Annotated in this window: 99 protein-coding genes and 5 pseudogenes (2 of these 104 cut by a window edge); 37 read left to right on the forward strand and 67 right to left on the reverse strand. The window is 71.2% G+C overall.

Annotated elements, in window-relative coordinates:
• On the forward strand, positions 1 to 131 hold the 3' end of the coding sequence (locus tag ACSMTC_RS34340) for a DUF3224 domain-containing protein (RefSeq protein ID WP_436563643.1). It extends 274 nt beyond the left edge of the window; only the last 131 of its 405 coding nucleotides appear in the window; its start codon lies off the left edge, out of view; its stop codon occupies positions 129 to 131.
• Positions 132 to 213: 82 nt separating this feature from the next.
• Here ACSMTC_RS34340 and ACSMTC_RS34345 read toward each other — a convergent pair whose 3' ends face one another.
• A complete protein-coding gene (locus ACSMTC_RS34345) occupies positions 214 to 2,151 on the reverse strand; it encodes a Xaa-Pro dipeptidyl-peptidase (protein ID WP_436563644.1) in 1,938 nt (645 codons plus the stop codon).
• Between the two features lie 358 nt (positions 2,152 to 2,509).
• Here ACSMTC_RS34345 and tdh point away from each other — a divergent pair, with 358 nt between their 5' ends.
• Together tdh and ACSMTC_RS34355 are read left to right on the forward strand one after the other, a co-directional pair.
• Positions 2,510 to 3,538 (forward strand): L-threonine 3-dehydrogenase, encoded by a 1,029-nt coding sequence (gene tdh / locus ACSMTC_RS34350; protein WP_436563645.1) that lies wholly within the window; start codon positions 2,510 to 2,512, stop codon positions 3,536 to 3,538.
• Between the two features lie 44 nt (positions 3,539 to 3,582).
• Positions 3,583 to 4,776, forward strand: coding sequence for a glycine C-acetyltransferase (locus ACSMTC_RS34355; protein ID WP_436563646.1), 1,194 nt, complete (start codon positions 3,583 to 3,585; stop codon positions 4,774 to 4,776).
• A 167-nt stretch (positions 4,777 to 4,943) separates the two neighbouring features.
• Here the strand turns inward: ACSMTC_RS34355 and ACSMTC_RS34360 are convergent, their stop codons facing one another.
• Both ACSMTC_RS34360 and ACSMTC_RS34365 read right to left on the reverse strand, forming a co-directional pair.
• On the reverse strand, positions 4,944 to 5,666 hold the full coding sequence (locus tag ACSMTC_RS34360) for a sirohydrochlorin chelatase (RefSeq protein WP_436563647.1): 723 nt from the start codon (positions 5,664 to 5,666) through the stop codon (positions 4,944 to 4,946).
• A 95-nt stretch (positions 5,667 to 5,761) separates the two neighbouring features.
• Positions 5,762 to 6,889, reverse strand: coding sequence for a uroporphyrinogen-III synthase (locus tag ACSMTC_RS34365; RefSeq protein WP_436563648.1), 1,128 nt, complete (start codon positions 6,887 to 6,889; stop codon positions 5,762 to 5,764).
• Between the two features lie 193 nt (positions 6,890 to 7,082).
• On the opposite strand from ACSMTC_RS34365, the gene ACSMTC_RS34370 reads away from it, so the two are divergent.
• From ACSMTC_RS34370 to ACSMTC_RS34395, 6 genes and pseudogenes are all read left to right on the forward strand, one after another.
• Positions 7,083 to 9,182: a molybdopterin oxidoreductase family protein gene (locus ACSMTC_RS34370; protein ID WP_436563649.1), complete on the forward strand. Its 2,100-nt coding sequence runs from the start codon at positions 7,083 to 7,085 to the stop codon at positions 9,180 to 9,182.
• Positions 9,183 to 9,289: 107 nt separating this feature from the next.
• Positions 9,290 to 10,477: pseudogene (locus ACSMTC_RS34375) on the forward strand (NAD(P)/FAD-dependent oxidoreductase); the annotation flags it as partial.
• A gap of 79 nt (positions 10,478 to 10,556) precedes the next feature.
• Positions 10,557 to 13,078, forward strand: a pseudogene (gene nirB / locus ACSMTC_RS34380) (nitrite reductase large subunit NirB).
• 14 nt (positions 13,079 to 13,092) lie between these two features.
• Positions 13,093 to 13,482 carry a nitrite reductase (NAD(P)H) small subunit gene (locus ACSMTC_RS34385; RefSeq protein ID WP_436564894.1) on the forward strand — a complete coding sequence of 130 codons (390 nt, stop codon included), beginning with the start codon at positions 13,093 to 13,095 and terminating at the stop codon, positions 13,480 to 13,482.
• Between the two features lie 35 nt (positions 13,483 to 13,517).
• Positions 13,518 to 14,921, forward strand: coding sequence for a nitrate/nitrite transporter (locus ACSMTC_RS34390; protein ID WP_436563650.1), 1,404 nt, complete (start codon positions 13,518 to 13,520; stop codon positions 14,919 to 14,921).
• A 107-nt stretch (positions 14,922 to 15,028) separates the two neighbouring features.
• Positions 15,029 to 15,946, forward strand: coding sequence for a LysR family transcriptional regulator (locus tag ACSMTC_RS34395; protein ID WP_436563651.1), 918 nt, complete (start codon positions 15,029 to 15,031; stop codon positions 15,944 to 15,946).
• An 82-nt stretch (positions 15,947 to 16,028) separates the two neighbouring features.
• Here the strand turns inward: ACSMTC_RS34395 and ACSMTC_RS34400 are convergent, their stop codons facing one another.
• The 7 genes from ACSMTC_RS34400 to ACSMTC_RS34430 form a co-directional block, all read right to left on the reverse strand.
• The gene (locus ACSMTC_RS34400; protein ID WP_436563652.1) at positions 16,029 to 16,316 is read right to left on the reverse strand and encodes a DUF427 domain-containing protein; all 288 of its coding nucleotides are present in this window, start codon (positions 16,314 to 16,316) and stop codon (positions 16,029 to 16,031) included.
• An 85-nt stretch (positions 16,317 to 16,401) separates the two neighbouring features.
• Positions 16,402 to 17,220, reverse strand: a complete 819-nt coding sequence (locus ACSMTC_RS34405; protein ID WP_436563653.1) for a DsbA family oxidoreductase — start codon at positions 17,218 to 17,220, stop codon at positions 16,402 to 16,404.
• Positions 17,221 to 17,226: 6 nt separating this feature from the next.
• A complete protein-coding gene (locus ACSMTC_RS34410; RefSeq protein ID WP_436563654.1) occupies positions 17,227 to 17,529 on the reverse strand; it encodes a Rieske (2Fe-2S) protein in 303 nt (100 codons plus the stop codon).
• A complete protein-coding gene (locus tag ACSMTC_RS34415; protein ID WP_436563655.1) occupies positions 17,526 to 18,389 on the reverse strand; it encodes an iron-containing redox enzyme family protein in 864 nt (287 codons plus the stop codon). Before ACSMTC_RS34415 ends, ACSMTC_RS34410 begins: the two co-directional genes overlap by 4 nt.
• Positions 18,386 to 19,249: a dihydrodipicolinate synthase family protein gene (locus tag ACSMTC_RS34420; RefSeq protein ID WP_436563656.1), complete on the reverse strand. Its 864-nt coding sequence runs from the start codon at positions 19,247 to 19,249 to the stop codon at positions 18,386 to 18,388. Before ACSMTC_RS34420 ends, ACSMTC_RS34415 begins: the two co-directional genes overlap by 4 nt.
• Complete coding sequence (locus ACSMTC_RS34425) at positions 19,246 to 19,827, reverse strand: DUF6190 family protein (protein WP_436563657.1); 582 nt, start codon at positions 19,825 to 19,827, stop codon at positions 19,246 to 19,248. Before ACSMTC_RS34425 ends, ACSMTC_RS34420 begins: the two co-directional genes overlap by 4 nt.
• Entirely contained in the window at positions 19,817 to 20,977 is a 1,161-nt protein-coding gene (locus ACSMTC_RS34430; RefSeq protein ID WP_436563658.1) for a pyridoxal phosphate-dependent aminotransferase, read from the reverse strand. Before ACSMTC_RS34430 ends, ACSMTC_RS34425 begins: the two co-directional genes overlap by 11 nt.
• Before the next feature lie 173 nt (positions 20,978 to 21,150).
• Here ACSMTC_RS34430 and ACSMTC_RS34435 point away from each other — a divergent pair, with 173 nt between their 5' ends.
• Positions 21,151 to 22,131 carry a DMT family transporter gene (locus tag ACSMTC_RS34435; protein ID WP_436563659.1) on the forward strand — a complete coding sequence of 327 codons (981 nt, stop codon included), beginning with the start codon at positions 21,151 to 21,153 and terminating at the stop codon, positions 22,129 to 22,131.
• Between the two features lie 134 nt (positions 22,132 to 22,265).
• Positions 22,266 to 23,636, forward strand: a complete 1,371-nt coding sequence (locus ACSMTC_RS34440) for a TrpB-like pyridoxal phosphate-dependent enzyme (protein WP_436563660.1) — start codon at positions 22,266 to 22,268, stop codon at positions 23,634 to 23,636.
• Positions 23,637 to 23,761: 125 nt separating this feature from the next.
• Here the strand turns inward: ACSMTC_RS34440 and ACSMTC_RS34445 are convergent, their stop codons facing one another.
• Positions 23,762 to 24,427 carry a response regulator transcription factor gene (locus ACSMTC_RS34445; protein ID WP_436563661.1) on the reverse strand — a complete coding sequence of 222 codons (666 nt, stop codon included), beginning with the start codon at positions 24,425 to 24,427 and terminating at the stop codon, positions 23,762 to 23,764.
• A 454-nt stretch (positions 24,428 to 24,881) separates the two neighbouring features.
• Between ACSMTC_RS34445 and ACSMTC_RS34450 the strand changes: the two genes are divergently transcribed.
• Positions 24,882 to 25,811: a Gfo/Idh/MocA family protein gene (locus tag ACSMTC_RS34450; RefSeq protein WP_436563662.1), complete on the forward strand. Its 930-nt coding sequence runs from the start codon at positions 24,882 to 24,884 to the stop codon at positions 25,809 to 25,811.
• Positions 25,812 to 25,989: 178 nt separating this feature from the next.
• Here the strand turns inward: ACSMTC_RS34450 and ACSMTC_RS34455 are convergent, their stop codons facing one another.
• From ACSMTC_RS34455 to ACSMTC_RS34465, 3 genes are read right to left on the reverse strand one after another with little or no spacing between them, the layout of a single operon-like run.
• Entirely contained in the window at positions 25,990 to 27,231 is a 1,242-nt protein-coding gene (locus tag ACSMTC_RS34455) for a cytochrome P450 (RefSeq protein ID WP_436563663.1), read from the reverse strand.
• Positions 27,232 to 27,242: 11 nt separating this feature from the next.
• Positions 27,243 to 28,601, reverse strand: coding sequence for an NAD(P)/FAD-dependent oxidoreductase (locus ACSMTC_RS34460; RefSeq protein ID WP_436563664.1), 1,359 nt, complete (start codon positions 28,599 to 28,601; stop codon positions 27,243 to 27,245).
• The gene (locus tag ACSMTC_RS34465; protein WP_436563665.1) at positions 28,598 to 28,861 is read right to left on the reverse strand and encodes a ferredoxin; all 264 of its coding nucleotides are present in this window, start codon (positions 28,859 to 28,861) and stop codon (positions 28,598 to 28,600) included. Before ACSMTC_RS34465 ends, ACSMTC_RS34460 begins: the two co-directional genes overlap by 4 nt.
• Positions 28,862 to 29,010: 149 nt before the next feature.
• Here ACSMTC_RS34465 and ACSMTC_RS34470 point away from each other — a divergent pair, with 149 nt between their 5' ends.
• Positions 29,011 to 29,565, forward strand: coding sequence for a winged helix-turn-helix transcriptional regulator (locus ACSMTC_RS34470; protein WP_436563666.1), 555 nt, complete (start codon positions 29,011 to 29,013; stop codon positions 29,563 to 29,565).
• A gap of 147 nt (positions 29,566 to 29,712) precedes the next feature.
• On the opposite strand, the pseudogene ACSMTC_RS34475 reads toward ACSMTC_RS34470, so the two are convergent.
• Positions 29,713 to 30,120, reverse strand: a pseudogene (locus ACSMTC_RS34475) (acyl-CoA-like ligand-binding transcription factor); the annotation flags it as partial.
• Here ACSMTC_RS34475 and ACSMTC_RS34480 point away from each other — a divergent pair.
• A pseudogene (locus ACSMTC_RS34480) lies at positions 30,113 to 30,346 on the forward strand (short-chain dehydrogenase); the annotation flags it as partial. The pseudogenes ACSMTC_RS34475 and ACSMTC_RS34480 sit on opposite strands and share 8 nt — an antisense overlap.
• 425 nt (positions 30,347 to 30,771) lie before the next feature.
• Here the strand turns inward: ACSMTC_RS34480 and ACSMTC_RS34485 are convergent.
• A complete protein-coding gene (locus ACSMTC_RS34485) occupies positions 30,772 to 31,026 on the reverse strand; it encodes a chaplin (protein WP_436563667.1) in 255 nt (84 codons plus the stop codon).
• A gap of 594 nt (positions 31,027 to 31,620) precedes the next feature.
• On the opposite strand from ACSMTC_RS34485, the gene ACSMTC_RS34490 reads away from it, so the two are divergent.
• From ACSMTC_RS34490 to ACSMTC_RS34500, 3 genes are all read left to right on the forward strand, one after another.
• Positions 31,621 to 32,376, forward strand: a complete 756-nt coding sequence (locus ACSMTC_RS34490; protein ID WP_436563668.1) for a sugar isomerase domain-containing protein — start codon at positions 31,621 to 31,623, stop codon at positions 32,374 to 32,376.
• 57 nt (positions 32,377 to 32,433) lie between these two features.
• Positions 32,434 to 33,429, forward strand: coding sequence for an N-acetylglucosamine kinase (locus ACSMTC_RS34495; RefSeq protein WP_436563669.1), 996 nt, complete (start codon positions 32,434 to 32,436; stop codon positions 33,427 to 33,429).
• A gap of 95 nt (positions 33,430 to 33,524) precedes the next feature.
• On the forward strand, positions 33,525 to 33,977 hold the full coding sequence (locus tag ACSMTC_RS34500; RefSeq protein WP_436563670.1) for an iron chaperone: 453 nt from the start codon (positions 33,525 to 33,527) through the stop codon (positions 33,975 to 33,977).
• Positions 33,978 to 34,197: 220 nt separating this feature from the next.
• Here the strand turns inward: ACSMTC_RS34500 and ACSMTC_RS34505 are convergent, their stop codons facing one another.
• The 3 genes from ACSMTC_RS34505 to ACSMTC_RS34515 all read right to left on the reverse strand — a co-directional run bounded on the left by ACSMTC_RS34505 (position 34,198) and on the right by ACSMTC_RS34515 (position 37,361).
• Positions 34,198 to 35,421, reverse strand: coding sequence for a GNAT family N-acetyltransferase (locus ACSMTC_RS34505; RefSeq protein ID WP_436563671.1), 1,224 nt, complete (start codon positions 35,419 to 35,421; stop codon positions 34,198 to 34,200).
• A 175-nt stretch (positions 35,422 to 35,596) separates the two neighbouring features.
• On the reverse strand, positions 35,597 to 36,358 hold the full coding sequence (locus ACSMTC_RS34510) for a class I SAM-dependent methyltransferase (RefSeq protein ID WP_436563672.1): 762 nt from the start codon (positions 36,356 to 36,358) through the stop codon (positions 35,597 to 35,599).
• A 103-nt stretch (positions 36,359 to 36,461) separates the two neighbouring features.
• On the reverse strand, positions 36,462 to 37,361 hold the full coding sequence (locus tag ACSMTC_RS34515) for an alpha/beta fold hydrolase (RefSeq protein WP_436563673.1): 900 nt from the start codon (positions 37,359 to 37,361) through the stop codon (positions 36,462 to 36,464).
• A 73-nt stretch (positions 37,362 to 37,434) separates the two neighbouring features.
• Between ACSMTC_RS34515 and ACSMTC_RS34520 the strand changes: the two genes are divergently transcribed.
• The gene (locus tag ACSMTC_RS34520) at positions 37,435 to 38,073 is read left to right on the forward strand and encodes a TetR/AcrR family transcriptional regulator (RefSeq protein ID WP_436563674.1); all 639 of its coding nucleotides are present in this window, start codon (positions 37,435 to 37,437) and stop codon (positions 38,071 to 38,073) included.
• A 23-nt stretch (positions 38,074 to 38,096) separates the two neighbouring features.
• On the opposite strand, the gene ACSMTC_RS34525 is transcribed toward ACSMTC_RS34520, so the two are convergent.
• From ACSMTC_RS34525 to ACSMTC_RS34550, 6 genes are all read right to left on the reverse strand, one after another.
• Positions 38,097 to 38,990, reverse strand: a complete 894-nt coding sequence (locus ACSMTC_RS34525) for a carbon-nitrogen hydrolase family protein (RefSeq protein WP_436563675.1) — start codon at positions 38,988 to 38,990, stop codon at positions 38,097 to 38,099.
• Positions 38,991 to 39,341: 351 nt separating this feature from the next.
• Entirely contained in the window at positions 39,342 to 41,891 is a 2,550-nt protein-coding gene (locus ACSMTC_RS34530) for an ABC transporter permease (RefSeq protein WP_436563676.1), read from the reverse strand.
• A 28-nt stretch (positions 41,892 to 41,919) separates the two neighbouring features.
• On the reverse strand, positions 41,920 to 42,672 hold the full coding sequence (locus ACSMTC_RS34535) for an ABC transporter ATP-binding protein (protein WP_436564895.1): 753 nt from the start codon (positions 42,670 to 42,672) through the stop codon (positions 41,920 to 41,922).
• A 205-nt stretch (positions 42,673 to 42,877) separates the two neighbouring features.
• On the reverse strand, positions 42,878 to 44,176 hold the full coding sequence (locus ACSMTC_RS34540) for a sensor histidine kinase (protein ID WP_436564896.1): 1,299 nt from the start codon (positions 44,174 to 44,176) through the stop codon (positions 42,878 to 42,880).
• On the reverse strand, positions 44,173 to 44,850 hold the full coding sequence (gene cseB / locus ACSMTC_RS34545) for a two-component system response regulator CseB (protein WP_436564897.1): 678 nt from the start codon (positions 44,848 to 44,850) through the stop codon (positions 44,173 to 44,175). The genes ACSMTC_RS34540 and cseB overlap by 4 nt, the downstream gene beginning before the upstream one ends.
• A gap of 392 nt (positions 44,851 to 45,242) precedes the next feature.
• The gene (locus ACSMTC_RS34550) at positions 45,243 to 46,232 is read right to left on the reverse strand and encodes a helix-turn-helix transcriptional regulator (RefSeq protein ID WP_436563677.1); all 990 of its coding nucleotides are present in this window, start codon (positions 46,230 to 46,232) and stop codon (positions 45,243 to 45,245) included.
• A 94-nt stretch (positions 46,233 to 46,326) separates the two neighbouring features.
• Between ACSMTC_RS34550 and ACSMTC_RS34555 the strand changes: the two genes are divergently transcribed.
• Complete coding sequence (locus ACSMTC_RS34555) at positions 46,327 to 46,725, forward strand: VOC family protein (RefSeq protein ID WP_436563678.1); 399 nt, start codon at positions 46,327 to 46,329, stop codon at positions 46,723 to 46,725.
• A gap of 257 nt (positions 46,726 to 46,982) precedes the next feature.
• Here the strand turns inward: ACSMTC_RS34555 and ACSMTC_RS34560 are convergent, their stop codons facing one another.
• Entirely contained in the window at positions 46,983 to 47,504 is a 522-nt protein-coding gene (locus ACSMTC_RS34560) for an AAA family ATPase (protein WP_436563679.1), read from the reverse strand.
• Between the two features lie 409 nt (positions 47,505 to 47,913).
• Positions 47,914 to 48,555, reverse strand: a complete 642-nt coding sequence (locus tag ACSMTC_RS34565; RefSeq protein ID WP_436563680.1) for a hypothetical protein — start codon at positions 48,553 to 48,555, stop codon at positions 47,914 to 47,916.
• Positions 48,556 to 48,925: 370 nt separating this feature from the next.
• Here ACSMTC_RS34565 and ACSMTC_RS34570 point away from each other — a divergent pair, with 370 nt between their 5' ends.
• On the forward strand, positions 48,926 to 50,641 hold the full coding sequence (locus tag ACSMTC_RS34570) for an IS1634 family transposase (protein ID WP_436561280.1): 1,716 nt from the start codon (positions 48,926 to 48,928) through the stop codon (positions 50,639 to 50,641).
• A 97-nt stretch (positions 50,642 to 50,738) separates the two neighbouring features.
• On the opposite strand, the gene ACSMTC_RS34575 is transcribed toward ACSMTC_RS34570, so the two are convergent.
• From ACSMTC_RS34575 to ACSMTC_RS34610, 8 genes are all read right to left on the reverse strand, one after another.
• Complete coding sequence (locus ACSMTC_RS34575) at positions 50,739 to 51,779, reverse strand: TniQ family protein (RefSeq protein WP_436563681.1); 1,041 nt, start codon at positions 51,777 to 51,779, stop codon at positions 50,739 to 50,741.
• On the reverse strand, positions 51,779 to 53,050 hold the full coding sequence (locus ACSMTC_RS34580) for an AAA family ATPase (protein WP_436563682.1): 1,272 nt from the start codon (positions 53,048 to 53,050) through the stop codon (positions 51,779 to 51,781). The genes ACSMTC_RS34575 and ACSMTC_RS34580 overlap by 1 nt, the downstream gene beginning before the upstream one ends.
• A complete protein-coding gene (locus tag ACSMTC_RS34585; protein WP_436563683.1) occupies positions 53,047 to 55,302 on the reverse strand; it encodes a transposase in 2,256 nt (751 codons plus the stop codon). The genes ACSMTC_RS34580 and ACSMTC_RS34585 overlap by 4 nt, the downstream gene beginning before the upstream one ends.
• A complete protein-coding gene (locus tag ACSMTC_RS34590; RefSeq protein ID WP_436563684.1) occupies positions 55,299 to 56,135 on the reverse strand; it encodes a TnsA-like heteromeric transposase endonuclease subunit in 837 nt (278 codons plus the stop codon). The genes ACSMTC_RS34585 and ACSMTC_RS34590 overlap by 4 nt, the downstream gene beginning before the upstream one ends.
• A 156-nt stretch (positions 56,136 to 56,291) precedes the next feature.
• Positions 56,292 to 57,929, reverse strand: a complete 1,638-nt coding sequence (locus ACSMTC_RS34595; protein ID WP_436563685.1) for a UvrD-helicase domain-containing protein — start codon at positions 57,927 to 57,929, stop codon at positions 56,292 to 56,294.
• On the reverse strand, positions 57,917 to 59,920 hold the full coding sequence (locus ACSMTC_RS34600) for an ATP-dependent nuclease (RefSeq protein WP_436563686.1): 2,004 nt from the start codon (positions 59,918 to 59,920) through the stop codon (positions 57,917 to 57,919). The genes ACSMTC_RS34595 and ACSMTC_RS34600 overlap by 13 nt, the downstream gene beginning before the upstream one ends.
• Positions 59,921 to 60,119: 199 nt before the next feature.
• On the reverse strand, positions 60,120 to 60,344 hold the full coding sequence (locus ACSMTC_RS34605; protein ID WP_436563687.1) for a hypothetical protein: 225 nt from the start codon (positions 60,342 to 60,344) through the stop codon (positions 60,120 to 60,122).
• A 112-nt stretch (positions 60,345 to 60,456) separates the two neighbouring features.
• Entirely contained in the window at positions 60,457 to 63,150 is a 2,694-nt protein-coding gene (locus ACSMTC_RS34610) for an ATP-dependent DNA helicase (protein ID WP_436563688.1), read from the reverse strand.
• A 918-nt stretch (positions 63,151 to 64,068) separates the two neighbouring features.
• Between ACSMTC_RS34610 and ACSMTC_RS34615 the strand changes: the two genes are divergently transcribed.
• The 7 genes from ACSMTC_RS34615 to ACSMTC_RS34645 all read left to right on the forward strand — a co-directional run bounded on the left by ACSMTC_RS34615 (position 64,069) and on the right by ACSMTC_RS34645 (position 75,649).
• Positions 64,069 to 65,694 carry an acyclic terpene utilization AtuA family protein gene (locus ACSMTC_RS34615; protein ID WP_436564898.1) on the forward strand — a complete coding sequence of 542 codons (1,626 nt, stop codon included), beginning with the start codon at positions 64,069 to 64,071 and terminating at the stop codon, positions 65,692 to 65,694.
• Positions 65,695 to 65,734: 40 nt separating this feature from the next.
• Positions 65,735 to 67,333, forward strand: coding sequence for an acyl-CoA carboxylase subunit beta (locus ACSMTC_RS34620; protein WP_436563689.1), 1,599 nt, complete (start codon positions 65,735 to 65,737; stop codon positions 67,331 to 67,333).
• A 10-nt stretch (positions 67,334 to 67,343) separates the two neighbouring features.
• Entirely contained in the window at positions 67,344 to 69,290 is a 1,947-nt protein-coding gene (locus ACSMTC_RS34625; RefSeq protein ID WP_436563690.1) for an acetyl/propionyl/methylcrotonyl-CoA carboxylase subunit alpha, read from the forward strand.
• 74 nt (positions 69,291 to 69,364) lie between these two features.
• Positions 69,365 to 70,525 (forward strand): acyl-CoA dehydrogenase family protein, encoded by a 1,161-nt coding sequence (locus ACSMTC_RS34630; protein WP_436563691.1) that lies wholly within the window; start codon positions 69,365 to 69,367, stop codon positions 70,523 to 70,525.
• A 105-nt stretch (positions 70,526 to 70,630) separates the two neighbouring features.
• On the forward strand, positions 70,631 to 72,220 hold the full coding sequence (locus ACSMTC_RS34635) for a 4-coumarate--CoA ligase family protein (protein WP_436563692.1): 1,590 nt from the start codon (positions 70,631 to 70,633) through the stop codon (positions 72,218 to 72,220).
• Between the two features lie 123 nt (positions 72,221 to 72,343).
• Positions 72,344 to 73,048, forward strand: a complete 705-nt coding sequence (locus ACSMTC_RS34640; protein WP_436563693.1) for a TetR/AcrR family transcriptional regulator — start codon at positions 72,344 to 72,346, stop codon at positions 73,046 to 73,048.
• Positions 73,049 to 73,171: 123 nt separating this feature from the next.
• A complete protein-coding gene (locus tag ACSMTC_RS34645) occupies positions 73,172 to 75,649 on the forward strand; it encodes a SpoIIE family protein phosphatase (RefSeq protein ID WP_436563694.1) in 2,478 nt (825 codons plus the stop codon).
• Between the two features lie 114 nt (positions 75,650 to 75,763).
• Here ACSMTC_RS34645 and ACSMTC_RS34650 read toward each other — a convergent pair whose 3' ends face one another.
• The 21 genes from ACSMTC_RS34650 to ACSMTC_RS34750 all read right to left on the reverse strand — a co-directional run bounded on the left by ACSMTC_RS34650 (position 75,764) and on the right by ACSMTC_RS34750 (position 94,122).
• A complete protein-coding gene (locus ACSMTC_RS34650; RefSeq protein ID WP_436563695.1) occupies positions 75,764 to 77,350 on the reverse strand; it encodes an MFS transporter in 1,587 nt (528 codons plus the stop codon).
• A complete protein-coding gene (locus ACSMTC_RS34655) occupies positions 77,347 to 77,901 on the reverse strand; it encodes a TetR/AcrR family transcriptional regulator (RefSeq protein ID WP_436563696.1) in 555 nt (184 codons plus the stop codon). The genes ACSMTC_RS34650 and ACSMTC_RS34655 overlap by 4 nt, the downstream gene beginning before the upstream one ends.
• A 176-nt stretch (positions 77,902 to 78,077) precedes the next feature.
• Entirely contained in the window at positions 78,078 to 78,479 is a 402-nt protein-coding gene (locus ACSMTC_RS34660; protein WP_436563697.1) for a cell division protein SepF, read from the reverse strand.
• Between the two features lie 257 nt (positions 78,480 to 78,736).
• On the reverse strand, positions 78,737 to 79,261 hold the full coding sequence (locus tag ACSMTC_RS34665; RefSeq protein WP_436563698.1) for a DinB family protein: 525 nt from the start codon (positions 79,259 to 79,261) through the stop codon (positions 78,737 to 78,739).
• A gap of 162 nt (positions 79,262 to 79,423) precedes the next feature.
• The gene (locus ACSMTC_RS34670; RefSeq protein WP_436563699.1) at positions 79,424 to 79,909 is read right to left on the reverse strand and encodes a nuclear transport factor 2 family protein; all 486 of its coding nucleotides are present in this window, start codon (positions 79,907 to 79,909) and stop codon (positions 79,424 to 79,426) included.
• Positions 79,875 to 80,636 carry a TVP38/TMEM64 family protein gene (locus tag ACSMTC_RS34675; protein ID WP_436563700.1) on the reverse strand — a complete coding sequence of 254 codons (762 nt, stop codon included), beginning with the start codon at positions 80,634 to 80,636 and terminating at the stop codon, positions 79,875 to 79,877. The genes ACSMTC_RS34670 and ACSMTC_RS34675 overlap by 35 nt, the downstream gene beginning before the upstream one ends.
• A gap of 343 nt (positions 80,637 to 80,979) precedes the next feature.
• Positions 80,980 to 81,564: a hypothetical protein gene (locus ACSMTC_RS34680; RefSeq protein ID WP_436563701.1), complete on the reverse strand. Its 585-nt coding sequence runs from the start codon at positions 81,562 to 81,564 to the stop codon at positions 80,980 to 80,982.
• Between the two features lie 229 nt (positions 81,565 to 81,793).
• On the reverse strand, positions 81,794 to 82,414 hold the full coding sequence (locus ACSMTC_RS34685) for a cysteine hydrolase family protein (RefSeq protein ID WP_436563702.1): 621 nt from the start codon (positions 82,412 to 82,414) through the stop codon (positions 81,794 to 81,796).
• Positions 82,415 to 82,536: 122 nt separating this feature from the next.
• Positions 82,537 to 83,937 (reverse strand): MFS transporter, encoded by a 1,401-nt coding sequence (locus ACSMTC_RS34690; protein WP_436563703.1) that lies wholly within the window; start codon positions 83,935 to 83,937, stop codon positions 82,537 to 82,539.
• Positions 83,934 to 84,416: a MarR family winged helix-turn-helix transcriptional regulator gene (locus ACSMTC_RS34695; protein WP_436563704.1), complete on the reverse strand. Its 483-nt coding sequence runs from the start codon at positions 84,414 to 84,416 to the stop codon at positions 83,934 to 83,936. Before ACSMTC_RS34695 ends, ACSMTC_RS34690 begins: the two co-directional genes overlap by 4 nt.
• Before the next feature lie 133 nt (positions 84,417 to 84,549).
• Positions 84,550 to 85,308: an SDR family NAD(P)-dependent oxidoreductase gene (locus ACSMTC_RS34700; RefSeq protein WP_436563705.1), complete on the reverse strand. Its 759-nt coding sequence runs from the start codon at positions 85,306 to 85,308 to the stop codon at positions 84,550 to 84,552.
• A gap of 72 nt (positions 85,309 to 85,380) precedes the next feature.
• A complete protein-coding gene (locus ACSMTC_RS34705; protein ID WP_436563706.1) occupies positions 85,381 to 86,151 on the reverse strand; it encodes an SDR family NAD(P)-dependent oxidoreductase in 771 nt (256 codons plus the stop codon).
• A 98-nt stretch (positions 86,152 to 86,249) separates the two neighbouring features.
• On the reverse strand, positions 86,250 to 87,011 hold the full coding sequence (locus ACSMTC_RS34710) for an SDR family NAD(P)-dependent oxidoreductase (RefSeq protein ID WP_436563707.1): 762 nt from the start codon (positions 87,009 to 87,011) through the stop codon (positions 86,250 to 86,252).
• Positions 87,008 to 87,991 (reverse strand): beta-ketoacyl-ACP synthase III, encoded by a 984-nt coding sequence (locus ACSMTC_RS34715; protein ID WP_436563708.1) that lies wholly within the window; start codon positions 87,989 to 87,991, stop codon positions 87,008 to 87,010. Before ACSMTC_RS34715 ends, ACSMTC_RS34710 begins: the two co-directional genes overlap by 4 nt.
• A 12-nt stretch (positions 87,992 to 88,003) precedes the next feature.
• The gene (locus ACSMTC_RS34720; protein ID WP_436563709.1) at positions 88,004 to 88,258 is read right to left on the reverse strand and encodes an acyl carrier protein; all 255 of its coding nucleotides are present in this window, start codon (positions 88,256 to 88,258) and stop codon (positions 88,004 to 88,006) included.
• Positions 88,259 to 88,378: 120 nt separating this feature from the next.
• Positions 88,379 to 89,449 carry a 3-oxoacyl-ACP synthase III family protein gene (locus ACSMTC_RS34725; protein ID WP_436563710.1) on the reverse strand — a complete coding sequence of 357 codons (1,071 nt, stop codon included), beginning with the start codon at positions 89,447 to 89,449 and terminating at the stop codon, positions 88,379 to 88,381.
• A gap of 59 nt (positions 89,450 to 89,508) precedes the next feature.
• Positions 89,509 to 90,357: a hypothetical protein gene (locus ACSMTC_RS34730; RefSeq protein WP_436563711.1), complete on the reverse strand. Its 849-nt coding sequence runs from the start codon at positions 90,355 to 90,357 to the stop codon at positions 89,509 to 89,511.
• Positions 90,354 to 90,974 carry a hypothetical protein gene (locus ACSMTC_RS34735; RefSeq protein ID WP_436563712.1) on the reverse strand — a complete coding sequence of 207 codons (621 nt, stop codon included), beginning with the start codon at positions 90,972 to 90,974 and terminating at the stop codon, positions 90,354 to 90,356. Before ACSMTC_RS34735 ends, ACSMTC_RS34730 begins: the two co-directional genes overlap by 4 nt.
• 49 nt (positions 90,975 to 91,023) lie before the next feature.
• Positions 91,024 to 91,812 carry an AfsA-related hotdog domain-containing protein gene (locus ACSMTC_RS34740; RefSeq protein ID WP_436563713.1) on the reverse strand — a complete coding sequence of 263 codons (789 nt, stop codon included), beginning with the start codon at positions 91,810 to 91,812 and terminating at the stop codon, positions 91,024 to 91,026.
• Positions 91,813 to 91,965: 153 nt separating this feature from the next.
• The gene (locus ACSMTC_RS34745; protein WP_436563714.1) at positions 91,966 to 92,712 is read right to left on the reverse strand and encodes an HAD family hydrolase; all 747 of its coding nucleotides are present in this window, start codon (positions 92,710 to 92,712) and stop codon (positions 91,966 to 91,968) included.
• Positions 92,713 to 93,171: 459 nt separating this feature from the next.
• Positions 93,172 to 94,122 carry a deoxyribonuclease IV gene (locus ACSMTC_RS34750; protein WP_436563715.1) on the reverse strand — a complete coding sequence of 317 codons (951 nt, stop codon included), beginning with the start codon at positions 94,120 to 94,122 and terminating at the stop codon, positions 93,172 to 93,174.
• A 119-nt stretch (positions 94,123 to 94,241) separates the two neighbouring features.
• Between ACSMTC_RS34750 and ACSMTC_RS34755 the strand changes: the two genes are divergently transcribed.
• On the forward strand, positions 94,242 to 94,916 hold the full coding sequence (locus ACSMTC_RS34755; protein ID WP_436563716.1) for a class I SAM-dependent methyltransferase: 675 nt from the start codon (positions 94,242 to 94,244) through the stop codon (positions 94,914 to 94,916).
• An 80-nt stretch (positions 94,917 to 94,996) separates the two neighbouring features.
• On the opposite strand, the pseudogene ACSMTC_RS34760 reads toward ACSMTC_RS34755, so the two are convergent.
• Positions 94,997 to 95,666 (reverse strand): annotated as a pseudogene (locus ACSMTC_RS34760) (IS3 family transposase); the annotation flags it as partial.
• A gap of 487 nt (positions 95,667 to 96,153) precedes the next feature.
• Here ACSMTC_RS34760 and ACSMTC_RS34765 point away from each other — a divergent pair.
• Positions 96,154 to 96,852, forward strand: coding sequence for an SDR family oxidoreductase (locus tag ACSMTC_RS34765; protein ID WP_375936056.1), 699 nt, complete (start codon positions 96,154 to 96,156; stop codon positions 96,850 to 96,852).
• 100 nt (positions 96,853 to 96,952) lie between these two features.
• On the opposite strand, the gene ACSMTC_RS34770 is transcribed toward ACSMTC_RS34765, so the two are convergent.
• The 8 genes from ACSMTC_RS34770 to ACSMTC_RS34805 form a co-directional block, all read right to left on the reverse strand.
• Positions 96,953 to 97,612, reverse strand: coding sequence for a hypothetical protein (locus ACSMTC_RS34770; protein ID WP_436563717.1), 660 nt, complete (start codon positions 97,610 to 97,612; stop codon positions 96,953 to 96,955).
• A gap of 1,172 nt (positions 97,613 to 98,784) precedes the next feature.
• The gene (locus ACSMTC_RS34775; RefSeq protein WP_436563718.1) at positions 98,785 to 99,297 is read right to left on the reverse strand and encodes a methylated-DNA--[protein]-cysteine S-methyltransferase; all 513 of its coding nucleotides are present in this window, start codon (positions 99,295 to 99,297) and stop codon (positions 98,785 to 98,787) included.
• A gap of 72 nt (positions 99,298 to 99,369) precedes the next feature.
• A complete protein-coding gene (locus ACSMTC_RS34780) occupies positions 99,370 to 99,867 on the reverse strand; it encodes an alpha-ketoglutarate-dependent dioxygenase AlkB (RefSeq protein ID WP_436563719.1) in 498 nt (165 codons plus the stop codon).
• Positions 99,864 to 100,388, reverse strand: coding sequence for a hypothetical protein (locus ACSMTC_RS34785; RefSeq protein WP_436563720.1), 525 nt, complete (start codon positions 100,386 to 100,388; stop codon positions 99,864 to 99,866). The genes ACSMTC_RS34780 and ACSMTC_RS34785 overlap by 4 nt, the downstream gene beginning before the upstream one ends.
• A 174-nt stretch (positions 100,389 to 100,562) precedes the next feature.
• On the reverse strand, positions 100,563 to 101,345 hold the full coding sequence (locus ACSMTC_RS34790) for a 2OG-Fe(II) oxygenase (protein WP_436563721.1): 783 nt from the start codon (positions 101,343 to 101,345) through the stop codon (positions 100,563 to 100,565).
• Positions 101,342 to 101,959 (reverse strand): methylated-DNA--[protein]-cysteine S-methyltransferase, encoded by a 618-nt coding sequence (locus ACSMTC_RS34795; RefSeq protein ID WP_436563722.1) that lies wholly within the window; start codon positions 101,957 to 101,959, stop codon positions 101,342 to 101,344. Before ACSMTC_RS34795 ends, ACSMTC_RS34790 begins: the two co-directional genes overlap by 4 nt.
• Complete coding sequence (locus ACSMTC_RS34800) at positions 101,956 to 102,447, reverse strand: RNA polymerase sigma factor (protein ID WP_436563723.1); 492 nt, start codon at positions 102,445 to 102,447, stop codon at positions 101,956 to 101,958. Before ACSMTC_RS34800 ends, ACSMTC_RS34795 begins: the two co-directional genes overlap by 4 nt.
• Positions 102,448 to 102,693: 246 nt before the next feature.
• The gene (locus tag ACSMTC_RS34805) at positions 102,694 to 102,849 is read right to left on the reverse strand and encodes a hypothetical protein (protein ID WP_436563724.1); all 156 of its coding nucleotides are present in this window, start codon (positions 102,847 to 102,849) and stop codon (positions 102,694 to 102,696) included.
• 468 nt (positions 102,850 to 103,317) lie between these two features.
• Here ACSMTC_RS34805 and ACSMTC_RS34810 point away from each other — a divergent pair, with 468 nt between their 5' ends.
• Positions 103,318 to 104,112: a class I SAM-dependent methyltransferase gene (locus ACSMTC_RS34810; RefSeq protein ID WP_436563725.1), complete on the forward strand. Its 795-nt coding sequence runs from the start codon at positions 103,318 to 103,320 to the stop codon at positions 104,110 to 104,112.
• A gap of 131 nt (positions 104,113 to 104,243) precedes the next feature.
• Here ACSMTC_RS34810 and ACSMTC_RS34815 read toward each other — a convergent pair whose 3' ends face one another.
• Entirely contained in the window at positions 104,244 to 105,476 is a 1,233-nt protein-coding gene (locus tag ACSMTC_RS34815) for an MFS transporter (protein WP_436563726.1), read from the reverse strand.
• Between the two features lie 134 nt (positions 105,477 to 105,610).
• On the opposite strand from ACSMTC_RS34815, the gene ACSMTC_RS34820 reads away from it, so the two are divergent.
• From ACSMTC_RS34820 to ACSMTC_RS34830, 3 genes are all read left to right on the forward strand, one after another.
• Complete coding sequence (locus tag ACSMTC_RS34820; protein WP_436563727.1) at positions 105,611 to 106,864, forward strand: ROK family transcriptional regulator; 1,254 nt, start codon at positions 105,611 to 105,613, stop codon at positions 106,862 to 106,864.
• 146 nt (positions 106,865 to 107,010) lie between these two features.
• Entirely contained in the window at positions 107,011 to 107,427 is a 417-nt protein-coding gene (locus ACSMTC_RS34825) for a TOBE domain-containing protein (RefSeq protein ID WP_436563728.1), read from the forward strand.
• Between the two features lie 81 nt (positions 107,428 to 107,508).
• The gene (locus ACSMTC_RS34830; protein WP_436563729.1) at positions 107,509 to 108,219 is read left to right on the forward strand and encodes a glycerophosphodiester phosphodiesterase; all 711 of its coding nucleotides are present in this window, start codon (positions 107,509 to 107,511) and stop codon (positions 108,217 to 108,219) included.
• 226 nt (positions 108,220 to 108,445) lie between these two features.
• On the opposite strand, the gene ACSMTC_RS34835 is transcribed toward ACSMTC_RS34830, so the two are convergent.
• Complete coding sequence (locus ACSMTC_RS34835; protein ID WP_436563730.1) at positions 108,446 to 108,904, reverse strand: nuclear transport factor 2 family protein; 459 nt, start codon at positions 108,902 to 108,904, stop codon at positions 108,446 to 108,448.
• 246 nt (positions 108,905 to 109,150) lie between these two features.
• Between ACSMTC_RS34835 and ACSMTC_RS34840 the strand changes: the two genes are divergently transcribed.
• The 4 genes from ACSMTC_RS34840 to ACSMTC_RS34855 form a co-directional block, all read left to right on the forward strand.
• Entirely contained in the window at positions 109,151 to 110,266 is a 1,116-nt protein-coding gene (locus ACSMTC_RS34840) for an AI-2E family transporter (protein WP_436563731.1), read from the forward strand.
• A gap of 89 nt (positions 110,267 to 110,355) precedes the next feature.
• The gene (locus ACSMTC_RS34845) at positions 110,356 to 111,315 is read left to right on the forward strand and encodes an alpha/beta hydrolase (protein ID WP_436563732.1); all 960 of its coding nucleotides are present in this window, start codon (positions 110,356 to 110,358) and stop codon (positions 111,313 to 111,315) included.
• The gene (locus ACSMTC_RS34850; RefSeq protein WP_436563733.1) at positions 111,312 to 112,163 is read left to right on the forward strand and encodes a spermidine synthase; all 852 of its coding nucleotides are present in this window, start codon (positions 111,312 to 111,314) and stop codon (positions 112,161 to 112,163) included. The genes ACSMTC_RS34845 and ACSMTC_RS34850 overlap by 4 nt, the downstream gene beginning before the upstream one ends.
• Before the next feature lie 227 nt (positions 112,164 to 112,390).
• Positions 112,391 to 112,731, forward strand: the 5' portion of a protein-coding gene (locus tag ACSMTC_RS34855; RefSeq protein WP_436563734.1) for a class I SAM-dependent methyltransferase. 496 nt of this gene lie beyond the right edge of the window; 341 of the gene's 837 nt are visible here — the first part of the coding sequence; its start codon is at positions 112,391 to 112,393; its stop codon lies beyond the right edge, outside the window.

Genomic DNA, 112,731 nt, shown 5'->3' on the forward strand with positions numbered 1-112,731 from the left:
CCCGCTGCACCTTCGAGGTGGTCCCCGGCTCCGGCACCGGGGAGCTGGCCGGGCTGCGAGGGACCGGCGGCTTCGTCTTCCGGCACGGCGAGCAGTCGGTCCCCTACACCTTCGAGTACGAGCTGGACTGACCGGTCAGTGACAGATCGGCGCTGACCGGTCAGCGACAGTCCGGCGCCGGCCGGTCAACGGCAGACCGGCACGCGGGCAGGTTCAGCGGAAGCTCTCCGGCCGGGCGACGGTGCCGGGCTGTCCGGCGGGCAGCCCGCTCAGCACCCGGGCGTCGAGTTGCCGCTCCGTACCCGGCAGTTGGCCCGCGCCGCCCACCAGCGGAAGCCGGAGGAAGGAGTGCGCCAGGTCGACCGTGACGGTGGGTGTGGTGGAGGGCGGGTCGATCAGCCCGTTGTCCGTGCCGGCCACGATCAGGGCCAGCCGGTGTCCGGCCGGTACGACGTGGTCGGTGCCGGCCAGGTCGAAGGTGATCGAGTACGTCCTTCCGGGGGTGAGCGAGATGCTCCGGTTCAGCCCCGCGTAGTGCCCGAGGTCGGCCCAGCCCCGGCTGAAGACCGTGTAGTCGACCTGCGCGGTGTCGGCCGCGGTGTCCAGGAAGCAGGCGCTGTCGCCCGGGGTGCTCTCACCCCAGCAGGAACGGGTGCCCAGGGTGGTGATGCCCTCACCCGCTCCCTGGTAGTTGCGGATGGTCGCCGGCCCGAGGTCCACCAGCACCGCGCTCAGCCGGGCGCTGCGGGTGGACGGCCGGACGGACAGCGTGATCGAGCCGCCACCGGACATCCGCAGGTCCCGGGTGAGGGAGCCGGTGGTGAAGGCCGTCTTGTCGGGGGTGGTGAGGTCGGCGTCGGCCGCCCAGTTCGCCTCGCCCTGTGAGGGGTCGTCGGTGAAGGCGGCGGTGCCGCTTCCGGTGCCCGTGGTGAGGGCGCCGGGCGTCAGGTGGAGCGTGCTGGTCACCGTTCCCGGTGCGGGCCAGGCCGCGTCCTGGGTCCACCGGTCGGGCGCCCGCTCGACATCGGCGACCGGACCGTTCTGGATGCCGTTGTCCACCCCCAGCAGGTAGTGGTCGAACCAGTCGTGCAGGGTGTCCACCCACACCGGGCGCCGGTAGTCGAAGGGGTCGACATGGCCGGTCTGCGACAGCCAGATCTTCCGTTCGACGCCGTTTCGGGCCAGCGCCGTCCACCACTGGGAGAAGTTGATGTCACGGACGTTCAGGTCCTGCAGCCCGTGCACCACGAAGACGCTCGCCCGGACCCGGGACGCCGAGGCGACGTAGTCGCGCTGCTGCCACATCGACGTCCAGTTGCCGTTGGCGGGTGCCCCGGCGGCCAGCCGGTTCTGCACGGCGGAGCAGTCGGCGGTGGCCGTGGAGTTCTCCACCAGGCCGGCCAGATCGGCGGGGGTGCCGCTGTAGAGCGGGGCGCCGTCCGAGCGGTAGTAGTCGTACCAGGAGCTGATCGACGAGATCGGGACGATGGTCTTCAGCCCCTCCACCCCGGTCGCGGCGACCCCGTTGGCGATGGTGCCGTCCCAGGACTTGCCGATCATGCCGACCGACCCGTTCGCCCAGGTCGGCTGGACGGTGGTGGTGCCGGTCCGGTCGGTGTACCCGTCGGCCCGGCCGTTCAGCCAGTCGATCACCGCCTTGGCCGAGGCGATGTCGGACGGTCCGCCGACGTCCACGCAGCCGTCGGAGCGGTTGGTCCCGGCCAGGTCGACCAGCACCACGGCGTAGCCGCGCGGGACGAAGTAGTTGTCGTAGAAGAGCGGGAACTGGACCGGGTGGCCCTGCGAGTCGTATGTCTTGACCTGGGACTCGTTGCCGCGGCCGCAGCAGGAGTAGTACGGGCTCGCGTCCATGATGACCGGGATCCTCACACCGGCCGCGGCGGGTTCGCGGGGCCGGATGATGTCGGCGGCGACCCGGTCGGTGCGGCCGTCGCCGTCACCGTCCAGCCCGGTGTCGACCCAGACCGTCTCCCGGACGGCGTCGGTGTAGGAGTAGACGGGTTGGCTGGCGCGGTGGTGGACCGGGCCGGCGGTGCTCGCTCGCGCGGCCGAGGGGCCGAGCAGCGCCACGGTGAGGGCGGCGAGGAGCGTGGTGATGACGGCGAACGAACGGGATCGACGGACTGTCACAGACGACGAAAGTAGTTCGGCGAGGGCGCGTCCCAGAAGAGGACTGACAAGCCACGGACAAGATTTTACGTGCCACGGCCGTACGCCGGGCCCGTGTACGGCCGGATCCAGGGGCCCGGAGGTGACGCAGTCTGGGCCGAACGGGTGGTGCGCGGCGGGCCGCCGGGGGCCGTGAGGCACAGCTCGGGCAGGATCGTGAAGCCCAGCTGTGGCGGCCCTTAAGAATTCCTCGATGGACCGCACCCCGGCTGACCAGGCAGATTTCACTCTGCCCGGCCCGGCAGCGGCCGCACGCCGGGCAGCCCTCGGCCTGTCCCCTCCGGCAGGTCCGTTCCACCGTGTGTCAGGAGCCCTTGCCGTGAAGGCACTCGTCAAGCAGAAGGCCGAGCCCGGACTCTGGCTGATGGACGTCCCCATGCCGGAGATCGGCCCGTCCGATGTGCTGATCAAGGTGCTGCGCACCGGTATCTGCGGCACCGATCTGCACATCCGCAAGTGGGACGGCTGGGCCCAGCAGACCATCGACACCCCGCTGACACTGGGCCACGAGTTCGTCGGCGAGGTCGCCGAGGTCGGCTCGGCGGTCACCGACGTCAACGTGGGCGACCTGGTCAGCGGTGAGGGCCACCTGGTCTGCGGCAAGTGCCGCAACTGCCTGGCCGGGCGCCGCCACCTGTGCCGCAACACGGTGGGCCTGGGCGTCGGCCGTGACGGTGCCTTCGCCGAGTACGTGGCGCTGCCCGCCTCCAACGTCTGGGTGCACCGGGTGCCGGTCGACCTGGACGTCGCCGCGATCTTCGACCCGTTCGGCAACGCCGTGCACACCGCGCTCTCCTTCCCGCTGATCGGCGAGGACGTGCTGATCACCGGTGCGGGCCCGATCGGCATCATGGCCGCCGCCGTCGCCAAGCACGCCGGCGCCCGCCATGTGGTGATCACCGACGTCTCCCCGTACCGCCTCGACCTGGCCCGCAAGATCGGGGTCACGCTGGCGCTGGACGTCTCGAAGCACACCATCGAGGAGGGCCAGCAGCAGCTCGGCCTGCGCGAGGGCTTCGACGTGGGCCTGGAGATGTCCGGCCGCCCCGAGGCGATGCAGTCGATGATCGCCAACATGACCCACGGCGGGAAGATCGCCATGCTCGGCCTGCCCGCCGACGACTTCGCGGTGGACTGGGCGCGGATCGTCACCTCGATGATCACCATCAAGGGCATCTACGGCCGCGAGATGTTCGAGACCTGGTACGCGATGTCCGTCCTGCTGGAGGGCGGCCTCGACCTCAGTCCGGTGATCACCGGCCGCTACCCCGCCGCCGACTTCGAGACCGCCTTCGACGAGGCGGCAAGTGGCAACTGTGGCAAGGTCATTCTCGACTGGACCGTCTGAGAGCCGACAACCCGCTCCGGTCTGACAGCCTGTTAGGAGACATCGTGTTCGACAACGTCCGCGAGGACATCGCCGCCACCCTGGACGAGATCCGCGAGGCCGGCCTCTTCAAGCCCGAGCGCGTGATCGGCAGCCCGCAGAGCGCCGCCGTCACCGTCACCGGCGGCGGACGCCCCGGAGAGGTGCTCAACTTCTGCGCCAACAACTACCTCGGCCTCGCCGACCACCCCTCGGTCATCGCGGCCGCCAAGGACGCGCTGGACCGCTGGGGCTACGGCATGGCCTCGGTGCGCTTCATCTGCGGCACCCAGGACGTCCACAAGCAGCTGGAGGAGCGGCTCTCGGCCTTCCTCGGCCAGGAGGACACCATCCTGTACTCCTCCTGCTTCGACGCCAACGGCGGCGTCTTCGAGACCCTGCTCGACGAGCGTGACGCGGTCATCTCCGACGCGCTCAACCACGCCAGCATCATCGACGGCATCCGGCTGTCCAAGGCCCGCCGGCACCGCTACGCCAACCGCGACCTGGCCGACCTGGAGACCCAGCTCAAGGCCACCCAGGACGCCCGCCGCCGCCTGATCGTCACCGACGGCGTGTTCTCGATGGACGGCTACATCGCCCCGCTGCGCGAGATCTGCGACCTCGCCGACCGCTACGGCGCCATGGTCATGGTCGACGACTCGCACGCCGTCGGCTTCGTCGGGCCCAGCGGACGCGGCACCCCCGAACTGCACGGCGTGATGGACCGGGTGGACATCATCACCGGCACCCTCGGCAAGGCCCTCGGCGGCGCCTCCGGCGGCTACGTCGCCGCGCGCCGCGAGATCGTCGCGCTGCTGCGCCAGCGCTCGCGGCCGTACCTGTTCTCCAACTCGCTCGCCCCGGTGATCGCCGCCGCCTCGCTCACCGTGCTCGACCTGCTGGAGCAGTCGGGTGACCTGCGCGAGCGGCTGGCCGCCAACACCAAGCTGTTCCGGACGAAGATGACCGAGGCGGGCTTCGAGATCCTGCCTGGCGAGCACCCCATCGCTCCGGTCATGATCGGTGACGCCGCCAAGGCGGGCCGGCTGGCCGAACTCCTGCTGGAGCGCGGCGTGTACGTGATCGGGTTCTCCTACCCGGTCGTCCCGCACGGCCAGGCCCGGATCCGGGTCCAGCTCTCGGCCGCCCACTCCACCGAGGACGTCGAGCGCACCGTCGCGGCCTTCGTCGACGCCCGCGCGGCGCTCGGCGAGTAGGACCGGCCGGTCCCGTCTCCCCCCGACCTGCCCCCGTCGGTGCCGCACGGCCGTCGGCGGGGGCAGCCCAGAATTCCGCCGGTGCGGCCGGACCGGGACAGGACGGTCGCGCCGGCGGTACGACGGCGCCGCACGCTCCCCGGCCGGGAGCGCTCCCCCGGGGCGGTTCAGCGGGTGAGTGCCTGGTCGTAGCGGTGAAGGACGAGGCGGGCGACGGCCTCGTGCGGGCCCAGCGGCGCGGAGGTCAGGCAGCCGCCGGCCCGCGCGGCGCGCCGGGTGAAGAAGCCGGGGGCCAACAGGTAGCCGGCGACGGCCACGTGACGATGCCCCCGGGCGCGGAAGGCCGCCACGGCCTCGGCCGGGGTCGGTGCGGCGGCGCTCAGATAGGCGGCGGCCACCGGGACGCCCAGCCGCTCCTGCAGCAGCCGCGCCATGCGGGCCGTGCCGGCGTTGGCCGCCCGGTCACCGGAACCGGCCCCCGCGAGGACGACCGCGCGTGGGGCCCGGCAGTCGGGTCGCGCGGCTACGGAAGGCCGGTCACAGTCCCAGCCCGCCTCGGCGAGGCGGTCGCGGAGTGCTGCGGCCAGCAGCGGATCCGGCCCCAGCGCAGGGGCGATCGAGACCTCGGCCCGCGGCGCGGCGGCGAGGACCGCCGGAATGTCGACACGGACGTGGTACCCCGTCCCGAGCAGCAGCGGGACCAGCACGACCCGCCCCCGCAGACCGGCCAGCGCCTCCTCGAGCGAGGGGCCGACCAGATCCAGGTGGGCGAGTTCCGCCCGGAGCCCCGGCCGCAGGGCCCGCACCCGGGCGAGCAGCCTCCGGTAGACGGCGGCCCCGGCCGGGTCGCGGGTGCCGTGGGCGACGGCGAGCAGGGTGGGGGAGGGCACACCGGGCGGCAGCCCGCCGCCCGGCGGGCTCCGGTGGGCCGACGGGTACCCCGCAAGAGCAGGCGTCGGCCGGGCGGAACGCGCCCCGGAGCCGCTCACGAGGCGGTCACCAGGCCGTACCCGCGTCGGGGCACCGTCCGTACGATTCCCCCGTGGTCGCCGAGCGCGCCGCGCAGCCGGGCGATCGCCACCTCCACCACGTGCTCGTCCCGCTGGCCGGCGGCCCAGGCGCGGCGCAGGAGTTCGGCACGGCTGAGGACCCATCCGGGGTGTTCGGCCAGCGCGCGCAGCAGGGTGGCGAGCAGCGGCGGCAACCGGACCGGCGGGCCGTCGTCGATCACGACCATGGTGCCCTGCAGCACCAAGTGGTGCTCTCCGGCCCGCAGTTCGCGGCGGTGGCGGGCGGGCAGCGCCTCGGCGAGGGTGCGGACCATGGCCCCGAGCCGGCCGCGTTCCGGGCAGAGCACGGGGACGGCGAGCGCCTCCAGCGGGCGGGCACAGGTGGGCCCGACGCAGACCGGCAGGACGTCGTCACGCAGGCGGGCGAGGACCTCCTCCCGCAGCCCGAGGCTCCGCGCGGCCGCCAGGAAGGCGTCGATGGCCGGAGCGCTGGTGAAGGTCAGGGCGTGCACCTCGTGCCGGACGATCTGTTCGAGGAGCCTGCGGACGGCGGCCGGGTCTTCGGGCGGGCCCCAGCGGTAGACCGGCACCGAGATCACCTCGGCGCCGCGCTCGCGCAGCGCCGCGGTGAAGCCGTCCAGCGGCGCGCCGTGTTCCTGGACGGCGATCCGGCGTCCGCGCAGATCACGGGCGAGCAGCCAGCCGAGCAGGTCCTCGCAGACCTCGGACGGCGGCGAGAACGTCTCGCCGAGGCCGCCGGCCCGGACGGCACCGGTCGCCTTGGGGCCCCGGGTGAGCACCACGGCCTGACGGCAGGCCTCGGCGAGCCGCAGGCCGTGGCCCCAGCCGTCGGCGGCGCTCATCCAGCCGCGCCAGCCGACTCCGGTGGTGGCGACGACGTAGTCGAGCGGGCCGCTCAGGCACTGCTCGGTGGCGCGGCGCAGCGCGCGGTCGTCGCCGAGCGGGACGATCCGCATCGTCGGGGCCTCGACCACCCGCGCTCCCCGGCGTTCCAGCAGCGCGACGAGTTCCTCACGCCGTCGGGTGGCGGTGACTGCGACGGTGAGACCGATCAGGGTGCCCGAAGGCTGGGTGGTACTCATGACGTGCAGGCTGCGCCGGAGTTGTTTCGGTGCGATTGCACCGTGATCACGCGTCCGTTAGCACGGGTCCGCCGGATGTTACGGAGGATTTCCACCGGGTCACCCTGGACCCCGGGACGGGATGAGGCGGCCGTACCGCCTCCGCAACACCCGTGACCCGTGGGCGAAACCGCGCTGCCCGAGTCTCGGTGCCATGACGAGGACCGACACCCACTGCCCCTACTGCGCCCTGCAGTGCGGAATGCGCATTGAGGTACCGCCGGGCGGGGGAGCGGCCGAGGTACTGGAGCGCCCGGGCTTCCCGGTGAACCGGGGAGCGCTCTGCGGCAAGGGCCGGACGGCCGCCGCCGTGCTCGATCCGGGGGCCCGGCTCACCGCGCCGCTGGTCCGCGACCATCGGGCCGGCGGACTGCGCGAGGCGTCCTGGCCCGAGGCCCTGGAGCGGGTCGCGGCCGGTCTGGCGGCCGCTGCCGAGCGCTACGGTCGGTCGGCGGTCGGGGTCTTCGGCGGGGGTGGTCTGACCAATGAGAAGGCCTATCTGCTGGGCAAGTTCGCCCGGGTGGTGCTGCGCACCCCGAACATCGACTACAACGGCCGGTTCTGCATGTCCTCGGCGGCGGCCGCGCACCGGATCGCCTTCGGTCTCGACCGAGGCCTGCCCTTCCCGGTCGCGGACATCGCCCGGACCGGCTGCGTGATCCTGGTGGGCGCCAACCCGGCCGAGACCATGCCGCCCGCACTGCGCTACTTCCTCGAACTCAAGGAGAACGGCGGCAGGTTGGTCGTCGTCGATCCCCGCCGCACCCGCACCGCCGACCACGCCGACCTGCACCTGCAACCGGTACCGGGCACCGATCTCGCGCTCGCCCTCGGCCTGCTGCACCTGGCGGTCGCGGACGGCCGGGTGGACCGGGAGTTCGTGGCCGCCCGTACCTCGGGCTTCGAGCAGGCGCGGGCGGCGGCGATGGCGCACTGGCCGGAGCGGGTCGAGCGGATCACCGGTGTACCGGTGGCCCGGCTGCGGGCCGCGCTGGAGCTGTTCGCGGACGCCGCCACCGGCATGGTGCTCACCGCGCGCGGTCCCGAGCAGCAGAGCAAGGGGACGGACACCGTCGGAGCCTGGATCAACCTGTGCCTGGCGCTGGGCAAGGCCGGCCGGCCCGGTTCCGGCTACGGCTGCCTGACCGGGCAGGGCAACGGCCAGGGCGGCCGCGAGCACGGACAGAAGGCCGACCAGCTGCCCGGCTACCGTTCCATCGAGGACCCGGCCGCGCGGGCGCACCTGGCCGGGGTGTGGGGTGTCGCCCCGGACGAGCTGCCGGGCCCCGGCCGTTCGGCGTACGAACTGCTGGACTGCCTGGGGACGGAGGGCGGGGTCCGGGCGCTGCTGCTGATGGGCTCCAACCCCGTGGTCTCCGCGCCGAGGGCCGCCCACACCACCCGGCGGCTGCGCGCGCTGGACTTCCTGGCGGTGAGCGATGTGGTGCTCTCCGAGACGGCGCAGCTCGCCGATGTGGTGCTGCCCGCCGCGCAGTGGGCCGAGGAGACCGGAACGCTGACCAACCTGGAGGGACGGGTGATCCTTCGCCAGGCCGCGCTCCGGCCACCGGCCGGCGTCCGGACGGACCTGGAGGTGCTGAGCGAGCTGGCCGCCCGCCTGGGCGTGGAGCACGGCTTCCCGAGCGGGCCCGAGGAGGTCTTCGAGGAGCTGCGGCGGGCCACGGCGGGCGGACCGGCCGACTACGCGGGGATCAGCTACCACCGGATCCGGGCGGAGGACGGCGTGTTCTGGCCCTGCCCGGCCGAGGACCACCCCGGCACACCGCGGCTCTTCCTGGACCGCTTCGCCACACCGGACGGCCGGGCGCGCTTCGTACCGGTCTCCTACCGGCCGGCGGCGGAGGAACCGGACGCCGACTACCCGCTCCACCTGACCACCGGCCGGGTGGTGGCGCAGTACCAGAGCGGCGCGCAGACCCGCCGGGTGCCCGCACTCAACCGGGCCGCGCCCGGACCGTTCGTGGAGCTGCACCCGCGGCTGGCCGAGCGCCTCCAGGTGGCCGACGGCGACCCGCTGGTGATCACCAGCCGGCGCGGCCGGGCACTGGCCCCGGCCCGGGTGACCGACACCATCAGGCCCGACACGGTCTTCATGCCCTTCCACTGGGGCGGCGCCGGACGGGCCAACACACTGACCAACCCGGCGCTGGACCCGACGTCGGGGATGCCGGAGTTCAAGGTCTGCGCCGTCCGGGTGGAGCGGGCCCCCGGAGTGAAGGGGCGGACCCGGTGAGCGGACGGCCGGCCCGGGCGGCCGACCGGACCAACGGGCAGGCGCGCCGGGCGAGGCGGGGGAGCGGTCGGACGGGCGGGCAGCGGATCGCGGTGGTCGGAGCGGGCATGGCCGGCGCCAGATTCGCCCAGCAGTACCGCGAGGCGGGCGGTGACGGAGAAGTGACGCTGTACGGCGCCGAGCCGCGCGGCCCCTACAACCGGATCCTGCTGGCCGAGGTGGTCGGCGGCCGGTACGACCCGGAGGCGATCGCCCTGCCGTACGGCGGCTCGGGCGAACCGGGCGTGGCGCTGCGCACCGGCTGCGAGGTGGTCGGACTCGATGTGCGGGAGCGCACCCTGCGGCTGGCCGGAGGCGGACGGACCGGGTACGACACCCTGGTGCTCGCCACCGGGGCGAACCCGGTGCTGCCCCCGCTGCGCGGCCTGCACACCTCCGGCGGGACGGGCGGATCCGGGGGCCTGAAGGAGGGCGTGCACGCGCTGCGGACCCTGGCCGACTGCGGGCGGCTGCTGGAGGACGCACCGTGCGCCGGGCGCGCGGTGGTGATCGGCGGCGGGGTGCTCGGGGTGAGCGCCGCCCGGGCGCTGGCCGCGCTCGGCCTCCCGGTGGAGATCGTCCATCAGGCGCCGCATCTGATCGAACGCCACCTCGACGAGCGCGCGGGCGACGCGCTGCGGCGCGGGCTCTCCAGGATCGGCGTCGAGGTCTACCCCGGCAACCGCGCCCGAGCGCTGCACGGTGACCGACGGGTCACCGGCGTCGAGCTCGCGGGCGGACACGTACTGGACGCGGAGCTGGTGGTGCTGGCCTGCGGGGTGCGCCCGCGCACCGGGCTGGCCCAGGCGGCCGGTCTGCCGGTCCGCGGCGGCATCGTGGTGGACGACCGGCTGGCCACCGGTGTCCCCGGCGTCCACGCCATCGGCGACTGCGCCGAACACCGCGGCACCGTCCACGGACTGGCGGGCCCCGCCTACGAGCAGGCCGACGCACTGGCGGCCCGGCTCTCCGGCGCCGATCCGGGCGCCCGGTACACCGGTACACGCCCGCTGGCCCGGCTGAGTACGGGGCCGCTGGAGTACGTGGCCTTCGGCTCGACCGCGGAGGACCTGCCCGGCACGGACGTGCTGCGCCTGGCCGACCCCATCCGGGGCTCCTACAAGAAGCTCGTGCTGCGCGGCGACCGGCTGGTCGGCGGAATCCTGCTGGGCGACCTGGCCGCGGCCGGCGCACTCACCCGGGCCTTCGAGCGGGACGACCCGCTGCCCTTCGACCCCCTATCCCTGCTCACCACCACCTATCCCTGCTCACCACCACCCGAGGAGCCAACCCGTGAGTCGGACGGAGAAGAACCTGGTACTGGTCGGCCACGGCATGGTCGGCCAGCGCTTCCTGGAAGCGCTGTTCGAGCGGCCCACGGCCGGATGGCGGGTGACGGTGCTCGCCGAGGAGCCCCGGCCGGCCTACGACCGGGTCCACCTCACCTCCTGGTTCTCCGGCACCTCGGCCGATGAACTCTCCCTGTGCTCGGCGGAGTTCGTCCGCCGACACGGTATCGACCTGCACCTCGGCGACCCGGCGACGGCGCTCGACCGCGCCACCCGCAGCGTCACCACCCGGTCGGGACGGCGACTGGACTACGACGCCCTGGTGCTGGCCACCGGCTCCTACCCGTTCGTACCGCCGGTCCCCGGCCATGACGCCGCCGGCTGCCACGTCTACCGCACCATCGAGGACCTGGAGGCGATCCGCGCCGACGCCGAGCGGGCCCGGGTGGGCGCAGTGGTGGGCGGCGGACTGCTCGGTCTGGAGGCGGCGGGAGCGCTGCGGGCGATGGGGCTGGAGACCCATGTCGTGGAGTTCGCACCGAGGCTGATGGCGCTCCAGGTGGACGAGGGCGGCGGAGAGGTGCTGCGCCGCAGGATCGAGGACCTCGGCGTGGCCGTCCACACCGGCGCGGGCACTCAGCGGATCGAGGCCGGCCCGGACGGCCGGGTGCGCCGGATGGAACTCTCCGACGGCTCGGTGCTCGACGTCGACCTGGTGGTCTTCTCCGCCGGGGTGCGGCCGCGCGACCGGCTGGCCCGGGAGTGCGGCCTGCCGGTCGGCGAGCGCGGCGGCATCGTGGTGGACGAGCACTGCCGCACCGTCGATCCGGACGTCTGGGCGATCGGAGAGTGCGCGCTGGCCGCCGACGGCCGGGTCTACGGGCTGGTCGCACCCGGCTATGCGATGGCCGAGGTGGTGGCACGCGAACTGACCGGCGGTACGGGTGAGTTCACCGGAGCCGACACCTCCACCAGACTCAAGCTGCTCGGTGTGGACGTGGCGAGCTTCGGCGACGCGCACGGCAGCACCGAAGGAGCTCTGGAGGTGCTGTACGCCAACAGCCGCGCGGGCGTCTACAAGAAGCTGGTGGTCGACCCGGACGGCCGGCTGCTCGGCGGTGTCCTGGTCGGCGACGCCGAGGCGTACGGCACGCTCCGCCCGCTCGCGATCAGCCGGAGTCCGCTGCCCGGCCCGGCCGAGGACCTGCTGCTGCCCGCCGCCGCGGGCTCGGCCCAGCCCGTGCTGCCCGACGAGGCGGTGGTCTGCTCCTGCCACAACGTCAGCAAGGGGGCCGTCCGCGCGGCGGTGAGCGGGCAGGGCTGCGCGACCGTTCCGGAGGTCAAGAAGTGCACCAAGGCCGGTACCGGCTGCGGCAGTTGCGTGAAACTGCTGGGCGCCATCGTGGCCGAGGAGCTGGCGGCGGGCGGCGTGGAGAGGGCCCGGGGGATGTGCGAGCACTTCGCCCACACCCGCGCCGAGCTGTACGAGATCATCCGGGTCAAGGGGATCACCTCCTTCTCCCGGCTCATCGACGAGCACGGCAGCGGCGAGGGCTGCGACACCTGCAAGCCCGCCGTCGCCTCGATCCTGGCCGGCCCGGGCGGCGGACACGTGCTGGACGGTGAACAGGCCGCGCTCCAGGACACCAACGACCACTTCCTCGCCAACCTGCAGCGCAACGGCTCGTACTCCGTGGTGCCCAGGATCCCCGGCGGCGAGATCACCCCGGACGGGCTGATCACGATCGGGGAGATCGCCCGCGACTTCGGCCTCTACACCAAGATCACCGGCGGCCAGCGGATCGACCTCTTCGGCGCCTCGGTTGACCAACTGCCGGAGATCTGGCGCCGATTGGTGGAAGCCGGCTTCGAGTCCGGGCACGCCTACGGCAAGGCGCTGCGGACCGTGAAGTCCTGCGTCGGCGAGATGTGGTGCCGCTACGGCGTCCAGGACTCGGTGGCCCTGGCCATCGAACTGGAGCTGCGCTACCGGGGCCTGCGTGCGCCGCACAAGCTGAAGTCGGCGGTCTCCGGCTGCGCCCGGGAGTGCGCGGAGGCGCGGAGCAAGGACTTCGGGGTCATCGCCACCTCGGAGGGCTGGAACCTCTACGTCGGCGGCAACGGCGGTATGACCCCCGGCACGCCGACCTGCTCGCCACCGGCCTGGACCGGGCCGCCCTGATCCGCACCGTCGACCGCTTCCTGATGTTCTACATCCGCACCGCCGACCGCCTCGAGCGCACCGCCCCCTGGCTGGACCGGCTGGAGGGCGGCCTGGACCACCTGCGCGCGGTCGTACTGGAGGACTCGCTGGGCATCTGCGCCGAACTGGACGAGCTGATGGCCCGTCATGTCGCCACCTACGAGGACGAGTGGGCGGCCACCCTGGCCGACCCGGAGCGGGTGCGGCGCTTCGTCTCCTTCGCCAACGCGCCCGGGGTGCCCGACCCCACCGTACGGTTCGTCCCGGAACGCGGGCAGATCCGCCCGGTCCGCCCCGAGGACGGGCCCGACTCACCGACCCCGGCCCTGATCGCGGGGCCCGCCCTGGAGGTACGCACCCGTTGAAGCAGACCCCGGACCTGGAGCAGACCCCGGACCCGAAGCAGACCCCGGACCGTCCGCTGACGGTCGAGATCCTCGACGGCGGCAGCTGGGCGCGCGTGTGCGAGTACCGGCTGCTGCGGCCCGGCCGGGGCGTGGCCCTGCTGGTCGGATCGGAGCAGGTCGCGGCCTTCCGTGACCGGCGCGGTGCGCTCTACGCGGTCGGCAACCGCGACCCGTTCAGCGGCGCGTACGTCATCTCGCGGGGCCTGCTCGGCAGCCGTGACGGCGTGCCCGTCGTGTTCTCGCCGATGTACAAGCAGGCGTTCGACCTGCGCACGGGCGTCTGCCTGGACGAGGAGCTCGCCCCGGACGGCACCCCGGCGGTCCTCCCGGTCCTGCCGATCAGGGCGGTCCCCACCCCGTAGTCCCGCACCCCTCCCGACGTCCAGGGCAGGTCACCATGAGCGCAACCGTCCACGAGCCCCGCCCGGCCCCGCCACCCGGCAGAACCGCCCCGCTCGCCGAATGGCGGCCCGAGGACCCCGGGTTCTGGGAGCACACGGGCGCCCGGATCGCCCGGCGCAACCTGGTCCACTCCGTCCTCTGCGAGCACATCGGCTTCGCGGTCTGGAGCCTGTGGTCGGTCCTGGTACTCCTCCTCGGCCCGGAGTACCACATCGATCCGGCCGGCAAGTTCCTGCTCACCGCCGTGCCCACCGCGGTCGGCTCGGTGCTGCGGCTGCCCTACACCTTCGCGGTGGCGAAGTTCGGCGGGCGCACCTGGACCGTGGTCAGCGCGCTGCTCCTGCTGGTGCCGACCGTGCTCGCGGGGCTCGTCCTCACCCCGGGCGTCTCCTACGGCACGCTGCTGGCGGTCGCGGCCACCGCCGGGGTCGGCGGCGGGAACTTCGCCTCCTCGATGGCCAACATCAACGCCTTCTACCCCCAGCGCCTCAAGGGCTGGGCACTGGGCGTCAACGCGGGCGGCGGCAATCTCGGGGTGCCCGCGGTCCAGCTGCTCGGCCTGCTGGTCATGGCGACCGCCGGAGCCGGCCACCCCCGGCTGCTGCTCCTGGTCTACCTTCCGCTGATCGTCCTGGCGGCGCTCGGCGCGGCGCTGCGGATGGACAACCTCCCGGCGGCTCCCGGCGAGGGACGGGCCTTTGCTACCGCCGCGCGCGACGTTCACACCTGGGCGGTCTCGGCGCTGTACATCGGGACCTTCGGCTCGTTCATCGGCTTCGGCTTCGCCTTCGGACAGGTGCTGCAGGTCCAGTTCCACGAGCGGTTCGACACACCGGTCAAGGCCGCCTGCCTCACCTTCCTGGGACCGCTGCTCGGCTCGCTCACCCGCCCGGTCGGCGGTCTGCTGGCCGACCGGTGGGGCGGGGCCCGGGTGACCCTGTGGACCTTCGCCGCCATGGCGGCGGGTGCGGCGGGCGTGCTCACCGCCTCCCGGCAGCACTCGCTGGGCCTGTTCCTGGCAGCCTTCATCGCCCTCTTCGTGCTCAGCGGTGTCGGCAACGGCTCGACCTACAAGATGATCCCGGCGGTCCACCGCGCCAGGGCCGACGCGGCGATCCGCGCCGGCGCCGACCCGGTGGCGACCGAGCGGACCGCGCACCGGTCGATCTCCGCGCTGATCGGCCTCGCCGGGGCCGTCGGCGCCTTCGGCGGGGTCCTGGTCAACATCGCCTTCCGGCAGGCCTTCCTGACCGCGCACAACGGCGACGCCGCCTACCTCGTCTTCCTGATCTACTACGCGTTCTGCCTGTTCCTGACCTGGTTCGCCTATCTGCGGAGCGTGCCCGCCGCACCCGAGGACCCCGCCACCCCCGAAGCCTCCGACGCGTCGCGGCGCTGAGCCCGGCCCGGCACCTCCGGCCCCGGCCCCGGCCCCGTGCCCGCACCCGGAGCCGGCCGGACGGAGGCCGCGTCCGAGCACTCACGCCGCACTGGCAGAATGACGGAGTGATCGACGCACGACGGCTGCGGACCCTGCGGGCCGTGGCCGACCACCGCACCGTGACGGCCGCCGCTGCCGCGCTCTACCTCACGCCGTCCGCCGTCTCCCAGCAGCTCGCCGCGCTGGAGCAGGAGACCGGCCACCATCTGCTGGCCCGCGACGGCCGGGGAGTCCGCCTCACCGCCGCCGGGGAGATCCTGCTCGGCCACGCCGACGCGGTGCTCGCCCAGCTGGAACGGGCCGAGGCCGACCTGGCGGCGTACAGCGCGGGAGTGGCGGGCGAGGTCACGGTGGCGGCGTTCGCGACCGGGATCGCGCTGGTGGTCGCCCCGGCGATCACCGCCCTCGCCGAGGGCGCACCCGGGGTACGGATCAAGGTGCTGGACGCCGAGGGCGACGCCAGTCTGCCGATGCTGCTGGACGGACTGGCCGACATCGCCGTCGCCGTCGAGTACCGCGGTGCGCCCCGCGCCGACGACCAGCGGCTGACCCGGGTACCGCTCTACGCCGAACCCTTCGAGGCGGTCCTCCCGCTCGGCCATCCACTGGCCGCCGCGCAGGGTCCGGTGGCCGTCGCCGACCTCGCCGCCGAGCCGTGGATCGGCCCCTACCCCGGCAACCCCTGCCACGATGTGGTGCTGCTGGCCTGCGAGTACGCCGGCTTCCAGCCCCGGCTGGTGCACTCCTCCGACGACTTCAGCGCCGTCGTCGCGCTCGCCTCGGCGGGTGCGGGCGTGGCGCTGGTCCCGCGCTCGGCCCTGCGCGGCGTGGACCTCTCACGGGTCGCGGTACGCCGGGTGGACAGCGAACTCGCCACCCGCAAGGTCTTCGCCGCCGTGCGCAGCGGCGCCGAGCGGCACCCGCTGATCCGGCCGGTCCTGGCGGCCCTGACGACCGCCGCCCAGGGGATCTCGGCCGGCTGACGGGCCGTCGCCGCCGGGGTTCCCCGACTTCTTCGGGGCGGCGCCGCGTTGGCCCTGCCGGTCCGGCCGGGGCGTCCTTTGGTCAGTCGTCGGTGACCTCGACGCCCCGCCAGAACGCCACATGCCCGGTGATCTGCGCGGCGGCCGGGCTCGGATCGGCGTAGTACCAGGCGGCGTCCGGGTTCTCGGCGCCCGCCACCCGCACCGTGTAGTAGGAGGCGGTGCCCTTCCAGGGGCAGACGGTCGTGGTGGGGGAGGGGACCAGCAACTCCATCCGGACCGAGTCGAGGGGGAAGTAGTGGTTGCCCTCGACGACCGTGGTCAGGGAGCTCTCGGCGATGATCTCGCCGTTCCAACGCGCAGTGGCCATACGGCCATTCTCCATCGCCGGCTCCCCGTCGTCGATGCGGACCGGTCAAGTCCGGTGCTCGGCTGATCGGATGACCTCCACTGTGTCAACTCTCCTCGCCCGCCGACCCCTGAGGCCGGGGTCCTCCGGCGCCTGGCCCTGGTCCCCTGTCGGACACGCCCTGGAGCAGCGCGGCGGCCTGTTCGAGCAGGGAGTCCACGGCGCTCGGGTCGTCGTGGTCGATGACCGGGAAGCCGGTGCCGAAACGGCCGTTGACCCAGTGCGCGGCGACGCCCGGATTGGCCAGGTTGGTTCCGTCGTACAGGAAGACGTGTGGGCTGCAGATGACCCGGTCCTCCCGGGCGGCGCGCCACTGGTCGATGACGGCCTGCCGGTGCCGGCCCGAGTCCAGTGCGGCGGCGAGCCGCTCCGCGTCCACCGCCCCGGTCTCCACGGCCACGTCGAGGACGACGTTGCGCAGTGTGATGCACCGGCCCTCGGCCCAGAAGGCGCGGCGCAGTGCGCGGTCCAGCGTCTCGGAGGCCGTCCAGCCCTGTTCCTTGGCGGCCTGGATGGCCTCCAGTGCGGGCAGCGTGCTGACGGGGTAGGTCCAGTCGGGGCCCTGCCACAGCCGCCAGCCGGCCTCGGGAGCCAGTGCTCCCACGACCGAGACCTCCGAGTCGACGCCCGGCCGCTCGTTCACCGTCAGGTCGAAGAGTTCCAGCGGGAAGCAGCGGTGGTCGAAGAAGAGCACACCGTCCAGGCCGAGCCGGGTCCGGGCCTGGTGCAACCGGTGCACGGCCAGATGGGCGAAGGAGCAGTTGAGGTCCGAGTAGACGACGACGGTGTCAGGGGAGCGCGGCAGCCGGGGGTCGAGGGGCCGGGCGTGCGGGTCGACGGCGACGGTGGTCCGGTCGTCGGACATGTCGGTTCACTCCTGTTCGGAATCCCGGGATGCGGCCGGGGTCACGGGCCGGGTGCGCAGCGCTCGGCACGGCGGGCCGGCCAGCTGGGTGCCGTGGTCGGTCAGGTCGAACGCCGAGTGGTGCAGTGGACAGACCAGCCGGGTGGCCGCGGCGTCCACGTGGGCGAACCGGAGCAGGCCGCCCCGGTGCGGGCAGCGGGCCTCGACCAGCACCGCGCCCCCCGGCCCCGGTCGCGGGGCCTCCGTCTCCACGGCGACCGTGTCCTCGTCCAGCTGGCGCAGGCGCACCCGCCGTTCGGCGGGGCTCATGTGCCGGCCTCCGCCCGGGCGCCGCGCACCGCCGCCTCCGTCGCGCGTGTGACGGTCGCACTGGTCAGTTCGACACCCGCCCAGACCTTGCGCAGGTCCGCGCCGCGCTCGCGGTCCCAGGCGCGCAGCGCGGCGAGCATCTCACGGCTGTGGAAGCTGTCGATGTGCAGGTGCTCGGTGTAGTAACGGGAGTTGGCGATGCCCAGCCGGGCGCAGGCCGCGGCGTAGCAGCGGAAGCCGTAGAGCACGCTCGACTCGAAGTAGGCGTAGGCGCCCAGGAAGTAGTCCGGCGTCGGCGCCCGCGAGGCCAGCCAGTGGAAGAGGTTGACGTAGGCCAGCGTCTCCTCGCACGCGCGGGCCGCGTGCTGGAAGGGGTCCGTCGGCAGCCCCAGCTCCGACATCAGCCGCTGGTAGAGCCGGGCATGCTCCTGGGCCTCGTTGCCGCAGCCGAACTCGTCGATGAGCACCCGCATCACCGCCATTCGGGCCCGGTGCGGCAGCCGCGGCAGCACGCCCAGGTGGGACTGCGACTCCACCAGCCCGTCCACGGCGAACTGGCCCGCGACGAAGGCGAATTCCGGCAAGGTGGCGTGCTCGGCGAGGTAGCGCTCGCTGTCCGGGGGATCGGCCTCCTCGGCGCGCAGGCGCTGCTCCAGGGCCGCCAGCAGCTCGCCCAGGGAGCCGAACTCCGGTGCGTCCGCCTCCAGCGCGTCCGCCTCCGCCCGAGGCCAGCGGGCCTCCAGCGCGAGCAGCTCGGCGTAGCCGACGGCATCGGGGACGGTGTGGTTGTGCCAGTACAGCCGTTGCTGCACGGTGGCGTTCGGCGGCAGCGCCGAAGCAGCCCCGGCCGCCGCGGTCATGGCGCCGGCTCCCCGGCGGCGGGGCCGCCCGCCGTCACATCGGTGCCGATGACCCCGCGCGTCACCAGTTCGCGCTTGACCCGCAGGTACCAGTCCTCGCGCAGGATGCCGTACCTCTCGCAGGCCGCGTCCACCTGCGCCTGCAGCTCCGGGCCCGGACTCCGCCACAGCGCCCTGCACAGCGCCGGCTCCAGATTGGCCAGCGGACCGATGAAGCCGTGCACCCCGGGCACCTGGGAGAGCAGGTTCTCCCAGCCCTCGAAGACCGGCACTCCCAGGTCCGAGGCCACCAGCCGCCGGGTGAACTCCGCCTCGCCGCTGGACTCCTTGACCCCGACCACGCCCGGCAGCCGACAGATCCGGGCCAGCGTGTCCGCCTCGATCCGGTTGCCGGACACCGCCTCCTCGTTGTAGAGGAGCACCGGCAGGCCGGCCGCCAGCACGCGCCGGTAGTGGTCGACGATGTCGTCCTGGCCGATCCCGGCGCCGAAGGGCGTGGTCACCGCCACGGCGTCCACGCCCAGTTCGGCCGCCAGCCGGATCCGCGCCACCACGGCCTCGGTGTCGGGCAGCTGCACCCCGGCGATGACCGGCAGGCCGCCGGCATGGCGGACCGTGGCGTCCACCATGTCCCGCCACTGGCGCTCCGTCAGCAGCCAGCCCTCACCGGAACTGAGCGTCGGCATCAGCGCGGTGACCTCGGTGCGGATCGTGGCGATCAGCCGGGCCACGTCCTCGGCCGGCACCTGGCGGCTCCGGTCCAGGGGTGTGACCAGTGGTGCTATCACACCCGAGAACCTGTGGTGGTTCCGGAGGTCCGGGCCGTCCTGCCGGTCCCGGGGGGTCTGCGGATCGGTCATGTCGCGTCCAAGTCGTCGGGGCTGGAAATGCGGTCGAGATCGGTCAGGTCGCACCTGAGCGCCAGGGAGTCCCGGTAGAGCGCCTCCAGCCGGGGCGGGAAGGCGAGTTCGGGTCCGTCCGGTGGCGCGGTGACGGGAAGCCCGGGCCGGCGGTGGCCCAGCAGGCGCGCCGACGCGGTGTGCAGCGGGCCGCCCCGGTGCACGGCCGGCGCCAGCAGCAGCGCGTCGGGCAGCGGGAGGCCCTTGAGCTCGGGAGAGTCGAGGGCGGCCGCCAGATCGCCCCGCCGGAAGCCGAAGCGGGTGATCCGCAGCTCGCTGTGCAGGTTGTCCATGAAGGGGTAGTAGGCGTCCTGCTCCTCGCGGGTCCGGCGCCAGACCAGGTCGTCGCAGAGCCCCACCTGCTCAAGCGTCATCGCCAGCGTGTGCTGCGCCGCCAGGTGCCGTACGAAGAAGTTCTTGCAGGCGGAGCGGACGCGCTCGTCGCGGCTGTGCATGCCCAGGAAGAGCGAGGCGTCGATCAGCACCCCCGGCCCCCGGTCCCGCCCCGTCGCCTGCCCCGCCCCGGACTCAGCGCTCATGGGCGAGGAGCGTGTCGCGGATCACCCGCACCGCCGCGGCGAACTGCTCCGGCGGCCTGGCCAGCGCTATCCGGACGTACCGTTCACCACGTCCGGGGTTGTCCCAGTAGAAGTACGTCCCCGGAAGCACGTAGACCTCCGCCGCCAGCAGTTCGGCGTGCACGTCGTCCGCGGTGAGCCCGGAGGGTCGGATGCGCAGCCAGGCGACGCTGGTGTCCACGCGTCCGTCCAGCAGTTCGAGCGGCGAGCCGGCCAGTATGCGCTGAAGCGTGGCGCGGTTGGTGTCGATCACCTCGCGCACCGAGGCGAAGGAGTCCGCGATCGAGTCCTCGACGTAGTGGGTGAGGAAGTTCAGCACGAAGGGCGAGACATTGAGCAGTACCGAGGTGTGCAGGTTGTAGACCTCCTCGTAGAGGTCCGAACTTGCCGTCAGCAGGGCGCACTTGGCGTCCTGTACCGGCCAGGTCTTACCGGTGTCCTCGATGGCGAGGTAGCTCACCCCCGACTCCTCCAGCGCCCGGTAGACGTCGGGGCGCTGGACCAGGCCGTTGTGCAGGGCGAAGGAGGCGAAGCAGAAGTCCAGTACCAGCAGCTTGCGGTGCTCCCGGCAGAACCGGAGCACCTCCGCGAAGCCGCGCCCGCCGTCCGTGAACAGCGTGAAGCCGGTCGGGTTGTTGGGGTCGACCAGGTACAGCGCGTCCGTCCGCACCAGGCGGACGAGCTCCGCGTAGACGGTCTCCGGATCGGCCAGCGCCTCCTCGGGCAGCGCCGCGGGCGGGGTGCCCAGGTGCCTGAGCAGGTCCACCAGGTTGTCGAAGCAGGGCTCCACCAGCGAGACGGTCAGATCGTGCCGGCGCAGGTACATCGCGGCGACCATGGTGGAGACACTCGCGGAGTACGACAGCAGGGTCCGGTCCAGGCCGACCGCGGTGGTCTGGCCGTGCAGGCGGAAGAACGCCTCGGTGAACTGCTTCTCGAAATAGGCCTGCTGCCGTTCCTCGGACTCGTTCCACAACGCGGGCAGCCGGGAGACGATCTTCTCCTGGCTGATGGACTGGCGCTGGTGTGTATGCGCGTCGGCCAGGTTGTACCTGGTCCGCAGCGCCCTGATCTCGTGCTGCGTCAGATCGACCAATTCCCCGGTTGACATGCCGTGATCCTTTCGAGCGGGTGGTATTCGGGCGCTGCCCCGACCGGGATCCTAGAAGCGCGACGGCAGCGTGCACCACGTCAGAAATGACCGGGACCTAAGGCGGAGAAACGCGGCACGACCCCCCGAAGTGCGGTGGTGGAAATAGGCTTTACGCCATTAACCTGCACGCCATGACATTACGTGAATCCGCGGGCCCCGCCGGTCCGGCGAAGGGCGCGGCCCGGCCGCGGGCTCTCGGCGCCGTCTGCGCCGGGCTGGGCACCGCGCTGGCCGGCACCTCCTTCGTGGCCACCAGCCTGCTCACGCACTACCCGTTCCTGAGCGGGCAGACCGTGCGGTTCGCCCTGGGCGGGCTCTGCCTGCTGCTGCTCGCCGCCTTCGCCCGGATCCCCCTGCCGCGGCCGACCGGGCGCGAGTGGGGCCTGCTGGCGCTGCTGGCCGGTACCGGCCTGGTCGGCTTCAACCTGGCCTGCCTGGCCGCGCTGCGCTCCGCCGAGCCCGCCGTACTGGGCGTCGTCGTGGGCGCGACCCCGCTGCTGGTGGCCGTCGCCGGCCCGCTGCTGGGCGGACGCCGGGTGTCCTGGCGGCTGACCGGCTCGGCGGCGCTGGTGGTCGCCGGTGCGGCCCTGGTCCTCGGCTACGGCCGGGGCGATGTGCCGGGCTTCGCCTACTCGCTGCTGGCCCTGCTGGGGGAGGTGTCCTTCACCCTGCTGGCGGTTCCCCTGCTGCCGCGGCTGGGGGCGATCCCGGTCGCGACCTACGTCTGCGGGCTGGCCATGCTGGAGATGGGCGTCCTGGCCGCGGCCATCGAACTGCCCGGCGGCCGGCTGCGCTGGCCGCACCCGGAGGAACTGGCCGCCCTGGGCTATCTGGCGGCGGCGGTGACGGCCGCCGCGTTCATCCTCTACTACCTCGGCCTGCGCCGGCTGGGTCCCGAGACGACCAGTCTGTTCGCCGGTCTGATCCCGGTGGCGGCGGCGTTCACGGCGCCGGTGGTGGGCAGCGGCACCCTCGGCGCGGCGCAGCTGGCCGGCAGCGCGCTGGTCGGCGTGGGACTCAGCGCCGGCCTCTCGGCGCCCGTGCCCGCCGAGGCCACGGCTGACGGGGCGGCTCCGAAAGTGCCGGTACCAACGGCGGACGACGGTTCCTGAGTTTCGTTCTTTTTCCTGGTGTTGTGCGGCGGAGCCGATTTCTAGCATCGGGACGACTGCTCGTCGAATCCGCTTCCGCGTCCCGGCTCCGCCGTGCCGCAACCGAGCCTTCGTCCTGTGAGGATGCGAATTCCATGACCACCACGCACGTCGTTCTCAATGCCGCGGATCTGCCGGACCGCTGGTACAACATCGTTCCCGATCTCCCGGTGAGCCTGCCGCCCGCGCTCCACCCGCGGACGCTGGAGCCGCTGCGTCCCGAGGACCTGGCCGGCCTGTTGCCGCAGGGCGTCATCGAACAGGAGTTCTCACAGGAGCGGTGGATCGAGATACCGGACCGGGTGCGTGAGCTCTACCAGATCTGGCGGCCCTCCCCGTTGCACCGCGCGACGCGGCTGGAGCGGGCGCTGGACACACCGGCCCGGATCTACTTCAAGTACGAGGGGGTCTCCCCGGCCGGCTCGCACAAGCCCAACACCGCCATCGCGCAGGCCTACTACGCCGCCCAGGACGGCGTGCGCCGGCTGACCAGCGAGACCGGCGCCGGGCAGTGGGGCTCCGCACTGTCCTTCGCGGGCTCGCTCTTCGGGCTGGAGGTCACGGTCTACATGGTCCGCTCCTCCTTCCAGCAGAAGCCCTACCGGCGGATCCTCATGGAGACCTGGGGCGCCCAGGTGCACCCCTCGCCCAGCCCGCTCACCGAGGCCGGCCGCGCCATCCTGGCGCAGGACGCGGACTCCCCGGGCTCCATCGGCATCGCCATCAGCGAGGCCGTGCAGGACGCGCTCAGCCGGGAGGACACCCGCTTCGCGCTCGGCTCCATCTCCAACAACGTACTGCTGCACCAGAGCGTGATCGGCCTGGAGGCCAAGAAGCAGCTGGAGATCTGCGACGACTACCCGGACGTGGTGGTCGGCTGCGTCGGCGGCGGCTCCGGCTACGCCGGACTGTCCTACCCCTTCCTGTACGACGTGCTCAGCGGGCAGCGCACGGGCACCCGCTTCGTCGCCGTGGAGCCGGACGCATGCCCCAGCCTGACCAGGGGAAGCTACGCCTACGACTACCCGGACACCGCCTCGCTCAGCCCGGTACTGCCGATGTACACCCTCGGCCACAGCTTCATCCCGGCGCCCATCCACGCCGGCGGCCTGCGCCACCACGGCAGTTCACCGACCATGTGCGCGCTGGTGGAGCACGGGTACGTGCAGGCGCGCTCGGTGTCGCAGACCGACGTCTTCAGCGCGGCGGTGCAGTTCGCCCGCAACGAGGGCTTCGTGATGGCGCCGGAGTCCGCGCACGGGGTGCGCGGTGCGATCGACGAGGCGCTGGCCGCGAAGGAGGCCGGGGAGGCGCGCACCATCCTGGTGCACGTCTCGGGACACGGAAACTTCGACATGGCGGCCTATGACTCCTACCTGGCCGGAACCCTGACGGACTATCAGCCGGACCAGTCGGAGATCGACCGTGCCCTCGGCGAGCTTCCCGCCGCCAAGATCACGGCCTGAGCGGCAGCCGTCCGACCCGGCACCTCCAGGGGCGCTGGGGCTGCGCGAGCCACCCGCTCCACCGCGGCGGGCCGGGCGGGCGGACCAGCGCCCCGAGCCATTGGAGCGGTCCGCCCGCCAACGGCCTACGGCGAGCCGACCAGCCCCGCCTCGACCGCGTGCAGTGCCGCCTCCACCCGGTTGCGCAGCCCCAGCTTCGCCAGCAGGTTCTGCACATGCGATTTGACGGTGCTCTCGCTCAGCGACAGCTGGGAGGAGATCTCCGCGTTGGTGCGCCCGCGCCCCAGCAGGCGCAGCACGTCGCGCTCACGCGGCGTCAGCACCTGCTGGGAGGGGACGTCGCCCGGGGACGAGGGACGGCAGGACGGTGCGGCCGGAGCCGGGAAGAGCGAATAGCCCGCGACCAGCACCCGGACCGCGGCTATCAGGTCCTCGACCCCGGCGCTGCTCAGCAGCGTTCCGTCGGCGTCCTTCGTGACCGACTCCACGCCGGCGTCGGAGAGGCCGTCGCCGACCAGCGCCAGGACCTTGCCGTCCCAGTCCCGCACCTTGCGCAGCGCCGCGGCGACGTCGGCGGGGCTGCCGCCGGTGTGCACGACCACGACATGCGGCGATGTGTCCGCCAGCAGGGCCACCGCCTCGCATTGATCGCCGGCCTCGCCCACGACCTGGATACCGGCCTGGTGCAACACCGCCCGCAGTCCCGTGCGGGTGATCGGCGACTCGTCCAGGATCAGGACGCGGATGCCGGCAGGTTCCGGCCGAAGCCGCGATCGGGTGGTGCTGTCCATGGGTATCCCCCGAGGTGAAGTGGCTGATTCGTGTACACAGAGGAACTCGACCACACTCAAGGCGCCGGTGAGGAATGATGCGGCGGCAGTCGGGCATCAGAGAATCCCCGATCCCCCCGGTCGGCTCATCATCAGCAGTCTTACAGAATCACGCACATGCGGCTAGCAGTTGCCGTCGAAGGCAGGCATTCGCCACACCGGGAACAGGGGCAGGGTGGCAGTCGCCAGACGGGGGCTCCGGTGGTCCAGGCCGCCGAGAAGCCGTGCGGCCGCGAACTCCCCTCTGCGCCAGGGGTGCTGGGCAGGCTGCCGCCGCCGTCCGCCTCGTCCGGCGGCTCGCTGCCCGGTGATGCGGGACCGGCTGCGCCGGGGCGGCGGCCGGGGCTCGATCGCTGGAGGCGGCTGAAGCATAGGGTGGGGGCTGGTGCTGATCGTTCACTTGACAGGAGACCCCATGGGCCGGCCCGCTATCACTGATGCCTTGCTTCCCGTTGGAGTGATCGGCCTGGGGGATATCGCGAACAAGGCGTACCTGCCGGTCCTCACCGCCGTACCTGGTCTTGATCTTCGGCTGATGACCCGTGACCGGGCCAAGCTCGACCGGATCGGTGACACCTATCGGATCGCTCCCGGGCACCGCTTCACCGATCTCGGCGAGCTGATCGCCAGTGGCATCCGGGCCGCGTTCGTGCACGCCGCCACGGACCAGCACGTCGCGATCGTCGAGCAGCTGCTCACGGCCGGCGTCGACGTGTACGTGGACAAGCCCCTCGACTACACCCTGGACGGTGCCCGTCGGCTGGTTGACCTCGCCGACCGCACCGGTCGTTCGTTGATGGTGGGTTTCAACCGCCGCCACGCGCCCGGCTACGTGCAGGCGAAGGAGCGCCCGCGCGACCTGATCGTGCTGCAGAAGAACCGCGAGGGCCTCGCCGAGGCGCCTCGCCCGATGATCTACGACGATTTCATTCACGTCGTGGACGTTCTCCGTTTCCTGGTTCCCGGCGAGATCGAGCACATGGATGTTCGCTCCCGCACGCGCGACGGTCTGCTCGAGCACGTCGTCCTGACGCTCGCCGGGCGGGGCTTCACGGCGCTGGGCATCATGAACCGGGTCTCCGGCTCGACCGAGGAGGTGCTGGAGGTCTCCGGAGGCGACTCCAAGCGCGAGGTCCACAACCTCGCCGAAGTGATCGACCACTTCGGCCAGCCCAGCGTCCGACGCCGCGGCGACTGGGTCCCGGTCGCCCGCCAGCGCGGCATCGAACAGATCGTCCTCTCCTTCCTGGACGCCGTCCGGGCCGGCCGGACCGTCGACGCTCACGACGCCCTGCGGACGCATGAACTGTGCGAACTCATCGTGGAGCGCATCGAGACGGCCTGAGAAGGCGTCCGCTCGGCCCCGCCAGTGCCCGGGCGACGAGAGCCCGGGGCCACCGGTCCCGGTCGCCCCCGGCTAAGGCCGCCACGCCCCGGCTTCAGGTCCGCGTGGAGTGCGGTGCCCGCGCGCCCGACCGCGGCCGGGGTTCCCGGTCCGGCCGCGGTCGGAAGGGCAGGTCGGGTCAGGGGCGGACGCGGTCGACGTCGAGCCACAGGTGGCGCGGACCGCGCAGGGCGGCGGTGGGCCGGTACGGCGGCGGGTCCTCGGCCAGCCGGGGGTTCTCCAGGCGGCGGACGAGTTCGGGGAGCACGATGTGCGCTTCGAGACGGGCCAGGGGTGCGCCGACGCAGTAGTGGATTCCGCCGCCGAAGCCGAGGTGCTCGTTGGGGGTGCGGTCCGGCACGAACTGCTCGGGCCGGTCGAAGCGGTGGGGGTCGCGACTGCCCGCCGCCAGCAACAGGACGACCGAGGAGCCGCGCGGGATGGTGGTGCCGCCGACGTCGATGTCGTCGAGGGCGGCGCGGTACCGGAACTGCACCGACGGTTCGTAGCGCACCAGTTCCTCGACCATGGGTACCACCAGCGCGGGTTCGCGGCCCAGGCGCGCGAGGGTCTCGGGGTGGCGCAGGAGGGTGAGCATGCCGTTCGTGATCAGGTTGACCGTGGTCTCGTGGCCCGCGACCAGGAGCAGCCGGGTGGTGGCCACGAGATCCTCGCCGCGCAGGGGTTCGGTGTGAGTGCTGCCGGTCAGCAGGCCCGAGATCAGGTCGTCACCGGGCTTCTTCGCGCGTTCGGAGGTCAACTGCGTGAGGTAGTCAGCGAGGCCGTCAATGGCCTGCCGGATCTGCTCGGCCTCTTCCGGCGTCATGGCCGGGTCGAGGTCGAGGTTGCGCACCAGGGCGTCGGCCCAGGCGTGGAAGCGCGCCTCGTCCTCGGGGGGTATGCCGAGCAGCGTGCAGATCACGCTGACCGGAAGCGGGTAGGCGATCTCGTCGACGATGTCCACCCGTCCCTCGGACCCTGCGGCGTCGAGGTGTTCGCCGGTGATCCGGCGTATCTCGTCACGCAGGGACTCGACCACCGCAGGGGTGAACCTGGCCATCACCGCGCTGCGCAGGCGGTGGTGGCTCGGCGGGTCGCGCAGGATGAACGACCTCTCGGCGCCGGGAGCCGACGTCTGGCCGGCATTGCGCATGTCGGAGCTGATGCGCGGGTCGTGCAGCAGGGCGGCGATCTCGTCGTAGCCGCTGACCACCCAGGTGCCGTCGGCCTGGCGGGAGACCGGTTGCCTGCGCAGCGCGGTGTAGAGGGGGTAGGGGTTGGCGCGGCTCCGCGGGTCGAGGACGCGGGCGAACAGGTCCTGCTGGGGAGTCGACGCCGCGATGTCGACGGTGGCGAAGGTGGAGCGGGCGTTGTCCGGCACGGTGGGCCTCCTCAACTGAGCTGGACGGTGGGTTCGAGCGGCGAGGGTGAGGTGGCGAGCACCCGGATGGGATCGGGGGCGTCGGGGATCCGCCCGGCCGGGGGAAAGCTCGCACGGCTCGTGACCATCGCGGCGTAGGCGTCGAGTACGCGGGGCATGTTGACCGCCAGCGCGCCGATGACACGGCCTCGTCGACCGTAGGCGGCGACGAAGGACGAGTCCGCCACCGAGCCCTGGACCACCGCGACCTGATCGGCTCGCGAGGGCAGGCCGACCGACTTGATGTTCACGCCGAACTGGTTGGACCAGAAGGCCGGCAGCGCGGAGTGCGGCCGGACCGGGCCGTGCAGCATGGTCACCGCGGCGGTGCGTGCCTGCCGGACCGCGTTGTCCCAGTGCTCGACGGCAAGGAGCTCGTCGCCGAAGAGCGGGTGCGGCCAGCGGGCGACGTCCCCCGCCACCAGGATGTCCTCGTCGGGCTGCCCGGTGCTGTCGATCGCACGGCAGTAGGCGTCGCACCGCACGCCGCGGCCGTCCACGGCGAGCCCGGAGCCCGCGAGCCACTCGACGTTGCGGACGGCCCCCAGGGCGACGACGGCCACGTCGGCTTCGAGCGCGTCGCCGTCCGAGAGTTCGGCCCGGCACAGGCGGCCGGCCTGGTCCCCGGCCAGGGACAGCACCGAGGTGCGGGTGCGCAGGTCGACTCCGTGGCGGCGTTGCAGGCGACCGGCCAGAGCACCGGCCGGGCCGCCCAGAGCGCCCGTCAACGGGCCCGGGGAGCGCTCGACGACGGTCACGTCGAGGCCCAGCTCCCGGCACACCGAAGCCGCCTCCGAGCCCACGAAGCCCGCGCCGATCACCAGGACCCGTCGCGGCCGCGCGGCCAGCCTGGCCTGCAGCGCTCGGGCGTCGTCACGGGTGCGGACGCTGAAGACCCCGTCCAGGGCGGCCTCCTCCGGATTCGCCCAGCGGCGCGCCCTGGTACCCGTGGCGATGAGCAGTTTGTCGAAGCCGTGCACCTCGCCGTCGGCGAGCGTCACGGTGTGCGCCGCCCGGTCGAGGGCGACCGCGGCGGTGCCCAGGCGCCACTGGGCCTCGAACCCCTCCCGTTGGGGAAGCCCGGTGTCGTCGGCGGACATCCGTCCGGCCAGCACCCGTTTCGACAACGGCGGCCGGTCGTAGGGCGGATGGGGCTCCGCTCCCACGAGGGTGATCCGTCCGGCGAACCCCTGCTCGCGCAGCGCCTCGGCCCCGCGCAGACCGGCGAGGGACGCGCCCACGATCACCACCCGACCGTCGTCCGGTAAGCCGCCGGCCGCCGGCGCGGGGGAGGACCGGTGGTCACCGCCGCTGCTCACGGCCGCGCTCACCGCCGCCCCCGATCCGCGTCGGCCGCCGCGGTGCGCGGTGGGAGCGCGTCGGCCTCCCGCGCGGGGCCGGCCGCCGGTCCGATGGTGATGGCCTGGACCGGGCAGGCGGCCCGGGCGCGTTCGGCCTGCTCACGCAGCAGGTCCGCCGGGGCGCTGTCGTATTCGAGGACCTCCGGTCCGGTCAGCTCGAAGATCTCGGGGGCGGCGAAGACGCACTGCCCGTAGCTCTGACACCGTGCGAGATCGACCAAGACCCGCATGACGGCGACTCCTTCCTCGTGTTCTGGTCCCTCCAGTCCCGGGCCGTCCGCGGTGTGTGCCGTCGGACGGCCCACGATCACTATCGATCTGGAAGTACTTGCTGTCCAGATGTACTTCTGACTTTTAGTCAGTTGGGTAACCTTGGACCATGTCGACCAGCGAGCATCGCAACGGTGACGGCGGCAGCCGTCACGGCACCGACTGCGCACCGTCCCAGTCCGGTCTTCCGCTGGCTCAGGAGCTGTTCGCCCTGCTCGGCGAGCGGTGGAACTACGCGATCCTCCGCGAGGTCTTCTACGGGGTCGAGCGCTTCGGGGCGTTGCAGCGCACCCTGGGCATCGCCCCCAACACGCTCACCGCGCGTCTCAACGGGCTCGTCGAGGTCGAGTTGCTGGAGCGCCACCGCTACCGGCCGGACAAGGACTGGTTCGACTACCGGCTCACCGCCGCCGCCCGCGAGATCGTCCCCGCCTGGATCACGCTGTCCCAGTGGACCCACAACCACTGGCACCCCGAGCGGCCCAAGATGCGGGGCCTGCGGCACCGCACCTGCGGGGAGCTCACCATGCCCCGCATCGTCTGCGGACACTGCGGCGAGACCCTCAACGGCGGCGACCTGGAGCCCGTCGTCCTCCCCGCCGAGGACGGCGCGGAACCCGCCGACAGGACGAGAGCCACCGGGGCACCGTCAGCGGCCATGTGAGCCGGGGCGGTCCGCCCGGCTGCGCCGGAACTGGCCGATACCGGTACTTCAAACCGGCTCCACCAGCCGAGTTGAGTGACGCGGCACCCTGGTCGGACAGTGCGGCACCCTCGTCGGGCGCGGGGCGTGCCCGGCCTCGGCCCGCCGTCAGGACGGCGACGGCCGATCGGCGGGTGCCCCGGATCGCACGACGGCGTCCAGGGCCGGCGCGAGGACGGCGAAGGCCCGGTCGGTCAGTGCGGCGGGGTCCTCGGTGCCGCCGCTGTCGCTCCACCGCTGAAGCACGGTGTGAAAGGCCGTCAGCGCTGTTCCGGCGGCCAGGTGCGGGTACAGCTCCGTCGCGGGGTCGAGGTCGAGGCGGCGGGCCACCTCCGCCGCCAACTCGTCGCGCCACTGTGCCTGGCGCTCCAGGAAGCGGGCGAGCAGGGCCGGCGTCCCCAGGATCAACTGCACGACGCGCAGGGCCCGGTCCGCATGGCCGGCGCAGGCGTCGATGAAGCACCACACCATGTGCCGCAGGGCGGCCGACGGCGGCTCCTGGGCGGGGCGACCGCTCGCCCAGTCCTCGGACCAGGGTGCGCTGCCCCAGCTGTACGCGGCCACCGCCCCGGACGTGCGGGGCGGCGAGCTGTTCGGGCTGGACGGCATGGGTGAGCTGCGCGGTGCGCCCAAGCGGGTGCGACTGGCTCCGAGGGCCGCCGATCCCGAGACCGGTAGCCGGTTGTGGCAGCTGTCGGAGCGGCTGAGCGGTGTGCGCTTCGCGCTCCCGGCCGCCGACTGAGCCGCGAACGGGGCTGTAGCTGACGGCCGAGACCGTCACCGACCCTCAACCCGTGCGCTTTCCAGGGAGGTTCGAGGATCCAGGGCGGAGGCCGACCGGGGCCCGTCCTCTCCGCACCGTCGTCCGCCCGGCCGCCCCGGGGCCGCGCCCGCCGGCTCGGCGCGTACGGATCGTCCCGGCCGCGACCACCGCCGTCGCCGAACTCCGTTACGGGTAGGCGTCGTTCATGCGGGACGCGAGATCGCGGAGCGGGCGCGCCCGAGCGGAACCCGCCCGGCCCGGTACCGCTTCGTTGGGCGATGGGGAGCGCCGGTGCACCGGTGAGGGCTGCCTCCCCAGGTTTGGCGAGGGGGCCGACGGACGGGAACCGGTGCCGCCTACCGTGGCTGCACCGGTTCCACGCCGTCGTCCCGGGACAAGTCGGGTCAGTGCCCGTTGAAGCAGAAGCTGCCGATCGTCGGGTTGAGGATGCTGATGACGCCGATGCTGTTCCCGCAGATGTTGGCCTTGATGTCGATCGGGATCTGGATGTTGTTGCCGGAGAGCACACCCGGCGAGTTGATGGCGGCGCCCACGGCGTTGGCCGAGGCGGAGGCCACCCCTGCCGACCCGAGTACGAGCGCACCGGCTGCCCCGGCAAGCACGAGGGCCCTGCGGATGTCCTTCACGGTGTTCTCCATTCCTGTGGCGGATGGTGCCTGGTCATGCGGGAACCCCCGCCGCCGGAGGCTGCCGGGGTCGGTCCCGCAGGAAAGTGTTGGCACCGCCCGCCCCGGCGAACCGCAAGCACACCCACCGATCACCCAGCCGAGCGACCCTACGCCCGCGTAATCGGCCATCGGCACCACCCGCGGGCACCACGCCGCCGATGTGCCCGCCGGTACGTGTGATCTTCGCGGCGGCGGGTGCGCCGATGAGCGGTGCCGACCGCTTCGCCGGCCGTGCGACCAGGACCGCCGGTCCGGCAGCCGGAGTGGCCGGGCCTCCTCCGGGCCACGGGTCGACCACCTCGGATCGAAGGCGTGTGCTTGTGACCTGCCGCACCCGAGTGCTGGTGAGTCCGCCCCCGGAGGCCTCGCTCAGCTATCCCGCAGACGATCGAGATCGCCGTCGACGTCGTGGTGGGCGCGGGCCTGTGTTTAAAGAGACGAGGTTCGGAAGAACCTGTTCGACAGGAGGCCGGCGTGAAACATCTGGTCCAGTCCAGTCGTTGACAGGAAGTCAGGCACTGTCGATAGTTGGTCGATCGCAGTGGTCTCGACGAGGAGGAACCGGTGCCCTCACCCTCGGCAGTGGACTTCGTGGCGGCCGCGCAGGCCGCCATCGCGCGGGTCGGCGAGCAGCAGGCTGAGGGGGTGCGGCGGGCGGCCGGGATGATCACGGCCGCGCTGGCGGCGGACGGTATCGTGCAGGCCTTCGGTACCGGGCACTCCGAGGCCTTCGCGATGGAACTCGCCGGACGTGCGGGAGGGTTGGTGCCGAGTAACCGGATCGCGCTGCGGGACGTGGTGCTCTACGGCGGCCGTCCGGTCGGGGTGCTGGAGGGGCCGGAGTTGGAGCGCGGTACCGAATCCGCCGCTCTGCTCTACGAGTTGGCGGATCCGCGGCCGGCCGACGTGTTCGTGCTCGCCTCCAACTCCGGCGTCAACGGCTGCGTGGTCGAACTCGCCCGGCTGGCCAAGGAGAACGGGCACGGACTGATCGCGGTCACCTCCGCCGAGCACACCGCCCGGGTCCGGCCCAAGCATCCGTCCGGGCAGCGGCTGCGCGACCTCGCCGACGTGGTGCTGGACAACGGCGCACCGTACGGTGACGCGGTCCTGCCGATGCATGGCGGCGGCCGCGCCTGCGGGATCTCCTCGATCACGGCCGCCCTGCTCGCTCAGCAGATGGTCGCCGAGGTGATCCGGCGGATCGAGGAGTCCGGTGGTACTCCGCCGGTCTACCTGTCCGCCAACGTGCCCGGCGGTGACGAGCACAACCAGGCCCTGGAGGCGCGCTATGCCGGCCGGATCCGGCGCACGGCGTGAGGGACCGCGAGCGTCACGGCGGGCTTGACGGATCGGCGGCGGGGTAGGACGGGCGCCATGAGCACACCATCGGATTCGGAGCCGCTGGTCCTGGGGCTGGACGTCGGGGGGACCGCCACCCGGGTGGTGGTCGCCGAGCTGAGCGGCCGCGTCGTCGGCGCGGCGCGCGGCGGCGGAGGGAACCCGGTCTCGCACGGCGCGGAAGCGGCCGCCCGCAGCATCGCCCGCACCCTCCACGCGGCGCTGGACGGGGTGGATCCAAGGCGCGTGGCCGCCGGGGTGCTGGGGCTCGCGGGCGGACTGGTGGCCGCGGCCGGGCTGGCGGAGATCTGGGCCGAGTCCGGGCTGACCGTCGAACCGCGGCTGGCCAGCGATGTGGAGTTGGCGTTCGCGGCGGGCACCAGCCGACCGGCGGGCTCGGTCCTGATCAGCGGTACGGGCGCGGTCGCGGGGGAGTGCCGCGACTTCGCCCCGGTGCGGCTCGCGGACGGTCATGGCTGGCTGCTCGGCGACCGGGGCTCCGGCTACTGGCTCGGGCGCTCCGCCGTACGGCTGACGCTGGGCCGGATCGACCGGCGGGAGGCGCTGACCGGCTTGCCGGGGGCGGTGGCCGAGGCTCTGCTCGGTGACGGGGCGATCGCGGATCCTCGATCGGCGCTGATCGGCGCGGTGCACGCGGAGGCGCCGGTACGGCTGGCACGCCTGGCGCCGCTGGTGCTGCGGGCCGCCGAGGCGGGTGAGCCCGAGGCGCGGAGGCTGGTGGCGGAGGCGGCGGACCAACTGCTCGCGACCCTCGGCACCGTCCGGCCGGCGAGTTCGACGGATCCGGTGGTACTGGCGGGTGGAGTGCTCTCGGAGGGCTCACCGCTGGCGGCGGCGGTACGCGAAAGGATCTCGGGGCGGTGGCCGGAAGCGGAGGTCCCGCACGCGGGCGACGCGGCCGGCGCGGCCGCCTGGCTGGCGGCCCGCACACTCGGGGCGCCCGGACTGGCGGGCCTGCACCGGGAGTTCGTCGTGGAACGGCCCGGAGGCTGCTCGACACCGGGAGCGTGACCCGGGCCGGTTGTCAGTGGGTCGGTTGTCAGTGGGCCGGGATAGCGTCCCCTCGCAAGGTCCCGCGCATCGGGACCTTCAGGAGGGAATCCGCCATGAGCAGCACCGAGAGCAGCGCGTACGAGGGATTCACGGCCGAGGAGCGGGCCGCGATGAAGGAGCACGCCCAGGAGCAGAAGAAGGCCGCGCGCCGCAGCTCGCGCGCGGACAAGGCGGCGGAGGCGGAGCGGGACGTGCTCGCGAAGATCGCCGAGATGCGGGACGCGGACCGGATCATGGCCGAGCGCGTCCACGCCGTCATCACCGCCAACGCCCCGGCCCTCGCGCCGAAGCTCTGGTACGGGATGCCCGCCTACGCGCTGGACGGAAAGGTCCTCTGCTTCTTCCAGAGCGCGGAGAAGTTCAAGTCGCGCTACGCGACTCTGGGGTTCAGCGACCAGGCGAAGCTGGACGAGGGCACGATGTGGGCGGCCGGTTTCGCCCTGACCGAGGTGACGGCCGAGGTGGAGGAGCGGATCGGTGCGCTCGTGAGGAAGGCGGTGGGCTGAGGCGCGTCCCCGGTGGACGGCCCGGGCCGACGGCTTCCGCCCGTGCTCGGCAACCTGGCACCCGCTCCGGCACCGGTGGTGCCGGCTCGGACCGCTCTGACGTGGTGCGGGATGTGCGGGTGGTTCTGCCGGTGCGATCCGCGCCAGGGTGAGAGCCGACCCGCCCTCCTTCGGGGCGGGTCGGCAGTGGGCGGTGTGCCCTCGGTCGGCGTGTGCGGGCTCAGAACCAGTGCAGGCAGTGCGGGGGGCGCTCGGCGCGGAAGAGGGCGTCGGCGAGGGCGGCCGCGCCCGGGCGGTGGGCCCGGATGTGTCCGGCACGCACGAGCGTGCTCGGGGCGGTGCCGCCGAGGTAGACCGAGCCCAGGTCCCTCACGTCCAGGGACAGGTCGGGCTCACGGTCCGTCGGGACGCAGTCGGCCTTGCCGTCCCGGACGGTCAGCAGGTAGCGGCCGTGCTCGCCGAGGAACGGGTCGTCGATGTCGAGGACGAGCTCGCCGTCCGTGAGCCAGCCGCGCGTGGTCAGCGCACGCGGGACGTCCAGCAGCCGCACCCAGAGCCAGTCGGTGTGGTTGCTCAGCTGGCCGGCGTTGAAGTCCGAGAGCTGCCAGCGCAGCGGGTGCTCGGGCGGGAAGTGCTTGAACACCACCTGAGTGACCAGGTCGTGTCCGAGCAGGCACCGGGCCAGGGCCGTGTAGACGGCGTCGTCGGTGGCGATGATCTCGTCGACGGTCAAGGTGTCGGGCTGGTCGATCGAGTAGGTGGCGTACCCGTCCGGCACGCCGTCGGTGTCGCGGTGGACGGCGACGTAGCGCGGCGCCGGCGCGACCGGGGGCTGCCCCGCGCCCAAGGCCCACCAGCGGTGCGGCCGGGACAGCGCGCCGGGCTGTGCGCGGCGGTACCGGTCGTAGACCTCTTCCAGGATCTCGCCGCACTCGGTACGACGCAGCAGCTCGACCGAGCCGGTCACCGGGGCGTCGGCCGTTCCGCGTGCCCGGGAGAGGGTGAGGGCGGCGCGGTGGCGCGGCACCGTCAGCCGCTGCGTGTAGGTCGCCGGGCCGTAGCCGAACCTGCCGTAGATCGAGGCCTCGGAGGCCAGCAGTACGGAGAGGAACTCCCCTCGGGCCCGCAGCTCGGTGAGCTGATGCCGCATCATCGCCCTGAGCACGCCCTGGCGTCGGTGCGAGGGCAGGACGCCGACGGCGGTCACCCCGGGGGCGGGGGCGAGGATCTCACCGGGCAGGGTGAGTTCGAAGGAGTACGTACCGGCCGTCCCGACGGGCCGCCCGTCCGCCGTCACGGCGAGCAGATTGCGGTCCATTTCGAACGCCGACCACCAGACCCCGCCGCCGCCCTCGGCCGGGGTCTCCGGGAAGCGCCCGAACGCGGCATGGAGCGTGTCGACGAAGACGTCGAGGTCCTGGGCGGTCGTGGAACGGATCTTCATTGCTGCTGTTGCCTCCCCGGACACCGGCACCACGGCTTGTGGTGCCCTGCCACAGTGCAGCGTTGCCGTGTCGCCGGGTCAAGCGGATTACGCGCCGGGGGGGCGGATCCCGGCGCGGCAGCGGCCCCTCGCCGTGCCGTCAACGCCGGACGGAGGTCCACCGGTTGACCGAGCCCTACTGGCACCGGCGCGCGAGATGGACGGTGATGTCGGCGGCCATCCCGACCCTCTCGGGCAGAACCCGGATGATCTGGCTGAACACCTGCTCCCGCTCGGAGGCAGGCAGTACGAGATAGGCCGAGACGGTCGAGAGATGGCCGACGAAGTCGTGGGCGCTCATCGTCAAGCGCCTTTCGACAACCGCCTGTTGAACATCGGTGAACCACTCGGACCGTTGGAGCTCCGTGCCCGGCCACTGCATGTCATGCTCCGGAGGCGTCCCGTCCGGGGAGGGAACCTCGTCGCTCTCCAGGAACGGTGCCCGTGCCGCGCGAACAGCCTCCTCCACCTTCGGGTCGGCCAGCCGGAGCGGCCCGCCGAACGAGGCGAACACGCCATCCGGCTCCAGCAGCGCGGCCATGCGTGACCACCGACCTTCCGGATTCGTCCAGTGCAGCGCTGCTGCCGCATAGACCAGCCGGTACTTCTCGCCCGGCCGCAGGTCCTCGAACGCGGCTTGCACCGTCCTGACGTCTGCCGGCACGTGCTTGCGCAGCTCGGCGAGCATGGCCCCGTCGGGCTCGGTCGCGGTGACCGCGACCCCCCGTCGAGCGAACAGGCGGGTCGCTTTGCCCGTTCCCGCGCCGATCTCAAGGGCCGTCCGAACCGGATGACCCGCGTACGCCGTCACCATCTCGAAGAGCTCCGCGGGATACCCCGGGCGGAACCGCTCGTACGCTTCCGCCATCACTCCGAAGCTCAGTGCGCGACCGGACATGCCGAGCATCCTGGCATGAGCCGCGCCGTCTGTGCTCTCCAGGGGCTCCCGCCGGCGCCCCTGGAGTCCCCGCGGCCGGCGCTCCACCGGCCGGCGCGGCCGTTCAGACCCGTGACCCCCGTTGGCAGGAGGCGATGAACCGCAGCAGGTGTTCGTTGACCACGTCAGGGCGCTCCAGGTTGAGTCCGTGGCCGGCTCGTTGCACGACCTCAGCCCGGACTCCCGGGATCAGCGCGGTGACCCTCCTCAGTACCTGGCGCGGGCGGAGCAGGGCGCTGCGGCTTCCCAGCAGGACGAGGGTGGGCAGCTCGATGGAGCTCAGTTCCTCATCGGTGAACGGCCTTGCCGCAGGGCGGGTGTTCGGCTTGTAGGTGCGCATGCCCAGCATCAGCGGGGCGATCATCTCGGGCGGTGAGCTGAGCGCGGGATTGGCGAGCAGTCGCCCCACGGCGGGGCGGAACCGCCGGGGAGCGAGCATTCCGAACAGACCACCGATCATGTGAGCGTAGAACCGCGCGGGGACCTTCTCGATCCCGCCAGGGTCCAGCGGCGCGATCGACGCGAGGCGCTCGGGTGCGTGGATGGCCTGGTTGAGGGCCAGCCAGCCGCCGTAGGAGAGGCCGACCAGGTGGACCCGTTCCAGCCCGAGGCCGGCGAGGACCTCACCGAGCCAGGCGGCGTTCTCCGCGGAACCGGCCGCGACGGCGCGCTGGACGCTGCGGCCGGGGTCGTCCAGGGTGTCGATCGCGTAGACCGGGTGGTTCTCACCCAGGGCCGCGATCTGCGGGTACCAGTTGGACGCGTGCCCGGCGTGGCCGTGCAGCAGCACGATCGGCTCGCCCGTCCGGGGCCCGTAGTGGTGGACGTGGACGGTGCCGTAGGCGGTTTCGACATCGAGTTCCCGGCGGGGACTCGGCCACAGCTCCATCGCACGGTCGTATGCCTCAAGGAACCTGGTTCGGGCTTCCTCGCTGACGAAGTAGCCGATGTTCGTCCTGGTCATGATCCCTCCCGGTGCACAGAACAGCAGGACTTGATGGTATGTTTGTACCATAAAAACATTCGGAGGGAGCCCGATGCCGAAGCTGGTGGATCACGAGGAGCGGCGAGCCCACATCATCGACGCACTGCTCCGCGCGGCGGCGGGCAGTGGGCTGCACGCCGTCACCATGCGGTCCGTCGCGATCGAGGCGGGCGTCTCAGTGCGGCTCGTGCAGTACTACTTCGACACCAAGGAGCAGCTCCTGCTCGCCGCCCTCACCCGCCTGGCCGTGCGCATGGGCGAGCGGGTCCGCGACCGGGTGAGGGCGACCGGCTCCTCGACGGCTCCGCGCGACATCATCGAGGCGGTCCTGCTCGAAGCCGTACCCACCGATGAGGAGAGCCGGACCTTCCACCTCGTCTACACCGAGTACGCGGTGCTCTCCGTCACCGACCCCGCGCTCGCCGGCCAGTCGTTCCTGGCGGCACCCAACGAGATGGAGGACTTCCTGGCCGGCCAGCTGACCGCCGCCCAGCAGGCCGGGGACACCGATCCTCACCTCGATGCCCGCCAGGAGGCCGTCGTCCTCCTGGCAGCCTCCGCCGGCCTCGGCCTGAGCGTCCTGCTCGGCCAGCGGACAGCGGAGGACGCGGTCTCGGTCCTGCACTACCATCTCGGACGACTCTTCCCCGATTCGCGGGCCTCCGAGGGCCGCGGGCGGGCAGTCAGGTAGACGGGCTTCGCGACGGCCCTGCCTCAGAAGGTCGTACGGGTGTCGCTGCGGGTGTCGCCGATCGGGATCCGCTCGTCGTAGAGCCCGGCTCGGGCCAAGCGGCGCCATGGACGGGCGTAGCGAACGGCCACGTCGATGTCCTCGTCCCTCGAATCGAGGTCGATGTCCGCGACCGCCAGGGCGGGACGTCCATCCGCGGGACAGCGCGCGAGCCACCGTCCACCGGGCGCCACGATCCCGGACGGCACCGTAGCGCTGAACTGCGCCGGGACGGAGTAGCCGAGCCAGTAGTTGTAGAGAGTCCCGTACGCCTGGGCGACGCGGGCCCGGGGCGCGTCGTCAACCATCACCGACAGCAGGACGCAGTCGACGTCCAGGCACTCGTACTCGGCGAAGACCTCCGGGAAATTGGCCTCGATACACAGCGCGAAGCCGAGCCTGATGCCATCCACCTCGACGACGAGCGGATCCCGTCCCGGGGAGTACAGGAAGGAGAGCTCGGTGTGCGACAGGAACCGTTTGTCGTACCGTGCGACCAGCCGGCCGTGGTCGGAGACGATGTAGAGGCTGTTGTGCGGCCGGTTCGGCGCAGTGAGCGGGTGAATCGATCCGAACACCGTCCACAGGCCGAGTTCCCCGGCGAGCGCGGTGATCGCCTCTGCTTCCTCGCGCAGGACGTCCCACGCGGCACGGCTCCAGTCGGCCGGGACCAGCTCGCCGGCCGGCCCGGCCGCCATCACGTGCTTGCCGGGGTAGGTGACAGCCCCTTCCGGGAACTGCACCAGCCGCGTACCCGCCTCGGCGGCCTCAATCATCAGGGCCCTGATCTCCTGCCCGGCCGCCCGCAGGGCTCCCTGGTCGGTGGGATCCTCCGGCACTGTGCTCTGCGCGACCGCCAACCGCAACGTCCTCGCCACGCCGTGGACGGTACGGCATGCCCGCATCCAAGGCCAGCTCCTCGGCGGACCCAGGCACGACCTGGCTGGATGCGACCGGCCATCTGTCCGACGGGCCGTCAGGAACTGGGCCGCCCATGAGTGACGAGCCCGCCAGGCAACCGAAAGGGGTTGCAAGCTCGCTCGGTCCCCCACGTTGCCCGGACCGGCTCAACCGGCGAAAGGGCCCGGATCCGGAAGCCGGTTCAGCTCTACGGCTGGTCATCAGTCGGCAGTCGGTTGCCACTGACGGCAAGCGACACTTCCTGGTACCTGTCGCTGGACGCCGAGCGTCCCGGCCCCGCGGACGGCGCCACGGGCGGACGGAGTGCCTCACGCCTGCGCGGTTGCCTCCAAGGGGCCGAGCGCGGCCGCGCGGCGGGCAGGGACGGTGGCGGCGAGTGCGCCGATCGCGAGGGAGGCGACGCACACGAGGAGCAGCGTCACCCAGGGCAGCGCCAGGGTGTAGTGCTCGACCGCGCCGGTGGCCAGCGGGCCGACTGCCCAGGCGCCCGCCAGTCCGGCCGCCAGGCCGAGCAGGGTGCCGAACGCGGCGACGATGACCGCTTCCAGGCGGATCATCCGCCGGACGTCCGCGCGGTCCAGGCCGACGGCGCGCAGGAGGCCGATCTCGCGGGTGCGCTCCGCGACCGACACGGCCAGGGTGTTGACGATGCCGAGCGCGCCGATCACGGCGCCGACCGCGAGCAGCCCGTACAGGACGGCCAGCAGGTCGCCCATGGTGCCTGCGGCCTCGCGGACGAACCCGGCGCGGTCCTGCACCTTCAGTAGCGGGCTGTTGCCGACCGCGGTGCGCAGGCGGCCTTCCATCGCCTGCGAGCTGCCGTCGGTGCGGACGAGGATCCGCTGGACGGAGCCCGGCAGGTAGCTGTTCTGCGCCACCTCGGAGCGGGCGGCGAGCACGTCCATCGCGGTCGGGTTGTCCCGGTAGACGCCCACGACGGTGTACGACCGGAGGTCCTGGGCGCGGCCCATACGGGCGTCGAGGCGGTCCCCGGGGCTCAGGTGGTGCTCCCGGGCGACGGTGGCGGAGACGGCGATCCGGCCCGGGCCGAGGTCCTGGACGGAGCCGCCGGTCACGTCGGGCCGCAGGACGGCGCCCACCGCTTCGGGGTCGACGCCCGCGACCTGCAGGACCGTGCCGCCGGCGACCATGGTGGAGTCCGTGACGGCACTCGCCGTCCGCACCCCGGCGGTCTCGGCCACCCGCCGGACGGCGGTCGGATCGACGCCGTCCATGGTGGAGCGGGAGGCGATCACGTAGTTGGCGACGAGCCCGGCCGCCGCCCGGTGGTCGAGGGCCCGCGCGGCGGAGTTCCCGATCGTGGCGAGCCCGGCGACCAGTGCGGTGCTGATCATCAGGGTGGCGGCGGTCGCGGCAGTGCGCCGCGGGTCGCGCAGTGCGTTCTCGCGGGCGAGGCGCCCGGCGACGCCCAGGCGACCGGTGAGCCGTCCGAACGACCGGATCACCGGAGCGGCGAGCACCGGCGCGAGCGCGATCAGGCCGCAGCCCAGGACGGCGCAGCCGAGCACCGCGCTCCGCAGGTTCCCCTCCGAGGCGTCCTTCGCACCCCGGAGCGACACCAGCAGGGCGGCGCCGAGGACGACGAGGACGAGGCCCGCCGCGGCCCGCAGGTGCAACCGGCTTGCGGGCGGCGGCTGTTCGGCCGTCCGCAGCGCCTCGATCGGTGCGACCCGGGCCGCCCGGCGGGACGGCAGCCACGCGGCCGGCACGGTGACGCCCACACCCACGGCGAGCGCCGCGACGACGGAACCCGGGCCGATCACCAGGGGGCCGCGGGGCAGCCCGCCGCCGAGGAGGTCGGGCAGCACCGACGCGATGCCGAGGCCGAGCAGGAATCCGGCCGCCGACGCCAGGAGCCCGACCACGAGGGCCTCCAGGAGGACGGAGCGCGCCACCTGGCGGCGCTGCGCGCCGATCGCCCGCAGCAGCGCGATCTCCCGGGTGCGCCGCGCGACGAGCATGGTGAAGGTGTTGACGATGAGGAACGAGGCGATGAACAGCGAGACCCCGGCGAAGACCAGCGGCAGCTTCTCGTAGCCGCGGGTCAGGGTGCCGACGAGGACGGCCTGCTGGGCGGCCCGGGCGGCGCCGGTGGTGGCCTCGGCGCGGTCGGCGGGGAGCACGGCGGTGACCCGGCGGGCGAGGTCGGACGGGTCGGTGCCGGGCGCGGCGGTGAGGTCGATCCCGGTGTAGTGGCCCGGGGTGGCGAACAGCTGTTGGGCGGTTGCCCGGTCGAACAGGATGAGGGTGCCGCCGGCGGTCACCCGGGTGTCGTCGGTGGTGACGATGCCGACGAGCCGCTTGGCCATGGCCGGCCCGTCGGTGGCGAGCGTGACCTGGTCGCCGATCTTCAGCCGGCCGGCGGAGGCCGTGCCGCGGTCCACGGCGATCTCGTCGCCGTCCTTCGGGGTCCGGCCCTCGACCAGCGGGTACCGGCCGTCCGTGCCGTCCGGGCCCGGGACGTACGCGGCGGCCTGGTTCGCCCACCGCGCACCGACCCGCAGCGGGGTGCCGTCCGCCGCGTTCAGGACGGCCGAGCCGTCGGCGGACGGCCGGACGGCCGCGACGCCGGGGACGTCGGCCAGTTTCCGCGCGAGCGGGTCGTCGAGCGCGCTGGGCTGCTGCCCGGCGGTGGTCCCGGGCCGGGGTTCCTTGGCCGTCACGGTGACCGCGATGCCGGCGAAGTTCCTTGAGGCGGCGGCGCGGTGGGCCGCCGCGGTGGAGTCCGCGAACACGAGGGTGCCGGACACGAACGCGACGCCGAGGCAGACCGCGAGCACGGTCATGGCCAGACGGGCCTTGTGCGCCAGGGCGTTGCGCAGAGCCGTTTTCAACATGCTTGTTCTCCTGGGCAGTTGACGGGGGTCAGCGGGTGGTGGCGCGGGCGTCGAAGCTCTGCATCACGGCCAGCACCCGGTCGGGGGAGGGGCGCACCATCTCGTCGACCAGGCGGCCGTCGGAGAGGAAGACCGCGCGGTCGGCGAACGCCGCGGCGACGGGGTCGTGGGTGACCATGACCACGGTCTGGCCCAGTTCGCGGACGGAGTCGCGCAGGAAGCCGAGGACCTCCGTCCCCGCGCGGGAGTCGAGGTTGCCGGTGGGCTCGTCGGCGAAGACGACCGCTGGCCGCCCGGCCAGGGCACGGGCGACGGCGACACGCTGCTGCTGCCCGCCGGACAGCTGCGCGGGCCGGTGGCCGAGGCGCTCGGTGAGGCCGACCATGGCGACCACGCGGTCCAGCCAGCGCTGGTCGGGGCCGCGCCCGGCGATGGCGAGCGGCAGGGTGATGTTCTCCAGCGCGGTGAGGGTCGGCAGGAGGTTGAACGCCTGGAAGACGAAGCCGATCCGGTCCCGGCGCAGCCGGGTGAGCTGCCGGTCGTCGAGCGTGCCGAGCTCGGTGGTGCCGATGCGCACCGAGCCGGAGGTGGGCGTGTCGAGCCCGGCGGCGCAGTGCAGCAGGGTGGACTTGCCGCAGCCGGACGGGCCCATGATCGCGGTGAACTCGGCCTCCCGGAAGCCGATGCTCACCCCGTCCAGGGCGGTGACGCGGGTGTCGCCGGCGCCGTAGACCTTCGTCAGGTCGGTGGCGGCGGCCGCGATCCCGGGGGCGGGGCTCAGGGCAAGGGGGTCGACTGTCACGGGGGCTCCTCTTCGGTGCGGGGAACTGCACGTCGAAGGGTGTCCGGGGAACGTATCGGGGCCCCGGCCGCTGTGTATCGGCGGCCGCTCCGGTTCGTATCGGTTCAGCGGCCGCGCGGTCGGCCCGCCGTCGGTCGGGTAGCCGCCGTCGGTCGGGTAGCCGCCGTCGGTCGAGTGGCTGCCGTCAGTCCAGCGGCAGGGACAGGGTGGCGACGGCGCCACCGTCCGCGGCGTTGTCCAGACGCAGTTCGGCGCCGAGGAGCCGGGCCTGGCCGAAGGCGATGGTCAGCCCGAGGCCGTGGCCCGAGCCGCGCTCCCGGGCGCCCGTGTGGAAGCGGCGCGGGCCGTGGAGCAGCAGGTCGGCCGGGAAGCCGGGGCCGTGGTCGCGCACGACGACCGTCCGTCCGGCGACGGCGACGGTGACCGGGGCGGCGCCGTGGCGGTGGGCGTTGACGACGAGGTTGCCGACGATGCGTTCCAGCCGGCGAGGGTCGGTCTCCACGAGGACGGCGCCCTCTCCTTCGACCGCACCGTCCCCTTCAGCCGGGCCGTGCCTTTCGACGGTGACCTCGGTGTCGAAGCCCGTACGCGCGACCGCCTCCGCGACGACGGCGCCGAGCGGCACCCGGGCGCGGACCGGTTGTTCGGCGCCGGCGTCGAGACGCGAGATCTCCAGCAGGTCCTCGACCAGGCCGCGCAGGTCGCGCACGCGGGCGCGGAGCAGGTCCTCCGTCTCGCCGGGCGGCAGCAGGTCGACGGCGGCGATCAGGCCGCCGACGGGGGTTCGCAGCTCGTGGGCCACGTCCGCGGTGAACTGCCGCTCGGCGCGCAGGCGTCGGCCGAGACTGTCGGCCATGAGGTCGACGGCGGCGGCGATGTCGGCCACCTCGTCGCGGCCCTTGGTCGGCCCGGTGCGGGCGTCGAGGTCCCCGGCGGAGATCCGGCCCGCGGTCTCGAAGACTCGCCGAAGCCGCCGGCTGAGCAGCCCGGCCCCGTACACCGCGAGGGGCACGGCTGCCCCGAGTGCGACCAGCGAGGCCACCGTCACGGTCGCGTCGAGGCGGCCCAGGGTGTGGAGCTCGGGGCTCATGTTGACCTGGACGGCGAGCACCGGGCTGCCCGGCCCCGCGGTGCGCTGGGCGCCCCAGACGCTCGGCCCGAGGTTCCCGTGGACGCTCCCGTCGTAGGCCGTGTGCCGGTCGTCGTCGGCCGGAGCGCGCAGCGCGGCCGGAAGTCCGGGCGGGTCGAGCGCGGCGCCGTCCACGAGCGCGCCGGTGCGGCGGTAGACGTCCATGGCCGAGTAGACGGTGTTGAAGGCCTGGGCGGCGGCGCGGCTGCGGATGTCCCGGGCGGTCCACAGGTGCACCAGCACTCCGACCGCCGCCGCGACCAGGCAGGCGGTGAGGGCGGCCAGCGCGGCGATCTTCCACCGCAGTGACGTACGGCCCGTCCGCGTCCGGCGAAGCGGTCGCACCGGGCTCAGCGCCTGAGCTTGTAGCCGAAGCCGCGGACCGTCTCGATCCGGTCCCGGCCCAGCTTCCGGCGCAGCCGCTGCACGCAGAGGTCGACGACCCGGCTGTCGCCGTCCCAGCCGTAGTCCCAGACGTCCCGCAGCAGGGTGTGCCGCTCCAGCACGACGCCCGGGCGGGCGGCGAACTCGAGGAGCACCTTCAGCTCCGTCGGGGTCAGTGCCACGGGCTCGCCGGCGACGGACACCTCCATGCCGGCGGTGTCGATGACGAGGTCCCCGAAGGTGAGGACCTCCTCGGCGTGGGCGGCCGGTTCCGGCCCCGGGAGCGGTGCGTACGTCGCCCGCCGCAGCAGCGAGCGGATGCGCGCGACGAGCACGAACGTGTCGACGGGCTTGACCACGTAGTCGTCCGCCCCGGCCTCCAGCCCCGCCACGACGTCGAGTCCGTCACCGCGCGCGGACATCATCAGCACGGGCACCAGGCTGCTCTCCCGCACCCTGCGGCACAGCCCGATCCCGTCGAGCCCGGGCAGCATCACGTCCAGGATCAGCAGGTCGAAGCTCCCGTCCCGGAACAGCTCCAGCCCCGTGAGCCCGTCGGCCGCGGCCGTCATCTCGTACCCGTACCGTCCGAGCGCGACGGTGAACGACCGCCGCATCAGCTCGTCGTCCTCCACCAGCAGCACGCGGACCGGACGGAGGTCGGACACGGGCGGTTGGCTCCTCTTCGGACGGTCGCCGGGACGGGGCAGGACGTGAAGGGACGATACAGCAGACATCGGACATCTCTGCCGTGCCACCGACATCGACGCCCGATCAAGCGCTCCCTGATACACGACGGATACAGAGCCCTGTACGGGAGGCAGGCCGGGCGGCGCCCTGCTCCTTGATACCGCCGACCGGTGGCGGGCCCCGGAACCTGGCGGGTGATGCCGACGAGGGCCGGTCTGTTTCAACCGGAGGCTGTAGTCGCAAATGTGTGGCTCAGCGCGCTCCATGTCGTTGACAGCGCTACTCGACGTGCGGTTCTTGGGTGAGACAACTGTCGCTGAATCGGCGAGGTGTCCGGACAGCGACGTCAGGCTTGGCGGGCAGAGGCGGCGAGCCGGTCGGCGAGCGCGATGACGAGGTCCCGGAGTTCGTCCGGTCGCTCGATGACGAACGGCCGGTCGAGCGAGGCGAGGACGGGAGGCAACCAGTCGAGCCGCTCTGCTCTCAACTCGACGTGGAGCCAACGCTCGGTGTGCGGATCCGTTCCTTCCGCGGGTGCGGGTTCCTCCACGCTCGCGACGCTGGCGGGGAGCCGGGTGCGGATCTGTTCGACCGTCCCATGGATCCGCAGGGTCACTTCGTGCCGGTACGCGGCCTTGGCGAGCCCTGACAGGACGCGCTGTGCCGGATCGAGTCCAGCGGGAGGCTCGAATGAGCCTGGCAGCGCCCTCGCGTCCGCGATGCGATCGAGCCGGAAGGTCCGGTCCTGGCCGATCTCGGGATCGGCTCCCGTGACGTACCACCGGCCCGTATGGGTGACGATCCCGTACGGGTGCAGCGTGCGTTCGCTTCGTCGGCCGTCTCGGGTGGTGTACCTGATCGAGATCGGGCGGCGATGGCGTACCGCATCGGCGACGGCGAGCAGGACCCCTGTCTCCGGGGTGGCCGACTCGCCAGGTGGAGCCGTGAAGGCGAGGGATTCCATGACGGCGTCGAGCCGGCGGGCCAGACGCTCGGGCAGTGCCCGGCGGATCTTGGCCGCTGCCGTCTCGCCCGCGGTCTCGGTCGCCGTCAGCAACCCCGTCCTGCGGCCGGCGACGAGGCCGAGCAGCACGGCGAGCGCCTCGTCGTCGTTGAGCATGAGCGGAGGCAGGCGGTACCCGGGGGCGAGCCGGTACCCGCCGTAGCGGCCGCGGACGGCCTCGACGGGGATGTCGAGGTCGACCAGGTGGTCCACGTACCGCCGTACGGTGCGCCCGTCGACGCCGAGCCGGTCGGCGAGTTCGGCCACCGTTCTGATGCCGCCCGACTGCAGGAGTTCCAGGAGGGTGAGTACGCGGCTGGTAGGTCGAGCCATGTCCCTGAGCCTAGCGTTGATACCGGACCGATTCTGTCCACTATTTGCTCTAGCGTCCGAGGTGCAACGGCTTCACCAACCTGAGGAGAGCACCATGGACTTCGTCTCGACCCGGATCATCACCGGCGACATCGCGCGCCTCGTCGACTTCTACGAGCGAGCCACCGGAGTGCGGGCGGACTGGTCCACCGAGGACTTCGCCGAACTGCGGACCGCCGGCGCGACCCTCGCGATCGGCAGCATCCGCACCGTGGCACTGTTCGCGCCCGGCTCCGCCCGTCCGGCCGACAACAACAGTGTGATCATCGAATTCCTCGTCGCCGACGTGGACGGCGTGTACCGGAACCTGACCGATGTCGTCGCCGACTTCGTGACCGAGCCCACCACGATGCCCTGGGGCAACCGCTCGCTCCTGCTCCGCGACCCCGACGGCAACCTCGTCAACTTCTTCACCCCCGTCACGCCGGCGGCCATCGAGAAGTTCGCTCGCTGACGACAGCGCGGCCGCCTGGGCGGGGGCCGGTCCAGGCGGCACGTTCCCTACGGACCAGATCATCTGGGACGCCGAGCGAACCGGACCGGATCACTTGAGACCGGGACCGGATCGACCGGGACGGGACGACCGGCGAGGCTCGGCGAGCTGGTGGCTTCTGGTCCGTGGGACACGCCTGTCGGCACCGGGTGGTCACGCTTCTCGCGACCGACCGCGAGCTGTCACCACCTGCGCCTGTTGCGCACGGCGGGTGGACCTCAGCTCTTGACGGCCTCTGCGATCCGCAGGGCGGCCTGGGCGGGCGTGAGGTGCGTGGTGTCGACGACCTCGGCCTCGCCGTGTAGCCAGGTGCGGGCCGCCTCGGCGTAGGGCTCAAGGTATTCGAGACGGAACGGGGAGGGGCCGAGGAGAGTGTCCCCCTCGATCCGCCCGCGGAGCGTGTCCTGGTCGGCGTGGAGAACGAAGTGCCTTACCGGGATGTCATGTTGGGCGAGTCCCTCGCTGATCTCGCGCCAGTACTGCTCGACCAGGACGGTCATGGGAATCACCAGAGTGCCGCCGGTGTAGTCGAGCACGCGGCGGGCGGTCTCGACTACGAGCTGCCGCCACGGCGGCCAGTGCTGGAAGTTGTCCGTCCTGGGCAGCCCCGGCGTGATGTCCATGAGTGTCTCGCCGACCTTCTCGGCGTCGAACACCCGTGAATCCGGGATCAGCGGCTGCACGAGTGCACTGGTCGTCGTCTTGCCTGCGCCGTGGGTGCCGTTGAGCCATACGATCATGGAGCCCGATGTTAGCGCTGCGCGCGCCACGGGAACGGGTGCGGCGGCAATCCGGTGCGACGGCTTCGGCGTCTCCCGGGGTGGTGTCACCCACCGAGGTCAGGTGGCACCTGTCTCGAGAAGTCGCACGTCCCCGCCCGATGCCGGCTGCAACTCTCGTGGCCGGGTTCCGACCAAGGCGTCACGTCTCAAGTCACTCACCGCGGCGGGGATGGTGAGCCGCCGACTGTCACCTCCAGCCGCTACCCACCCCTTCCAGTCACAAGTCCTGTGACTGGAAGTCGTAGTTGGCGGGCGGGTCTGCGGTTAGTGCAGGTGGCTGTGTCAGCTGGAGGTGGTGGTTGGCGGTTTCTGGAAGCGATAGTTGGCGGTCGTCACGGACATCGATTACGGAGAGTGGGACGATCGTTCAGTTGAGGGTTGCGTCGATCTGCTGTGTTAGCTGCAAGGTGTAGTCGTCGAGGGCTTCCCGCAGCGCCGTCCAGAAGGGGTCGCCTGTGGGCTCGTGGATCTGCTTGAGGACGTTGTGCTGAGGCAGGCCGGAGTAGAGCGCTTGGGGGCTGGGGGCGAGCGGGGGGTTGAAGCAGGGGGCGAGCTCCCAATCGCTGCCTGTGATGGCGGTCCAGATGTGGGCGGATGCCCCCAGATGGACGTCGCTGGCGGGATCCGTCGAGTGGTCTTCGGCAGCGGCTGGCAACCGATCCAGAATGGCCTGCCAGTCGTCGGACCGGAGGTACCAGAGCGCGAGGTGGAGACGGCGGCAGTGATAGTTGACGGGCTCGGGGGTGTGGGCGATATGTCGGGCGAGGACTTTGAAGGCCTCGGCGAAGTCCACGGGGTGTTGCTGTTGGATGTGGTGTCGATCCGTGGTGAACAGCCAGGTGTTGGGGGTGTGGACCCAGGAGGCGGGAATCCCCAGGAACCTCGCCGCCTCCGGGAAAGATTCGCCGGTTGAGGCCCGGATCAGATGGACGGCCGCCGTGCGACGAAACCTCTCATTGACTGAGTCCTGCCAGGACTCCTTGGCGCCGTGGTCGAACAGGATGCGCATCCAACTGCCTGGCAGGCGTTGAGGGATGTGCTCAGGCAGGTAACCACGTTGGGCGGCCGGGAGCGGGGTGTTGGCGAAGGGCTTGGGCACCCGCTTTCTGGGAGGTCGAGGGATGTGGTTGGCGGCGGCGTGCTCGACGTCGAGTCGGATCGTGGGGGAGCATTGCTCCCTCAAGCGGGTCCATGTCTGTCCCCAATTGCTGATCGACTGAGGCCCGGGTTCGACGTAATTCGCGGGTTCTAGAGGGTCTCCGGGGTTGAACGTGCAGGTCATCGGGCTGCGGTGGGTGCTGGCGCCCGAGAATGCCTAGAGACGCGACTTTTCTGATTCTCCTGCGCTGGCCTGCTGCTTCGGCCTATCGTCTGGAGTCGTGTACGTGAAGACGACGAAGCGGGAGAACAAGTCCGGGACGGTCCGGTACCTGCACCTAGCCCACAACGAGTGGGACCCGGTGAAGGGGCGGGCGGTGCCGAAGGTGCTGTTCACCTTCGGCCGCGAGGACGACCTGGACCGCGACGCGGTCAAGCGCCTGGTCGCGTCTCTATCGAGGCTGCTGGAGCCGGGGGACACCCTGGCCGCGACCGCCGCCTCCGACCTGGAGTTCGTCTCCTCGGTGCCGTTCGGCGGCGCCTACGTACTCGACCACCTCTGGCGCCGACTGCGGATCGATCAAATCGTGGGCCGAGTCGGGCAGCCCAAGCGGGGTCGCCGCCGGGACATGGCCGCGACCGAGCGGGTGCTGTTCGCCCTTGTCGCCAACCGCGCGCTGGCCCCGTCCTCGAAGCTCGCAGCCGCGGACTGGATCACGAACGACGTGCACATCGACGGCCTGGCCGATGCCGGCGAACAGACCTGCTACCGGGCGATGGACTGGCTGCACGAGGTCAAGGACGACCTGGAGAAGCAGGTGTTCGACGAGGTCGCGAACCTGCTGAACCTGGAGGTGGACCTGCTGTTCTTCGACACCACCAGCACCTACTTCGAGCTGGAGGAGCCCGACGAGCCGGTCGCCCGCGACAACGCCGGCCGCAGGCTGGAGGGCGACGGCCAGGCAGGCGGCGACGCGAAGCCGGTCGGGTTCCGGACCTACGGCAAGTCGAAGGACTCCCGCGACGACCTGCCGCAGATCGTCATCGGCATGGCCGTCACCCGCGACGGCATCCCGGTGCGCTGCTGGTGCTGGCCGGGCAACGCCTCCGACCAGACCCTGATCCGGCAGGTCAAGGACGAGATGCGGGACTGGACCCTCTCCAAGATCGTGTGGGTGGCCGACCGCGGATTCTCCTCCGCCGAGAACCGCCGCTACCTGCGCAAGGGCGACCACGCCTACATCATCGGCGAGAAGCTCCGCTCCGGGAGCCCCGAGGTGCAGGCCGCCCTGTCCCGGCAGGGCCGCTACCAGGACGTCGGCGAGAACATGCGCGTCAAGGAAGTGCGGATATCCGACACCGACCGGTTCGTGATCTGCCACAACCCTGAAGCGGCCGAGCGTGACCGGCACATGCGCGAACAACTCGTCGCCCAACTTGCCGACTTGATCGCCGACACCGACAAGCTCAGCGACTTCAAGCGGGGCGAACTGCGCGGCAGGATCGCCGACAAGCCCGGCCTGAACCGCTACCTTCGCGCCACCCCGGCCGGCAAGCTCCGCATCGACCAGGCGAAGATCAAGGCTGAGGAGAACCTCGACGGGAAGTACCTCCTGCGCTGCTCGGACCCTCACCTGAGCGCCGAGGACATCGCGCTCGGCTACAAGCAACTGCTGGAAGTCGAGCGCGGCTGGCGCGACATGAAGCAGATCATCGACCTGCGGCCCGTCTACCACCGACTCGAAGAACGCATCCGAGCCCACGTCGTCCTGTGCTGGCTCGCTCTCCTGCTGATCAGGATCACCGAGACCACCACCGGCGACACCTGGCCGCACATCCGACGCGAGCTCGACCGCCTCCACCTGGGCACCTTCACCGGCCCCACCGGAACGTTCCAGCAGGTCACCGCCCTGACGAAGCCTCAGCGGGACCTGCTCGCGAAGCTGCAGATCCCCGTCCCCAAGCAGGTCGTCGCGCTTCAGCCCGCAACCCGCTGACCAGCAGAAACGCGACCGCCTAGAGAAACGCCCTCCAGGCGGTCACAAGCACGTCCGCCCAGGTCAGACCCCGGATTCGCCACTCCAGGCTGCCGAATTATGTCGAACCCGGGTGAGGTACAGCCGCCGAGAGGAGATGGTCGAGGTTCTGCTGAAAGATGGCGCGAGGCTGCCCCAGGAGGGCGCCGGCCATGGCGAGCAGAGCCGCGGTGGGCTCGGCGTCGAGCGGTGGGGTGTCCCATCGAACGTCGGTTTTGATGGTGTCTCGGCGGTCCAGCAGGGACTCCAGACCCAATGGAATGTCGAAGGGCGCGTGGACGGCAGCACGTGGCCAGGTTCCGGCGACGATTGCCGCCATGACCTGCATGTCGCTGATCGCAGCCGCTGCGGTCGGCTCGGTCCCTGGCGCCATGAGGCGGAGGATCTTCGCCTGCAGCGATGCAAGCTCGCGAGTGAGCGGGCGGGCGGTGACGGTGTCCAGGTGCCCACCGCAGGGTTGGGTGTTCTTCGCGGCGAGGACGCCGTTGCGGCACCGAGCCGGGTGTAGGGCCGCTGCCCCGACCGCTGACAAGAGCAGGCGCCGGCTGCCCCAGCCGTGATTGCTGAACGGGGGCTTGTGGCAGGCGGGGCATAGATGTTCCAGCAGGACGCCGTGTTCCAAGCAGGCGAAGACGGCCGCGAGTCGCCAGTGCAGCCTCCAGGGCCCGCCATGGCAGTTCTGGATGTCGGTGCTGTCGCCAGCCAGACACCGAGGGCAGTACCGGCTCGAGGTCAGTAGGAGCCAGGGCGGGATCATCAGGCTGGCGTACTGGTTGCCGCCGGGCCGCTTCAGGGCCTCGGTGACAGCGGGATCGCGGCCGGTGAACTGCCGCAGAGTCAGCCCCTGAGCCTCTTCAGGAGTAAGCCGCGTGAGGCGGGTGAAGGTCTCCAGGGGCCCCGGTTGCAACATCAACAGGTGCCTCACCGGAGCGCTGTTCGACGGATTCGCGGTGTTCGTCAGGCCGGCCAGACGCATGAGTCGGCCCGGCGCCTGATCGAGGCGGTGGGACAGCCGCAGGATGAAGCCGGGCAAACTCTCATCGGGCAGCGGGACGAGACTTCGCGGCAGCGGGTGCGGTCCGGCCGGCGTGGATGCCATCAGAGTGTCGCCTCGGCGGTGCGAGGGCCGCCGTCATCGAAGACGGTGTTGCGCGCCCGTTTACTGAGGGCGGGCCTGCGGCTTGCTGCCGCAACGGGCGCGACGGCATCGATCACGGGGATCTCGCCGGCGTCCGGGTCTCGGCCGGGGTCGTCGAGGCTAAGGACGATCTCGTCCAGCAACTCCTCGTCCAGAAACTCGCGTTCGCTGTCGATGGCTTCCTGGGCACCGTCCTCGATCAGACGGGTCAGCAGGCCGACGACTCCACCGGTGCGACGCATCAGATATTCGGGCATGGTGCCCTCGGTGAGCATCCCGGGTCTCGCGTCGAACAGCCGCAGGCTGTCCTCGATGCCAGCGAGGTGGTTCTGGAAGGCCTGGATCTGATTGGGGGTGGTGCAGCGGAAGCGATCGAGGTCGACCATGTCGAATCGCCGCTCGGTCTGGGTGGGTTCCAGGCCGAACGTACGGGCGCGCTTGGAAGGCGGCATGACCCACTGTCGGTGACGGGAATCCCACTTCGTTTCCCGCAGCAGGCCGGATCCGGGGATGTCGACACCGACCAGGACCAGGGTGAGGTTCATGCTCATGAACGCCCGGATGAGGTCGAGGACGTCCTGGTCGTCCGCGCGGTGCATCCGTAGGCGGGTGATGTCATCCAGGATCAGCGCCTGAACCCCGTGGTCCTTCGCCGACTCGGCGACCTGCCGAACCAGCTGCGGCAGCGTCAGGCCTTTCGTGGGGGCACCGAAGAAGTCCAGGACCGCCTGGCAGGTACTCTTCGGTTTCGCTGTCACCGGGGTCTGGACGTAGGCGATAGGGGCATGCAGGTCCCGAGTCCCGGGCATGGCACGCGGGTTGACGTGGGCGTGCAGGTCCAGCCACCGGTCCTCGAAAGAGGCGGCGACCTCACACGTGGTCTCCGTCTTGCCGTGGTAGCCCAGGCCGTTGACCATCACCCCGGAGAGCGTCGAGGAGTTCCGCTTCCAGGCGTTGTTGCTGATCCTGCGGTTCACCAGGCGCGAGACCTTCAGCGACATCGGCGTCTCCTGCAAGGGCAGATTCACGTGGGTCGCGGTGCGGTGCATGTCGTGCAGAGCCCGGTCCCGCGGGCTCATCGTTCGCCACTGGTCGATCGTGATCACGGGCGCCGGCACGAACCTGTGCCGTGTTGTGCGGTATTGCTGCCAGCCCTCGAAGGTGTCCCTGCGGAGCGGCTTGTTCTCCAGCAGGTCGGCGAGGACCTTGGCTGAGCTGGGGCCGCCCGTCACGCGTTCTCCCTGGTCACATCGGTGTCGCTGTCGTCGTCAGGCAGCAGGAACAGGTTCCGTCGTCGTAGGGAGTCGCCGAGGCGGGGCGGCGGTGTCGGTCGGCCCGTGACGGCGGCTTCGCGCCGGCGGCGCCGTTCGGCGTCGACCGCCGCCTGGACGCCCGCAGCCTCACGCGGCCAGGGAACCACCTTCGCTCCTGGCTGCGGCGCGGGTTCCCCGGCAGGTTCAGGCGAGGGCGGCCGAGGCCGGTCCGCGGCGGCCTGCGCCGCCTGGGCGGCCCGGCGGGAGCGTGCGGTCTTCTCCCGCTTGGTCATCTGCGAAGGCCAGCTGGCGACCGGGATCACCGAGCCGAGGAGGTTCAGCAGCACCGGCAGCAGTTCGGCGTCTGTGAGCGGTTTCAGCCCCCGACGGCGAACCTCGCCGAGCAGGGCCTGGGCGTTGACATCGGAGAACGCCGGGACCTCGCCCTCGGGCGGGAGCCCGGTCCAGCGCAGGACGTGCCAGACCTCCGGGTCGTCCGGATCCTGGAAGAACACCTGGCGCCGATCTCTTCGGTCACTGCGGACCACCCACCGGCCCTTGTGCCGGCCGCCGCGCGGCGACGGACCACGGAAGCGTTCCTCCTCCAGCACCGGGTCGTAGTAGAAGAGCCCGAGGATCTTCACCCCCCGGTGCGGGTGGATCTTGACGTGGTGGGACCGCAGGACCTTGTAGTAGAGCTCCGGGCCTGGGACCTCCAGGTCGAGGCCGCCTTGCTGGACGACGGCCGCGAACAGCGAGTTCGGGCTGTGCTTCTCGCCCGGTGCCCAACTCGGCGCGTACTCGCCCAGCTCCCGCCGCTGCCAGATCCGAACGACCCAGGTCGCGATCAGGTGTTCCATCTGTTCGATCGTCAGTACCGCGTCCGCCTCGGGGTCGGCGCCGCGGTCGGCGACATCGGTGCCGGTGAAGCCGAGCAGGTGCTCCAGCAGCAGCGTTTTGATGGAGGAGAACGCCCGCTCGACGGCGGACTTGTCGTGAGCCCGTAGCGTGCGCGCCGGCAGGATCGTGCAGCCCAGCGCGTTTTCGGCGGCGACGATCTGGTGGTTCTTGTAGGAGCTGCCATGATCGGTGGTGACCGTCTCCGGTGCGAAGAACGGTAGCGCGGCGACCCGGTGGCCGGCGAACTCGGCGACCAGCGAGGCGGGGGCGCCAGGGTAGGGCCACTCCATGTCCTCGCCCCAGCCCTCGCGCATCGGCAGCGGCATCATCACGTCCCGCAGTAGCATTGCGATGTCCACCGACGTGTCCGACACCAGCGTGAGCCGGAATGCGACGATCGAGTGCGTGTAGAGGTCCAGCGCGAGCGAGAGCACGACGGATACCGGCTCGCCGAAGACGTGTTCGCGGACCTTCACCGGCAGCGGTGTCGAGTCCAGCGCAACCACCTGGCCCGGCCGGTGGACCACCACCCGCCGACCGGCCTCGGCGATCTCGGCGGTGCGGACGTAGCGCTGCCGGGAGCCGTCCGGCCCGAACCACTCCCGCCAGACTTGTGTCAGCGTCTTGCGCCCCGGGACGTCCTCGCTGGGGAAGTCGGGAAACGTCTCGTGGACGTACTGACACATCAGCCGGTGCCGGGCCATCATGCTCATCCGTGACCGGCGCAGGAACTCCGCCCGGACCGCGAAGATGGCCTCCCGGATCTCCTCCGTCACCGTCGGATGCCCGCCGCCCCGCCGCGTCCACCGGCCGTCCGCGCAGGCCAGCACTACGTCCTCACTAGGCTCCCGGCCGCCCAGGCGCTCCAGCGTCCGGAAGCTCAGGCACTCGAGCCCCAGCCGCCGCGCCTCCCCGGGCGGCATCTCCTTAACCTCCCGGGCCTTGGCCCGTCGACGCTCTTTGAGCAGGGTCGTCGCCGGGTCGAAGCCCGCCCTCGGCTCATGCGGCAGAGCCCGCTCCGCGCTCCCGCCGCGGAAGCCCGTCTCCGCCTCCAGCAGGTGCTCCGCCCGCAGTCGAGCCCGCGCCAGTTGATCCTCGGTGAGGTCGGACAGCACCACCGGCTGCCGCGCGGCCGTTGGACCGTCCACCACCATCGACACCCGCAGACCGGGGTGGTTCACCAGCCAGCGAAGCGATCTTCGTTCGCGCTTGCCGCTCGGCCCCGCCAGGATGATCCGCCCCAGATGTGGCTCGACCTCCTCGACCGTCCAGTCGACATCGCCCAACCGCAGCCCGGCCCCTGGTGCGACCAGCACAGCGCCCCTGCTCACGACCGCCCCCGGGTGGCTGCCCCTCCGAGCCAGACCAGCGAGCTGTCCTGCAACGGTGATCCGAGATCCACTCCCAGCCGCCGATGCCAGAGCAGGTGGACCGCCTCGACTCGGGCCAGCGCCGGCCACTCGGTCGAACCCACCAACTCCGCAAAGGAGCGGGGGCGTTCGACGGCCGCAGCCAGGAGCTGCGACTGCAGCCCCAGCGGGTCCGTGCGAGGCCGACGTCGGGCCGACAGCGCGTCCAGCACCCCCTGGACGTGGTGTCGCCAGCCGCCGACCACGGTGTAGCGCCAGCCCGCCGCGGCAGCGACCTCCCGCGTAGCGGCGAACTTCACCGCATCCTCGTCCTGGACCAACTCCGCCGGCCGGACGTCGAACAGCCAGTTGCCGTCCGGCATGAGCGCCAGAAAGTCCGGGATGTGCGCCGAGCGGCCGCTTGTGTGCTCGAAGTCCAGGCGGAACGGCTGCGGCAGCACCTCCCGGGCCCGCACGAAGTCCAGCCCCCGCAGCAGGGCCCGCTCCTCCAGCGACTCGAAGCCGTGCTTTCTGCCGGTCGAGACCATCGGCTCCAGCCCAGGCCGATTCCGCTGCCGGGCTCGCCAGGTGAACCGGCGGACCGGCTGTGAATCCAGTACCGGCACGCTCTCCAGATCCCGCACCGGCCAGACGACCTGGCTGCCGTCGATCAACCAGGTCGTCGACCAGCGTCGTGGCCAAGAGGGGGCGAGCACCAAGTTCTGGCGGAAGTCGGCATCGCCCGTGAACGGTGTGACCAGCTCCGCCAGATCACACACATCGGAACGGAGCTCACTCCCGGTCGTCGCACTCATGCGGCAAGGACACCACTTATGCCAGAGCGGCGCGCTGGAGATCCCCGAAAGAGGACGTCGATCCGATGATGGTCATCCCAACGAGTGAACGATGCTGGCGGCGCGCGACTTATAGCGGCCAGTGTTGACGTGAGCTGGCAGCCCCTCGGGTATGGCTCAGCGATGGATAGTGCCTGAAGCAAACCAGTCGTGGAGCGTGGATTCTGCCCCGTCTGGGAGATCGCTGATGAATACCACTGCCAGGCCGCGCTGGGCCCGCGAGCAGCAAACGTAGAACAGGTTGCGAGAGCGCTCGGTACGGTCGGGTTTGTCGGTGCCGGCGAGCATCTTGCCGATGCTGTACCTGTTCCAGGCGAGGTCGTCGATCACCACGACGACGTTCTCGAATTCGTCGCCCTTCACACCGTGTTGGGTAGAGAACGGCGTCAGTTCATCTATGAAGTGAGTGACGCTGATGAGTTCCCGGTAGGACACGTCACGGATGTTGTTCGAGAAGTCCGCTCGTCGCTGGCCACGCTCATCCAAGTCTTCTGCGGTTCTTCGGCGTTCGAGGTCTTTGAGCTTTCCAGGCATGGCGAGGAGGTGGCCGTCGGCCATGAGGTCGAGCACGTCGCCGATGGTGCCGGTCGTGCGTACAGCGTCGAGCTCACGGATGGCCCCGCTGATAGCGCGCTTGTGGGCGTGGCGGGTGATCCGTGTCCGTCCCTCGTCCAGCAGGTCGGTCAGCCCGGCGAGGTCGTGGTTGCGGAAGGCGGCGCACATGGCTTCGACGCGCGTGAGGTACTGGATGTAGGGCTCCTCGCGGGCCATGAGGTCGTCGGGGCCGTAACGGCCCAGTTGCCGGTACCGCTCGAGGAGGTTGGCGTACTCCAGCGTGCCTGCGATCCCACGGTGGGTGAGTAGCAGGTACTTGCTGTTCTCCCGTGCCCAGCCGTTCCGGGCGAGCGTTGCTTCGGCAGCGGTGAGTCGTTCTGGACCGGCCGGGATGCCGCTGTTGAGAAACAGATGAACCTCACCTGTCTGCTGTGTGCCGACCGCATCCTGGATGAGCCCAGGCCGCATCCGGTTCAGCACCTCGACGACGGGAGGCGAGCACCGGTGGTTCTCGTGCTTGGTGATCTCGGTGAGCAGGTCGGGTCGTTTCACCGCTCCGACGCCGGACTCGTAGATCTTCTGCATGGAGTCGCCGAAGAGTCCGATCACGCATTTCTCTGGGCCCGCAGCCGCCAGGTGGTCCAGCAGGAGCTGCATCGTCTTGGGCGAGGTGTCCTGGTACTCGTCAACGAAGATGACCGGGTACTTGCTGGTGATGATCCGTATGAGCTTGGGATGGGCCTTGACGAGCCCGTGCGAGAGCGCGATGACGTCGTCGTGGGAGATGCGCCCCTCACTCAGCCTGCGCCCGCGGTCGGAATACTCGATGGCGGGGGGCGTGGGGACCTCGTCCAGGTCTTCAGGTTTGTTCAAGTCCTTGTTGTACTTGAGGATCTGCTGCCAGAGCTCGCGCTGGTAGGGCTGGATTGCGCTCCAGAGGAATTCATGGATGGTTCCTACATCGACGAGGGGGTCCGCGGCGATGCGTTCGATAATCTTCCTTTTGGCTCCGTTTGTGTACGTGATGCAGGCGATGCGACGGCCGTGCGCCTCGAGGTCTGCGCGTTGGCGTGTCAGCAGGTGCTGAAGGGCGCGAACCAGGGTGGTCGTTTTGCCGGCGCCGGCCCCTGCTTCGACGAGGAAGCTACGCCGAGCCTCCAACTCCACTGCGACGGTTTCGAGGGTTTCTAGGCGAGCCATTGCAGTCCCTCCGCGATGTAGCGGGGCACGGCCCAGTCGTTGAGGAGCATGACGTCAAAGGCGAAGTCGGTCTTGTGATCGCTGAGACGCTGGGCGATGTCGTAGGCCTTGGCTTCGATGTCGTTGGGAGTGGGGTCGGCGCCGGCCTCCTTGACGAAAGCGGCCTTGAGAGCGAGTTGGCGGTAGTTGCGGGCGAGGAGTTCTGCGTTGGCGATGATGAAGGCGTCCTCGAAGCTCCGTGCGCAGGTTCCCGACTCTCGCTCGGGGATCTGATAGGCGACGCGGACGTGTCCCTGTTCCTTGCCATCCGGGGCGACGGCGAGAAGTTCGGCGACGCTGGACTTCGCGGGTAGCCAGTTCTTGAGCGTTGAGTTCGCGGTGACCGTTTGCCCGTTACCAGGCGGGCATGCAACGCGATGCCTGGAGCAAACGGAGTCGATGTCGGTGATGACGAGAGTCTTGACGTTCAAGAAGGCGAGCAGCTCTCGGAATCGGACTGCGTAGGCGTCGCCGACCTCGATGACTGACACGTACTGGTGTAGCAGCTCCTTCGCGCTCCGCTTCGCCATTTCGGGCAGGAGCAAGCGTTCTGCCGTGCCCTCAATTAGGATCACCTTGTCGGCGAAGAACATGTCGCACCGGTGCAGGACCATGTACTGGCGCAGGAAGCGCAGGGTCTCGTCGCCCTGCGGCGTGGCCTTGACGTTGGCCTGGAATGTCGACAGGTCTTTGACCGTCAGCTGCGGCTCGGAACGGTCGAAGTAGCGCACGGTGTGGAAGCCGCTGCTGGCGACGATATGGGAGGAGTGCGTGGTGATGACCACCTGCACCTTCCATCCCGTCTTGCGGTCGATGAAGTCCTGGATGTTCTTGATAAACGTCTCCTGCATCTGAGGATGCAGATGGGCTTCTGGTTCCTCGATGAACAGCACCTGTAGCGCCGGCCTGGGCGTGGTGCGTTCGTAGGTCTGGTGGAAGCTGATGACCTGGAGGATCGTGAAGATCAGCTTGCTGTAGCCAAGTCCGTTGTGACCCTCGGGGAGGTGGAAGTCCTCGTCCCCGGACGGGTATTGGATGCGGGTGCTCCCGCGGAGGATTCCTGAGGCCTCGATGAGGGAGACGATGCGTGGTTTCTGAACCGGCGTGATGGTACCGACCCCGAACGAGCGCAGGTCCTCGAAGATCGGGTCGAACAGGGTGGCGTAGTTGTCATCGAGCTGCTTCGAGGCAGACGCCAGGGCGGTCTCGATCTGCTCGATGCTCTGGTGACGGTCTTCTCGCACGCTGTTGACCTTGTAGTAGGTCTCGAACGTCTTCGACAAAGTGCGGGCTTTGTCGCTCGGCGTGTCGTCCATCTTCGTCTGCGCGTAGACGAACTTGACCGACAGGATGGACTCCGCGACACCGCGTTTGATGTCCCTGCGGACGCTTTCGTCCAGGAGGCTGACCGCTCTATATGTTGGGGTGAAGTAGTCCGAGAAGTTCTTGCGGAGCCACTTGACGCGGTCGAACTGTGCTCGCTGGCTGGCCGTCCAAAAGGCCGTAAGGAAGTCATGGGGACGGGCAGCCTCCAGCGCCGCCGCGATCTTGACCTGAAAGCAGGCGTCGTCCAGGTCGAGGATCACACCCGCAAGGGGAGCGAGATCGTCCTCCTCCGTGTAGTCGATCGTGAGGACCAAACGGATTGCCGGGACAAGGGCATAGGCCTTGGCCAACAGGTCCTCGCTCGTCGCAGTGTCACCCCGGGCAGCGTGCGCCTGGGCCTCGGCGAAGATCTGCCGCGCCTGCTCGATGTCTGCGATCCGACCGGTGGAGAAGTCCTCCAGGACGAACCTCGTGTCTTCCTCGCCGAAGAACTTCTCGAAGAGGTTGACGAACGAAGTCTTGCCGCTGTTGTTGCGCCCGACGATGAGGGTGGCCTTCGGATCAACCCGGACGTCCACCCGCTCCAAGGCACGAAAGTTGATCACTTCGGCATGGGTCAGCTGCATCGCACTCCCGACATCGTCCCCAACCCCAGGTCTCGGAGCGCCACGGACGTGCCGTTGCCGAGGGTCAGAGCGTACTCCGAACCTGCCGATCAACGTGGGTCGTTGATCCGATGCCAGCTCGCTGGCTCGGCACTGCCTCTGGTCGCAGGCTGACCTCCGTGGCTCACAACCGTCTCCACCGGCCCACTTGAGCCGCTCGTCATGGTGTAAGCGCCAACGGCAGCAACTGCTTTTGGAGCAAGCAGCAGCTCATCTGCGACGGCGACGGCAGCCCTCTCAAGGTGATCACCGCTGCGATGAACGTCAACGACGTCACCCAGACTGTGGGCCCGGCCGACAATGTCCCGCCGGCCGTAGACGCCTGGATGCCCTGCGCGGCGACAACGGCGACGACAACGAAGCCGTCCACCGGGAGCTGCGACACATCGGCATCCTGCCCAGGATCTCCCGACGCGGCCATCCCGACGTCCACTGCCTGTGCAAGCTCCGTTGCGTCATCGAGCAGACCGTCGACACCTCCGAGTCGACACAGCGGATCACGGTGCCTGCGTCAGTCCACGTCGACTTGAAAGCAGACCGACATCCTTCTTGTTGACACTCCGCTGCAAGCTGCCCAAGACGGCATGTTCGGTCTCAGGCGTCCAGAAGATCTGGAGATGCTCGCGCGCTCGGGTGATCGCCGTGTAGAAGATGTTGTGCGAGATGTCATCCTCGTTGGCGTCCGTGATCACGACCTTCACCGAGTCGTACTCAAGGCCCTGTGCCTTGTGGATGGATACTGCGTAGGCAACCTGGAACGGTACGGACCCGGTCGTCGATTCGTCATCGTCATCGCCGCTGCCACGCTCATAGACGTCGAACTGCACCGTGGAGTCATGGACGTACCGAAGTTGGACGCCATCAACGTCGAAGGCGGTCACCGGTCGATCGAGTGACACATCGAACTGGATCCGACCAGGGAACGCCTGGATCGCTACGATCTTGCCTTTCAGATTGTTGTAAATGACCGGCCTGAACCGATCAGTCTCATTGAACAGCACCGGGTCGCCGACCTTGTAGGTTGAAGCACCCCAAAGGGTCGCTGCACCAGGATTGGTGCTCTGGAGGAACCGGTTAACGTTGTTGATGCCGTACAGGCCATCGTAGTTCAGGCAGAGGATGATCTCGTCGTTCCGCTGTGCTGTGAACAGAGACTTATCCAGAACCGTAGAGTAGCTGTTGCGTGCCAGCGTCTCCGCGATGTCCTCCTTCAGCTCACGAACAGTCGACCATAGGTCCAAGAGATTCGCGTTCTTGGTCCTGAAAGGTGTCTCGAGTTCGAATACTGCGGTGCTCGGGATGAACGACCTGGAAAGCCCAAACCAGTTTCCGAACTGAATCGACTCAATCTGGAACACGTCCCCAACTAGCACGAGGAGCTTGAAGGACGTCCGCTCAAGCACCTTGAGCAGGTCGGAATTGCTGACTGTACTGCACTCATCGATAACCAAGACGTCGTAGTCGGTCGCGTCGTTGCGGCCGATGTGGCTGCTGATCGTGCGAAAGGTGGACTTCTGTGCATTGACTCGACGCTTGAGGTTGTCGACGGCCGGGTTCGTGTGAGCGAGGAAGAGCTTCTCGTTGCCGTTGAAATAGTTGGCAATGAGGCCGACCATCGTTGACTTGCCCGTGCCGGCGGCCCCGTAGATAAGTGCAACTTGCGAATCGGCGAAGAGCTTCTGGAGTGCCTGTACCTTAAGTGGGTCGTCGGAGACGGGGGGCGCCTGGGCAAGCCATTGCTTGACCGCAGCCTCATACCCAGCAATCCCTGTAGTCGCAAGCTGCTGGAGCTTGGCGATTATTTCGACGATGCCGTCCTCATAGCCCTTGATGAAGACGTGTCCCTTGTCCTTGAGCAGCTTCCGATCGGTGTGCTTGTAGTAGACCTTGCCGTTGTAGGTCGCTGCTAGCTGGTCTACGTCTCCGAGATCCTCCAGGTCCTTTGCCGGCGTATAGAGCATGCCGCGGTCTTCGACGTTGGTCTTCACGCGTCGAGCTAGGAGCTCATGAGTGCGACCGCTCGTGTCCAAGCTTTCGAGAAGGTCGGATATCCGGGGGTTATGCTTATACAAGGACGTACAGAAGGGCATGTCGTCGAACGGCTTGCATCCGTACTGCAGATGAAGGTTCGACAGAACGCCGCAGGCGGTCGGCGTGAACTGCCACTTAATGAGCTGGTTGTTCATTCGCAGCATGAGGTAGCGGAGCACGTTGGATCCGGCGGCCTTCGACTGGATCATCTGGCGCGCCATGTCAAGTACGGGGAAGATCTGGGGGCGATCCGACCGTCGCGTTGCCCAGGTCTTCACTTGCGAGTACTGATCATCTGTAGTGTCGACGAGGTCGAGCAGGCTCGATGAAGTTGTGGTCAGATACTGCGCCAGGTTGCGATACTCGGAACTGCTGGACGACACGGTGATGGACTGGCCGAAGATCCTTGCGAAGTTGTCGAACTCGCATGGGCGGATCGAAACCTCCCACTCGCGGATGATCGTGATCGGCATCGTCTGCCCGAGTACCTGAATCGAGTCGCTCGCAAGCGTTAGATTGGCAGCGTGCTTGTCAGTGATGTCGATGTCCGTGAAGCCGATGATGCGATCGAACTTACTGACCCTGTTAACGGCGTTGTAGAAGGTCACCTCGTAGAAGATGTGCCCGCCCGTGAAGAAGGGGCGCACTGCGTGGATGTAGTAGCGAGCCTTGGGAGCTTGGCCGAGCGGTAGCGAGCGCGAGGCCAGAAGCCGAGCCGAGATCTTCTCGTGGTACTCCCGAAGTGAGGGGTCAAGGTCCACGGGAAAGTCTTCCAGATTCGGAAGAATCTCGAGACTGAGCTGAGTATGAGCCAAGTCGCGGATTCGGTGCAGGTAGTCGTAGTACTTCAGCATCAGCCGTTCGGAAGGGTCGCCGCCCATCGTGTAGTGCGACGCGCTGATCTGAAGCAGCTTATGGAATCGTGTGAGGAAGTTGAGCTTGGCATTTGAACTCACGTGGTCCGCCGCAGGCCTGACGGAAGAGTACTGGAAGTCCACAGCCCCGCTGCCGGCGTGCACTCGCACCATCACTCCCTCGACCAGATTGCGGAGCTGGCTGAGGATGTTCTGTGCCAGCAGTGCTCGATCGTGCCCCAGGGACGTAATGTTCGAAGAGATCGTACTGGCGGCGCTGCGAATCTGTTCGTCTACAGTTCCCATGCTGTGGCCTCCGACTGTCCTCTATCCGCTTCCAAGTCGGCTGCGGCACTCCCATTTCCTCCAATGGAACCGAGGTCGAAGTGCCGCGCGGGGAAGTCGCTGAGCTTGTTCAACGCACTCTGCTCCCGCTCACCGTTGCCGCCGTCAGCCATGAAGCATCAGATGGGCGTAGGCGCCTTGATGTCTAGCCAGCTTCACCGGCAAGTGCTACAGCTTCCTATTCTGCCCCAGAAGCCCAACTGCCATCAAACGTCGCTGCTTTGGGTGGCCTCGTTGGCGTTGCCGTCGCGGATCGGTTGGTGCTTGCAGCTGCTCTTGCGGCGGTCGGCGGGGGACAGGCCGGTCGCAAGTCCGCACGTGGGAGGTGTCAAGGCGTGCGTGGTTCCCGGAATGATCTCCGACCGCGTGCAGCTCCGATGGGAGGTTCGGTGGAGCTCGTCGAAGACGCCTGCACCCCAGTCAGTGCTCCAGTCGGCGCCAGCGGGTCTGCATGGAGTCGAAGCTCAGCACTATGAGCGCTGGTTCCAAGGGGGCCCGCTGTAGTGCACGAACACTGCCCCTTGTAGACGCCGTCGCTCCGACACTGGCCGAGAGCTGGCTTGACGCATAGGTCGGGGTGGTAGTGCCAGCTCGTTCGCTGCCCATGACACTTTGGTCACTCGGCGTAGCTGAGCTAGCGAGCCGCCAACTATGGCTTCCAACCGCCAACTGCGACTTCCAGTCACAAGTCCCATGGAGGCCAAGTGAATTGCCGCGAGGAAAAACAAGCATGCACGCTTGCTTTATTACTCGCCCGCTGCCAGGCTGCTGCCCGTTGGTGCGACAGGGCGGGGCACGCGGCGGCAGGGGAGACTTGCGGTGTTGCGGATCGGCAATGCGTCCGGCTTCTACGGGGACAGGTTCTCCGCCTTCCGGGAGATGCTCACGGGCGGTGCGCTGGACGTCCTCACCGGGGACTACCTGGCCGAGCTGACCATGCTGATCCTCGCCCGCGACCGCCTCAAGGACCCGCGACTCGGCTACGCCAAAACGTTCCTGCGGCAGATGGAGGAGTGCCTCGGGCTGGCGCACGAGACGGGCGTGCGGATCGTGGTCAACGCGGGCGGGCTCAATCCGGGTCGACTGGCCGAGGCGCTGCACGAGTTGGCGGACGAGCGGGGCATCCCACTGCGGGTGGGACGGGTCACCGGGGACGATCTCCTGCCCAGGGCAGCCGAGTTGGGGCTCCCGGAGGGCCTGCTGGCCGCCAATGCCTACCTCGGTGCGTTCGGGATCGCCGAGTGCCTGCGTGGCGGGGCCGACCTGGTGGTGACCGGCCGGGTCACCGATGCCGCCCTGGTGGTCGGGCCGGCTGTCGCACACTTCGGCTGGCGCCCGCAGGACCTGGACGCCCTTGCCGGAGCCGTGGTCGCCGGACACGTCCTGGAGTGCGGAGCCCAGGCCACCGGCGGCAACTACGCCTTCTTCCACGAACACGACGTACGCCGCCCCGGCTTCCCGATCGCCGAGATCGAGGCCGACGGCAGCAGCGTCATCACCAAGCACCCCGGCACCGGCGGCGCTGTGACCGTGGAGACCGTCACTGCCCAACTGCTGTACGAGACCGACGGAGCACGCTATGCCGGTCCGGACGTCACCGCGCGACTGGACACCGTGCGGTTGCGCCAGGACGGCCCCGACCGGGTCGGGATCAGCGGTGTCAGGGGCGAGGAGCCGCCACCCACCGTCAAGGTCGGGCTGAACCGGCTCGGCGGCTGGCGCAACGAGGTGGTCTTCGTCCTCACCGGGCTGGACATCGAGGCCAAGTCGGCCCTGCTCCAGGAGCAGTTGGAGCAGGCATTCGACCCGCGCCCCGCCGAGCTGCGCTGGACCCTCGCCCGGACCGACCACCCCGACGCCGACGCCGAGGAAACCGCCTCCGCCCTGCTCCGGCTGACCGTACGCGACGCCGACCAGCACCGGGTCGGCCGCGCGTTGAGCAGTGCGGCGGTCGAACTGGGCCTGGCCAGCTACCCGGGCTTCCACCTCACCGCCCCACCCGGCCCCGGTGCGCCCTACGGCGTGTTTGAGGCTGTTCACCTGGACGCCCACACGATCACCCACACGGCCGTGCTTCCCGACGGTACGGGTGTCCCGGTGCCGCCGCCGACCGTGACCCGGGAGCTCCGGGTGCTCGAACAGCCCTTACCGCCAGAGCCGTTGGAGCCGGGCCCGACCCGCCGGGCGCCGCTCGGACAGCTGGTCGGCGCCCGCAGCGGGGACAAGGGCGGGAACGCCAACCTCGGTGTCTGGGCCCGCAGCGAGCCCGGCTGGCGCTGGCTCGCGCACACCCTGACCGTCGACCTTCTGCGCCGGCTGCTGCCGGAGACCGCCGATCTGGCCGTCACCCGGCACCTGCTGCCCAACCTGCGCGCGGTCAACTTCACCATCGAGGGCCTGCTCGGTGCGGGCGTCGCCGCGCAGGCCCGGTTCGACCCGCAGGCGAAGGCGCTGGGGGAGTGGCTGCGCGCCCGTCACCTCGACGTTCCGGAGGAGCTGCTGTGACGACCGCCTTCGCACGCGCCGCAGGAAGGAAGGTGTCCCGATGACCGTCCTGTCCACCCGGCTGGACCCGGCCGGCCCCGAGTACACGGCCAACCGGGAGGCGATGCTCGCCAAACTGGCCGAACTCGACACCGAGCACGCCAAGGCACTGGCCGGAGGCGGCCCCAAGTACGTGGAACGGCACCGCAGTCGGGGCAAACTGCTGCCCCGCGAGCGGATCGAGCTGCTGATCGACCCGGACTCGCCCTTCCTGGAGCTCTCCCCGCTCGCCGCCTGGGGCAGTGACCACCCGGTCGGCGCGGCGCTGGTCACCGGTATCGGGGTGATCGAGGGCACCGAGTGCGTCATCATCGCCAACGACCCGACCGTGCGCGGCGGCGCCAGCAACCCGTGGACCCTGCGGAAGGCCCTGCGCGCCGACGAGATCGCCCTGCGCAACCGGCTGCCGCTGGTGAACCTGGTCGAGTCCGGCGGCGCCGACCTGCCCAGCCAGAAGGAGATCTTCATCCCGGGGGGTGCGCTCTTCCGCGACCTCACCAGGCTCTCGGCCGCGCGAATCCCCACCGTGGCCGTGGTGTTCGGCAACTCCACCGCCGGCGGCGCGTACGTGCCCGGCATGTCGGACCACACCGTGATGGTCAGGGAACGGGCCAAGGTCTTCCTCGGCGGCCCGCCGCTGGTGAAGATGGCCACCGGTGAGGAGGCCGACGACGAGTCGCTCGGCGGCGCCGAGATGCACGCCCGCACCTCCGGACTGGCCGACCACCTCGCGCTGGACGAGCCCGACGCGCTGCGGATCACCCGCCGGATCGTGTGCCGGCTGCACTGGCGCAAGGCCGGACCGGAGCCCCGACTCGACGCCCCGCCACCCGTGTTCGACGAGGAGGAGCTGCTCGGCATCGTCCCCGGCGACCTCAAGGTGCCCTTCGACCCGCGCGAGGTGATCGCCCGGATCGTGGACGGCTCCGACTTCGACGAGTTCAAACCGCTCTACGGCCCGAGCCTGGCCACCGGCTGGGCGACCCTGCACGGCCACCCCGTCGGAATCCTGGCCAACGCCCAGGGCGTGCTCTTCAGCGCCGAGTCCCAGAAGGCCGCCCAGTTCATCCAGCTGGCCAACCAGCGCGACATCCCGCTGCTCTTCCTGCACAACACCACCGGCTACATGGTCGGCCAGGCGTACGAGCAGGGCGGCATCATCAAGCACGGCGCGATGATGATCAACGCGGTCTCCAACAGCCGGGTCCCGCACCTCTCGGTGCTGATGGGAGCCTCCTACGGGGCCGGACACTACGGGATGTGCGGACGGGCCTACGATCCGCGCTTCCTGTTCGCCTGGCCGAGCGCCAAGTCGGCGGTGATGGGCCCGCAGCAGCTCGCCGGGGTGCTCTCGATCGTCGCCCGGCAGTCGGCGGCGGCCAAGGGACAGCCGTACGACGAGGACGCCGACGCCGCGATCCGCGCGATGGTGGAGCAGCAGATCGAGGCCGAGTCGCTGCCCGTCTTCCTCTCCGGCCGGCTCTACGACGACGGCGTGATCGACCCGCGCGACACCCGCACCGTGCTCGGCATCTGCCTCTCCGCGATCCACAGCGGCCCCGTCGAGGGCGCGCGTGGCTATGGCGTCTTCCGGATGTGAGGGCTGACATATGATCACCACCCTGCTGGTGGCCAACCGGGGCGAGATCGCCCGCCGGATCCTGAGCACCTGCCGAGGACTCGGCATCGCCACCGTCGCCGTCCACTCCGACCCGGACGCCGAGGCCCCGCACGTCCGCGAGGCCGACACCGCCGTACGGCTGCCGGGCGCCGCACCCGCCGACACCTATCTCCGCGGCGACCTGCTCATCGAGGCGGCGCTGGCCGCCGGGGCGGACGCCGTCCACCCCGGGTACGGATTCCTCTCCGAGAACGCCGAGTTCGCGCGAGCCGTCCAGGACGCCGGACTGACCTGGGTCGGACCCTCACCCGAGGCGATCGCCGCGATGGGCTCCAAGACCGAGGCCAAACGGCTGATGGCGGCGGCCGGGGTCCCCGTGCTGACCGTCGCCGCCGAACCCACCGAGAAGGACCTGCCGTTGCTGGTCAAGGCGGCGGCCGGCGGCGGCGGACGCGGCATGCGGATCGTCACCGAACTCGCCGACCTGCCCCAAGCGCTGGCCTCGGCCCGGGCGGAGGCGGCCAAGGCCTTCGGCGTGGCCGAGGTCTTCTGCGAGCCGTACCTGCCGACCGGCCGCCATGTCGAGGTCCAACTGCTGGGCGACCGCTTCGGCACGGTCTGGGCCCTCGGTGAACGGGACTGCTCACTGCAGCGCCGCCACCAGAAGGTGATCGAGGAGGCACCGGCGCCCGGCCTGCCCGAGCGGGTGCGGGCCGAACTCCACGCCGCAGCGATCACCGCCGCCCGCGCGATCGGCTACACCGGCGCCGGAACCGCCGAGTTCCTGCTGGCACCCGACGGCCGGATCTTCTTCCTGGAGATGAACACCCGCCTCCAGGTCGAGCACCCGGTCACCGAGTGCGTCACCGGCCTCGACCTGGTGGCCCTCCAACTGCGCATCGCCGAGGGCGAACCACTGCCGCCCGAGCAGCCCGCCGTCCGCGGCCACGCGATCGAGGGCCGCCTCTACGCGGAGGACCCGGAGCGCGACTGGCAGCCGCAGACCGGCACCCTCCACCTGCTCCGGCTCCCGGACGTACAGACCGAGTTCGCCACCGGAGTGCGGGAGAGCGGACTGCGCCTGGACTCGGGAGTGGCCGGCCCCGCGGTCATCGGCGTCCACTACGACGCCATGCTCGCCAAGGTGATCGCCTGGGCCCCGACCCGGGCGGAGGCCGCCCGCCGGCTGGCCGACGCGCTCGGCCGCGCCCGAATCCACGGGCTCACCACCAACCGGGAGCTGCTGGTCGCCGCGCTGCGCCACCCCGCCTTCCTGGACGGCCGGGTGCACACCGCCTTCCTCACCGAACACGCCGCCGACCTCGGCCCCGGACCGCAGAAGCACATCCCGCAGGCCGCGCTCGCCGCCGCCCTCGCGGATGCCGCGGCCCGCCCCGGCGCCTTCCCGTCCGGCTGGCGCAACCTGCCCTCGCAGCCCCAGGTGAAGCGCTACCGCGCCGCGGACGGCACCGAGTACGAGGTCCGCTACCGGCACACCCGCACCGGACTGCACGCCGAGGACCATCCCGAAACCCGGCTCCTCGCCGCCGCCCCGGACCGTGTCACCCTCCGCACCGACGGCCTGGCCCGCACCTTCGAGATCGCCGTTCACGGCGACACCGTCCATGTCGACTCCCCGCTCGGCGCGGTCACCCTCACCGCCCTGCCACGGCACCCCGAACCCGCCGTCCACACCGACCCGGGCGCCCTGCTCGCGCCCATGCCGGGCACCGTGGTCCGCCTCGCCGCCGCCGTCGGCGAGCGGGTCACCGCGGGCCAGCCGCTGCTCTGGCTGGAGGCGATGAAGATGGAGCACCGCGTCTGCGCCCCGAGTGACGGACTGCTCACCGGACTTCGCGTCACCACCGGCCAACAGGTCGAACTGGGCACCCTGCTCGCCGTCGTCCAGCCCGATCCGCCGAACGGCGAGGGGTGAAAGCGGGCAGGGGCCAGGACTTCGCGCAGACGCCCGATCGACCACCTGTCAGTCTCACGGAAAGGACCACCACCATGTCCGTGTTCACCGAGTCACCCGAGCGCCAGGCGCTGCGCCGGGCCGTCTTCGACCTCGGCCGCCGCTACGGTGCCGCGTACTTCCAGGCCAAGGCCCGGGCCGGGCTGCCCACCCGGGAACTCTGGGACGAGGCGGGCAAACTGGGCTACCTCGGCGTCAACATCCCCGCCGAGTACGGCGGTGGCGGCGCCGGCATCAGTGAACTGGCCATCGTCCTGGAGGAACTGGGCGCCGCCGGAGCGCCGCTGCTGATGCTGGTGGTCTCACCGGCGATCTGCGGCACCGTGATCGCCCGCTTCGGCACCGAATGGCAGAGGCGGCAGTGGCTCCCCGGACTCGCCGACGGAAGCCGCCGGATGGCCTTCGGCATCACCGAACCCGACGCCGGCTCCAACTCCCACCGGATCGGCACCGTGGCCCGCCGCGACGGGACCGACTGGCTGCTCTCCGGCCGGAAGGTCTTCATCTCCGGCATCGACCACTCCGACGCCGTCCTCTTCGTCGGCCGCACCGAGGACGCGGCCACCGGCAGGCTGAAGCCCGCCCTGTTCATCGTCCCCCGTGACACCCCGGGCTTCGAGTACCGGCCCATCCCGATGGAACTCGTCACCGCCGAGAAGCAGTTCCAGGTCTTCCTGGACGACGTCCGGCTGCCCGCCGATGCCCTGGTCGGGGACGAGAACGCCGGGCTGATGCAGCTCTTCGCCGGCCTGAACCCGGAGCGCATCATGACCGCCGCCTTCACCCTCGGCATCGCCCGCCAGGCGCTCGGCAGGGCGGTGGAGTACGCCAGGACACGTACCGTCTGGGACACCCCGATCGGCGCCCACCAGGGCATCGCGCACCCGCTCGCCCAGTGCACCATCGAGGTCGAACTCGCCCGGCTGATGATGCAGAAGGCCGCCGACCTCTACGACGCCGGCGACGACATCGGGGCGGGCGAGGCCGCCAACATGGCCAAGTACGCGGCGGGCGAGGCCGCCTGCCGTGCGGTGGACCAGGCGGTGCAGACCCTCGGTGGCAACGGGCTCACCCAGGAGTACGGCCTGGCCGCCCTGATCGCGGCCACCAGGGTCGCCCGGGTGGCACCGGTCAGCCGGGAGATGGTGCTCAACTACGTCGCCCAGCACACCCTCGGCCTGCCCAGGTCCTACTGACCGGGCGGCGGAACCGGACGGGCAGGCGCTCTGTTCCCAGCGGTCGACTGCCGTCACCCTGGGGTACCGAGTACTCGTACCACTGTCGTCGAACCGGAGGCACGTATGGCGTTCCGCAGCGACTATCCCGACATCGCCCCCCTCGAACTGCCGATCCACGACGCGGTGCTGGCCACCGCCGAGCGGCACGCCGAGCTCCCGGCACTCATCGACGGTGTCACCGGGCAGTCCGTCAGCTACGCCCAACTCGACGCCAGGACCAGGCGGGTGGCGGCCGGGCTGGCCGAGGCGGGCGTCCGCAAGGGCGACGTGGTCGCGCTGTACAGTCCCAACTCCATCGCCTACCCCGTCGCCCTCTACGGCATCACCCGGGCCGGAGCGACCGTCACCACCGTCAGCTCACTGGCCACCGCCAAGGAGCTGACCGGCCAGCTACGCGACAGCCGGGCCCGCTGGATCATCACCGTCTCGGCCTTCCTGCCGACTGCCGCGGAGGCGGCCGAGAGCCTCGCGGCGGAGGGGACGGCGATCCGGGAGATCTTCGTCTGCGACCAGGCCGAGGGCCACCGCTCGCTGACCGACCTGCTCGCCTCCACCGCCCCCGAACCGCAGCCGCGGATCGATCCGGCGACCGACATCGCCGTGCTGCCGTACTCCAGCGGCACCACCGGTCTGCCCAAGGGCGTGATGCTCAGCCACCGCAGCGTCTCCAGCAACCTGCTACAGGCCGCGGCGATGCACCGGACGGTGCCGGGCGAACGCATCGTGGCCGTTCTGCCCTTCTTCCACATATACGGACTCACCGCCCTGCTCAACCAGCCGCTGCGCAGCGGCTCCACCGTCGTGGTGCTGCCGCGCTTCGACCTCGAACAGTTCCTGCGCACGATCCAGGACCAGCGGATCGAGGGCGTGTTCGCCGCGCCGCCGATCATCCTCGCCCTGGCCAAGCACCCGATGGTGGACCGGTACGACCTCTCCTCGATCCGCTACGTCCTCAGCGCCGCCGCCCCGCTGGACGCCGAACTCGCCGAGACCTGCGCCCGCCGGCTCGGCCTTCCGCGCATCCACCAGGGGTACGGGATGACCGAACTCTCGCCGGTCGCCTCCGTGACGGAGACAGACGACCCGAACCCGCCGGACGGCACGGTCGGCAGGCTCGTCTCCTCCACCGAACTCCGGGTGACCGCACTGGACGGCTCCGGCAAGGACCTCGGCGTCGGCGAACCGGGCGAACTGCTCTTCCGCGGACCACAGGTGATGCGGGGGTACTTCGCCCGGCCGGCCGAGACCGACGCGATGATCGACGAGGACGGCTGGCTGCACACCGGCGACATCGGCTACCTGGACGAGCGCGGATACCTCTTCGTGGTGGACCGGGTGAAGGAGCTGATCAAGTACAACGGGTACCAGGTCGCCCCCGCCGAGCTGGAGGCGCTGCTGCTGGCGCACCCGCAGATCGCCGACGCCGCCGTGATCGGTGTCACCGGCGAGGACGGCGCCGAGCGGCCCAAGGCGTACGTGGTACGGGCACCGGGCAGCGCGCTCACCGGGGAGGAGGTCATGGCGTACGTGGCCGGGCAGGTGGCGCCCTACAAGAAGGTCAGGGCCGTGGAGTTCCTGGACGCGGTGCCCAAGTCGGTGTCGGGGAAGATCCTCCGCCGCGAACTGCGGGACCGCGAGCAACGGAACCGGTAGCGCCGGCCGCACCAGCGGGAACCGTACCGTGCCCCTCGGACGCTCTCCCGGGGTGCCTGGCTGATCGCCCGCCCGAGGTGAAAGGATCAGCCGCGACCGATGGACCGTCACTCGAAGGCAGCCATGAGCCTCCACTCCGCCACCTCCCGCGCCCCGCAGCAGAGCCGCAGCCGTGCCACCCGCCGCAGGTTGCTGGAGGCGGCGGTGGAGTGCCTGGCCGAGCTCGGGTGGAACGGGTCCACGGTCGCGGTGGTGGCCGAGCGGGCCGGGGTGACCAGGGGGGCCGCGCAGCACCACTTCCCGACCAGGGAGGACCTGTTCACCGCCGCGGTCGAACACGTCACCGCCGAGCGGCTGTCCGCCGTGCGGGCCCACGCCGACGAGCTGCCGCCGGCCGGCCCGGCCAGAACGGAGGCGGTGGTGGAGATGATCGTCCGCCTCTACACCGGTCCGCTCTTCCGGGCCGCCCTCCACCTCTGGGTGGCGGCCGCCACCGAGGAACCGCTGCGTGAGCGGATCACCGCCCTGGAGAACCACGTCGGACGGGAGTCCCACCGCGCGGCGGTCGAGTTCCTCGGCGCCGACGAGGCCACTGCGGGAGTCCGGGAGACCGTCCAGGCCACCCTGGACCTGGCCCGAGGCCTGGGCCTGGCCAACCTGCTCACCGACGACGGCCCCCGCCGGAGCGGTGTCATCCGCCAGTGGGCCCGCACCCTCGACGCCGTCCTGCCGGACCACGGCCGTGCCCTGCCGGAACAGGCCGGCGGTCCGCAACCGCGCGACGCGGTGCAGACGGGCGACCAGGCCGGCCCCGGCGAGCGCGACTGACCCGTACGGGCCTCGCCCGGACCGGCGGAGGAGTCGCCGGGCAGCCCGGCGCCGTGCAGTCTGGTGTGAGCCGGATTGCCCCGGCCCCGACCGGGAAGGTACCTGGCAGGTGGGCTCCTGATCATGCATGGATTCGAGTGGACCGCTCTTGACGGCGCCGGCCAGGACGCGAAGCCGGCTCCGGGCGGCGCCGACCCGGCACGGCTGAGGGGCCACCGGCTGGTACCACTCGCCACCGCCCTGGTGGGAGACGACGGCAGGATCCTGCACTGGAGCGAGGACGCCGAGCGGATCACCGGATACACCGTCGCCGAAGCCGTCGGCTCGTACGCCGCCGACCTGCTGGTCCCCAAGGCGGAACGGCCCGAGGTGCTGGCCCTGTTCGACCGGCTGATGGCCGGGGGCGGCTGGTCCGGACTCGTCCCGATCCGGCACCACGACGGCCACCGGGTCGAGCTGGAGTTCCACACCTACCCGGTCACCGGACCCGGCGGAACCCGGATGCTGCTGGCCACCGCCTCCGACGTGGCCGCGCTGCGCCGGGTCGAGGCGGACCTCGCCGTGCTGGACGGCTGCTTCACCCAGTCGCCGATCGGGATGGCCGTCTACGACACCGAGCTGCGCTTCGTCCGGCTCAACAGCGCCCTCGCCAGGATCAACGGCCTGCCGGTCGAGGAGCACGTCGGCCACCGGATCAGCAGCGTGCTGCCCGGCCTGAACAGCACCGAGATCGAGGCCGTGATGCGGCAGGTCATCCGTACCGGACGTCCCGTGGTGGACGCCCGTTCGCACGGCCGCACCCCCGGCGACCCGCGCCGCGACCGGGCCTGGTCCGCGTCCTACTTCCGGCTGGAGGACTCCACCGGCAGGGTGCTCGGCGTCAGTTCCTCGCTGATCGACGTCACCGAGCGCTTCCAGGCCGAGGCCCGTGCCGCCCGGGCGCAGGAACGCCTCACTCTGCTCGCCGAGGCCACCGCCAGGATCGGCACCACCCTGGACCTCCAGCGCACCGCCGAGGAGCTGATCGAGGCGGTGGTCCCGCGCTTCGCCGACTTCGCCACCGTCGACCTGCTGGAACCGGTGCTGCGCGGCGAGGAACCAGCCCACCTGGCCCCGGACCGGGGCATCAGGCTGCGCGCGGTGGCGGTCGGCGAGGCGTATGAGTCCGGCCTGGTCAACGCCTCGGACGCGGTGGGCGAGACCTCCGAGTACGACGCCGGACGGCCGTACACCGAGTGCCTGCGCAGCGGGCGGCCGCTGCTGCGGACGTACGTCGACGAGCAGACGCTCGCCGCGCTGGTCGCCGTCCCCGAGAGGGTCGCGCCGGGGCTGGAGGCGGGCATCCACTCCTATCTGATGGTGCCGATCAAGGCCCGGGGGATGGTGCTGGGGGGCTCGGAGTTCGTCCGCACCCGTAACCCCGAGCCGTTCGCCGCCGCCGACGTCGCGCTCGCCGAGGAGCTGGTCGCCCGGGCGGCGATCGCCCTCGACAACGCCCGGCTCTACCGGCGGGAGCGGGAGACCGCGCTCACCCTGCAGCGCAGCCTGCTGCCGCAGGAGATCCACCGCACCCTCGGTCTGGAGATCGCCTACCGCTACCTGCCGAGCAGTCTGGTCAGCGAGGTCGGCGGGGACTGGTTCGACGTGGTACCGCTGTCCTGCGGGCGGGTGGCGCTGGTGGTCGGCGATGTGATGGGCCATGGCATCCGGGCCGCCGCGACCATGGGCCAGCTGCGGACGGTCGCACGCACCCTGGCCACCCTGGACATGCCGCCCGAACAGGTGCTGACCCGGTTGGACGAGACCGCGATGGGCATCGGCGAGGGGCAGTTCGCGACCTGCATCTGCATGGTGTACGACCCGGTCGAGCGGAGCTGCACGGCCGCCTCGGCCGGCCACCTCCCACCGGTCCTGGTGTCGCCGGACGGGGCGGCCCGGACGGTGGCGGTGCCTCCCGGGGTGCCGCTCGGGGTGGGCGGCGTGGCCTTCGAGAGCACCGAGTTCACCCTGCCCGAGGGCGGGCTGGTCGCCCTCTACACCGACGGCCTGGTGGAACGCCGGGGCCGGGACATCGACGACGGCATCGGCCTGCTCTCCCGGATCATCGCCGGACACGGCCGCACGCTGGAGGAGAGCTGCGACGCGGTCCTCACCGCGCTGGTCACCGACGGCACCGACGACGACATCGCCATGATCATGGCTCGTGCGCTGCCCGTCCCCGCCGACCGGATCGCCACCCTGCCGCTGGAGGGCGACGGGCCGCTGCCCGCGCGGGCCCGCCGCTTCACCCGGGCGACGCTGCAGGCCTGGGGACTGTCCGCGCTCACCGACTTCGCGGAGCTGATGGTCAGCGAACTGGTCACCAACGCACTGCTGCACGCCGACGCTCCACGGAGGTTGCGGCTGTTCCGTGACCGCACCCTGACCGTCGAGGTGGCCGACTCCGGAGGGACGCCGCCGAGGGTGCGCACCTCGGCGGAGGAGGACGAGGGCGGGCGGGGGATGCACCTGGTCAGCGAGCTCTGCCACCGCTGGGGCACCCGCCCCACCAAGAACGGCAAGGTGGTCTGGGCCGAACTCGAACTCCCCATCAGCCACTGATCCGGCGGTGCGCGAGACCGCGCTTCAGAGGTCGCGCTTCAGAGGCGCGGGGAGGGCGGCCGGGGTGCATATGGTCACCCGCGTGGTGCGCCGCGCCCCCCCGGACGCCGTGGCTCAGGCCGCGAGCCCGGAGGATGCGGCCGGGGCCGCTGCCGGTTCGTCGCTCTCGTCACCGGGTGACGCCGCAGCGCCGGACCGGTCGCGCAGCAGGTGCCACGCGGCGGCGGCCGACAACAGGAGCAGTCCGGCCGCGAGCACGGCCGCGACGTTCATCCCGTGCACGAAGGCGTGCTCGGCCTGGGCGAGCAGCGGCCTCCCCAGCTCACCCGGGAGGGTCGCGGCGGCCTCGACGGCGCCGCCGATCGACTCCCTGGCTCGCTCCGCCGCCGCAGCCGGGGTGCCGGCCGGGAAGTTCAGCGAGCCGGCGTAGATCGCGGTGACCACCGAGCCGACCAGCGCGATGCCGAGCGCCGCACCCAGTTCGTACGCCGTCTCGGAGACGGCCGAGGCGGCACCGGCCTTCTCGGCGGGGGCGGCACCGAGCACCAGGTCGGCGGCCAGGGTGTAGACGACGCCCTCGGCGGTGCCGACCGCCAGGAAGGAGCTGCCGAGCAGTAGGTACGCGCTGTCCTGATGGGCCCAGCCGAGCAGGGCGATGCCCGCACCCATCACCAGCAGTCCGCCGACCAGGGTGGCGCGGGCGCCGGTGCGGCGGGCCAGCCAGGCGGTCAGCAGCCCGCCGACCACCGCGCCCGCGAAGGCGGGCAGCTCGGCGATCCCGGCCCGGAGCGGCGAGTAGCCGCGCACCAGCTGGAGGTACTGCGACATGAAGAAGATCACGCCGGAGAGTCCGATCAGCGCCGTCAGCGAACCGGCCACGGCCGCCGTGAAGCGCGGGTTGCCGAACAGCCGGACGTCCAGCAGCGGGGACGCCAGGCTCAGCTGGCGCCGGACGAAGGCGACCAGGGCGAGGGCACCGGCCACCAGGGCGGCCGGGACGTACCAGTGGGTGAGCCCGTCGGCGGCCAGCTCCTTGATCGCGTACACCACGCCGATCACACCGGCCATTGAGAGCAGCACGCTGGGCAGGTCCCAGCTGCCGGGCTTCGGGTCCCTGGACTCGGGCAGCAGCCAGGCGCCGAGGACCAGCAGCAGGCTCAGCACGGGCAGGTTGAGCAGGAAGACCGAGCCCCACCAGAAGTGCTCCAGCAGGATGCCGCCGACCAGCGGGCCCAGAGCGGCGCCGGCCGTCGCGCCGGCTCCCCAGACACCGATCGCGGTGGCTCGTTCGCGGGGGTCCGGGAACAGGCTGCGGATCATCGAGAGGGTGGACGGCATGATCGTCGCGCCGGCCACGCCGAGCAGCGCGCGGGCCAGGATCAGCCAGCCGGCGCCGGGTGAGTAGGCGGCCAGCAGCGAGGCCAGGCCGAAGGCGGAGGAGCCGAGCAGCAGCACCTTCTTGCGGCCGATCCGGTCGCTGAGGGCGCCCATGCTGACCAGCAGGCCGGCGAGGACGAAGGAGTAGCTGTCGCCGATCCAGAGCAGCTGGGTGCCGCTGGGGCTGAGGGTCTCGCTGATCGACGGCAGGGCGAGGGACAGCACGGTGGCGTCGACGGCGACCAGGGTGACCGACAGGACCAGGACGGCCAGGCCGGCCCAGCGCCGCCGGGTTCCGGCCGTCTGAACGGTGGGAGTGGTCATGATCGGTCAGGCCTCCTGAGCGCGCCGCCGAGGAAGAGCTCGGTGAGCGAGTAGGCACCGTCGCGAGGGGCGAGCCGGCCGTCCTGGACGGCCCAGCCGACACCGGCGACGAGGTCGAAGAACGCCTCGCTGAGCCAGCCGGCCGAGAGCTCGATCCGGAAGACGCCCTCCTGCTGGCCGCGCAGGAACAGCGCGCGGACCCGGGCGTCCTGGACCTCCCAGAGCTCGTTGATCTCCGGGTCGTCGTACAGCTGGTTCTCTCCCGCGAGGAAGGCGCACAGTGCGGCGTCGGGGACGACGGCGTCCACCAGGCGGCGCAGCGCGGCCTGTGCGTCACCGGACTCGACCGCCGCGCTGTCGAGGGCCGCCGCGAACCTGCGCAGACCCAGGGCGCCGACCTCGCGGATCAGGGCGTCGCGGCCCGGGAAGATCCGGTGCAGCGTGGCGCGGCTGATGCCGGCGGCGCGCGCGATCTCGTCGAGATGGGCGGTCGGCCGCCGGGAGAGCACGCCGACGGCTGCCTCAAGAACGGAGTCGCGATCAGTAGCCATGTACCAACTGTAGATCAGATGAGACATGATTGTCTCATTCACTTCATCGGGCTCTCATTCGAGACTCGGTCGCGGGGCTGTGAGCAGCAAAAAAGACCGGGGACGACGGTTGTCGTCCCCGGTCCGGAACTCCCGGCGGAGCCGACCCGAAGGGCTCGGCTCCTGCCCCGGCGGGCTCAGCTCTGGTTGAAGAACCCGGTCTCGTCGAGTGGCCGGTCGATCACCATCACCTCGACGTCGGCCGGGGTGAGCAGGAAGACCCGGCGGGCGATCCGCTCGATCCCGCCCCGGGTGCCGAACACCAGGCCGGAGGCGAAGTCGACCATGCGCTTGGCCTCGGCGTCGTCCATCTCGGTCACGTCCATGACGACCGGGATGCCCTCGCGGATGTGCTCACCGACCGTGCGGGCGGACTCGAAGCCCGTGGGCTTCAGCGAGACGATCTTCGCCGGTGCCGGCGCGGCCGTGTCAACCGGCGCCACCGCCTGGGTCGCCCACGGATCGTCGTACACCGCCGCGGCGTAGTTGCCGGAAGGCATCAGCCACCCGTTGTGGTGCTCGTCGCGAAGTGCTCCCATGCCGCGCCTCCTTGCCTCGTCTCGTACCGTTCCCCCGGTGTTCGTGTCCTTTTGACACGTCATCCATCCGCCGGAACTGTCCGAGTATCGCACTGATCACCGCTTCGGTGCCCGCTCGCGACCACCGGACGGTGCGTTGCGAGCAGCCTGGTCGGTATCTGCTGCGACGTCACGGTTCGGTGAACGGTTGCGCGCGTAGACCTTATCGGTGTGTGTCAGTGGCTAGTTGACTGCCTGTCAACGATCGTGTAACAGCTTCACTCGCCGGTTGTTCCGTCGATCAATTCCCGGATCAGATCGGCGTGTCCGTTGTGCCGGGCGTACTCCTCGATCATGTGGACCAGGATCCAGCGCAGCGTCACCTCCTGGCCCCGGCGGAGCTTCCTGCCGGGCGTCTCCAGCGGCACCCCCGCGGTGACCTCGCGGGCCAGCTCGACCTGGGCCCGCCAGGTGGCGAACGCCTCGCCGGGGTCGGCGGTGTCCACCTGGTTGAAGTCGCCGTCCCTGTCCTCCTCACAGTACAGGGACGGCTCGTCGCTTCCGGAGAGGATGTTCTGGAACCAGTAGTTCTCCACCTCGGCCAGGTGCCGCACCAGACCGAGCAGGGAGAGCGAGGAGGGAGCGGCGGAGCGCAGCCGCAGCTGCTCGGCCGTCAGCCCCTCGCACTTGAGGGCGAGCGTGGCCCGGTGGAAGTCCAGCCAGGCGGCGAGCATGGTGGCCTCGTCGGCGGCCATCGGGGGATCGAGACGGACGAGAGCGGCGGAAGCGGATTCGGTGCTCATGCCGGACATTGTGACCGGAGACACTGACACACCGACAGCGAATTCGCCGAGGTGATGCCCTTTCGGCGCCGGGCCGCCGGGCCGCCGGTCCTCGGCCGTGCGGTGCTCCGCCGCTCGGAACGGTGGCGGGCGGTGTTCGGCGGGCGGGTCAGAGTTGCCGGGTCAGAGCTGCCGGGTCGGCCCGCCGAACGGCAGGAAGGTGGTCCGGGTGGCGAGCAGCCAGCGGCCGTCGACCTTGCGGAAGGTGTCCTCGTAGTGCCCCACGTTGGCGGGCAGCATCGGCGGAAGCATCCCGCCGGTGTAGCCGTCGACCCGGTACGTCGCGAAGTACGAGGTCGCGGTGGCGGCGTCCGGCGAGACCACGGTGACCAGGATGTTGCCGCACATCCGGCGGGACAGCCGGTCGGCGGGGCGGGAGGCGAAGTACGCGCGCAGCGCCTCGCGGCCCTGCACCCGGCGCTCTCCGTGCGGCCACTCCCACACCCCGTCGGCGGTGAACAGATCGGCCACCGAACCCGGGTCGCCCAGGTCGAGCCGACGGAGGAAGTCGACGATCAGGCGCTCGCAGGCCCGCTCGGCGAACAGCGTCTCCAACGGGTCCAGGCCCGGCGGGTCAAGGTCCGGCTGGTCGAGGTGTCGGGTGCTCATTCGCGTTTCCTACCAGCTCCCGGCCCGGTGCCGCGAAGGCTTTTCCGCCGGCGCCGCGGCGGGAGGCGCGCCAGAGGGAGAACAGACTGAGCACGGCCATCAGCGCGATCGCCGCGGCGGAGAGCAGAAAGGCGGGAGAGGTGGGGGACCCCGCGCTGGCTCCCGCGATGACGTAGGCGGCGGTGCCGGGCAGGACGCCGAGAGCGGTGCCGGAGAGGAACGGCAGCGCCCGCACGCCGGAGAGGGCCGCGCCGTAGTTGGCCGCCTGGAACGGGACGCCCGGGACGAGCCGGAGCAGCAGTACGCTGCGGAAGCCCTGCTCGGTGAGCCGGCGGTCGAGCGCGGTCAGCGCCTTGGCCCTGATCAGGGGGCGGAGCGCGTCGCGTCCGAGCAACCTTCCAAGAGCGAAGGCGCCGGCCGCGCCGAGGGTGGTGCCCAGTACGGCGAGCGGAAGCCCCCAGGTGATGCCGAGGACCAGCCCGGCGGCGGTGTTCAGCGCGGGCTTGGGGACGAACACCAGGGTGCCGAGGGCGAAGACCAGGGTGAAGACGGGCAGCCGCCACAGCCCGGGCGCCCCCGTGGTCAGCACCCGGGTCGGGTCCCAGAACAGCAGCGAGGCCGCCGCCGCGGCGAGGATCGTCAGCAGCAGGGCGAGCCGCGGCCAGGGCGAGCCGAGCGGATGGGCCGGGCGCGTTGCCGGGTCGGCCGGAGGTGAGTCGTGGGGCACCCGGTGAGCTTAGACCGACCGGCAATAGGGCCCGCGGCGTCGCGTGCCGATAGCTCTCTCCCTCCTTGCCCGCCATCGGGCAGGAGGGGCCCTCGAACGCACATCCCTCGTCGCGCGCAGCGCCGCTGCGCTCTCTTCCCCCAGCCTGGCGGCTGGGGGTGCCCCCGCACGATGCACGCCCAGACTCGGCTCTCGACCCTCCCCCAGCCTTCGGCCGGGGGGACCCCCTTCTTCATCCACGCTCCCTATTGCCGGTCGGTCTTAGACCGACCGGCGCGCGATGCCGCGGAGCCCTATCGCCGGTCGGTCTCGGACCGGGGAGCGGCTCCTGCGGCCCGCCCGGTCACCGCAGGGTCCCGGTGCGGTGGACGGTGAGCGCGTCGGCGGGGTGCGCCCCGGCCGGGAGTTCGCGGTCCAGCCAGGTGATGAACGAGAGCACCGAGCCGTCGAAGTGCTCCCGGATCCGGGCCTGGATGGCCCGTAGGGCGTGGCCGGGGACGAAGTTCTGCTCGGTGGTGCGCCCGCAGCCGCATGCGCAGCCCCGGGGGCGCAGGCGGGTCTCCTCGGGCAGTTCCCCGTAGGCGACGCTGTTGCGCGAGGCGTTGCTCAGCGGGTCGGGCTGGTCGAGGTAGTGGTCGTAGAGCGGATGCCCGTCGGTGAGGAGCGTTCCCCAGAGCGCCTTCTTCCTGCCCCGGGCGGTGTCGTGGGCGGTGATGTCGGTGATCTCGGCGATCGCCCGTACCACGCCCTCGCCCACGACCAGGGCGTACCGCTCGCGGTTGACCGAGCGCAGGTCCAGGCGCCATACGCCGCGGCCGGCCTCCCAGGCCTCGCTCTCGGTCATCCGGGGGAAGTAGCCGACGGAGGTCCGCCCCAGCGGATCGTCCGTCACCCGCTGGTAGTCGCCGATCCTGATCCGGATTGCCATGCCGTGCCTCCACCGCCGTCGGGTGCCCACCTCCGGCGAGGGCGACGGCCGTGCGGAGGGCGCGTGGCGTGACGATGCCCCATCCGATGCTGCCGACCGGGGGCGTGCCCCCGGCCGGCTTCGCCTGCTCGACCGCGCTGCCGGATCAGCGGCCGATGTGTCCTCCCGGCTCCGTACCGCGCCGGGGTCCGGGCTCATCGGCCGGGTTCGGGTTACGCGGTCCTTGCGGTCACTCCGCCGCCTCGGCCGCGTGGCTGCGGCAGTCGGCCAGGGCGCTGCTGAAGGACTCGAGATCGACGAGGTCGGCCTGGGTGGGGAAGACCGAGTTGATCAGGGTGTCGTGGACGTCGGCGTCCGGGTCGGCACAGACGTCGGAGAGGACGAACAGCCGGTAGTCTCTGTCGGCCGCGTCACGGAGGGTGGAGAGCACGACGCCGCTGGTGGTGAGGCCGGCCAGGACGAGGGTGTCGATGCCGCGCTCCCGCAGGAAGGCGTCGAGCCGGGTGGTGCTGAAGGCGTCGGTCCGGGTCTTGGTGAAGATATGGTCCTTCGGGCCGGGGCGGACGTCGGGGCAGAAGGCGACCTCGGGGGAGCCCTCGGCGAAGAGGTGGTGCTCCGCCGCGGGAGCGAAGGTCTTGTTGTTCTTGGAGATCTCCTTGAACTCGGCCTCGGTGAAGGCCACCCGCACGAACACGACCTGGACACCCGCCGCGGCGGCGGCCTGGTGGGCCTGCTGGGCCCGGCGCACCACCGCGGTGTGGTCGCCGGGGAGGAGGGCCATGATGCCCACCTGCAGGTCCATGAGCAGAAGTGCGGTGCGGCTCGGTGTCAGGGTGAGCGCGTCGGTCATCGTGCTTTCCTTCCGATCGTTTGCGTGTACAGGGGCATTTGGGGGCTGGGCGTCCGCCCGAGCGAGGCGGCTCGCCGGGCGGGCCGGAGGCCCGGCCGCCGCCGGGGCAGCCGAGCCCGCGGTCAGCGGGTGTGCGCCGGCAGCCGTCCGATGACGGTGACCAGTAGCAGCAGCGCGGAGAGTCCGGCCAGGGCCAGCGCCATGTGGTGCAGGCCGGTGTCGTCGGCCGTGCTGCCGAGCGCCAGGCTCACCAGGCCGGCGGACATGATGGCGCCGAGGTTGGTGGAGGTGCGCAGCAACCCCGAGGCCACACCGACCTGTTCGATCGGGGCCTGGGCGTACAGCAGGGTCTGGTTGCCCACGGAGCCCAGGCCGGTGGTGAGCCCGAACACCAGGGTCACTGCCGCGATCACGGCCACCGGGGTGTGGCGGCCGAACCACACCATCGCGAGCGAACCGGCCAGTGCCGCGGCCGCAGCGGTGATCAGCGGCCCGCGGACCAGCTGCCGCCGCGAGAACGGGACGGTGACCAGCGAGGCCAGCAGCGACATGGGCAGCAGCAGGAGGCTGATCGTGATCGCCGACATCCCCCGGCTCTCCGCCAGCCACTGGGACAGGCCGTAGAGGATGCAGTACGGCACCAGCAGGGTGGCCCCGATCCGCAGATAGGTCATGCTCAACGGCCGGTTCCGGGCCAGCATCCGCACGTCGATGAAGGGCGTCCTGGCTCTGCGCTCCCAGGCCACCAGGGCGACGGCCAGCAGTACGGCGGCGGCCGGCAGCGCCCAGTCCGGGTGGTTCAGGTCGTTGCAGAACAGCAGGACGCAGCTGACCGTGCCCGCGAACAGCGCGATCCCCGCCGGGTCCAGTTCGCCCAGCGGCGACGTTCCCGGGGTACGGCTGGGCGATCGGGTGTCGGGCGGGATCCAGCCGAGCGTCATCACGATGCCGACGAGCGCCAGAGGTACGTTGACGAGGAACACCGCCCGCCAGCCGGCCACCGCCACCAGCGCCCCACCGAGCGGCAGTCCCAGGGCCGCGGTCACCAACCCGGCGGCCGACAGGGCGCCGAGTGTGCCGCCGACCTTCAACTCCGGTTCACGCTCGGCCAGTCGTCGGACGATCATCATTGCCGTGGGGTAGCCGCCTGCCGTGCCGATGCCGAGCAGCACCCGCGCGGTGGCCAGGGTCGGCAGGTTGGGCGCCACCGTTCCGAGGACACCGGCCGTCGCGACCAGGCCCAGGCCGACGAGGAACACCCGCCGGGGGCCGAACCGTTCGGCGAGTCTGCCCATCGTCGGCTGCGCGACCGCGCTGGCCAGGTACAGCGACGACACCAGTACCGCGGTGGCCACCAGGCTCACCTGGAACGAGCGGGCGATCGGCACCAGCGCCGTCGCCAGAATGGAGCTGTTGACGGGATTAAGCGCCGATCCCACCAGCAGCGGGGTGACCAGGCGCCAGCCCGGTGTACCGGCTCGGTCGGCCGTCGCCGCGCGGCGGCCCGCTAACTCGCTCCTCACCGTGTTCCCCCTCGCCCGCCCCGGCGGGGCAGGGCCGCCGCCGGCTGTGCGGCACTGTCGGCGAGCCGCTCGATCAGCCGCACCGCGGCGGCCAGGGTCTCCTGCTCCTCGGGCTTCAGCTCGCCGGCGATCGCCTCGCTCAGCCAGCGGGCGTGCAGGCCCAGCAGCTGGGTGACCAGTTCACGGCCGCGCGGTGTCCCGGACAGCAGCACTCTGCGGCCGTCGGCGGGGTCGGGGCTGCGCTGGATCAGGCCGGACTGCTCCAGGCCCAGCAGCGTCTGCTTCATCGACTGGGGCCGCATGTACTCGGTGGCTGCCAGCTCGCTGGTGGTGACCGGACCCTCGTGGACCACGCGGTAGAGCGCCGTGAGTTGGGGCCGTGACAGCCCCTCGGCGTCCACACCGGACTCCGCCCGGATCCGGCCGCGCAGCCGGCGTATCGCGAAATCCAGGTCCGTGGCCAACGCTGTCAGGTCCATGGATCCGTCATCACCGCTTCGGTCAGTTGAACAGGTTACCTACACAGTAAGCCTGAACAGGTTACCTGTCCACTTTCTTTCGCATGCCGTCCGAAGCGGTGAACTCGGATGCCCGGAAAGGCGGTTGGACCGCTCAGAAGACGGTCCACCCTCCGTCGATGAGATAGGCGGCACCGTGGATGAAGGAGGATTCGTCGCCGGCGAGGAACAGTGCCAGGTTGGCGATCTCGGCAGGCTGCGCATGCCGCCCGGCGGGCACGCTCCGGACCCTTTCGAGAATGGCGGCATCGGCCTGGTCGAGGATCGGCCTGGTCATCGGAGTCTCCACCGCTCCGGGCAGGATCGCGTTGGCCCGTACTCCCCGCTGGCCGAACTCGGCCGCCAGCTGCCTGGTGAACCCGATCACGCCGTGTTTGGAGGAGGTGTAGGCGACACCGCCGCCGCCGGCCACCACGCCGGAGATGGAGGAGGTGTTGACGACCACCCCGCCGTCGGCGAGGAGTGCCGGCAGCAGCGCCTTGGTGACCAGGAACATCCCCTTGAGGTTGATGTCCAGGACGCGGTCCCACTGCTCCTCGCTGGTTTCGAGGAGGGGCGTGTAGTAGTCGAACACGCCCGCGTTGTTGACCAGGAGGTTCACCCGCCCGAACTCCGCCAGCGAGCGCTCGGCGGCCGCGGCCACCGACCCCGCGTCCGTGACGTCGACGCCGAACGCCACGGCCCTCGCGCCGAGTCGCACCAGTTCCTCGGCCGTGGCGGTCGCAATCTTCTCGTCCACGTCCCAGACCGCGACCGAGGCGCCTTCGGCGGCGAACCGCTCGCTGATCGCCCGGCCGATTCCGGATGCCCCGCCGGTGACCACCGCCACGCTGTCCTCAAGACGACCGACCATGACTTCTCTCCTTGACCTGTTCGAGAGGGTGAGTACGGCCGGTGCGCGACCGGCCGGTCCGGGGCCGTGGCATCAGAGGGCGGTGAAGCCGCCGTCCACCGCCAGCGTCGCGCCGGTGACGTACGAACTGCGGTCGCTACAGAGCCAGGCGGCCGCCTCGGCGACCTCCTCGGGATCCGCGGTGCGGGGCTGGGGGGTCGTGCGGTGCACCTCCGCCTCGATCCCGGGGTTCTGGGCGTACCACTCCTCGACCAGTTCGCTGCGTGTGGTGCCGGGGGCGATGGCGTTGACCCGGATCCCCTGGGCGCCGTACTCCGCGGCGGCGGCCTTGGTCAGCCCGAGCACCGCGTGCTTGGAGGCGATGTAGGGGGCCGACACGGGTGTGGCCACCAGCCCTCCGACGCTGCTGGTGTTGACGATCGCGCCACCGCCGCAGGCGAGCATCGCCGCGATTTCGGGGCGCAGGCAGTTGAAGAGCCCGCGGACGTTGGTGTCCATGATCTGGTCGTACAGCGCGTCGTCCAGCAGGTGCAGCGGCGTGCGGCCGACACCGTAGCCGGCGTTGTTGAACGCCGCGTCGAGCCGGCCGAAGCGCTCCACGGTGAACTCGACCAGGCGCCGCATGTCATCGGCCCGGGCGACATCGGCCACCAGGTACTCCGCGTCCGCTCCCTGGTCCCGCAACTCCTTGGTCAGGGCGGCGAGTCGGTCCTCGCGGCGCGCGGTCAGCACGACGGCCGCGCCCTCACGGGCGAAGACCCGTGCGGCCGCCGCGCCGATGCCGCTGCTGGACCCGGTGATCAGGCTGACCTTTCCGGACAGCAGTCCGTGATTGCCGGTCATGTCGGGACCGTCCTCTCTGGTTATCGCGGGGTGGTGTCAACACGGGACGCTTCAATGTGGATGGTTCTGACGCCGGGTGCTCCCGACGCGCGACGGTCTCAACGGGGGGCCATCCGGATGGCCCCGTCGAGGCGGATGGTCTCGCCGTTCAGCATGGGGTTCTGCACGATGTGCAGGGCCAGGTCGGCGAACTCGTCCGGTCTGCCGAGGCGGGTGGGGTGGGGGGTCTGGGCACCGAGCGCGGCCCTGGCCCTCTCGGGGACGCCGGCGAGCAGCGGGGTGTCGAAGAGGCCCGGGGCGATGGTGACCACGCGGATCTTCAGGGCGGCGAGGTCGCGGGCCACCGGCAGGGTCAGGCCGACGATGCCGCCCTTGGAGGCGGCGTAGGCGGCCTGACCCATCTGGCCGTCGAAGGCGGCGACGGAGGCGGTGTTGACCACGACGCCGCGCTCACCGTCCAACTCATCAGCCTCGCTGATGAGTTGGGCGCCGAGCCGGATGACGTTGAACGTACCGACCAGGTTGACCCGGATGACCTCGGCGAAGTCGGCCAGCGGGAAGGCCCCGCGCCTTCCCACGGTCTTGACGGCACTGCCGATTCCGGCGCAGTTCACCACGGTCCGCAGGGTGCCGAGTTCCCGGGCGACGTCCAACGCGGCGGTGACGTCCGCCTCGCTGGTGATGTCGGCGGCGGTGAAGACGGCTCCGCGGCCGAGCCGTTCGGCGGCCTCCCTGCCCTTCGCCCGCGACGGGCTGGCGATGACCACCCGGGCGCCCGCCTCCAGCAGCCGCTTCGCGGTGGCCAAACCGAGACCGGAGGTGCCGCCGGTGACCAGGGCGACGCTGCCCGGAACCTTCATCGCCCACCCCGGTCGGCGGCGGGCCCGGTCATGCCGCGCCCGGCCGCCGGAGCCCGCCAGGTGATGATGCCGGCGCCCCAGGAGAGTCCGGCGCCGAAGGCGGCCAACCCCAACACCGCTCCTGGGGACAGGAGTTGCTGCTCCCGGGCGTGTGCCAGAGCCAGCGGTATGGAGGCGGAGGAGGTGTTGGCGACCTTGTCGACGTTGAGGAAGACCCGGTCGCCCAAGACGCCGAGGCGACGGGCGACGGCCTGGACGATGCGGGCGTTGGCCTGGTGGGCGATGAAGAGGTCGAGATCGTCAGGACTCAGGCCGGACTGTTTGAGTACCAGCTCGGTGTGATCGGCCATCGCGTCCACGGCGCTCTCGAAGATCTCCCGTCCGCGCATCCGCATCAGCCGGTCCTGCCCGACGTAGAGGAGCTCGATGCGGGTGCCGTCGGAGCCGAGCGCGAAGGTCGGCCGCAGGCTCCCGGGTGCCTTCGACACCACGACCGCACCGGCGCCGTCGCCGAGCAGCACCGCGGTGTTCCGGTCCGTGTGGTCGGTGATGCGGGACAGTGCCTCGGCGCCGCAGACGAGGACGTGCTCGGCCCGTCCCGATTCGATGGTCGCGATCGCGTGGTCCAGCGCGTACACGAAACCGGAGCAGCCAGCGCTGAGGTCGAAGGCGGCCGGTCGGTCGATGCCGAGCAGGGTCGCGATCTCCACGGCCATACCGGGGCTGATCCGGTCCGCGGTGGAGGTGGCCACGACCACGTGCCCGATGTCCTGTGGGGTCACGCCCGCGTCCGACAGCGCCCGTTCGCAGGCGAGCGCGGCCAGTTCGGCGAGGCTCGCGTCCTCGGCCAGCCGGCGGCGCTCCCGGATGCCGGTGCGCTGGACGATCCACTCGTCCGAGGTGTCGAGATGGGCGAAGTCGTGGTTGCTCAGGATCCGTTCGGGTAGCGCGGCGCCGGCCCCGGTCAGGGTGACGGTCATGGGAGCCTCCCTCTAGAGCTCGGCTTTCGCGAAGATGACGGCCAGGGCCTCCCTCAGGCTCCTGGTCTCCTCCAGGTCCGCGGCGCGCACCCGGATGCCCAACTCGCGGTCGACGGCCTGGCCCAGCTCCGTCACATGGAGCGAGTCGACGCCCAGGTCGTCGAAGGACGCGTCGAGTGTCAGCTCCGCCCGGTCGAGGCCCAGCTTGACCAGGGTGCCGACGACGAACTCCTCGATCGTCTCCTTGCTGGGGGAGGGACTGGTCATGGTGGAATCACACTCCTTGGGTTGTCGGTTCGACCCGGGGCTCCTTGACCGACCCGGGTGCTTCGGTGCGGCGGCGCGGACCGTCCGGTTCGGGGCGCGCGGGAATCACGGCCGGCGCGGTCAGTACCGCCCGTCGTGCCGGAAGCAGGCCGAACCCCACAGGAAGCCCGCGCCGATCCCGGACATCATGAGGAGGTCGCCGTGCCGCAGCCCGTTCGCCATGGCCTCGTGCAGCACCGTGAACATGCTGGCCGCAGCGGTGTTGCCGAGCCGGCCGACGGTCGTGAGCGCGCGTTCGGCGGGCATGCCGAGGCTCTGCATCGCCTCCTTGATGATGTTGAGGTTCGCCTGGTGCAGCAGGAAGTACCTGATGTCGTCCAGTTCGACCTCGGCACGCAGCGCGGTCTTCCGGATGCTGTCCGGCAGACGGCTGGTGGCCATGTTCCACACGGCCTTGCCCTGCATCTTCAGGTACTGGCCGCGGTTTTCGGCGGTCAGCGGGCTGGTGGGCAGACGCGAGCCGCCGGCGGGGATCTCGACCTCGTAGGAGAGCTGGTCGCCGGTGTCCCAGGCCAGCAGCCCGAACCCGGCGGCCCCCGGGACGAGCAGCACGGCTCCGGCGGCGTCGCCGAGGAAGACCCGGGTGCCGCGGTCCAGAGGGTCGGTGGCGCGCGAACCGGCGTCGGCACCGATGACCAGGACGTTGGAGTAGGAGTCGTTCTGCAGGAGGTGCGCGGCCACCAGCAGGGCGTAGATCCCGCCGGCGCAGGCCGCCTGGGTGAGGTCGAGCGGAATGGCCCGGTGCGCACCCAGCGCCTGCTTGACCATCAGCGCGGTGGACGGCAGCGGCTGGTCGGGGGTGAAGGTGGTGAGGACGATGGCATCCAGCTCGGCCGGGTCGACGCCGCCGCGGGACAGTGCCTGCCGGGCGGCGTCGATGCACATGTCCGAGGTGGCCAGGTTGTCCGCCAGAAAGCGCCGCTCTCTGATGCCGGTCCGGGTGGTGATCCATTCGTCGGAGGTGTCGAGCGTGCGGGTCAGTTCCTCGTTGGTCACCACCCGGGGCGGTATGTGGAGGCCGGTCGAGCGGATCGCGACGGGGCGGGTGAGCCCGGCCGCGGCGTTGGACGGCCTGACCGCCAGGCCCCGGTCGGGGATGGTCGGTGTGGTCTGGAAGAGGCTGTGCGGCATGTCCGGAACTCCGATCTGCCGGCTGGGCGACCGGTGCGGGGCGGGCTGCGCCCCACCGGTCAGGCGTGGGTGGTGAACTCCTCGAACCCCGGCCCGGGCAGCCGGAGTTGGGCGTGGATGTCGGCCCCGAGCCCATGCCGTCCCACGGCACCGCCGTAGTTCAGCTGGTAGCTCATCCAGAGCACGACGAAGTTGACGATGCGGTTGTCCGCGTCCTTGGCGTCGGGTGCCGGGAAGGGGTTGGGCATCCTGGCGTAGTAGCTGCCGTTGCCCTCCTCGTCGGCGACGAAGACGTTCGGCACGCCGAACGGGCTGGGGTGGGAGGGGCCGTCCGGATCGAGATCACGGCGCCGGATGGCCATCACGGTGTAGAGGCTGTTCGGGATGAGCCCGTGGAACCTTCCGCGGAAGTCCGCCGCGGTGTCCTCCTCCGCCAGGGTCACGGTCAGGCTGCCGCGCGCCTTGATCCACTGGCCCAGTGTCACGGGCCGGGTCACCTTGGGCCCGTCCTCGGGCTGCAGGTCGGGGATGGGGACCTGGTGGAACGGATAGCTCGGGCGGACCACCGAGAACGGGTCCGGCTGCTGCTCCGGGGCCATGACGGCCGTGTAGTTGGAGCACGGCAGGGGCAGCGGCAGCGTACAGAGGACCATCTCCCGGTCCTCGTCGGAGAGTTCCGCCGGCAGCTCCCGGACGATCCGGTAGGGGGCGTTCCGCCCGAACGGCGGCAGTGTGCTGTCGGCGGCGACCAGGGCGCTGCCCCACTCCGCCGCCACTGTGCCGTCGGCGGCCGGCCGGTTGATCGCGCCGATCACCACGAAGTGTCCGTCGGCGTTCATGACTTCGCTCGGCGGGTAGAGCGGGCCCTGGGTGGTCATCCGCAGTTCATAGGAGCGTGAACGGGTCATCGCGCGCCCTCCCCGCCGGCCACCCGCCGGTAGATCCGGGTGTAGAGCCCGGCGTCGGTGACGAACCGGGGATGCGCCTGCCGTGCGATCTCCGCGTACCGCTCCGAGGCGAAGGTCGGCAGGTACTGCGCCGGTTCGCAGGAGAAACCGGAGACGAACATGACCCCCGGCTCGGTGCTCAGCAGGGAGTGGTAGGCGAGGAACGCCTCGATCCGCTCGGACTTGAGGACCTCGGCGAAGATGGTCCCCTCGCGCCAGGCGAGGTACTCCTCGTGCACCGGCGGCTTGACCTCGACATGGCGCAGCTGGATGTACGGGGTGTCCGGAAGCTCGTTCGCCACCGGCTTGGGTGCCGCCACGAACGCCAGCACCTGACGGCGGACGTCCCCGGTGGACAGCGGGGCCAGCGCCTGGCCGAGGTCGCGCCACCGGGCGGTCAGGACGGCGAGCTCGGCGAGCCCGGCCAGCGGGGTCAGCTCCAGGACGGCCGGAGACTCGGTGCTCTCATAGAGCACACTCCCGGGAGCGGCCGTCCGGCTTCGCCAGACGGTGAGCGCCTCCTGGACGGTCTCTCGCGCGACGGGTACTTCGGTCACCAGGAGCAGGGGGGAGGTCATCGCATGCGTTCCCTTCTACGGCGGCAAGTCGACTGCTGGGTGGGCCGGTTCACTCGACGGCGGCGAGCTCGGGCGGCGCGGCGATCCGTGTGGCCGCGTGCCGGACGGCCCGCTCGGCACCACGGCGCTCCTTGCGTTCCAGCAGCGGGGCGGGCAGTGCCGTGCCGACCATGCGCACGGTGGCGCAGCGCAGCCTGGCCTGGACGAGGGCGACCTCGAGGTCGAAGGCCAGCTGCTGTGGATCGCTCAGGTCCACCCGTAGGACCTCGCACTCGATCGAGGCCTCGACGGGGAACAGGAAGTTGCGGAAGCTGGTCTCCAGCCGGTCGAACACGTGGCCGTAGCGGTGCTCCGGCCATCGGTAGGTGTAGTACCGCTCGCACACCGCGACGTACATCTGGCGTGCGGCCTCCAGTACGACCATGCCCTGGACGTGGCTCGCCTGGTGGTCGAGCTGCAGCTCGTTGTCGTTGTGGAGCCGCAGCGCGGCATGGAAGGTCCGGTCGGAGCTCCGGGTCAGCCCCGCGAGGAGCACGTTGCTCTCGCGGTGCTTGTGCGTCTCGGTGTGGTCGCCGAGCCGCCCCCGGGAGCCGCGGTGGATCACGGTGTCTCCGTCCAGGCCACACCGCTTCAGTTCGTACCGGATTCGATCCCAGTCGTATGCGGTGACTCCCTGCCCTTCGAGCAGTGAAAGCGCGCCGGGGCCGGTCGTTTCCGAGTGTGCACCGGCGCGGAGCCGCTCGATGAGACCGGAGACGGTGACGGATGAGGTCTGGTCGGCGAACGCCCCGAATCTGTCGCCGACGACGATCAGTGTCGGGCTCGCGATTTCCGGCATGCGGGATTTCCCTTCTGCGCGTGGCGCGCCGGCTTCGGTCGGTGGTGCGGCGGTGCCGTGGTGATCCGCACGGCCTCCGGGGAGCGGCGAGGCGGAGCCTGAAATCCAGGTGTGTGCCGTTCTGCCACTATGTGGACGATCGGTGTGCGGCATTCACGGAATGCTCGTATTTTCCGCTTGAATGGAGGAGGGTTTTCCGAATTCCTGATCGTGAGTGTCGCCCCGCGGTCCGCCGGTCGCCGGCAGGACGAGTCCGCCGTGATCACGGACGTGTGCGCGCAGGACGGGGTCGTCTCCGACGGCCACCGGGTTCCCCACCGAGGCGAGCATGTCGAGGTCGCTGGAGTGGTCCCCGTAGGCCCAGCAGTCCGCCGCCGCGAGATCGAACGCGTCGATCGTCTCGGCCACCGCGGCGGCCTTGGCCCGGCCGATCATCGCCGTGCCGACCGCGCCGGTCAGGGTGCCGTCCTCGGCGGCCAGCGGGTCCGAGCACAGCAGCAGGTCCGCGGCGAGGTCGTCGGCGAGCGGTGCCAGGCAGGCCGCGAAGCCTCCGGACACCAGGACGACCAGGTCGCCGGCGGCCCGGTGGTGGGCGAGTGCGCCGAGCGCAGCCGTGACGAAGGCCTTCGGCCCGGTGCGGTAGGCGGCGTACCAGTCGCGGCCGGCGGCCGCGAGCCCGGCGGCGGGAGCGCCGGCGAAGTTCGTGTAGTAGGCCCGGTTGCCGGTTTCCCGGGGGCCGCTCCTGGCCATCTCCAGCAGCGCGTCGGCCCTTTTTTGGAACACTGTCCCGTCGTCCCCGTGTCGCGCCAGCCAGTAGCGCAGAAATTCGAACATACTTTTTGCCGTGATGAGTGTCTCGTCGACGTCGAAGAAAGCCGCGGTCCGTCGACCCGTACTCACCTGGCACCGTCCGTTGTGGTGGTGCCACGCGCCTGTTCAATGGAATGTAATAATCCGCCTCGGTCGCGCACGGAGCTCCCCTCCGTTGGCGGCAGTCGGTTCAGCTGAAATGAATCAACATTGTGAACGAACCGCCGAAGTTCAGATGGCTTCAGCCTGACTCATCGAAACGCACGGCGCAGCATACGTTTCGGTCAGCTTCAAAAGTCTGCGCCCAGCCGATTGCGTACGCCCTGAGCTGCGTGGTCCGGTGGCCGGGTGACGGGCGGGCGCACGGCACGGAATCCGGCCCGGTGCCCCGTTATCCCGTGGGACGTGGCGGGATCGCCGTCCCGCCCCGGGCCGGGATCGGCGATCTGTTCCGGCGGCGCCGAGGCCCGGGATGGCGTGAACTCGATGCCGCCGGCCCGCTCCCCGGAAGCCGGTCCGGGGCGAGCGGCGGCTGGTGCACGGTCGGCCTCACCGGCCCCGGTGGGCCTCGGCGCGCAGCTGCTTGAGCAGGTCGAGATCGGCGGTGTGGCGGGCGCCCTCGACGCGGTCGGGGTCGTGGCGGCCGTCCGGGGTCTCGATGATCAGCGGGACACCTTCGGTGGCGGGGTGGGCGAACAGCCGGCGGAAGGCGCTCGAACCGATGTGCCCGGCACCGATGTTGGCGTGCCGGTCCTTTCGGGCGCCGACCACGTCCATCGAGTCGTTGGCGTGGATCAGCCGCAGCCGCCCGGGGCCGACGGCGGCGACCAGGGCGTCCAGCGTCCGCGCCACGCCGTCCTCGGCCGAGAGATCGTGCCCGGCGGCGAAGGCGTGGCAGGTGTCCAGGCAGACGCCGACCTTCGGGTGGCGGTCCAGCGCGACCAGGTACTCGGCCAGGTCCTCCATCCGGGAGCAGAGTGAACTGCCCTGCCCGGCGGTCGGTTCGAGCAGCAACCACGGTGCGTCGTCGCCGAGCGCGTCCAGCTCGTCCAGCAACGGCCTCACGTCCTCGCGCACCTGGGCCATCGCCTCGGCGTACCGGGAACCGCCGTCCGCCGCCCGGCCGACCGCGGATCCGGTGTGCACCACCACCCCGAGCGCGCCGATCCGATGGGCGCGCAGCAGGGAGTGGCGCAGCGACTCGGTGGAACGGGCCCTGGTCGCGGTGGAGTCCGAGCCGAAGTTGATCAGGTACGGCGCATGCACATAGGCCGGGATGCCCGCAGCCGCGCAGGCCGCGCGGAACTCCTCGTCCTGCGCCGGGTTGCCCTCCGGAGTGGCCCAGCCGCGCGGATTGGCGACGAAGACCTGTACCGCCTCCGCGCCGACCTTGCGCGCGTACGCGAGTCCGGTACCCGCGAGCCCGCGCCCGGCGACCGGCACATGGGCCCCGACCGGGTTGCGGTGGGCGGGGGAGAGGGGCTGAGCTGCGGAATTCATGAGAGCGAGGATGCCATGCCCGCCGGGCGGCCCCGTGCGGGACCCTGGGCGCGGGGCGGGGCCCGGGGCCGGGGGACAGCGGGATGCGCCGGTCGGCCGGCGTTGGCATACGGTGAGGTGTGACACAGGACGAACGACCGGCGGGCGGCGCACTGGCGCGCGCCCAGCACGAGCACTGGCAGCACACCTACACCGAGCATCCCGGAATGTACGGAGGCCGACCCTCCGAGGCGGCGCGCTACGCCGCCGAGGTGTTCCGGGCGGCCGGGGCCCGGCGGGTGCTCGAGCTCGGAGCCGGGCACGGACGGGACGCGCTGCACTTCGCGGCGGGCGGCTTCACGGTCCACGCCACCGACTTCAGCCCGGTCGCGCTGGACCAGCTGGCCGAGCGGGCCGAGGCCGCCGGGGTGGCCGTGAGCCGTGCCGTCCAGGACGTCCGCCGACCGCTGGCCCTGCCGGACGCCTCCGTGGACGCGGTCTTCGCCCACATGCTGCTGTGCATGGCGCTCTCCACCGCGGAGATCGAGGCCCTGGTGGCCGAGGTACGGCGGGTGCTGAGGCCCGGCGGCACGTTCGTCTACACCGTCCGGCACACCGGCGACGCCCACTTCGGGACGGGCGTCGCCCACGGTGACGACATCTTCGAACACGGCGGATTCGCCGTGCACTTCTTCTCCCGCGCCCTCGTCGACACGCTCACCGAGGGCTGGGAGCCGGTCGAGGTACACGCCTTCGAGGAGGGCGAACTGCCGCGCCGCCTGTGGCGGGTGACCCAGCGGCGGCCGAGTCGGTAGCTGCCGGGGCGGTAGTGTGACCGTCACTTGGTCTGCTCGTCGCTGTGGGGGCTTCCCCCCGGGAACGTGGACACCGGGTGCTATGCGGCCGTGGCCGGCGTAAATGATCTCTGCTCGTAGGCGATCGGGGTCATGTGGTCGAGGGGGAATGCCTCCTCCAGGTGTTGTAGCGGTTGATCCATCGGAACACGGCGAGCCGGGCGGGGCGGGCTCCGGGCCATCGCTTGCTGCCTTGCAGGGTCTCGCGTTTCAGCGTCGCGTTGGACGACTCCGCGGTAGCGTTGTCCGCCGAAGTTCCCATGGCCCCACGGCCCCACGGCTTCTGGCGATGCCGGGCGCGCGGCAGACCTTCGCGAACTCCTTCGAGCAGTATTGGGCGCCGTTGTCGCTGTGGAAGACCGCGCCGCGCAGGTCACCGCCCCTGGTCGCGGCGGCCGCCCTCAGGGCATCGGTGACCGGTTTTGTGCGCATGTGGTCGGCGATTGACCAGCGCGCCTGCCGTTTCGAATGCGAATCCAAGACTGTTGCCAGATAGAGGAATTGGCCGTCGCCTGTCGGGAGACAGGTGATGTCGCCGACGTACTTGGTGTTCGGCGCCCGGGCGGTGAAGTCCCGTTGGAGCAGGTCGGGCACCGGGGTGGCCTCGGGTTCGGGGACGGTGGTGCGGACCTTCCTGCGCAAGTGGACGCCCACGATGCCGTGCTCGCGCATCAGGCGCTCGACGCGCTTGTGGTTGACCCTCCGGCCGGCACCTCATCCTCGTAATCGGTTCTGATGATCAGAGCAGCGAACTCATCGCGTCCAACGATCTCGGGCAACCCGTTCATGTGTATCGCTCCTCTCCTCCGTCTTCGGCCAGCAGCAGTCATAGCGGTGGGTCGTGGGCCAGTTGGGGCAGGAACGGCACACGAAGACGTAGATGCCACCGGCGTCACCCATGACCATCCCATGACTGTTGTCCTGCCGGGCGTCAGGCACCTCCCAGGCGCGAGATGGCAGAGCGGACGCCGGGTAGGGATCGGTTCGCGCCGAGCTGGCCTCGAGGATGGCTCTCGGGACCAGGTCGTGGCCGGTCAGCGATGGTGGACCGGCTCGACGGGAAGATCGCTGGGTATAGTGCAGGCGTTTCGGGGGGCCGACGGCGGGGAGTTCGTCGACTTGACGCGCCGCCTCGCGTTCGCGGACATCCAGGACGCTGCGGGAGCCCCGATGACCACATCGCTTAGGAGGCCGTCCCATGGAATCCGTCACGCTGATCACCGGTGGCTCGACCGGAATCGGCGCCGCCACCGCCCGCGCCCTGCTCAAGCAGGGCCACCATGTGGCCGTCACCGGACGTGACGCGGACAAGCTGGCCGCCTTCGCCGCTTCGGCCGGAGCGGGCGAGCGGCTGCTGACGATCACCGGCGACACCAGCGACGAGCACGACGTCGCCTCCGCCGTGCGCCGCGTGGTGGACGTGTGGGGCCGACTGGACAACGTCATCGCCAACGCCGGCTTCTCACTGCCCGGCAACCTGGAGAGCCACGCCCCCGAGGACATGCGCGCCATGGTCCTCACCAACGTCCTGGGCCCGGCCCTGCTGGTGCGGGAGACCCTGCCGCACCTCAGGGAGTCCAAGGGCCGGATCGTGATCATCGGTTCGGTCGCCGGGGTGCGCAACACGCCTGGCAACCTGTACTCGGTCACCAAGTGGGCCGCGCACGCGCTGGCCGAGAACACCCGGCTGCTGGTCGGCAAGGACGGAGTCGGCGTGACCGTCGTCGCCCCCGGGGTGGTGGACACCCCGTTCTGGAACGAGCGCGGCGGCACCCCCGACGCCTCGCCGACGATGACCCCCGAGCAGATCGCGAACACGATCGCCTTCGCCATCAACCAGCCCGTGGGCGTGGACATCAACCACATCACCGTGCGCCCGACCGGCCAGCTCGGCTGACGCAGCGCTCCCAACGACCCTACGACAAAGGCGCCTTCGGCCCCCGCCGCGTACCACGCGGCGCAGGCCGAAGGCGTGCCGGGAGCGAGCGTCCGCCGGCCTAGATCTCCATCACGTACCACTGTCTGCGCGTCTTGCCGTACAGGTACAGGTGCCGTCCTCGTCCGACGGGGCGCGCGTACTGCTTGAGGGGTGTGCCGTTGGGGAAGGTGAGGCACGCTTCTTCGATCAGCAGGACCTCGCTCTCCGTCATGTGGCAGCGGTGGAGCCGGTCTTGCTGTCGGTTGCCGCCGAGCATGACGATCTCATCCCCGTGCACGGCCATGCCCCGGGGGGCGACCACGGGCGTTTTCCGCAGCCGGATGCGCCCGTCGGTCCGGGCCTCGAGCAGCGGGAAGGTCGGGTAGTTGTAGTAGCTGGCCCAGGCGACGCCGTCGTCGACGTTGAAGGCGTAGACGTCGTCGATGGGGCGGACGCCCTTGGGAGGTGAGTAGCCCCACTGCTGGTTTCCGCCGCTGTCCCAGCGCACCACGCCGTTGGCGCTGATCGGGTCGCCGCTGAAGACGCCTTCGTCGAAGTAGGCGCTCCATACGTGGTGCCGACGGTCCGCCATCATGAACTCGATGCCGCGCCCCATCTCGAAGCTGCTGCGGCGGCGTCCGTCCCGGCCGTAGATCTGGGCGTTCTTCTCGTCCTCAGCGCCATAGCCTTTGAGGAGGAACCGACCGTTGGGCAGCGCATCCAGCCCGGTGACCCTCACGGTGACATCGTGCAAGGTCTGTTTCCGAACCGTGCCGCCGTCACTGATGACGAGAAGCGCCTCGTAAGGGTATTTGCGGGGCCTCAGGTAGGGCCTTCCGCCCGGATAGTCGGGACTGAGTTCCGCGTTGGGGCAGATCAGCCACAGGGCTCTCCCCCAGGCATCCACGGTGGTTCTCAGGATCTTCTGGTCGTCGTACTGCCGAGGCAACAGCGCGTGGGGACGCAGTGCTACCTTCCTCAAAAAATCACCTCACGGGCGAACGAACAGAGCTCACGCATGATCGCAGAGCCGTGAGTCCCGTGTCGACCCACCGTCACCGCGTTCGACCGGAAGGAACCGTGTTCCCTGCCAAGCTGGGGACATGACCTCAGCCGGCCACAGCAGTGGTCCACCGAGCGAGCTCTCCCACCGGCCGGGGCACCTACACGCGGGTACAGCAGAGTGGTGGATCGAGCATGCGGAACCAGGTCCGGGAAGTGGTCCGCCATATCGAGGGGCGGCGGCGGAACGGTGAAACTCATGAGGCCTTCAAATCGCCGCATGGTAGCGCGGGCCACAGACATCACCTGGCGGGGGATCAGCCCGGGGCAACTCGTGCGCAAGACGGCCAACGCTCACCCTCCCGGGCGATGGCGGTGTGCACGCCGGTGTCACTGGCGGCTGATCTCGGCGGCGTAGCCGGCGCCGAAGCCCTGCCGTTCGCGAGTCAGTTGTCCCCGGTGTCCTGGTGGAAGCCGAGCAGGCGGCTGAAGACCAAGGCGGGCAGCTCGGAGGCGATGTCCATCAGCGATGCCCGGCGTGCCACGCTCGGCGAGCTTCGGGGCGTCCGGGGGCAGCACGGTGACGCCCGTAGGCGGGGCGCCAGCCCGAGTCAACCGTCGGCTCGGGTCAGCTGATCCCCAGCACCCCACAAACCGGCCGACGGGAGACCGGACCAGGCAGCGCGAGGGGTGACCCGCGACCGTTCTATGAGCAGGCCCACCAGCGGCCCACGCTCGGTCGCTAGACCAGCGGCCCACCCCCGACGAAAACCCGGTCATGCGGTAACCAACCCGCGCATATCAGGCTGACCGCGTGTCGAGAACGACGCCCAGCCCGGCCTCCCGCCAGCCCACACTACGTCGCGAACGGGGACATCCCCCATGTCCCTTGACAAAAAGCTCTCCATATCAGAACAGCCGCCCGGCCCGGGCCTCGGCTGGCTCCTCCAGGTCCAGCAGGAGCTGCTTGCGCTCAAGCCCGCCGCCGAACCCGGTGAGCTTGCCGCCCGCGCCCACCACCCGGTGACAGGGGATGACGATGCTCACCGGGTTGCGCCCCACGGCCTGGCCGACCGACTGCGCGAACCCCCTGCTGCCCAGCTCGACCGCGATGTCGCCATAGGTGATCCGCACGCCGTACGGGATCGTGCGCAGCTGCGCCCAGACCTGTTCCTGGAACTCGTCGCCGTTGGTCACCGCCGCGACGTCGAAGACCTGCCGCTGTCCGGCGAAGTACTCGTCGAGTTCTTCCCGGGCCTGGGCGAGGACCGGGTCGGCCGGGATGTGGGCGCGCCGGCCCCAGGCCGAGGGCCGGGGCGTGTACCGGTAGCCCGGGAAGTACAGCCCGGTCAGGGCGTCGTCACCGGCGACGACCAGGAGCGGTCCCACCGGGCTGTCCACGTGGGCGTGTCGGACGTCCATGTCGATCTCCTGTCTGCGCGTGCTGCCTGTCTGTGGTGCAGACGCGCGGGCGCCCTTGAATGTGAGATGCGATCACGAAACGGGCGAAGGGCTCCGGCCCGGAGGGGTGTGGCGCCCGGTGCGGTTGTTGCTCCCCGGCGCCCGGCTGGCCTCGTCGTGGTCCTGGTGCATGCCCAGGCGGGTGCCGGTGTCGTAGAAGTTCACCAGCGCCGCGTCGGGGGTGTACCGGGCGACGTGGTCCGCCGGGTGGCCGGTGTCGTGCAGGGCCCGGCGGCCCAGGCGGACCAGCCAGTCGGGCAGGGGCAGGACGGCGGCTCCGTTGACGTCGTCGGCGTGCCGGCTGTACCGGTAGGGCTGCCAGTGCCAGCCCAGGCACACGCTCTGCACGCTCATCCGGTGCCCGCGCACGCTGGGGGCGCGGATCGGGACCGGCCCGGCGGCCCAGGTGCGGAACTGGCCGACGAGCCATGCCTGCTGGGCCGGGGTGAGCCAGCCGGGCAGCAGGTGCGCCCCGGGGGCGGGGCTGACCGGATCGCGCGGCGCCTTCGGCAGGTCGAACAGCGCCGTCATCGTGATGCCCCGGGGCCGGTGACGGTGAGGTCGCCGTCGTCGGTGACGGTCCAGGTCTCTCCGTTCGCGTCGGTCCCGGTAAGGCCGGACAGCTTGCGGGCGCCGACCAGGGCCAGCGTGGCCCGGCAGCCGATGGCGGCGGTGGCCAGGGTGCGGTCGGGCCGCCAGGATGTGGACCACAGAAGCCGCCGGGCCACCTGGGCCCAGCCGGTCTCCGGGCCGGTCATGACCCAGATGTCGGCCGGCGCGTCGGCGAACTGGCGAGCCTGGCACAGCCAGGAGGCCGCGGTCTCCGGCCAGGTGGTCGTGACGGCCACGACGCCGCCGGTGTCCTGCCAGGCCCGGGTGATCGCGTCGGCGGCGGCCAGTGCGGCCGGGGTCCGGCCGGAGCCGATGGCGATGCTGCGGGCGCCGCGCGCCCGGGCCAGCCCGACCAGCGCGGCGACTTCGGTATCGGTGACCGCCAGGTCGGGGCCCGGCGGTGGGGGATCGGCCAGCAGGGGGCTGGTCAGGGGGTCCATGGAATTGCCTTCCTCGTCAACGTTCTTCCACGGCCGGCAGGGGTCCGGGCGGCACACCTTGTCCGGTCGGCATCCGGCCGCCGCCACCCCCGCCGGATACCGGCCTGCCGTTACGGCAGGGGCGGCCGTGTGGGCCGGTGACCACGGACAGGCCGGCGGTGGCCGCCGGGGACGCTAGGCGGCGTCGTGGAAGACCAGGGCAAGGGTGTGCCGGTGCCCGGAGCGGATGGCCGAGACGCCGTGCCGGACCGGGGCGGCGGACCAGCCGCGCGCGGAGCGCACGGGCCGGTCGCGGGTGGTGAACACGTAGCCGCCACCCTGCGGGAGCAGGGTGGCGGTGCCGCGGGACTGGGCGCGGGGGCGCTGCTCGACCAGCAGGAACTCCCCGCCGGTGTGGTCGGTGCCGGGCCGGTCCAGGTTGATCACGACCTGGAGTGGGAACACCAGGTCGCCGTACAGGTCGCGGTGCAGCGCGTTCCAGTCCCCGGTGCCGTAGCGCAGCAGGATCGCGGTGGACTTGGACTGCCCGGCCGCGTGGCACATGTCCAGCCACTCGTCCAGGGTGTCCGGCCACGGCGCGGTGCGCCCGAGCCGCTGCCACCAGGTGCGGGCGATGGGCAGCAGCCGCGGGTACAGGGCCTGCTTGAGCTGTTCGACCGGCTCGGGGTAGGGGACGTGGAAGTACTTGTACTCGCCGGACCCGAACCGGTGGCGGGCCATGTCGACGGTGGAGCGGAACAGCTCGGGCCGCTCGTACAGGTCCCGGATGCGGGCGGCCTCGTCCGGGGTGAGCAGCTGGGGCAGCAGTGCGCCTCCGAACGCGTCGAGTTCGGCGGCCGCCGCCTCCCAGTCGGCGGATTCGGCCCGGCCGGCCCACGGCCCGGCCCCGGTGTCCGTGCCGGGAGCCGTTTTCCTCTTCGCTGTCGGCCCGGTCTTGGTGGCGGTGGTGGCGGTCATGCGGCGGCCTCCAGTTCCAGCAGGGCGGTCTTGGCCTCCAGGCCGCCGATGTAGCCGCCGAGGGTGCCGTCGGTGCGCAGCACCCGGTGGCAGGGGACGACCACCGGCAGCGGGTTGGTCGCGCACGCGGTGCCGACCGCCCGCACGGCCTTGGGGTTGCCGACGAGTTCGGCGACCTGGCGGTAGCTGCGGGTCTGGCCGTAGCCGATCTCGGGGAGGTGCTGCTGGACCAGCTGCCGGAAGCCCTTGGACAGGGATAGGTCCAGCGGCAGGTCGAACGTGCGGCGGCGGCGGTCGAAGTACTCGTCGATCTCGCGAGCGGCGGTGTCCAGCCGGCCGGGGGCGTGCAGGATGCGCGGGCTGACCTTGTCGGCCAGGGTCTGCAGGACCTGGTCGTGGTCCTCAACCGCGTAGGCGACGCGGATCAGGCCCCGGTCGGTGGCGGCCAGCAGCAGAGGGCCGACCGGGGAGTCGACGACGGTGTAGGCGATGTCGACCAGGGCGGCGGCCTGGGCCTTAGCCTCCAGGCGGCGGTGCAGCCGGGCCAGGGTTCCGGCGTCGACGGGAGCCGACAGCATGCTCAGGACGTCATCGTGGGATCGGGTGCCGTTCATGTAGATGCTCCTCTCGAGGTCGCGCCCGGATAGTGTTTTCGTAGATTCTTCAGGCCGTCCGCCGCCGCCCGGCGGGCCGCCGCGGTGTTGCTGCCCAGGACCGCCGCGATCTCCTCGTACGACATCCCGGCCAGGTAGCGGAAGGTGACCGCCTGCCGCTGCTTGGCCGGAAGGCGCCCCACCGCCTCCCACAGCTCCCCGTCGCCGGCGCCCGGCACACCCAGCGAGCTGGGCGCCTCCGGCAGTTCCTCGGCCGGCAACGGCAGGCGGCCGGCGGCACGCAGCACGTCGATCGCCTTGCGCCGGGCGATCGTCACCAGCCACGCCTCCACGTTCGCCGTCTCCGGCAGCCCCGGCCAGGCCCGCATCGCCGCCAGGAACGTCTCCGACCAGGCGTCGTCGGCGTCGTGTGTCCCCAGCAGCGCCCGGCACACCCGCAGCACGGTCGCGCCGTGCTGCTCGACCGCCTTCTCGAATGGTTCCTTCATCCTCGCCCTGCCGTAGACCTTGAATCCGAACCGATGTGTCCGAATTCCCGGGACAGCCGGCCTGCGCCGGTCCCCTCCGGGCCCGGCGGCCTCCGCTCGGCCTTCGGGCCTTCGCCGTGTCCGGCCGTCTTCTCCACCGGCTGTCTCACCTGGAAGACGGTGCGGCTGCCGCGAATGTGAGATCCGAATTTCACCCGCTGCGGCACAGGCTCCGGCCTGCCCGGCGCAGGCCGCAGCCGCTCCCGCTCATCCGGCGGACGGGTGCAGGACGGGTGCGTACCCGGCGGCCAGCACCTGCACCGTCACCGCGGGGGTGAGCACCTCCACTCGAAGGTCCGGGGCGACCGCCCGCGCCGCGCCGTACCCGGCCATCGACCAGGGCCGCCAACGGCCCTGCCGCACCAGTCCGATCTCGCCGTCCAGGCGGATGAACGCGCCGTCCGGCAGGTCACCGGCCGCCGCCCTAAAGGTGCGCTGGCGTCCCTCGGGCGTTCGCCGGTCCGTCTGCAGCCTGCGATCCATCTCCAGTGCGCCGGGAAGGCAAACCCCCAGGGCGTCGCCCCAGCTGTGCTGGAACCGCCGGTAGTCCGGGGCGCGGCACAGCCCGCACGGCCGCCCGACCCGTGACGCGTTCGGCAGCGCTCACGTCACGACCGGATCCCGGAGCAGGCGGGCGCCCACGCCGCGTGGCGCCCGCGAGTGGGGCCATGCACATCCGCGACCCGGGCGTGGAGCAGTCGCATACCCGAACCGGAGAAGCCCAGGCCCGCCCGGTGCGTCCGGACCGGCAGGGCGATGCCCGACTGCCTACGCTGGGTGTCGGTAGCGCGGTACGAGGGCCCGACTCTGGTGCAGTAAGTGGAGAACCGCATGACGGAAACGCCCGGCAGGGGCTCAGCGGCCCCGTACATCTCCGCCCGGACGGGCCAGTTCCGGTACTTCGACCGGCAGTTGGGCCGACCCGGCTGGCCGGCCAAGCGGGTGCTTGATTTCGGTGGAAACGTGGGCAATCTGCTGCTCGATCCGGAGTGCACGATCCGGCACGGCCACTACTGGTGCCTGGATGTCATCCCGGAGGCCGTGGAGGAGGGCCGCCGCCGGTACCCGGACGCCACCTTCCTGCACTACGACCGCTACAACTTCGAGTACAACCCGGGCGGCACCAGGCGTCTGCCGGTTCCCGATCTCGGGCGGTTCGACGTCATCCTGGCCCAGTCCGTCTTCAGTCACACCAGCAAGGCCGAGATGCGCGAACTGGTCGCCCAGCTGAGGACCTTCCTCACGGACGACGGAGTCCTCGCCTTCACCTTCATCGACCCCTACTTCAAGCCTCCGCCGGGCTGGGCACGTGCGGAGGAGTGGCCGGACCTCGACAACCTCCGGTGGCGGCTGGCCTCCGCCCGCAGGTGGCAGGAGCCCGGCATGGACGTGGAAGCCCTCGAGGCCGAGGCCACCAGCGCCCGGATCACCTGGGCGACCCTCGTCAACAACGAGGACTTCGTGCTCGACTCCGGCGGCGACTGGTGCCGTGAGGGCGAGGAGCGCACGCACTACATGGTCTTCTGCACCGAGGAGCACATGCGCTCGGTCTATCCGGATGCGGACGTCCTCCCGCCCGTTCAGCCGGAGCGTTTCAGTTGCGCCGTCCTCCGGCGGCAGCCATGAGTGGCAGCCATGAGCGGCAACCCTGAGCGGTAGCCGGTGAGCGGCAGCCATGAGCGGCACCCCCGACAGCCAGGACGGCCCCGCCGTGCCGAACCGGCCCGGCCCGTCCGCTCGTTGGGCCCCGACGCCGGCTAGTCGGGGCAGCGGTCGAGCTCTCCGCCCGTCACCGCCACCGGATGCGCGCCGCCTGCCACGCCGTCCGCCGGCCGCTGCCGCAGGGCGCCCGCGCCGGCCACCAGGGCGGCCGCCAGCAGCGTCACCACCGTGAAGGAGACGGTCAGCGAACTGGCCTGGGCGATGCCGCCGACGATCGCGGGGGCGACCAGGCCGGAGGTGTAGGTGACGGTGGCGACGCCGGCGATGGCCTGGCTCGGGTTGGGGCCGCTGCGCCCGGCGGCGGCGAAGGCCAGCGGGACCACGACGGCGATGCCGATGCCGATCAGCGCGAAGCCGGGAATGGCCAGGTAGGGGGTGTGCGCCGCGACCACCAGGACGCCGCCCAGGGTGGCGACCGCGCCGCCCAGGCGAACCGCGCCGACCGGTCCGAGGCGCCGGATCACCAGGTCTCCGGACAGCCGGGCGATGGTCATGGTGGCGGCGAAGGCGGTGTAGCAGGCGGCGGCGGTGCCGGCCGAGGAGCCGGTGACGGTGCGCAGATAGACGCCGCTCCAGTCCATGCTGGCGCCCTCGGCGAAGACGGCGCAGAAGCCGACCAGGCCGATCACCAGGGCCGAACGGGGCGGCAGGGCGAAGCGCGGCGGCGCCTCGGCGTCCGGCTCGGGGCGGACGTCCAGCAGGCCGACGCAGACCAGCTGGGCCAGCAGCACCAGAACCACGGCGGTGACGGCGAGTTGGAGCCGGGCGTCCAGACGCTGGTGGGCGGCCAGGACACCGAAGCCGGAGGCCACCAGGCCGCCGGCGCTCCACATCCCGTGCAGCCCGGACATGATCGAGCGGCCGAGGCGCTCCTCCACCTCGACACCCTGGGCGTTCATCGCGACATCGGCCATCCCCGCTGTGCCGCCGTAGAGCAGCAGGGCGAGACAGAGCGTCGCCAGGTCGAGCGAGAGCGCCGGCAGGGCCAGTGACAGGCACCAGAGCGTCAGCAGACCCTGGACGGCGGCGCGGGCGCCGAAGCGGTGCACGATCCGCCCGGCGAGCGGCATCGCGAAGGAGGCGCCGAGGGCGGGGGAGACCAGTGCCAGGCCCAGTTGACCGGGGCTCAGGTGGAGATGGTCCTGGATCCACGGGATGCGGGTGACGAAACTGCCGGTCACCGCGCCGTGCACGGCGAAGACCAGGGCGACGCTCACCCTGGCGCGTGCGGCGTTCCCACCGGTCCGTGCTGCCTGCTGGTGCGGCATGGCCTCGTTCCCTCCCGACGGTACGGCGTGGCCCGGTCCGCGCGGGTGCGGCCCCGGCTGCGTGCGCGCCGACCGGTGGTCGATAAATTATCAGGTAGGAATCCTGATAGAAACCTCTGGAAGGATGCGTTCCCATGACCATCGCGCGCACGGCCACCCCGAGCACCGCCCGCGCCATCAACGACCGGCTGGCGCTGGACCTGTTGCTCAACCGGGGCCCCCTGACCGCCCCCGAACTGCGGGAGCTCACCGGACTCTCCCGTCCGACCGTGGCCGACCTGCTGGAGCGCCTCCAGCGCAGCGGCCTGGTCGAACCGGCCGGTGAGCGCGAGGAGGTGCGGCGCGGCCCCAACGCCAGGCTGTACGCCCTGGTCGCGGACCGGGCCCATCTCGGTGGCCTCGACGTACGCTCCACCGGCGTCAGCCTGGTGATCGCCGACCTCACCGGCCGCACGCTCGCCACCGCCGAGCTGTCGGCCGGGGACGGTGCGGACACCGCCGACCTCGCCGCCCGTACGGTGCGCACCCTGCACGAGCGCGCCCGGGAGGTCGGCGCCGGGGACCTGCACGCCGTGGCGGTCGGAGCGCCCGGCCTGGTGGACCCGGCCACCGGCGGGCTGAGCGCTTCGGGCAAGCTGCCCCGCTGGCACGTGGAGCTGCTGGACGCGCTGCGCGCCGAACCGGGTACCGAGCTGATCCTGGAGAACGAGGTCAACCTGGCCGGGATCGCCGAACACCGGATCGGCGCCGCCCGGGACCGGGACACCTTCGTACTGCTCTGGCTCGGCCACGGCGTGGGCGCCTCGGTGGTGCTGGACGGACGGCTGCGCCGGGGCGCCTCCGGCGGCACCGGCGAGATCGGCTTCCTGCCGGTCCCCGGCACCGGGTCGCTGCCGAGCGCGGACGGCTGCGAGGGCGGGTTCCACTCGCTGGCGAGCAGCGCCGCGATCCGCGCCCTGGCCGACGCCCACGGACTGCCGGTGCCCGAGGCGGCGACGGGGGTGGTCGCACAGGCCGAGGCGGTGGTCCGCGCCGCGCTCACCGGTGGTCCGGCGGCCGCGGACTTCCTGAACGCCCTCGCCGAACGGATCGCGATCGGCGCGGCGGCCGTCTGCGCGGTGCTGGACCCCGGCTGCGTGGTGCTCGGCGGCGAGATCGGCCGGGCGGGCGGCGAAGTGCTGGCCGAACTGGTGGAGCGACGGCTGGCCGGGCTGCTGCCGCTGCGCACCGAGGTGCGGGCCGGGACGGCGGGCGGGGGAGCGGTGCTGGCCGGGGCGGTGCTCACGGCGGGGGACGCGGTGCGGCGGGAGCTCTTCGGAGGGACCGATCGGCCAACTCCCGTAGCGGTGAGCGGATATGTGACGGAGCGTCCGGGAATCCCGCGCTGACCCTCTCGGACGTGCGGCACATGCCGACCCCAGCCGGGTCGGAGCGGCAGCGGCGCCGGTCGACCCTTGGTCGAATCCGGGCCCCCGGGTACGGCAGGATGGCCCGGACGAGACCAGCAGTCACCGGAACACCGCCAGGAGCGCTCATGGCCCAGCCCGACCGGCCGATCAACCCGTACCGCATCGGCGAGGCCGCGGCCATGCTCGGCGTCAGCGCCGACACCATGCGGCGCTGGGTCGACGCGGGCCGACTCGCCGCCGAGCGGGACGAGCACGGGCACCGGATCATCGCCGGGGCCGAACTGGCGGCCTTCGCCCGTGAGCTGGCCAGACCGGAGAACGCCGAGGCGGAGGGCCGTCCCTCGTCCGCCCGCAACCGCTTCCCCGGGATCGTCACCAATGTGGTGCTCGGCGACGTGGCCGCACAGGTGGAGATCCAGGCCGGGCCGTTCCGGGTGGTCTCGCTGATCAGCCGGGAGTCGGCGGAGGAGCTCAACCTGGTCCCCGGTGCTCCCGCCACCGCCGTGGTCAAGTCGACCAACGTGGTCGTGGAACGCTGCTGACGGCCCACCGGCTACGCCGAGTTCCGCCCCTCAAAGAACCTTTCCGCCATGTTCCGCCACATATCGCCGAGTGAGATAACCGTGCCCGCTCCGTCTTCCCGTCCGGTGCTCGCCGTCGCCCACCGGGGCGACCCGTACCGCCACCGCGAGAACACCCTCGCCTCGGTCGAGTCCGCGCTCGCCGCCGGGGCTGACGCCGTCGAGGTGGACGTCCAGCTCACCCGTGACGGCGTCCCCGTCCTGCTGCACGACCGCACCCTCGACCGCCTCTGGGGCGACCCGCGCCGGATCGGTTCGGTCACCCTGGAGCAGCTCGGCGGGCTCGGCAGCGGCGAACTGCGGGTGCCGACCCTCGCCGAGACGCTCAAGGCGGTCGCCGCCGCCCCGGACGCCAAGCTGCTCATCGACCTGGACGACGCCGCCCCGGTGGCCGCCACCTGGGCCGCCGTCACCGGCCTCGGCGTCGAGGACCGGGTCGGCTTCTGCGGCCCGGTCGCCGCGATGCTCTCGGTCAGGGAGCACGCGCCGGACGCCGACATCGCGCTCACCTGGAAGCACCCCAGGCTCCCGAGCCGCCCCCTGCTGGACGACCTCCGCCCGCGCTACGTCAACCCGCCCTTCGGCCTGGTGGACGCGGACTACGTGGCAGCCGCACGCGATCTCGGACTGGCCGTCAGCGCCTGGACGGTGGACACCCGCCGCACCATGCTCCGGCTGGCCGCCGCGGGCGTGGACTCGCTGACCAGTAACCGGATCGCGGTGCTGCGCCGGGTCCTGGACCACAGGCGGTGAGCGGACGCGGCCGGCGCTGAGCGCCCGTGCACTCCGCCGGGCCCTGCCGGCCCGCCGGCACCCGCCCGGTGGCCGGGAGTCGTGACGGCCGGGCGGTCACCGGAGCGCACGTGACGACCGGCTCCGGGCGCGCCGGCCGCCCGGTGCGGCGGTTCCGGAGCCGTCGGGGCAGGTGTCGGCCGGGGCCGCCCGGGTGCGGTGGAGCCGCCCCCGGGCAGGTACGCCGTCACCGCAGCGGGAACGGCACCCCGTGCTCGCTCTCCGGCCGCGGGCCGAGGATCCGCCGGTCCGCCTCGTCGATGCGGACGTCGTTGATTCCGGCCTCCCGGCGGCTCATCAGCCCGTCCTCGGTGAACTCCCACAGCTCGTTGCCGTAACTGCGCCACCACTGGCCCGAATCGTCGCGGTGCTCGTACTGGAACCGCACCGCGATCCGGTTGCCCCCGAAGCTCCACAGCTCCTTGCGGAGGGCGTAGTCGAGTTCCCTGGACCACTTCTCGCGCAGGAAGGCCGTGATCTCAGCCCGGCCGGTGAGGAACCGGTCACGGTTCCGCCAGACGGAGTCCTCGGTGTAGGCGAGCGCGACTCGTTCGGGGTCGCGGGTGTTCCAGGCGTCCTCGGCGGCCTGGACCTTCTGGCGGGCCGTCTCCTCGTCGAAGGGAGGGAAGGGAGGACGTGGTGCCATGGGTGGCTCCTCTCGCTGGAGTGGCTAATGCGTATAGAAGATTCCTACCATTAGCTTGTGGATTGGGGGGATCCATCCTGCCTTTGCGGCAAAAAGTGCCGCGGATCGGAACGGAGCGCGCGTGAACGCCGAGGGCGGAGCGGCCCGGGGTAGGAGACGCGCCGCGAGGCCGAACACCGGACATTCCGCTGGATCACGTGCTGAGATGGTCCGAATCGGGACCGGTCGGGCGGAGCTGGAGTCGGGATGTCGGCGGAGACCACACCCCCAGGGGCGGCGGGCGAGGGATCGGGGAACGGCCAGAGGCCGGATCAGACACTGCCGCCCGCGGTGCGCCGGGCGGCGGCGTGGTCGGCCGCGGTGATCCTGTTCCTCGCGGTGGCCGGGTTCCTGGTCTTCGCCTTCGTCCAGCTGCGGGCGGCGACGATTCCCCTGGTCCTGGCGCTGCTGGCGACCGCGCTGCTCCAGCCGGTGATGCCCTGGCTGGTGGGCCGCGGGCTCGGGCGCGGCGCGGCGGCCGGACTGACCTGCGCGGTACTGGTGGTCGCGGTGTTCGCGGTGCTGGCCGTGCTCACCAACTCGCTGGTGCACAGCGCCCCACAGATCGCCGACTCGCTGCGGCACGCCGGTGAGAAGGTGGCCTCCTGGCTCGGACCGCTCGGCGAGAAGATCCGGCACGGGCTGTCGGAGTCGGCCGGATCGGGCAGTTCACTGGTCTCCTCGCTGGCCAACGGGGTCATCTCCGGTCTCGGCTTCGCCACCCAGGTGATCACCGGCAGTGTGCTGGCACTGGCACTGGTCTTCTTCTTCCTGCGGGACGGGCACCGCAGCGGAGAGCTGGTCCACTCGGTGCTGCCGGCCGCCCGGGCCGAGACGGTGATCGCCTGCGGGGAGAAGGCGTTCGCCGCGATGGCCGGGTTCATGCGCGGCACCACCCTGATCGCGCTGATCGACGCCACCTTCATCACCATCGGCCTGCTGCTCCTCGGCGTGCCGGGCGCACCGGGGCTGGGCGCGCTGGTGTTCATGGGCGCGTTCATCCCGTTCATCGGCGCCTTCCTCTCCGGCACGGTGGCCGTGCTGGTGGCGCTGGCGGACCGCGGCCTCGGCACCGCCCTCTGGACGCTCGGGGTGGTGCTCACCGTCCAGATGATCGAAGGGAACGTCCTGCAGCCGGTGATCCAGAGCCGGACCGTCGAGCTGCACCCCGCCACCATCATGATCGCCGTGGTGGCGGGCTCCGGTGTGGCCGGGATCATCGGGGCGCTGCTCGCCGTTCCGGTCAGTGCCGCGGGCCTCGGAGTGGTCTCGGTACTGCGCGGCAGGGCCACGGCCGCGGCCGCGGAGGGCTCCGGCGGCTGACCTCGGCCGGGTGGGCGGTATCGTCGGTGGTCCTGGAACGGTGGCCCTGTAACGGCAGGTCAGAGCAGAGAATGGGTGCGGCAGCAGACGTGGAGTTCCGAGAAGACATCCTGGGTGCCCCGTACGAGGCGGTCGAGCTTCCGCTGGCCCCCGACGATGAGGGCGCGGTCAGTGCGACCCTGGTGAGGCGACTGGTCCCCGGCTCCCAGCGGGCCGTGCTCTACCTCCACGGCTACACCGACTACTTCTTCCAGACCAACCTCGCGGAACACTTCGTCGCGGCCGGGTTCTCCTTCTACGCCCTGGACCTGCGCAAGTACGGCCGCTCGCTGAGGCCCCATCAGTCGCCCAACTTCGTCCGCGACCTGAGGGCCTACGACGAGGAACTGGACGAGGCGGTCCGGATCATCCGGGAGGTCGACGGGCACACCCGGCTGCTGGTCAACGGCCACTCCACCGGCGGACTGATCGCCGCGCTGTGGGCCGCCCGCCGGACCGGTCGCGGACTGGTCGACGGGCTCTTCCTGAACAGCCCCTTCCTGTCGATGCCCGCCGCCCCGGCCGTCCGCACCCTCGGGGCGCCCGCCGTCGAGGCGATCGGGCGGATCGCCCCCACCCGCGCCCTGCCCACCGCCCTCAACCCGCACTACGTGCACAGCCTGCACCGCGACCACAAGGGCAGCTGGGACTTCGACCTCACCCTCAAGCCGGCCGAGGGCTTCCCGCTCTACGCCGGCTGGCTCGCCGCCATCCAGCGCGGCCACCGCCGGATCCGCCAGGGCCTGGCCATCGACTGCCCGGTCCTGGTGATGGCCTCCACCGCCTCCATCACCACCACCAAGTGGGACCCGGCGATGTTCCAGCGGGACGCCGTACTGCGGGCCGACGACATCGCCGCGCTCGCGCCGCGCCTGGGAGGCCACGTCACCACCGTCCGGATCGAGGGCGGCATGCACGACCTGGTGCTCTCCGGCGAGCAGGCCCGCGCCCAGGTCTTCGCCGAGCTGGACCGCTGGATCGACACCTACTTCCCCGCGCTGCCCGCATGAGCGGTCAGGAGCGGGAGCGCCGACCGGTCGAGCGGGAGGTCGCGCTCGGTACGGCCAAGCTGATGCCCGACCTCGACCGCGAACACGGCTGGCTGCTGACCCTGGACGGCACCACCCAGTCGTACGTGGACCTCGCCGACCCCACGTACCTGGAGTTCGAGTACATCCAGCGGATCGCCCATCTGGCCGACACCGTCGCGCCCGCCGGGGAGCCGCTGGACGCGCTGCACCTGGGCGGCGGCGCCCTCACCATCCCGCGCTACCTGGCCGCCACCCGGCCGGGGTCGCGCCAGCGGGTGGTGGAGGTGGACGGTCCGCTGATGCGGCTGATCGCCGAACTGCTGCCCTGGCCGGAGGGGATCGAGATCGCCGTCGGCGACGCCCGCGAGCGGTTGGGGGAGGCGCCGCCGGACAGCGCCGACCTGGTGATCGCGGACGTCTTCCGCGGCTCGCGCACCCCGGCGCACCTCACCTCGGTCGAGTTCCTCCGGCAGGTGCGGGCCGCGCTGCGCCCCGGCGGCTGCTACGCCGCCAACCTCGCCGACGGTCCGCCGCTCGCCTTCGCCAGGGCACAGGCGGCCACCGTGCGCGAGGTCTTCCCGTACGCCTGCCTGGCCGCCGAGCCGTCGGTGCTGCGCGGCCGGCGGTACGGGAACATCCTGCTGATCGGCTCCGACCGTCCGCTGCCCGTCGAGGAGCTCGGCCGCCGCCTCGCCGGCGACCCGTTCCCGGCCCGGCTCTGCGAGGGCGCCGACCTGACCCGTCTGGTCGGCCGCACCCCGCCGGTACGGGACGCGGACGCCCAGGACTCGCCACCGCCCCCCGAAGGCGCGTTCGGCGTCGGCTGACCGGCGGCGCCGCGGTGCCGGAGTGCCGACGATATGGGACGGTCGTTTCGGGGAAGCGGGACGGTCCTCGTCAGCTGCTGACAACGGTCGCTGTCGTGGCGCCCGAGCCCGCGGGCAGAGGATCGGCACCCCGTCGGTGACGGGCCGGTGTGCGGGTCGGTGACCTGATCGGGTGCCGGACTGCCTGGGAGTACCTGTCGGACACACGAGTTGGCGAGGAGATCCCGGTGGCTTCTGACGGATCGTCGGTATCGCTTCCGGCCGAGCTGGCCGGGGTGTCCGAGACGGCGCTCTGGACGCTCTGGCAGCGCGCCGTCGAGGCTCGCCGGCCGGATGCGCTGCTGGAGGATCCCAAGGCCGTCGAGCTGGTCGAGCGGATCGACTACCCGTTCGCCGAGCGGTTCGGCGTCAGTGGGTTCCAGGCCCAGCTGCAGGCGGTGCGGGTGGCGTGCTTCGACCGCGAGGTGGCGGACTTCCTGGCCCGGGAGCCGCGCGGCACCGTGGTCTGCCTGGGGGAAGGACTGGAGACCCAGTACTGGCGGGTCGACAACGGGCGCGCCCAGTGGGT

It is taken from the genome of Kitasatospora sp. HPM-01-4 (assembly GCF_051374625.1).
Classification (GTDB): Bacteria; Actinomycetota; Actinomycetes; order Streptomycetales; family Streptomycetaceae; genus Kitasatospora.

Bases quoted from the DNA above. Each gene is read 5' to 3' on its own strand.
- ACSMTC_RS34700 (WP_436563705.1), bottom strand. From the start codon at position 85,308: ATGGTCGGTCGTCTTGAGGACAGCGTGGCGGTGGTCACCGGCGGGGCA.
- ACSMTC_RS34500 (WP_436563670.1), top strand. From the start codon at position 33,525: ATGAGCAGCACCGAGAGCAGCGCGTACGAGGGATTCACGGCCGAGGAG.
- ACSMTC_RS34595 (WP_436563685.1), bottom strand. From the start codon at position 57,929: ATGGCTCGCCTAGAAACCCTCGAAACCGTCGCAGTGGAGTTGGAGGCT.
- ACSMTC_RS34815 (WP_436563726.1), bottom strand. From the start codon at position 105,476: ATGCCGCACCAGCAGGCAGCACGGACCGGTGGGAACGCCGCACGCGCC.
- ACSMTC_RS34785 (WP_436563720.1), bottom strand. From the start codon at position 100,388: ATGGACCCCCTGACCAGCCCCCTGCTGGCCGATCCCCCACCGCCGGGC.
- ACSMTC_RS34750 (WP_436563715.1), bottom strand. From the start codon at position 94,122: ATGAATTCCGCAGCTCAGCCCCTCTCCCCCGCCCACCGCAACCCGGTC.
- ACSMTC_RS34400 (WP_436563652.1), bottom strand. From the start codon at position 16,316: ATGGCCACTGCGCGTTGGAACGGCGAGATCATCGCCGAGAGCTCCCTG.
- ACSMTC_RS34735 (WP_436563712.1), bottom strand. From the start codon at position 90,974: ATGACCTCCCCCCTGCTCCTGGTGACCGAAGTACCCGTCGCGCGAGAG.
- ACSMTC_RS34640 (WP_436563693.1), top strand. From the start codon at position 72,344: ATGAGCCTCCACTCCGCCACCTCCCGCGCCCCGCAGCAGAGCCGCAGC.
- ACSMTC_RS34645 (WP_436563694.1), top strand. From the start codon at position 73,172: ATGCATGGATTCGAGTGGACCGCTCTTGACGGCGCCGGCCAGGACGCG.
- ACSMTC_RS34560 (WP_436563679.1), bottom strand. From the start codon at position 47,504: ATGATCGTATGGCTCAACGGCACCCACGGCGCAGGCAAGACGACGACC.
- ACSMTC_RS34825 (WP_436563728.1), top strand. From the start codon at position 107,011: ATGGCCCAGCCCGACCGGCCGATCAACCCGTACCGCATCGGCGAGGCC.
- ACSMTC_RS34485 (WP_436563667.1), bottom strand. From the start codon at position 31,026: ATGGAGAACACCGTGAAGGACATCCGCAGGGCCCTCGTGCTTGCCGGG.
- ACSMTC_RS34715 (WP_436563708.1), bottom strand. From the start codon at position 87,991: ATGACCGTCACCCTGACCGGGGCCGGCGCCGCGCTACCCGAACGGATC.
- ACSMTC_RS34810 (WP_436563725.1), top strand. From the start codon at position 103,318: ATGACGGAAACGCCCGGCAGGGGCTCAGCGGCCCCGTACATCTCCGCC.
- ACSMTC_RS34515 (WP_436563673.1), bottom strand. From the start codon at position 37,361: ATGACCAGGACGAACATCGGCTACTTCGTCAGCGAGGAAGCCCGAACC.
- ACSMTC_RS34420 (WP_436563656.1), bottom strand. From the start codon at position 19,249: ATGACCGATCCGCAGACCCCCCGGGACCGGCAGGACGGCCCGGACCTC.
- ACSMTC_RS34445 (WP_436563661.1), bottom strand. From the start codon at position 24,427: ATGGACAGCACCACCCGATCGCGGCTTCGGCCGGAACCTGCCGGCATC.
- ACSMTC_RS34415 (WP_436563655.1), bottom strand. From the start codon at position 18,389: ATGACCGCGGCGGCCGGGGCTGCTTCGGCGCTGCCGCCGAACGCCACC.
- ACSMTC_RS34635 (WP_436563692.1), top strand. From the start codon at position 70,631: ATGGCGTTCCGCAGCGACTATCCCGACATCGCCCCCCTCGAACTGCCG.
- ACSMTC_RS34835 (WP_436563730.1), bottom strand. From the start codon at position 108,904: ATGGCACCACGTCCTCCCTTCCCTCCCTTCGACGAGGAGACGGCCCGC.
- ACSMTC_RS34365 (WP_436563648.1), bottom strand. From the start codon at position 6,889: ATGAGTACCACCCAGCCTTCGGGCACCCTGATCGGTCTCACCGTCGCA.
- ACSMTC_RS34435 (WP_436563659.1), top strand. From the start codon at position 21,151: ATGACATTACGTGAATCCGCGGGCCCCGCCGGTCCGGCGAAGGGCGCG.
- ACSMTC_RS34795 (WP_436563722.1), bottom strand. From the start codon at position 101,959: ATGAACGGCACCCGATCCCACGATGACGTCCTGAGCATGCTGTCGGCT.
- ACSMTC_RS34790 (WP_436563721.1), bottom strand. From the start codon at position 101,345: ATGACCGCCACCACCGCCACCAAGACCGGGCCGACAGCGAAGAGGAAA.
- ACSMTC_RS34655 (WP_436563696.1), bottom strand. From the start codon at position 77,901: ATGGCTACTGATCGCGACTCCGTTCTTGAGGCAGCCGTCGGCGTGCTC.
- ACSMTC_RS34510 (WP_436563672.1), bottom strand. From the start codon at position 36,358: ATGTCCGGTCGCGCACTGAGCTTCGGAGTGATGGCGGAAGCGTACGAG.
- ACSMTC_RS34405 (WP_436563653.1), bottom strand. From the start codon at position 17,220: ATGTCCGACGACCGGACCACCGTCGCCGTCGACCCGCACGCCCGGCCC.
- ACSMTC_RS34390 (WP_436563650.1), top strand. From the start codon at position 13,518: ATGAGCGCAACCGTCCACGAGCCCCGCCCGGCCCCGCCACCCGGCAGA.
- ACSMTC_RS34600 (WP_436563686.1), bottom strand. From the start codon at position 59,920: ATGCAGCTGACCCATGCCGAAGTGATCAACTTTCGTGCCTTGGAGCGG.
- ACSMTC_RS34670 (WP_436563699.1), bottom strand. From the start codon at position 79,909: ATGAGCACCCGACACCTCGACCAGCCGGACCTTGACCCGCCGGGCCTG.
- ACSMTC_RS34730 (WP_436563711.1), bottom strand. From the start codon at position 90,357: ATGACCCGTTCACGCTCCTATGAACTGCGGATGACCACCCAGGGCCCG.
- ACSMTC_RS34625 (WP_436563690.1), top strand. From the start codon at position 67,344: ATGATCACCACCCTGCTGGTGGCCAACCGGGGCGAGATCGCCCGCCGG.
- ACSMTC_RS34720 (WP_436563709.1), bottom strand. From the start codon at position 88,258: ATGACCAGTCCCTCCCCCAGCAAGGAGACGATCGAGGAGTTCGTCGTC.
- ACSMTC_RS34780 (WP_436563719.1), bottom strand. From the start codon at position 99,867: ATGACGGCGCTGTTCGACCTGCCGAAGGCGCCGCGCGATCCGGTCAGC.
- ACSMTC_RS34630 (WP_436563691.1), top strand. From the start codon at position 69,365: ATGTCCGTGTTCACCGAGTCACCCGAGCGCCAGGCGCTGCGCCGGGCC.
- ACSMTC_RS34430 (WP_436563658.1), bottom strand. From the start codon at position 20,977: ATGTCAACCGGGGAATTGGTCGATCTGACGCAGCACGAGATCAGGGCG.
- ACSMTC_RS34650 (WP_436563695.1), bottom strand. From the start codon at position 77,350: ATGACCACTCCCACCGTTCAGACGGCCGGAACCCGGCGGCGCTGGGCC.
- ACSMTC_RS34370 (WP_436563649.1), top strand. From the start codon at position 7,083: ATGACGAGGACCGACACCCACTGCCCCTACTGCGCCCTGCAGTGCGGA.
- ACSMTC_RS34565 (WP_436563680.1), bottom strand. From the start codon at position 48,555: ATGCGCATCCTGTTCGACCACGGCGCCAAGGAGTCCTGGCAGGACTCA.
- ACSMTC_RS34530 (WP_436563676.1), bottom strand. From the start codon at position 41,891: ATGTTGAAAACGGCTCTGCGCAACGCCCTGGCGCACAAGGCCCGTCTG.
- ACSMTC_RS34775 (WP_436563718.1), bottom strand. From the start codon at position 99,297: ATGGACGTCCGACACGCCCACGTGGACAGCCCGGTGGGACCGCTCCTG.
- ACSMTC_RS34685 (WP_436563702.1), bottom strand. From the start codon at position 82,414: ATGACCGACGCGCTCACCCTGACACCGAGCCGCACCGCACTTCTGCTC.
- ACSMTC_RS34615 (WP_436564898.1), top strand. From the start codon at position 64,069: ATGCTCACGGGCGGTGCGCTGGACGTCCTCACCGGGGACTACCTGGCC.
- ACSMTC_RS34665 (WP_436563698.1), bottom strand. From the start codon at position 79,261: ATGAGCACCGAATCCGCTTCCGCCGCTCTCGTCCGTCTCGATCCCCCG.
- ACSMTC_RS34610 (WP_436563688.1), bottom strand. From the start codon at position 63,150: ATGGGAACTGTAGACGAACAGATTCGCAGCGCCGCCAGTACGATCTCT.
- ACSMTC_RS34660 (WP_436563697.1), bottom strand. From the start codon at position 78,479: ATGGGAGCACTTCGCGACGAGCACCACAACGGGTGGCTGATGCCTTCC.
- ACSMTC_RS34450 (WP_436563662.1), top strand. From the start codon at position 24,882: ATGGGCCGGCCCGCTATCACTGATGCCTTGCTTCCCGTTGGAGTGATC.
- ACSMTC_RS34575 (WP_436563681.1), bottom strand. From the start codon at position 51,779: ATGGCATCCACGCCGGCCGGACCGCACCCGCTGCCGCGAAGTCTCGTC.
- ACSMTC_RS34465 (WP_436563665.1), bottom strand. From the start codon at position 28,861: ATGCGGGTCTTGGTCGATCTCGCACGGTGTCAGAGCTACGGGCAGTGC.
- ACSMTC_RS34765 (WP_375936056.1), top strand. From the start codon at position 96,154: ATGGAATCCGTCACGCTGATCACCGGTGGCTCGACCGGAATCGGCGCC.
- ACSMTC_RS34740 (WP_436563713.1), bottom strand. From the start codon at position 91,812: ATGCCGGAAATCGCGAGCCCGACACTGATCGTCGTCGGCGACAGATTC.
- ACSMTC_RS34840 (WP_436563731.1), top strand. From the start codon at position 109,151: ATGTCGGCGGAGACCACACCCCCAGGGGCGGCGGGCGAGGGATCGGGG.
- ACSMTC_RS34505 (WP_436563671.1), bottom strand. From the start codon at position 35,421: ATGAAGATCCGTTCCACGACCGCCCAGGACCTCGACGTCTTCGTCGAC.
- ACSMTC_RS34850 (WP_436563733.1), top strand. From the start codon at position 111,312: ATGAGCGGTCAGGAGCGGGAGCGCCGACCGGTCGAGCGGGAGGTCGCG.
- ACSMTC_RS34820 (WP_436563727.1), top strand. From the start codon at position 105,611: ATGACCATCGCGCGCACGGCCACCCCGAGCACCGCCCGCGCCATCAAC.
- ACSMTC_RS34425 (WP_436563657.1), bottom strand. From the start codon at position 19,827: ATGAGCGCTGAGTCCGGGGCGGGGCAGGCGACGGGGCGGGACCGGGGG.
- ACSMTC_RS34555 (WP_436563678.1), top strand. From the start codon at position 46,327: ATGGACTTCGTCTCGACCCGGATCATCACCGGCGACATCGCGCGCCTC.
- ACSMTC_RS34470 (WP_436563666.1), top strand. From the start codon at position 29,011: ATGTCGACCAGCGAGCATCGCAACGGTGACGGCGGCAGCCGTCACGGC.
- ACSMTC_RS34590 (WP_436563684.1), bottom strand. From the start codon at position 56,135: ATGAGTGCGACGACCGGGAGTGAGCTCCGTTCCGATGTGTGTGATCTG.
- ACSMTC_RS34800 (WP_436563723.1), bottom strand. From the start codon at position 102,447: ATGAAGGAACCATTCGAGAAGGCGGTCGAGCAGCACGGCGCGACCGTG.
- ACSMTC_RS34495 (WP_436563669.1), top strand. From the start codon at position 32,434: ATGAGCACACCATCGGATTCGGAGCCGCTGGTCCTGGGGCTGGACGTC.
- ACSMTC_RS34410 (WP_436563654.1), bottom strand. From the start codon at position 17,529: ATGAGCCCCGCCGAACGGCGGGTGCGCCTGCGCCAGCTGGACGAGGAC.
- ACSMTC_RS34695 (WP_436563704.1), bottom strand. From the start codon at position 84,416: ATGGACCTGACAGCGTTGGCCACGGACCTGGATTTCGCGATACGCCGG.
- ACSMTC_RS34725 (WP_436563710.1), bottom strand. From the start codon at position 89,449: ATGCCGCACAGCCTCTTCCAGACCACACCGACCATCCCCGACCGGGGC.
- ACSMTC_RS34710 (WP_436563707.1), bottom strand. From the start codon at position 87,011: ATGAAGGTTCCGGGCAGCGTCGCCCTGGTCACCGGCGGCACCTCCGGT.
- ACSMTC_RS34550 (WP_436563677.1), bottom strand. From the start codon at position 46,232: ATGGCTCGACCTACCAGCCGCGTACTCACCCTCCTGGAACTCCTGCAG.
- ACSMTC_RS34620 (WP_436563689.1), top strand. From the start codon at position 65,735: ATGACCGTCCTGTCCACCCGGCTGGACCCGGCCGGCCCCGAGTACACG.
- ACSMTC_RS34520 (WP_436563674.1), top strand. From the start codon at position 37,435: ATGCCGAAGCTGGTGGATCACGAGGAGCGGCGAGCCCACATCATCGAC.
- ACSMTC_RS34705 (WP_436563706.1), bottom strand. From the start codon at position 86,151: ATGACCGGCAATCACGGACTGCTGTCCGGAAAGGTCAGCCTGATCACC.
- ACSMTC_RS34440 (WP_436563660.1), top strand. From the start codon at position 22,266: ATGACCACCACGCACGTCGTTCTCAATGCCGCGGATCTGCCGGACCGC.
- ACSMTC_RS34680 (WP_436563701.1), bottom strand. From the start codon at position 81,564: ATGGCAATCCGGATCAGGATCGGCGACTACCAGCGGGTGACGGACGAT.